This window comes from Paenibacillus sp. J22P143 (genome assembly GCF_059692035.1).
The window spans coordinates 1-115,343 of the sequence record NZ_JCAUAQ010000017.1 but is presented as its reverse complement, the minus strand read 5'-3'; the positions used below and the strand labels follow the sequence as shown (position 1 = coordinate 115,343).

The 115,343-nt window shown below is 44.5% G+C and carries 91 protein-coding genes, 1 other RNA gene, 3 pseudogenes and 1 riboswitch (1 of these 96 running past the window's edge); of the genes and pseudogenes, 70 read left to right on the top strand and 25 right to left on the bottom strand.

Annotated elements, in window-relative coordinates; translation table 11 throughout:
• The 19 genes from AC58PQ_RS20675 to AC58PQ_RS20585 form a co-directional block, all read left to right on the top strand.
• Positions 1-11: the final stretch of a hypothetical protein gene (locus tag AC58PQ_RS20675; protein WP_497244834.1), read on the top strand. It extends 700 nt beyond the left edge of the window; the window shows 11 of its 711 coding nt (coding positions 701-711); its start codon lies off the left edge, out of view; its stop codon occupies positions 9-11.
• A gap of 703 nt (positions 12-714) precedes the next feature.
• Complete coding sequence (locus AC58PQ_RS20670) at positions 715-1,896, top strand: hypothetical protein (RefSeq protein ID WP_497244832.1); 1,182 nt, start codon at positions 715-717, stop codon at positions 1,894-1,896.
• A gap of 87 nt (positions 1,897-1,983) precedes the next feature.
• Positions 1,984-3,063, top strand: coding sequence for a DUF5677 domain-containing protein (locus tag AC58PQ_RS20665; RefSeq protein ID WP_497244830.1), 1,080 nt, complete (start codon positions 1,984-1,986; stop codon positions 3,061-3,063).
• A gap of 427 nt (positions 3,064-3,490) precedes the next feature.
• Positions 3,491-7,228, top strand: a complete 3,738-nt coding sequence (locus AC58PQ_RS20660; RefSeq protein WP_497244828.1) for a hypothetical protein — start codon at positions 3,491-3,493, stop codon at positions 7,226-7,228.
• A gap of 268 nt (positions 7,229-7,496) precedes the next feature.
• A complete protein-coding gene (locus AC58PQ_RS20655; RefSeq protein WP_497244826.1) occupies positions 7,497-8,159 on the top strand; it encodes a DUF4145 domain-containing protein in 663 nt (220 codons plus the stop codon).
• Positions 8,160-8,245: 86 nt separating this feature from the next.
• Positions 8,246-9,229, top strand: coding sequence for a restriction endonuclease (locus AC58PQ_RS20650; RefSeq protein ID WP_497244824.1), 984 nt, complete (start codon positions 8,246-8,248; stop codon positions 9,227-9,229).
• A gap of 253 nt (positions 9,230-9,482) precedes the next feature.
• Positions 9,483-10,529, top strand: coding sequence for a S8 family peptidase (locus AC58PQ_RS20645; protein WP_497244822.1), 1,047 nt, complete (start codon positions 9,483-9,485; stop codon positions 10,527-10,529).
• Positions 10,507-10,707: a DUF2129 domain-containing protein gene (locus AC58PQ_RS20640; RefSeq protein ID WP_497244820.1), complete on the top strand. Its 201-nt coding sequence runs from the start codon at positions 10,507-10,509 to the stop codon at positions 10,705-10,707. Before AC58PQ_RS20645 ends, AC58PQ_RS20640 begins: the two co-directional genes overlap by 23 nt.
• A 774-nt stretch (positions 10,708-11,481) precedes the next feature.
• Entirely contained in the window at positions 11,482-11,778 is a 297-nt protein-coding gene (locus tag AC58PQ_RS20635) for a hypothetical protein (RefSeq protein ID WP_497244818.1), read from the top strand.
• 585 nt (positions 11,779-12,363) lie between these two features.
• A complete protein-coding gene (locus tag AC58PQ_RS20630) occupies positions 12,364-13,320 on the top strand; it encodes a helix-turn-helix transcriptional regulator (protein ID WP_497244816.1) in 957 nt (318 codons plus the stop codon).
• Between the two features lie 32 nt (positions 13,321-13,352).
• Positions 13,353-14,222 carry a DNA polymerase III subunit gamma/tau gene (locus AC58PQ_RS20625; RefSeq protein WP_497244814.1) on the top strand — a complete coding sequence of 290 codons (870 nt, stop codon included), beginning with the start codon at positions 13,353-13,355 and terminating at the stop codon, positions 14,220-14,222.
• A gap of 11 nt (positions 14,223-14,233) precedes the next feature.
• Entirely contained in the window at positions 14,234-15,826 is a 1,593-nt protein-coding gene (locus AC58PQ_RS20620; protein WP_497244812.1) for an ECF transporter S component, read from the top strand.
• A 543-nt stretch (positions 15,827-16,369) separates the two neighbouring features.
• Entirely contained in the window at positions 16,370-17,083 is a 714-nt protein-coding gene (locus AC58PQ_RS20615; RefSeq protein ID WP_497244810.1) for a YecA family protein, read from the top strand.
• 49 nt (positions 17,084-17,132) lie between these two features.
• Positions 17,133-17,663, top strand: a complete 531-nt coding sequence (locus AC58PQ_RS20610) for a hypothetical protein (protein WP_497244808.1) — start codon at positions 17,133-17,135, stop codon at positions 17,661-17,663.
• Between the two features lie 65 nt (positions 17,664-17,728).
• Positions 17,729-18,349: an RQC-minor-1 family DNA-binding protein gene (locus AC58PQ_RS20605; protein ID WP_497244806.1), complete on the top strand. Its 621-nt coding sequence runs from the start codon at positions 17,729-17,731 to the stop codon at positions 18,347-18,349.
• Between the two features lie 113 nt (positions 18,350-18,462).
• Positions 18,463-18,777 (top strand): hypothetical protein, encoded by a 315-nt coding sequence (locus tag AC58PQ_RS20600; protein WP_497244804.1) that lies wholly within the window; start codon positions 18,463-18,465, stop codon positions 18,775-18,777.
• Positions 18,778-19,677: 900 nt separating this feature from the next.
• Entirely contained in the window at positions 19,678-21,927 is a 2,250-nt protein-coding gene (locus AC58PQ_RS20595) for an ATP-binding cassette domain-containing protein (RefSeq protein ID WP_497244802.1), read from the top strand.
• A complete protein-coding gene (locus tag AC58PQ_RS20590; RefSeq protein WP_497244800.1) occupies positions 21,920-24,397 on the top strand; it encodes an ABC transporter ATP-binding protein/permease in 2,478 nt (825 codons plus the stop codon). The genes AC58PQ_RS20595 and AC58PQ_RS20590 overlap by 8 nt, the downstream gene beginning before the upstream one ends.
• Before the next feature lie 443 nt (positions 24,398-24,840).
• Positions 24,841-30,681, top strand: coding sequence for an S-layer homology domain-containing protein (locus AC58PQ_RS20585; protein WP_497244798.1), 5,841 nt, complete (start codon positions 24,841-24,843; stop codon positions 30,679-30,681).
• Between the two features lie 206 nt (positions 30,682-30,887).
• On the opposite strand, the gene AC58PQ_RS20580 is transcribed toward AC58PQ_RS20585, so the two are convergent.
• The gene (locus tag AC58PQ_RS20580) at positions 30,888-31,352 is read right to left on the bottom strand and encodes a recombinase zinc beta ribbon domain-containing protein (RefSeq protein WP_497244854.1); all 465 of its coding nucleotides are present in this window, start codon (positions 31,350-31,352) and stop codon (positions 30,888-30,890) included.
• An 18-nt stretch (positions 31,353-31,370) separates the two neighbouring features.
• Between AC58PQ_RS20580 and AC58PQ_RS20575 the strand changes: the two are divergent.
• From AC58PQ_RS20575 to AC58PQ_RS20555, 5 genes and pseudogenes are all read left to right on the top strand, one after another.
• Positions 31,371-31,660: pseudogene (locus AC58PQ_RS20575) on the top strand (IS5/IS1182 family transposase); the annotation flags it as partial.
• Positions 31,661-31,785: 125 nt separating this feature from the next.
• Complete coding sequence (locus AC58PQ_RS20570; RefSeq protein WP_497244796.1) at positions 31,786-32,202, top strand: hypothetical protein; 417 nt, start codon at positions 31,786-31,788, stop codon at positions 32,200-32,202.
• Between the two features lie 4 nt (positions 32,203-32,206).
• Positions 32,207-33,289, top strand: coding sequence for an ABC transporter permease (locus AC58PQ_RS20565; RefSeq protein ID WP_497244794.1), 1,083 nt, complete (start codon positions 32,207-32,209; stop codon positions 33,287-33,289).
• Between the two features lies 1 nt (position 33,290).
• Positions 33,291-34,421 (top strand): hypothetical protein, encoded by a 1,131-nt coding sequence (locus tag AC58PQ_RS20560; protein ID WP_497244792.1) that lies wholly within the window; start codon positions 33,291-33,293, stop codon positions 34,419-34,421.
• Complete coding sequence (locus AC58PQ_RS20555) at positions 34,418-35,086, top strand: ABC transporter ATP-binding protein (RefSeq protein WP_497244790.1); 669 nt, start codon at positions 34,418-34,420, stop codon at positions 35,084-35,086. Before AC58PQ_RS20560 ends, AC58PQ_RS20555 begins: the two co-directional genes overlap by 4 nt.
• Before the next feature lie 23 nt (positions 35,087-35,109).
• On the opposite strand, the gene AC58PQ_RS20550 is transcribed toward AC58PQ_RS20555, so the two are convergent.
• On the bottom strand, positions 35,110-35,463 hold the full coding sequence (locus AC58PQ_RS20550; RefSeq protein ID WP_497244788.1) for a response regulator transcription factor: 354 nt from the start codon (positions 35,461-35,463) through the stop codon (positions 35,110-35,112).
• Between the two features lie 389 nt (positions 35,464-35,852).
• On the opposite strand from AC58PQ_RS20550, the gene AC58PQ_RS20545 reads away from it, so the two are divergent.
• From AC58PQ_RS20545 to AC58PQ_RS20525, 5 genes are all read left to right on the top strand, one after another.
• Positions 35,853-37,190: a flavin-containing monooxygenase gene (locus AC58PQ_RS20545; RefSeq protein WP_497244786.1), complete on the top strand. Its 1,338-nt coding sequence runs from the start codon at positions 35,853-35,855 to the stop codon at positions 37,188-37,190.
• A 387-nt stretch (positions 37,191-37,577) separates the two neighbouring features.
• On the top strand, positions 37,578-39,179 hold the full coding sequence (locus AC58PQ_RS20540; RefSeq protein WP_497244784.1) for a restriction endonuclease: 1,602 nt from the start codon (positions 37,578-37,580) through the stop codon (positions 39,177-39,179).
• Between the two features lie 453 nt (positions 39,180-39,632).
• A protein-coding gene (locus tag AC58PQ_RS20535) for an IS3 family transposase (RefSeq protein WP_497244782.1) occupies positions 39,633-40,960 on the top strand; the annotation gives its coding sequence in 2 pieces (ribosomal slippage) (positions 39,633-40,623 and positions 40,623-40,960; 1,329 coding nt in all).
• Between the two features lie 358 nt (positions 40,961-41,318).
• Positions 41,319-41,576, top strand: coding sequence for a hypothetical protein (locus tag AC58PQ_RS20530; RefSeq protein ID WP_497244780.1), 258 nt, complete (start codon positions 41,319-41,321; stop codon positions 41,574-41,576).
• The gene (locus AC58PQ_RS20525; RefSeq protein ID WP_497244778.1) at positions 41,573-41,956 is read left to right on the top strand and encodes a retropepsin-like aspartic protease; all 384 of its coding nucleotides are present in this window, start codon (positions 41,573-41,575) and stop codon (positions 41,954-41,956) included. The genes AC58PQ_RS20530 and AC58PQ_RS20525 overlap by 4 nt, the downstream gene beginning before the upstream one ends.
• Positions 41,957-42,355: 399 nt before the next feature.
• Here the strand turns inward: AC58PQ_RS20525 and AC58PQ_RS20520 are convergent, their stop codons facing one another.
• Positions 42,356-42,820, bottom strand: coding sequence for a hypothetical protein (locus AC58PQ_RS20520; protein WP_497244776.1), 465 nt, complete (start codon positions 42,818-42,820; stop codon positions 42,356-42,358).
• Between the two features lie 277 nt (positions 42,821-43,097).
• Complete coding sequence (locus AC58PQ_RS20515) at positions 43,098-43,775, bottom strand: recombinase zinc ribbon domain-containing protein (protein WP_497244774.1); 678 nt, start codon at positions 43,773-43,775, stop codon at positions 43,098-43,100.
• 119 nt (positions 43,776-43,894) lie between these two features.
• On the opposite strand from AC58PQ_RS20515, the gene AC58PQ_RS20510 reads away from it, so the two are divergent.
• The 6 genes from AC58PQ_RS20510 to AC58PQ_RS20485 all read left to right on the top strand — a co-directional run bounded on the left by AC58PQ_RS20510 (position 43,895) and on the right by AC58PQ_RS20485 (position 54,132).
• Positions 43,895-44,113: a nuclease-related domain-containing protein gene (locus AC58PQ_RS20510; RefSeq protein ID WP_497244772.1), complete on the top strand. Its 219-nt coding sequence runs from the start codon at positions 43,895-43,897 to the stop codon at positions 44,111-44,113.
• A gap of 193 nt (positions 44,114-44,306) precedes the next feature.
• On the top strand, positions 44,307-47,690 hold the full coding sequence (locus tag AC58PQ_RS20505) for an RCC1 domain-containing protein (protein WP_497244770.1): 3,384 nt from the start codon (positions 44,307-44,309) through the stop codon (positions 47,688-47,690).
• A gap of 149 nt (positions 47,691-47,839) precedes the next feature.
• Complete coding sequence (locus AC58PQ_RS20500) at positions 47,840-48,730, top strand: stalk domain-containing protein (protein ID WP_497244768.1); 891 nt, start codon at positions 47,840-47,842, stop codon at positions 48,728-48,730.
• A 50-nt stretch (positions 48,731-48,780) separates the two neighbouring features.
• Positions 48,781-49,067, top strand: a transfer-messenger RNA (tmRNA) gene (gene ssrA, locus AC58PQ_RS20495).
• A gap of 1,052 nt (positions 49,068-50,119) precedes the next feature.
• On the top strand, positions 50,120-53,278 hold the full coding sequence (locus tag AC58PQ_RS20490; protein ID WP_497244766.1) for an S-layer homology domain-containing protein: 3,159 nt from the start codon (positions 50,120-50,122) through the stop codon (positions 53,276-53,278).
• A gap of 545 nt (positions 53,279-53,823) precedes the next feature.
• On the top strand, positions 53,824-54,132 hold the full coding sequence (locus AC58PQ_RS20485; protein WP_497244764.1) for a MazG nucleotide pyrophosphohydrolase domain-containing protein: 309 nt from the start codon (positions 53,824-53,826) through the stop codon (positions 54,130-54,132).
• 112 nt (positions 54,133-54,244) lie between these two features.
• Here the strand turns inward: AC58PQ_RS20485 and dcm are convergent, their stop codons facing one another.
• Positions 54,245-55,729, bottom strand: a complete 1,485-nt coding sequence (gene dcm / locus AC58PQ_RS20480; protein ID WP_497244762.1) for a DNA (cytosine-5-)-methyltransferase — start codon at positions 55,727-55,729, stop codon at positions 54,245-54,247.
• Between the two features lie 151 nt (positions 55,730-55,880).
• Here dcm and AC58PQ_RS20475 point away from each other — a divergent pair, with 151 nt between their 5' ends.
• On the top strand, positions 55,881-56,216 hold the full coding sequence (locus AC58PQ_RS20475) for a hypothetical protein (protein ID WP_497244760.1): 336 nt from the start codon (positions 55,881-55,883) through the stop codon (positions 56,214-56,216).
• Positions 56,217-56,314: 98 nt separating this feature from the next.
• Here the strand turns inward: AC58PQ_RS20475 and AC58PQ_RS20470 are convergent.
• The 3 genes and pseudogenes from AC58PQ_RS20470 to AC58PQ_RS20460 form a co-directional block, all read right to left on the bottom strand.
• A pseudogene (locus tag AC58PQ_RS20470) lies at positions 56,315-56,659 on the bottom strand (adenylate/guanylate cyclase domain-containing protein); the annotation flags it as partial.
• Positions 56,626-56,826, bottom strand: a complete 201-nt coding sequence (locus tag AC58PQ_RS20465; protein WP_497244852.1) for an adenylate/guanylate cyclase domain-containing protein — start codon at positions 56,824-56,826, stop codon at positions 56,626-56,628. The pseudogene AC58PQ_RS20470 and the gene AC58PQ_RS20465, both read right to left, overlap by 34 nt.
• Before the next feature lie 9 nt (positions 56,827-56,835).
• On the bottom strand, positions 56,836-57,153 hold the full coding sequence (locus AC58PQ_RS20460) for a hypothetical protein (protein ID WP_497244758.1): 318 nt from the start codon (positions 57,151-57,153) through the stop codon (positions 56,836-56,838).
• A gap of 198 nt (positions 57,154-57,351) precedes the next feature.
• Here AC58PQ_RS20460 and AC58PQ_RS20455 point away from each other — a divergent pair, with 198 nt between their 5' ends.
• From AC58PQ_RS20455 to AC58PQ_RS20430, 6 genes are all read left to right on the top strand, one after another.
• Positions 57,352-59,850 carry an ankyrin repeat domain-containing protein gene (locus tag AC58PQ_RS20455; RefSeq protein ID WP_497244756.1) on the top strand — a complete coding sequence of 833 codons (2,499 nt, stop codon included), beginning with the start codon at positions 57,352-57,354 and terminating at the stop codon, positions 59,848-59,850.
• 248 nt (positions 59,851-60,098) lie between these two features.
• Complete coding sequence (locus AC58PQ_RS20450; protein ID WP_497244754.1) at positions 60,099-61,379, top strand: Rossmann-fold NAD(P)-binding domain-containing protein; 1,281 nt, start codon at positions 60,099-60,101, stop codon at positions 61,377-61,379.
• Entirely contained in the window at positions 61,376-62,260 is an 885-nt protein-coding gene (speE, locus tag AC58PQ_RS20445; protein WP_497244752.1) for a polyamine aminopropyltransferase, read from the top strand. Before AC58PQ_RS20450 ends, speE begins: the two co-directional genes overlap by 4 nt.
• A 146-nt stretch (positions 62,261-62,406) precedes the next feature.
• Positions 62,407-62,982 (top strand): TerD family protein, encoded by a 576-nt coding sequence (locus AC58PQ_RS20440; RefSeq protein WP_497244750.1) that lies wholly within the window; start codon positions 62,407-62,409, stop codon positions 62,980-62,982.
• 43 nt (positions 62,983-63,025) lie between these two features.
• A complete protein-coding gene (locus tag AC58PQ_RS20435) occupies positions 63,026-64,285 on the top strand; it encodes a TerD family protein (protein ID WP_497244748.1) in 1,260 nt (419 codons plus the stop codon).
• Positions 64,286-64,334: 49 nt separating this feature from the next.
• Positions 64,335-64,883, top strand: a complete 549-nt coding sequence (locus AC58PQ_RS20430; protein WP_497244746.1) for a hypothetical protein — start codon at positions 64,335-64,337, stop codon at positions 64,881-64,883.
• Positions 64,884-65,394: 511 nt separating this feature from the next.
• Here AC58PQ_RS20430 and AC58PQ_RS20425 read toward each other — a convergent pair.
• Positions 65,395-66,576 (bottom strand): GGDEF domain-containing protein, encoded by a 1,182-nt coding sequence (locus AC58PQ_RS20425; protein ID WP_497244744.1) that lies wholly within the window; start codon positions 66,574-66,576, stop codon positions 65,395-65,397.
• A gap of 194 nt (positions 66,577-66,770) precedes the next feature.
• Here AC58PQ_RS20425 and AC58PQ_RS20420 point away from each other — a divergent pair, with 194 nt between their 5' ends.
• The 7 genes from AC58PQ_RS20420 to AC58PQ_RS20390 all read left to right on the top strand — a co-directional run bounded on the left by AC58PQ_RS20420 (position 66,771) and on the right by AC58PQ_RS20390 (position 71,446).
• A complete protein-coding gene (locus AC58PQ_RS20420; RefSeq protein ID WP_497244742.1) occupies positions 66,771-67,442 on the top strand; it encodes a GGDEF domain-containing protein in 672 nt (223 codons plus the stop codon).
• A 145-nt stretch (positions 67,443-67,587) separates the two neighbouring features.
• Positions 67,588-68,601, top strand: a complete 1,014-nt coding sequence (locus AC58PQ_RS20415; RefSeq protein WP_497244740.1) for an ABC transporter substrate-binding protein — start codon at positions 67,588-67,590, stop codon at positions 68,599-68,601.
• Between the two features lie 16 nt (positions 68,602-68,617).
• The gene (locus AC58PQ_RS20410) at positions 68,618-69,607 is read left to right on the top strand and encodes a FecCD family ABC transporter permease (protein WP_497244738.1); all 990 of its coding nucleotides are present in this window, start codon (positions 68,618-68,620) and stop codon (positions 69,605-69,607) included.
• 1 nt (position 69,608) lies between these two features.
• Positions 69,609-69,884, top strand: a complete 276-nt coding sequence (locus tag AC58PQ_RS20405; RefSeq protein WP_497244736.1) for an ATP-binding cassette domain-containing protein — start codon at positions 69,609-69,611, stop codon at positions 69,882-69,884.
• Positions 69,839-70,393, top strand: coding sequence for an ABC transporter ATP-binding protein (locus AC58PQ_RS20400; RefSeq protein ID WP_497244734.1), 555 nt, complete (start codon positions 69,839-69,841; stop codon positions 70,391-70,393). The genes AC58PQ_RS20405 and AC58PQ_RS20400 overlap by 46 nt, the downstream gene beginning before the upstream one ends.
• Positions 70,394-70,432: 39 nt before the next feature.
• A complete protein-coding gene (locus tag AC58PQ_RS20395; protein ID WP_497244732.1) occupies positions 70,433-70,948 on the top strand; it encodes a HugZ family pyridoxamine 5'-phosphate oxidase in 516 nt (171 codons plus the stop codon).
• Positions 70,949-71,002: 54 nt separating this feature from the next.
• A complete protein-coding gene (locus tag AC58PQ_RS20390) occupies positions 71,003-71,446 on the top strand; it encodes a DinB family protein (protein ID WP_497244730.1) in 444 nt (147 codons plus the stop codon).
• 72 nt (positions 71,447-71,518) lie between these two features.
• On the opposite strand, the gene AC58PQ_RS20385 is transcribed toward AC58PQ_RS20390, so the two are convergent.
• Positions 71,519-72,229 (bottom strand): DsbA family oxidoreductase, encoded by a 711-nt coding sequence (locus AC58PQ_RS20385; RefSeq protein ID WP_497244728.1) that lies wholly within the window; start codon positions 72,227-72,229, stop codon positions 71,519-71,521.
• Between the two features lie 235 nt (positions 72,230-72,464).
• Here AC58PQ_RS20385 and AC58PQ_RS20380 point away from each other — a divergent pair, with 235 nt between their 5' ends.
• On the top strand, positions 72,465-75,350 hold the full coding sequence (locus AC58PQ_RS20380) for an S-layer homology domain-containing protein (protein ID WP_497244726.1): 2,886 nt from the start codon (positions 72,465-72,467) through the stop codon (positions 75,348-75,350).
• Between the two features lie 107 nt (positions 75,351-75,457).
• Here the strand turns inward: AC58PQ_RS20380 and AC58PQ_RS20375 are convergent, their stop codons facing one another.
• Complete coding sequence (locus AC58PQ_RS20375) at positions 75,458-75,667, bottom strand: hypothetical protein (protein ID WP_497244724.1); 210 nt, start codon at positions 75,665-75,667, stop codon at positions 75,458-75,460.
• A gap of 323 nt (positions 75,668-75,990) precedes the next feature.
• Between AC58PQ_RS20375 and AC58PQ_RS20370 the strand changes: the two genes are divergently transcribed.
• Entirely contained in the window at positions 75,991-77,907 is a 1,917-nt protein-coding gene (locus AC58PQ_RS20370) for a DUF2334 domain-containing protein (protein ID WP_497244722.1), read from the top strand.
• A 97-nt stretch (positions 77,908-78,004) separates the two neighbouring features.
• Entirely contained in the window at positions 78,005-78,862 is an 858-nt protein-coding gene (locus AC58PQ_RS20365; RefSeq protein ID WP_497244720.1) for a thermonuclease family protein, read from the top strand.
• 57 nt (positions 78,863-78,919) lie between these two features.
• On the opposite strand, the gene AC58PQ_RS20360 is transcribed toward AC58PQ_RS20365, so the two are convergent.
• Positions 78,920-80,191: an MDR family MFS transporter gene (locus AC58PQ_RS20360; RefSeq protein ID WP_497244718.1), complete on the bottom strand. Its 1,272-nt coding sequence runs from the start codon at positions 80,189-80,191 to the stop codon at positions 78,920-78,922.
• 220 nt (positions 80,192-80,411) lie between these two features.
• Here AC58PQ_RS20360 and AC58PQ_RS20355 point away from each other — a divergent pair, with 220 nt between their 5' ends.
• From AC58PQ_RS20355 to AC58PQ_RS20325, 7 genes are all read left to right on the top strand, one after another.
• Positions 80,412-80,567 carry a hypothetical protein gene (locus AC58PQ_RS20355; protein ID WP_497244716.1) on the top strand — a complete coding sequence of 52 codons (156 nt, stop codon included), beginning with the start codon at positions 80,412-80,414 and terminating at the stop codon, positions 80,565-80,567.
• A gap of 144 nt (positions 80,568-80,711) precedes the next feature.
• Positions 80,712-81,764, top strand: coding sequence for an NAD(P)/FAD-dependent oxidoreductase (locus AC58PQ_RS20350; protein WP_497244714.1), 1,053 nt, complete (start codon positions 80,712-80,714; stop codon positions 81,762-81,764).
• Positions 81,765-81,908: 144 nt separating this feature from the next.
• A complete protein-coding gene (locus tag AC58PQ_RS20345) occupies positions 81,909-82,400 on the top strand; it encodes a CcdC protein domain-containing protein (RefSeq protein WP_497244712.1) in 492 nt (163 codons plus the stop codon).
• A 172-nt stretch (positions 82,401-82,572) separates the two neighbouring features.
• A complete protein-coding gene (locus AC58PQ_RS20340) occupies positions 82,573-82,959 on the top strand; it encodes an adenylate/guanylate cyclase domain-containing protein (protein WP_497244710.1) in 387 nt (128 codons plus the stop codon).
• Between the two features lie 141 nt (positions 82,960-83,100).
• Positions 83,101-84,078, top strand: a complete 978-nt coding sequence (locus AC58PQ_RS20335; RefSeq protein WP_497244708.1) for an ornithine cyclodeaminase family protein — start codon at positions 83,101-83,103, stop codon at positions 84,076-84,078.
• A 12-nt stretch (positions 84,079-84,090) separates the two neighbouring features.
• A complete protein-coding gene (locus tag AC58PQ_RS20330; protein WP_497244706.1) occupies positions 84,091-85,251 on the top strand; it encodes a dipeptidase in 1,161 nt (386 codons plus the stop codon).
• 99 nt (positions 85,252-85,350) lie between these two features.
• Positions 85,351-87,393 carry a CocE/NonD family hydrolase gene (locus tag AC58PQ_RS20325; RefSeq protein ID WP_497244704.1) on the top strand — a complete coding sequence of 681 codons (2,043 nt, stop codon included), beginning with the start codon at positions 85,351-85,353 and terminating at the stop codon, positions 87,391-87,393.
• Positions 87,394-89,314: 1,921 nt separating this feature from the next.
• Here AC58PQ_RS20325 and AC58PQ_RS20320 read toward each other — a convergent pair.
• Positions 89,315-89,953 (bottom strand): transmembrane-type terpene cyclase, encoded by a 639-nt coding sequence (locus AC58PQ_RS20320; RefSeq protein ID WP_497244702.1) that lies wholly within the window; start codon positions 89,951-89,953, stop codon positions 89,315-89,317.
• Between the two features lie 294 nt (positions 89,954-90,247).
• Here AC58PQ_RS20320 and AC58PQ_RS20315 point away from each other — a divergent pair, with 294 nt between their 5' ends.
• From AC58PQ_RS20315 to AC58PQ_RS20300, 4 genes are all read left to right on the top strand, one after another.
• Entirely contained in the window at positions 90,248-91,012 is a 765-nt protein-coding gene (locus AC58PQ_RS20315) for a GTP pyrophosphokinase (RefSeq protein WP_497244700.1), read from the top strand.
• Between the two features lie 79 nt (positions 91,013-91,091).
• Positions 91,092-91,316: a hypothetical protein gene (locus AC58PQ_RS20310; protein WP_028555525.1), complete on the top strand. Its 225-nt coding sequence runs from the start codon at positions 91,092-91,094 to the stop codon at positions 91,314-91,316.
• A gap of 4 nt (positions 91,317-91,320) precedes the next feature.
• Complete coding sequence (locus tag AC58PQ_RS20305; RefSeq protein ID WP_497244698.1) at positions 91,321-91,755, top strand: DUF6526 family protein; 435 nt, start codon at positions 91,321-91,323, stop codon at positions 91,753-91,755.
• A gap of 155 nt (positions 91,756-91,910) precedes the next feature.
• Positions 91,911-95,558, top strand: a complete 3,648-nt coding sequence (locus tag AC58PQ_RS20300) for an Npt1/Npt2 family nucleotide transporter (RefSeq protein WP_497244696.1) — start codon at positions 91,911-91,913, stop codon at positions 95,556-95,558.
• Between the two features lie 388 nt (positions 95,559-95,946).
• Here AC58PQ_RS20300 and AC58PQ_RS20295 read toward each other — a convergent pair whose 3' ends face one another.
• The 5 genes from AC58PQ_RS20295 to AC58PQ_RS20275 form a co-directional block, all read right to left on the bottom strand.
• Complete coding sequence (locus tag AC58PQ_RS20295) at positions 95,947-96,885, bottom strand: FecCD family ABC transporter permease (RefSeq protein WP_497244850.1); 939 nt, start codon at positions 96,883-96,885, stop codon at positions 95,947-95,949.
• A 68-nt stretch (positions 96,886-96,953) separates the two neighbouring features.
• On the bottom strand, positions 96,954-97,973 hold the full coding sequence (locus AC58PQ_RS20290; RefSeq protein WP_497244694.1) for a FecCD family ABC transporter permease: 1,020 nt from the start codon (positions 97,971-97,973) through the stop codon (positions 96,954-96,956).
• A gap of 4 nt (positions 97,974-97,977) precedes the next feature.
• Entirely contained in the window at positions 97,978-98,952 is a 975-nt protein-coding gene (locus AC58PQ_RS20285; RefSeq protein ID WP_497244692.1) for an ABC transporter substrate-binding protein, read from the bottom strand.
• A 103-nt stretch (positions 98,953-99,055) separates the two neighbouring features.
• Positions 99,056-99,859 (bottom strand): helix-turn-helix transcriptional regulator, encoded by an 804-nt coding sequence (locus AC58PQ_RS20280; RefSeq protein WP_497244690.1) that lies wholly within the window; start codon positions 99,857-99,859, stop codon positions 99,056-99,058.
• Between the two features lie 141 nt (positions 99,860-100,000).
• Complete coding sequence (locus AC58PQ_RS20275; RefSeq protein ID WP_497244688.1) at positions 100,001-100,294, bottom strand: hypothetical protein; 294 nt, start codon at positions 100,292-100,294, stop codon at positions 100,001-100,003.
• Positions 100,295-100,482: 188 nt separating this feature from the next.
• On the opposite strand from AC58PQ_RS20275, the gene pdaA reads away from it, so the two are divergent.
• Positions 100,483-101,232, top strand: coding sequence for a delta-lactam-biosynthetic de-N-acetylase (pdaA, locus tag AC58PQ_RS20270; RefSeq protein ID WP_497244848.1), 750 nt, complete (start codon positions 100,483-100,485; stop codon positions 101,230-101,232).
• Between the two features lie 60 nt (positions 101,233-101,292).
• Here the strand turns inward: pdaA and AC58PQ_RS20265 are convergent, their stop codons facing one another.
• Positions 101,293-102,213: a peptidyl-prolyl cis-trans isomerase gene (locus tag AC58PQ_RS20265; RefSeq protein ID WP_497244686.1), complete on the bottom strand. Its 921-nt coding sequence runs from the start codon at positions 102,211-102,213 to the stop codon at positions 101,293-101,295.
• A 204-nt stretch (positions 102,214-102,417) separates the two neighbouring features.
• On the opposite strand from AC58PQ_RS20265, the pseudogene AC58PQ_RS20260 reads away from it, so the two are divergent.
• A pseudogene (locus AC58PQ_RS20260) lies at positions 102,418-102,597 on the top strand (thiol peroxidase); the annotation flags it as partial.
• 62 nt (positions 102,598-102,659) lie between these two features.
• Here AC58PQ_RS20260 and AC58PQ_RS20255 read toward each other — a convergent pair.
• The gene (locus AC58PQ_RS20255) at positions 102,660-105,011 is read right to left on the bottom strand and encodes a UvrD-helicase domain-containing protein (protein ID WP_497244684.1); all 2,352 of its coding nucleotides are present in this window, start codon (positions 105,009-105,011) and stop codon (positions 102,660-102,662) included.
• A 97-nt stretch (positions 105,012-105,108) separates the two neighbouring features.
• Here AC58PQ_RS20255 and AC58PQ_RS20250 point away from each other — a divergent pair, with 97 nt between their 5' ends.
• The gene (locus tag AC58PQ_RS20250) at positions 105,109-105,963 is read left to right on the top strand and encodes a YihY/virulence factor BrkB family protein (protein WP_497244682.1); all 855 of its coding nucleotides are present in this window, start codon (positions 105,109-105,111) and stop codon (positions 105,961-105,963) included.
• Between the two features lie 51 nt (positions 105,964-106,014).
• Here AC58PQ_RS20250 and uvsE read toward each other — a convergent pair whose 3' ends face one another.
• Positions 106,015-106,962 (bottom strand): UV DNA damage repair endonuclease UvsE, encoded by a 948-nt coding sequence (gene uvsE, locus AC58PQ_RS20245; protein ID WP_497244680.1) that lies wholly within the window; start codon positions 106,960-106,962, stop codon positions 106,015-106,017.
• A gap of 430 nt (positions 106,963-107,392) precedes the next feature.
• Positions 107,393-108,805, bottom strand: a complete 1,413-nt coding sequence (gene pyk / locus AC58PQ_RS20240; RefSeq protein WP_497244678.1) for a pyruvate kinase — start codon at positions 108,803-108,805, stop codon at positions 107,393-107,395.
• A 126-nt stretch (positions 108,806-108,931) separates the two neighbouring features.
• Here pyk and AC58PQ_RS20235 point away from each other — a divergent pair, with 126 nt between their 5' ends.
• Positions 108,932-109,714 carry a helix-turn-helix transcriptional regulator gene (locus AC58PQ_RS20235; RefSeq protein WP_497244676.1) on the top strand — a complete coding sequence of 261 codons (783 nt, stop codon included), beginning with the start codon at positions 108,932-108,934 and terminating at the stop codon, positions 109,712-109,714.
• Here the strand turns inward: AC58PQ_RS20235 and AC58PQ_RS20230 are convergent, their stop codons facing one another.
• A complete protein-coding gene (locus tag AC58PQ_RS20230; protein ID WP_497244674.1) occupies positions 109,715-110,410 on the bottom strand; it encodes a DUF3105 domain-containing protein in 696 nt (231 codons plus the stop codon). It lies immediately after the preceding gene.
• A 179-nt stretch (positions 110,411-110,589) separates the two neighbouring features.
• Positions 110,590-110,699, top strand: a riboswitch (TPP riboswitch).
• Positions 110,700-110,836: 137 nt separating this feature from the next.
• Here AC58PQ_RS20230 and AC58PQ_RS20225 point away from each other — a divergent pair.
• From AC58PQ_RS20225 to AC58PQ_RS20215, 3 genes are read left to right on the top strand one after another with little or no spacing between them, the layout of a single operon-like run.
• Positions 110,837-111,433, top strand: coding sequence for an ECF transporter S component (locus AC58PQ_RS20225; RefSeq protein WP_497244672.1), 597 nt, complete (start codon positions 110,837-110,839; stop codon positions 111,431-111,433).
• Between the two features lie 5 nt (positions 111,434-111,438).
• Positions 111,439-112,935 carry an ABC transporter ATP-binding protein gene (locus AC58PQ_RS20220; protein WP_497244670.1) on the top strand — a complete coding sequence of 499 codons (1,497 nt, stop codon included), beginning with the start codon at positions 111,439-111,441 and terminating at the stop codon, positions 112,933-112,935.
• Positions 112,926-113,723 (top strand): energy-coupling factor transporter transmembrane component T family protein, encoded by a 798-nt coding sequence (locus AC58PQ_RS20215; RefSeq protein ID WP_497244668.1) that lies wholly within the window; start codon positions 112,926-112,928, stop codon positions 113,721-113,723. Before AC58PQ_RS20220 ends, AC58PQ_RS20215 begins: the two co-directional genes overlap by 10 nt.
• A gap of 84 nt (positions 113,724-113,807) precedes the next feature.
• On the opposite strand, the gene AC58PQ_RS20210 is transcribed toward AC58PQ_RS20215, so the two are convergent.
• A complete protein-coding gene (locus AC58PQ_RS20210) occupies positions 113,808-114,203 on the bottom strand; it encodes a YuzC family spore coat inner layer protein (protein WP_497244666.1) in 396 nt (131 codons plus the stop codon).
• Positions 114,204-114,661: 458 nt separating this feature from the next.
• The gene (locus tag AC58PQ_RS20205; protein ID WP_497244664.1) at positions 114,662-114,952 is read right to left on the bottom strand and encodes a hypothetical protein; all 291 of its coding nucleotides are present in this window, start codon (positions 114,950-114,952) and stop codon (positions 114,662-114,664) included.
• Positions 114,953-115,343 lie beyond the last annotated feature (391 nt).

Genomic DNA, 115,343 nt, shown 5'->3' with positions numbered 1-115,343 from the left:
TTTGGCATTAGTGCGTATAACCGTGGTTGCATTGCGTATGGATCAATAGTTTGATGTCATGATGGTGATCCGCGGCGGCGGAAACGATAGCGATTTTGCAATCTTTAATGATTCTTGCATAGCCAAAGGCAAATTGATTATTCTGAGATTCCTGTTGTTGTGGGTATTGGACATACAGATAACAACACGTTCGCATACAAGGCTGCTGACCGTTCTGGACTACGCCTACTAAAGCTGCAAGGTTCATAGTAGATATGCTTGGAGAGCCACAGCAAGGCGCTAAAGAGGTTGAGAAGTATGTTCAGTAAACAAGCCATATAACAATAATCGGAGCAATTGGAAGACGTTTCGTAAGGCGGAAGCTGGTTCAGCGGCAACGCGCTTCGCTTTGTTGTTCCTGTTAATTGCGATTGGAGCTGGATTCATTTTCTATGTTATGCCGCTTGTTTTTTAAGAACATACTTAATAATTTAGGGTGATTCGGTAACCTCTTGATAGAGTTATTTAAAACGGGGATAAGAGATGAAATTGAAGCGTTTTGAAATCATCGCCTAGAAACATCTACCGTTTGGGAAGGAGTCAAGCCAGGTTGAACTGAGAGCTAACGGTTACAATGTGTGGTCAATTTATTATGAATTTGACTATTGAGTAGTGTCTGCGATTGATGCGCTAGTGGGTTCAGTGACAAAAGGTAAAAATGGAGGTATTAGTCGAATGTGGGGGTTCAGTCCAAAGTCAATAGATTGGCATGAGTTTGATTCGATTCGAGTAAAAAGTAGTAACCAAAACTTAAGACCATATGATTCAGGTAAATTTAAACATGAAATTAATTCGGGGACAATACGAGTCACTGCAGTTCAATTTTTTTCAACTATGGCAAGAACTGCTATGCTTAAAAAACCCTCATGGATAGAAGAAAAATTTGAAGTACTTAGCTTTTGGCTTCGGTATTCTCGGCATTTTGAAAATACAAGTGATACAAGATTGCGAGCTGGTTCAGCAAGCTATTACAAGGATGCTGATAGAACTTATTGGGCATCTAGAATTGGTGAGACATATGGATATATTGAAATGAAACGTCGTGGTTATATTTTTATAGATCATATGGGGAATGCACTTAGTAGATTCCCTCTTCGTGTCAATATTACTGGTGGAGCGGATTATTACTGTATTGCTACAAAGAGTTCGAAAGCAATAGCTGAATTTAAGGGACACATTGTTAATCCAAATGCTAAGGGGAATACAACAATTAAGGGACAACTCACAGAAGCTCTTGAACAGTGTGATGTAGTATCAAGAGCATTACCTACAGGACACACAGCCAGTGCCTATGCAGTAGCAACATATTTAAGGGAGTCTAATGATCCATCAAATGAGCCGTCGTTAATCGCTATAGCTGATCCCGATGTAACTGGCGATACATCAGATATTACAGAAGAAGAATTATTTGAATCAGCAATAAGAGGGAATTACGGGACGTGGTTTCAAATGATGGGGCTCAATTTCATTGGCGCGGATATTATAAACTCTAAAAAAATTAATGAATTAGAATATATGAACTTATATTCCATTATGTACATGGATAAAAGATACATGTTTACGAATGAAACATGGTTTGATTATTTATACATGTCAAATCATCCAAGTCTAGGCATTAATATAGTATTTGGTTTACAAGAGAATATTTTCAAAGAATTAATAATTGCTGCAAAAAATGGATCGCCATTATCTAGTCTTGATGCAATAACGAAACTCATGAATCAGGAGACTGCATCTAGTGAGAAAATCGATCAAAATATAGATCCTGATGTGCATGTATTCAACGATGGTGCAATAGCGATAAATCGATTTGACCTGAATAAATATAAAATAATAAAAGAGAAGTGGTTACATTAAGTTATTTTTTGCATTAATGGGCTTGTGACAGTGTAGGCTTTTCCCACATGGATTTCAAAATAATATATGAGTGAAGGGGATAGAGTGATGCACGATTCCTGGTTGCAAGAAATAATAGAAACAATTGTAAAGGACAAGCCTGAGATCCTCCAAAATGAAGAGAAACTTTCAAACTTAATTACAGAAGTTATAACCAATAGCCTGCCCGAATCGTCGACGTTAGTATACAACAGCTTAAAATCTAAATCTGGAGAAATGCTTGAAGAGCATAAGTTACTCCGTCAAGAATTCGAAACACGAATGCAAAGAAGATGGAGTAAGGCTCTTAACCTGTTAGAATCAATCGTTGTAATATCCGCAGAAAGTGGTGATGTGTTCTGCGAGCAGGCGTTTAATGAAGAACATGAGATTAATAGTAGAGAAGTTTCTTCAGTACTAGTTAGCCTTCATGTAAGAGCATGTAGAGTAGCTGGTGAAGTACTCACATTGTTACGAAGTGGTTACGCAGATGGTGCACTTGCAAGATGGAGAACACTTCATGAGTTGACAACAACGGCACTTTTTATTGCAGATCATGGCAATGAGATGGCTATTCGTTATCTCGAATATGAGGACATTGAGCGTTACAACGAAATGATAGAGTATCAAAAAAATTATGAGATGCTTGGTTATGACGCTCTTGAAGATGAAGATGTTCAAGATATTGTATATCGTAAAGAGGAGTTAGTCCAAAAGTATGGTGAAGATTTTAGGAGAGAATACGGATGGGCTGCAGGGGTGCTTCCAAAAGGGAAACGGACATTTAAACATGTTGAAGAGAGTGTAGACTTTGGGCATTGGAGAACTTATTTTAAGTTAGCCAATAATTATGTACATTCAGGTCCGAAGGGAACTCTTAATCCGCTTGGGAATATGAATATTGATAGTCATTTACTTGCAGGAGCGTCTAACTATGGCTTAGCAACCCCTGGACAAAATACAGGTATATCTCTTGTTCAAATAACAACATGTCTACTGACACTTGAGCCAACATATCAAATGTTGATAACAGTGGAAGTACTTCAACGTTTTCTTGATGAGATGTGCAACGAGTTTATTCGTACGACAGAGCAGATTGAAAATGAAGAGAATGAGCTTAGGAAATATAAAGAGGTTTGCGATGAGTAGGAATGAAACTTGGAACAAAAACATTAGTTTAATGCTTCTTTAGTCAATTGCCTCCTATTCATTTATTATGTGTCATTTTGAATGAGCTCAGTTCATCTTGAAGCGGAGTGCGACTGCTGATCATTATGATAACATTCGGAAGTTCACGATAACACCAAAACACAACGAAGTCCGAAAACCAGCAGGATTTCGAATTTATTGATGTATTGTGGATATACGTTATATGTCACACGTGCAACGATGAGGAGTTATTTGATTCTATACGCCTGTCTAAATGACCAATCACTTATAGGCCTCCACATAAATATCGTTATCATTATGTTAAGTTGATACAGGCTGCTATTCTTGCTTAGTGTCGAGTAACAGGCGAGCGGTAGCTAGCTAGGGCTAAGTATTGAGTAAATTTGCGGAAGGGAGTTGCTAGAAATTGTTGAGAATTGTAAATGCTACCGATCTTAATTCTTGGGCAAACACGAGAGTGTCACAACAAGAGATGCCTAAGTTAATACGCATGTTGATTTCGGCAACAACCGACTCAATTCAACGAATAACTTTTCCATCAGGAGATAGTGTTCAATCAGGTGGATTTGATGGAATGTTAGTTACTGCTAGTGGTAATGCCTTCGTTCCACAAGGAGTGTCTATTTGGGAATTTGGAACGGATAGAAATCCAAAAGGCAAGGCGGATAGCGATTATTCAAAGCGCACGGGAAATTCATTAGGCATCGATAAAACCAATACGACTTTTGTTTTCGTTACCCCCAGAAAGTGGGGGAATAAAGAAAGTTGGGAAACTGAAAGGAAAAAGGAAGAGCAATGGGCTGATGTGAGAGCTTATGATGCTGACGATGTCGAACAATGGCTTGAAATGGCGCCAGCAGTTAACATCTGGTTAGGGCATCTAATTGGCAAGAGACCTGAATATTCACAAGACATGGCAACATTTTGGAATGAATGGAGATCAGAAACCAGTCCTGAGTTTAGTGAAAAATTACTTTTGAGTGGTCGAGAAGCAGCAGTTGAACGTCTTCAGAAATGGTTGGATGGTGGTCAAGCATTAACTGTCCAATCTGACACGGTCGAAGAAGCTATTGCTTTTTTTGCTTCATATATCGAGACGTTACCATTGTCTGTCAAGAGTAATCTCCATTCAAGAGTTGTAATAGCAGCTAACTCAGAAGTTTTTCGGACTTTATTAACGAATAATGATCAACTTATTATTATTCCCAGATTTACAGGGGGAGCCGCATCTGGTTTAGCATTACAAAGAGGACATAAAGTTTATTTTCCTATCGATAAAAGTGCGAATCCAACAAATGAGACAGTAGTCCTTCCGTCATATAATACCAGAACTTTAGAATCAGCACTTGTCAATACCAGTATACCTTCAGAACAAGCTCGTGAATGGGCTTTAATGTCAAGGGGGTCATTATCTGTCTTGAGAAGATTTACAGCAGTAATTCCAGAGGCAAATACTCCTTTGTGGGCAAAACCTGAATGGGCTAGAGATTTGATTCCCTTTTTATTGGTTGGTGAATGGGATCACGCAAACGAAGAGGACAGAAAAGTTATTGTTGTTCTTGCTGGTAGGTCCTACGAAGATGCTATTTCTGTTTTTACCCGCTGGGCAAATGAATCTGATGCACCAGTTAGAAAAGTTGGGAATATTTATCAACTAAAATCCAGAGTAGATGCTTGGCAAAATATAAACCAATATCTTGATTTAGATGACATCCTAAAGTTAAGTGAGGTTGTAGATACAGTCTTAAATACAGTCGACCCAAGGTATGAACTTCCGAAGGAAGATCGTCATTTTGCAGCCATTTATAAAAAGGTCCTTCCTCATTCTAGTAAACTAAGAAATGGATTATGTGAAAGTTTAGCCATGCTATCAAATCATAGCAACAATTATTTAAATGATGCTGTGAGAAGGATAGTGTGGAACCTATTTAAAAATGGAGCGCATTGGACTTATTGGGCATCGTTCGGTGGAGCGTTGTCTTACTTGGCAGAAGCAGAACCTGATGCAATATTAACAGGACTAGATAAGTCACTAAGTAACCCCCGTTTTGAAATTGGCGATATCTTCAAGCAAGAAACTAGTTGGGGAGGTTGTGCTCAAAGTGGCATGCTTTGGGCCCTTGAAGTATGTGCATGGAATCCAAGGTATTTAGGTCCAGTTGTGATATTGCTAGCGAGGTTAGATAGGCTCGACGAAGGTGGAAACTATTCAAACAGGCCATTTAACAGTCTAGTAGACATTTTCTTATGTTGGCATCCCCAAACGATGGCAACTGTATCTAAGCGGTTTGAAATAATTGATTCACTCTTTCGATATGATGAAACGGTAGGTTGGAGATTGCTATTAGAGCTTCTACCTTCACAGCACACTAGTACTACAGGGACTCATAAACCCGAATGGAAAGAGTGGGCTAAAGAATATGAGCATGGAATAGCCAACATTGAGTATTATGAAAGTGTCGAAATGGTATGTCAAAGGATAATAACGTATGTTAGTACAACAACATCTAGATGGATTGACGTTATAGATAAGTTGAATGAGATGCTTCCTGAGCATTGTAATAATCTTATTAATATGATTACCTCTATTGAGTTTCAACAACTTGACCGAGATACTAGAATGAAATTGTGGGAAAAGTTGAGAGAAGAGGTATATAGGAATCGTAAATATTCTGATACTGATTGGGCTTTACATTCAGATGTAACAGAGCGCCTATTTGCTATCTATAGTAGCCTTGAACCAGAGTCATTAATCGAAAAATATGGATGGTTGTTTACTTGGCGTCCTGATCATCCAGAGTGTATTGAAGAAGATTTTGACGAAGAACAAGAGTGTGTCGAGCAAAAACAACGTATAGCAATTCAAGAGGTATTGGAACAAAAAGGTGTGAATTACCTAATTGAGTTCTCTAAATTTGTTGAACGTCCATCAATATTGGGTAGTCTAGCTGGGAAGTTTGAGCTTGTTGGCTCTAATATTATAGCAATCTTAACAACCACTTTAGGATGTGATAATAGCAATGTAACAGAGTTTTCTGCTGGTTTAGTTGGCTCATACTTTCAAAAGGTAGGTTGGTTAGGTATAGAAGCGGTTTTAGTTAATACTTTGAAATTATGGAGTAGTAAGCAACATGCAGAGTTCTTTCGATACTTGCCTTTTGCTAAGTCAACGTGGGAGCATCTTTCTAAATATCCAGAGATAGAAGAATTGTATTGGAGGGGATTACCTTCTTGGTTAAGGCCAAATGAAGATGATTACCAAGAAGCAGTTTTTTCATTATTGAAGTATGACCGACCGAGTGCTGCATTTTTTATACTTAGTCATATTCAACGAGCTAAAATGTCCCTACCAATCCAATTAGTTACGGAAGTATTGTTTCAACTAAAGAAAGATATTCCTGAGTCAAATGACTGGAAATCTATTCAAAGCAGTTTTGATTACGATTTCAATCGTCTCATTGAGTATCTTGATGGAGCAGGAATATCTCATGAAGTACTTGAACAGCTCGAATGGATATACTTACCCCTCTACAAATATGGGAGAAAGCCGAAGTATCTTATGCACAAAGTTGCAAGGGAAGCAGAGTTTTTTACTCAGATAATTGAAGCGGCTTTTAGTGATGAATCAGGAGAAGATTTGGTTGAAGAAGAAAAAGAGAATAAAAAGCACTTATCAAGACTTGCTTACGAATTATTGAATGAATGTGTCCTTGTTCCAGGTTCTAATAAAGAAGGAAGTCTAGATGGTGAAATACTAAAGGAATGGATACGTACTGCAAGGAAATTGTGTAGTCACATCAACAGGATTAAGGTAGCCGACTACGAAATCGGTAAGTTATTAGCATACTGCCCTGGCGGGGTGGATGATCATTGGCCGCATGAGGATGTTAGAGAAATAATCGAGGAACTTCAATGCGAAGATTTGGAAGCTGGGTTGAGAACGGAAATATACAATAAACGTGGTACTGTCACGAAATCTATAGGTGAGGGTGGACGCAAAGAAAGGGTACTTGCAGCGCGGTATAAAGTGTACGCTGTAGCTTGTGAAGGAAGATGGATTCGTACAGCTACGATATTGCATCGAATTTCCGAAAATTACGAGGATGAGGCTAAGCGTGAAGATGAGAGAGCCGAGTTAGAATAAGTAAAATTAATTGGAACTCATTAACTTGGTAAAGCTAGTAAATACATTATTATCAGTTAGTATAGGTGCTCAACGGCAAATATCGATATCGATACCTTCAAGACAAACTAGAGTTGTTTGTAAAAAATAATGAGGATGGCATGACTCATTTGAGGGAGAATTACAGTTAGTATTTACTGATTAAGGTTCTTGATGTGAGTACAATTAATGAAGGTTACGGTCGTAAATCATGTCTATAGCTTGTATCTTTAAGAAAGGAGCCCTCAATATGTCGAATGAACAAGGGGCAGTTTTATTATGCTATCATTGCGGAAATAAAACCTTTATGGGCTTAATAAAACATCATAACCATGTTGACTCAGAAGAAATTTCAGATAGCTATGGACATGTACATAATAGTGTTGACTTCGTAAGGAATTGGTATATGTATTCATGCAAAGTGTGTGGGGAGATAACTTTACAGCGTGAGGAGTGGTTTTCTGAGGAGATTTATCCTAACGGAAGACCGATTGTTAATGCACAGATAGTTTATCCTCAGGTTACCAACAAAAATTCTAATATGCCTGAGGGGGTATTTGAAGCATTTGAAGCCGCTATTAAGGTACGACATATTGATGGCGCAATATGTGCTTTATCGGTGCGAAGAGCTCTAGAGAAAATGTGTAAGGATAAAAAAGCTACTCAGAGAGATCTTTACGGGAAGTTGAAGTATTTAGCTGAATCTAAAGTGTTACCACCAATTATTGATGAAATGGCATATATTTTAAAGCAGTTGGGTAATGCAGCTGCGCATGCTGATGATGTTGTATTTGATGAGGGGATTGTAGGTGCAATGATAGAATTTACTCAAATAATTATAGACTATGTGTACAACACTCCCCTAAAGTTAAAGGAAGTACAAGACGTGTTGGGGAGATTCAACACAAACTAGATTTGGTATTTCCGCGGGGAACAAAATATGTAAAATTTAGCTAATAAATAGGACTACATAGAATTATTGTGAAGGAGTTGACTAATTTGAGTAGATGGTGGATGGTACGTGCAGGAGATAATAATGAACTCATTCCTAAATGGCAAACTCATAAGGTAGCATCTATCGGTTGGGCTAATCTTGGTGATCCTAAGGAATTCTCATCAAGAGACAAGCTTATTGAAAAGGCCCATTCAGTATACGCTGAAGAAAAGCCAGGCACTAGGCTTTCTTGGGCAGGTCAGGTTTGGAGGTTTTATCGTGAGATTGAAGCTAATGACCGAGTTATCACGTATTCGAAGGAGACGAGAGAATATATCATCGGTACAGTAACAAAGTCCCACCAGTTTCGTCCCGAATTGATTGACCCTTACTATCCTAATATTATCTCCGTTTCTTGGGAGTCGAAAAGAATATCTAGGGATCTACTGTCACAAGGGGCTAAGAACTCATTAGGTGGAATTCTGACTGTATTCCGTGTCGATGATTGGGGGCAGGAACTCCTAGGTTTATTGGGGGGAACTCCTCTTACAAAGCCAAAAGATAATGATGAGGAAGAAGAAAAGATCGATTATCAGGATTTTATTGAACAAGCGAAGACAATGATTGAAGATCTAGTAGACCGACTTGATCCGTGGCAGATGCAGGATTTAGTTGCAGGTCTACTTCAAGCAATGGGATATCAAGTTACAGTAAGTCCCAAAGGGCCTGATGGTGGGGTAGATATACTGGCTCATCGAGATGCATTTGGATTTGAAAAACCAATTATTAAAGTTCAGGTGAAGCATAGACATGTTGCAAGTGGTGGTCCTGAAGTGCAGCAACTGCTAGGTGCTAATCCGCACGGGGCTAGCTGTTTGTTTGCATCTACAGGTGGCTTCACTGCGGCTGCTAGATCATCTGCTCAACATAATGGTGTTAAGTTGCTGGACTTATCAGGAATAGTAGAACTGATTAACGAGTGGTACGATAAAATGCCAGTGGACAAGCAGGCATTAATACCTTTAAAAAGGATTTATGTACCTTCTTGAGATATTAATAGATCAGGTTCGTATTTGTATGCAGACTATCTAGAGTCTATTGTGACAGTCATAGATTGCCTGACCAGCTACTTTAGGGCATGGTTAGATCAATTGGACGGCGTTGCTGTATCCAATGCGAAAAACAGTTCGATGAGGAAGTCTTAGATTTTGTTGAATTACTTGGTAACATCTAGTATAATTTGATGGACATCAGGCCTCTTTTGTAATCAGACAATAAATGGATAAAAAGGGGAGCGGATCAATGAGTAAGTACACAGTAGCATTTCATGAGAATTATAATGAATCTATTAAAGAACAGTTGTTATATAGTAATGCGACTATAAAGTATGAAGATGATTTCCTCAATGACTTTGTGGTAATAGAGACTGAGGATATAGATACAATTAAATCACTCAGTTTCGTTAAAAGAATTGAAGATATAGCTACATTCTCCCTCTTAGACATTCCTAAAGTTCAGGCTCATAGAATGAAGGCAGTGCCCAGTCCGTTCATTGATAATGAACTTTTAACTAATCAAGGTCGATATGGATTGGGTGTTAAAGTTGCGGTCATTGATTCGGGTTATACACCAGAGGCTAATGGATCTATAGAAGCAGCTGAAAACTTCACACCTGCAGTAACAACGGAAGATACTCTAGGTCATGGAACAGTTGTTATAACTCTATTGAAAACCTATGCACCTGCTGCTAGGATATACTCTGCTAAGGTTGCTATTAATGATAATGATATAGATGAAGAGTATGTTTATCGTGCACTTAAATGGATTAGATCGTTGGAAGATGTGCAAGTAATTAACATGTCAATTGGTGTTGAGAGAGACTGTCAGGGACTTTGTAACTTATCCAGAGTAATAAATAAAATGAGTGACCAGGGTTATATAATAGTAGCAGCTGTTGGAAACACAGGTGGCCTTACTCACTGCCCTGCGTGCTCTGAAAAAGCAATTTCAGTGGGTGCTTTGAATCGAACAGGTGATAATGTGGCAACATTTAGTTGTAAAGGGCATACAAATAGTACCAAGCCAGATTTATTAACTCCAGGTTACGGAGTAACACAGTATCAGGGAATAACTACTAATTATCACGGTACTTCGTTTGCAGCTCCAGTCGTAACAGGAATTGTCGCAGCTAACGTCAGTATGATTAAAAATACCCAGAATGTGAAACAATACTTACTAAAGAGTTGTGATCCAATCTTGGATGTAGTAGCAAGTAAGCAAGGAGCAGGGAAGTTTAACCTCTCAAAGTTATTGGAGGTAATTAGCCATGAGGAAGAAAGTAATACTTAACATTACTGAGATGGATAAGGTTTATCAGCTTGAAAAGTATGGAAAAATAACTTACGTTGATGAATTTATTGATGTTGTCTTCTTAGAAATTGATGAGAAGCTCATTCCTTCATTAAGTAAGTTACCTTTTGTTTCGGGAATTGAAGAAAGTGGAAAAGGATCTTTGTTAATGGTTTAAGCCCTTCATGCTGTTTGAAGGGCTTTTGTTCTGTCTATGGTTAATTTGCCTAGCACCGACACGCTTAAGCAGTTGTACGGGGCGATGCTCGGGTGACATCAAAACTGTGACTACACCCGTAGATGCCTGTGTGGCAATATTTTCGGACAGGGGTTCGACTCCCCTCACCTCCATACCAAAAACCCGCTCTTGGAGCGGGTTTTTACCTTTTGAAGGGCTAAATTGTAGACGGATTGTAGACGTGAGTTTTTCTAAGATGATGTTCTGTAATAAGTTGTAGACGAAATGTCTACAGCTTTTGAGAACTTTTGACAGAATTTTGATTCTCTGTGTTCCGCAGTTCGCACCAATAATCGATTGTAGGGTGAACCTTATTATTCACGTGAGAAGGCTCATAAAGCCTTATGACCCAATAGAGGGTTGAGATAGGAATAACTTCAATATAACTGTATGGAGGGCTTAAAGAGCATCGTAATAAATAATGAGAGTGTCAACGAGTCGAATATCTTCAATCTCAATCGAGCCTAATGTGAGAACTATTGGGTTGAAAAAGAAATTAAAATGAGAGTGGATTCTAAGAATGGTTTTACTAAACATTCCGCTATGATCCTCTTCGAACCCAAACAGGGAACAGATAAGAAGGACGACACAATCTCAAAGTTCGGAAAAAAAGTGCATGTCTATCATCACAGTCTGCTTGATTGTCCACATCGCCATAATAACCGTACTCCTCGGTAATCTAATAAAGCTTCTCTCTGCTAGGCGACTTCCATAATGACTCCCAACACACTACCTGTCCATTTACCAAGGCTGGGATATTTTTGGTGGATTCAAGACAAAAATGTTACAAACTCTGAAATAGGACCTGATCTTCCTGAAGGTACATACCAAATCCTTGGAGCATCGGGATGCTCCTGCACTGTTATTCCTAACCATAAAGCGGTAGTTGTTCGAATGACGAATAGTCTTTGGACGTTCGGAGGAAAGAATGAATTCGATTATATTGCTGATATTCAAAATTTTGGTAATCTAGTCGAGCAGGCTTTAAACGAATACTCTAAAGTCCATTGATTGCGCTAACGAGCACGATAATTAAACGAGCAGGCTGCAATTGGTACATTTATCGCTTATAAAGAGAACTCTCCAGAAGCAGGTTCTTACATTTTTATTCATGTATTTGCGGGTAGTGTATGCTACGCTGGTACTCCCCCTCCCGGGGTGTGTTTGCGAACCTTAGGCCAACCAAATCATAGAAGAGGCCAGCTTTAAAAGGCAACAAAAGTTAATCAGGTCGATCATTCTCCATTTCAACTGTTATCCCAGCCTTCTTGCGGGCTTTCCTTCAAGGGAAATCGTTGAGAGGGCTCTTTGGTTTGAGCATGAATCCAAGCCGGGATAGTCTGTGAGCACGAAAATGTACATTTTTTCCATATGTACAGGATATGTCCATTGTGGCTGATATACTTTTATTATCCATAAAGCGGCGGCCCGAAAAGTCAGGAAGTACGCTTCTTGGATAAGGGAATCGAGTGTAAGGCTGCTTAATCACATATTTTATATCAGGACTTTAGGGAGGGTGTACAGGGATTGATACCCAATCACACGTCTCTAGTTATGATATAATATACCAATAATTAAAGGTAGCGAGGACTTATCATGCTGGATGATAGAAAAGCAAGTCGCGTTCTTTCCTTGTATGACAGACTCAGGAAAGGCTTTGTGTTGAAAAAGGAACAATTGGCGGCCGAATTTCGGGTGACCCCGAAAACCGTTCAAAGGGATTTAGATGAGATCAGAGCATACATCGCGGATCATTGTATAGGCGAGTCAGTTGTGTACGACTATGGACAAAAAGGTTACTTGATCGAAAACAATAGCAGTAATACGCTGTCCGCCGTTGAAGTGTTTGCACTGGTTAAAATCCTTCTCGAAAGCAGGGCATTCAACAAAGCGGAATTGGACAGGGTGCTGGAAGCGGCATGTTCTATTGTTTCTAAGCCGGAGCAGCAAGCGTTCAGGGATCTAGTTCTGAACGAAAAATATCATTATCAGCCGGTGACGCACGGAAAGCCTCTCCTGAGCATGATCTGGGACTTGGGACAGTTCATTATGAAGAAGGAGATCATCAAGATTACATACAAGAAAATGGATGGAGGAGACAGAGAGCGTACTGTTTACCCTCTAGCCATTGTATTCTCGGAGTTTTATTTTTATTTAATTGCAAAAATCGAGAATGGCGAATATGAAACTCCGGCTTTCTACAGAATTGATCGAATCGCAACGTTGAAGTCAATAGGCAGGAAGTTTTCCTATCAACATTATGAAGACGGGGAACTGAAGAAGCGTGTCCAATTTATGTATGGCGGACAATTGTTAACATTGAAATTCAAGTACAACGGTCCTTCACTTGAATCCATCATGGATCGATTTCCAACCGCCCAAATCATGGAGCAATCCGAACAGGAGACAGTTATTAAGGCGGAAGTATTCGGTAAAGGGTGCTTGATGTGGATTTTAAGTCAAGGGGAACAGATTGAATTGCTTGAACCTATTGAGTTAAGAGAAGAGCTGAGAAGAAGATCCGCTGAATTGCTTAATAGATATGTGTTATGAACTGGTAGAATAAGGAAATGGAGATGATGACCATGTTTAACGGGAAGTTGAAGAAGGAAGCGATTGCCGAATATGAATACGCTCATCACATGCACGAGTTAGCCATAAAATCAGTAGTGAAAGAATCCGAATCTCTTCAAAATGCCAAGGAGAAACTGAAAGCTACGATTGATCATTCGTTGTCTTATTTGTACAGCATGAAAAATAAACCTGAGGATTTTGTTGTGAAGATCGAAAAAATTAAAATCGAATTTAAGAAGTTTGAAAATGCAATCCTCCAAATTAAAGCAGAATTCGATAAAACGGCAAGAACATCGACCGGTTTAGGAGCAGCAGGTGTAGCGACTGGTGCTGGAGTAGCTGCATTTGGTCCAACGGCGGCAATGGCTGTAGCCATGACCTTCGGGACAGCGTCGACAGGTACAGCCATTTCTGCATTAAGTGGTGCGGCTGCAACGAACGCTGCGTTAGCATGGCTTGGTGGAGGGGCACTGGTAGCCGGTGGAGGAGGCATGACAACTGGTTCGGCCTTTCTTGCGCTTGCAGGGCCAGTAGGCTGGGCCATTGGCGGAACAGCACTATTAGGCGCCGGTTTATTTGCGCGCAGTAAAAATAAAAAGGCTGCGGAGGAAGCTTTCAGTAAAGCGACAGAGATCAAGGCCCATACGCAGATGTTAAAAGCTACAGTTGAGGAAATTAAAAGTACGGCTTCTTTAATCGTGAGAACGAAAAAAGAATTGGACGACTTGTGTTATCGGGTAGTGAATCAAACAGCTGCATACAATCATGATATGAAACAGATTGCCAAGGATGAAGCATTGCTGTCTTCGCTGTTGGTGTTAATTAATAACACGCATTCGGCAGGTGAATTATTGAATAGACCGATTGGCGCTCAAAAATAAGGAGGGAGCAAATGTCATCTTTTGCAGAGTTTATAGATGTAAAGTATGGGTCGGATTTAAACGTAATCAATCAAAATAAAGATCAAAGTCATATTCATGAATTGCTTATTCAATACAAGGAAGTTGTATTGACGAATATCATTCAGCAATTCGGCTTAGGGCCAATATTCGATATTTACAAAAGAGGGGGGAATGTGACTACACTTCACAATGCTGAAGGCGCTGTTTTTGCCAATGAAGCAGATGAGCAGCGGTTTACGAAAAACTACTCGCAAGAGATGCGAAAAGAAGTATATGAACAAGATTTCCCGAAAAACAGAAAGAAGGCCTTTCAACAAAATGAGGTCATCATAGACGATTATACAGGTAAGACGCTTCCCAAGGATGGTCGAGCTCATCGCGATCATATCGTTTCCGCAAGTGAGATTCAGCACAACAATAGAGCAAGGTTATACATGTCCGATCAAGAAAGAGGGGCAATGGCTGTTGACGAAAAAAATTTAGCATGGGCAGACGGCAGCCTAAATCAGTCGAAAGGCGAACATGACCTTATCACATGGATGAACAAAGATAACAAAAAAGATTCTTCGGTTACTAATGCCGGATATTACGGGATCGACGAAGAAAGAGCAAGAAAGAAGCATGATGAGGCTCGTAAGCATGTGGATTCCAGCATTAATAAAGCCGAGGCTAAACATTATATTAAAAATGTAACTTCGACTGGCGTAAAGCAAGGCTTTGCAATGGCGCAAAAGCAGGCGATCGGTTTATTTATTTACGAACTCCAAGAGGCATTAATCGTAGAGATGAAGGCATACTTCCAACGTTATAAAACGTTAGGTTCTATAGAAGCTAAAATTATTGGCTTCAAGGAAGCCTGCAAAAAAATTACGAAACATATGCTAGCCAAGTCAAAGGCCATATTAGTATCCTTTGCGGACGGGTTTATTAGCGGTTTTATCGGCAATCTCCTGACTGTATTCATTAATACGTTCGCAACAGCAGCTAAGAACGTAGTACGTGTGTTAAATGAAGGGGTTCACGCCTTAATAAAGGCTGTAAAGTTGTTAGTTAATCCGCCGAAAGGGCTTTCGAAAAAAGAAGCATTAGTTGAGGCGTCTAAAATCATTGCTGTATCGGTAACTACTACTTTAGGCTTTATACTGACTGAATCGTTTGTTATATATTTGCAAACGACTCCTTTTGCCCCTTTTGCTAATCTAATCGGGGGTGTACTGGGAGGAATTGTTACAGGCATTGTGTCCGTTACCGTGGCATATGCCATTGACCACTATGCAGATATCGTATCGAAACTGGCCGTATTTATGTCTGAACTGACATACGATTTGAAAGTTTCCGCCGCTGAAATTCGTGAAAAATACTACTCGACGATTGCAACGCTTGATGTGCAGTATCAAGGGGTTTTAGCTAAAATTTATGATGAGTATGAGGAATTAAATCTTCTGTTAAGTAATGCCTACGACAAGACGCTTACGGGCGAGAAGCTGGCTGCTAACAGCGTTGTTCTGGCCAGAAAAATGAAGGTAGAGGAACAAAAAATACTGAAGACAACCGATGATGTCTTGAGGTTTTTCAATAATTAAGTGTACTGTATACATAAGGGTACGGAGTCAGTCGTGTATTCATTTGAAATGAATGCACGGTTGTTTTATGGTTCAGAATGCTCAACTCTCGATATGAGTTGATGCCGGAATCACGAACAAATGGCAAAGCCAAACTTCCGTTATGCAACAGTCTTTCGTAATACAAATTAACTAAAGTGTTGTTTATATCTTATGACACATTAAAGCATGGTGGAACTAGTCCAACGCAAAAACGCCAAGAGGTAGGTCGTGGTCTACGTCTTTGCGTAAATCGGTATGGCGAGCGAATGGATTTAGAGAAATGTAATGAATCTGTCCATTCTATTAATTTACTTACAGTTATAGCTAGTGAAGGCTGTTGTGGATTTTTGCTAATTATTGAATACGTAAACGCTTTGCTAATCTTTGATGAAACAATCAGGATTAAAAGGGGTATTTATCATGTTAACGCACTTAGGTTCCACAGGAACTATTTTTAATACTGAATTAATGCTGATATTGTAGATGTGAATAGTAAAATAAATTGTGAGAGGACTAGACAACATGTTGCATGCCAAACCTAACCCCCCACTTACGATAGGAAGAAACGATTCATGCTTTTGCGGGAGTGGTTCGAAATATAAGAAATGCTGTATGAACAAAACAGAGAATGAACGAAGGCTTATTTTCGAGGATATCGATAATCCTGTGGTTAATGAGTGGTTGTTCTATTACTATCCTATACGTGAATTCTCTGCTGCTATGCTCATGCATGCAAGATTGGCAACTCCAGAGATCACCCAATTGGCCTCAAGCTTTACAAGGTCAATCACGAGTAGGGGTGAAGAAGAGGCGAAACAAATACGTGTCGAACAAAACCCTATGCATCTATTGGAAATGCTGCGCAGCGGCTTGGATAATATAAATTATGATTTGCTCATCTCCAGACTAAGTAAATACGAGTCACACGTTACGGCTGCATTACTAGAGAAGTTATGGCAAACGGAAGATGATGTTCTGATTGAGCAAGGCATTCAGTATCTGTATCAATGCTCTGAGTTTCCTCTTCATGAGATTGAAAAGCTGGCGACAGAAGCACCAAATCCATATCTACGTTCGGCACTATGTATGTTACTTGGATTTAAAGGTCCCGAAACTGTGTTGCCAATTATTTGGAAACAGTTTCACTTTCTTAGAAAGCAGTATCCTTCTGAAAATTATTTGGAGTGGCCACTTTATGGCTTGGACGAGTATGGCCGGAGATTTGGATTGTTGTAAACCTCTTGAGCAAGGGCTAACTTTTTACGGATTTTTTGGAGGGACTTCGTTGGGGAAAAAGAAGGCTAATGCAAACTCGCCGCGAGTGAAACGCATGAAGCGGGAGGGCAGGCTGCAATCGGCCGCAGCTAAATGGCTTAAGACTTATACGGGGAATCGTCCTATTTATGGGTACCGTAAACATTTTGGTGTCAGTATAGGGACAGCCATAGCGGAGCTGCGCATACTGGGCGTACCGCTTTCTGATGGAGCTGTTCAGAAGGCAATAGCAGGTGAGCAAGCTGCGATTAGAGACAAACAAGCCCGCAAGGAAAAAAGGCGATGGAATCTGGAAGAGAGGCTAAGCAGTGCAGATCCGTGGTCAGATGAGACGTACGCATATATTGCTGGATATACGTCGTGGGGATTTGCGTACGGCATTACATGGGAAGATATGGAGAGGTTCGCCGATAACGAGAGCCTGGATCGTACTGTTCCTCCCGGAGCAGGGATTCTAAGTCATTTTCTGATGATGAGGAGCTACCAGTTGTTAAAGAGAGGGAGGTGGAAGAGGTGCCTTTCGATCTGGAGGCGTTCATGATTTATCATGAGGAGTATTAATGTGCCCAACTAGCTAATATCTCTAAAGTGGAGGTATTGTATACAATGAAACAACGCAAGAACCTGCCATTGCCAGAGTCCGAATTGCGGGCTATTTTGCGAGCTGCTGACGAAATTATTGCCGAAGGCGGATGGACGCTGCTGACAAAAATTTTAAAAAGCTCGAAAGGACAGAAGTTGTTAGAGCTTGGATTGGATCGAAATCCTGCGTATGCCTTTTACAAGGATCTCACATTAGAACAAATCAAGAATAAAGTGGATCGTATGATTCGTACAGGATTTCTCGAGATCCAAACCGATGGCAAGCTTCCCGTTATTGTATACGCTTCACTCAGATGGGCGATTGAAAGGGAAAGACGGGCTGAAGAATTTGAACAGGAATGGGATCACTGGTTGGCGAATAACATAGTTCCGATCAGCATGGTGTACTTGAAAGAACGTAATAGGGGCATGATGTTCTTGTTCTTGTATAAAATTTTATGCTATAGGAATAAGAAGTACATGCTGTTTTTGTCATTATGGGAGCAAATTGATTTTAAGAAAGTTCAGGTTGAGATTCGTCATGTAATTGAAGCGCTGAAGCAATCCGATGAGTTGGAAGATGCGCAGTGGGAGCGGTTAATAAAGGAACAGGCTTCTCTTTGCGTTATTCTGAAAGGCAGATAGGTTCACAACTGGGTCACGTATCTGCACAAGAGTTGCTATTAGAGCCGCCCCATCAGTTCCAGTAACGTTTTTATGCTACGGGCTCGGCAGGAACCATTTTTAGTAGCGATGCAGTGGATGCTGTTGGGGTTAGGATTGAACCAGATGATTTTCTGAACAAGATCAGAGGTGTGGGTGGGGTAGAGGTTGTATATTCCAAGTATTTTGATTTTGTGAAGGTGGGAATGGGACTCGTTCCTCTTCATGATGAAGAAGTGGCTTACGTAAGATATCCGGAGCAGCGTCGTGAATACAAGCTATTTTCGATTGATCAGACTAGGGAGCCCAAGAGGCAGAAGTCTTCGATATTATATAAGTCTATTGATAGCATTAAGGATGTTTTAACAAGACGTCAAAACGCAATTAACACAGACACGGGTATGATATAGCCTCATCCTCGGGTCCTTTGAAACTAAAAGATTAAGTCTGCAGTAGTTTGCAACAAAAAAGACGACTCTCATTCAAAAAAATGAATGAGAGTCGTCTTTTTTGTGTATTCATTCAAATACATCGAATGAATTGCAAGTTCTTCAGTGGCCTCGTACAATACAGGAATCATCTATTGTCGGCCTCTTAGACTTAAACCACTCTTTTTTTCAAGTGTCCTTGACAGAGGGTCCAGATCATCTACTTATGGGACAGCCCCTTTTTGCTTTTCATCGATGTATAGCTTGAAGTCAAGCTATACACGTTCTTCATTGACAATAACTTCTTCTACTTAGCTGCCGCTGAACTTCTTGATTTCTGGCATGTTACAATTATCAACTCGATCTTTGAGGAAGACTTTTGCAAGAGTTCCCGACTGTGCTCAAAGATCTAATAGTCGAAGATGAATGCCGTCTCCTGGCTCACCGAATTAAGCTTCTCTACCCGACCAATGGTTTCGCCGTTCAGAGTGAATCCCGCTCCATTCGATGTTTGAAGCAGAGCACATTCAGTTCCTGAATAGCAGGTTTGATTCCTTTGCTCGGTTGATCAATAGTAGGCTGTTGATTTATCAGAGAGAAGACACCTCATTATGTGGTAGTGATTGGTCGACTATCACTTTACCAAATGAAGGGGTGTTGTTTTATTCCGTCAAGCTATCGATTATTCGGGTTCTAGCACTTGTTATATAGACAGTTAAGCAGTGTTGGCTCTGTGAAAATCGAATTACTTTGTTTAATAAAGTAATTCGATTTTTACAGAAGATTAACATTTATGGATTTATTAGTTATACTATATAAATTATATAATAAAGCTAAATAAGGCTGTATACAAACGCATATCGTGGATCCAGGAGGGCTCACATGCTTAGACTACATAATGTATCCAAGTACTATTCCGCGAAAGGTAATGTAGCACTTGGCCTAAGAAAAATCAATTTAACACTGAATAAGGGCGAGTTTGTAGCGATTGTGGGTAAGAGTGGTAGCGGAAAAAGCACGTTATTAAACGTCATTGCCGGACTTGATACCCATGAAGAGGGAGAGATGTTTCTTAATCAAGAAGAGACCTCCTGTTATACCATGCAAGAATGGGAGCGGTATCGACGAGATTACATAGGGTTTGTGTTTCAAAATTACAATATCATTGAAAGTCTTACTGTGCTTCAAAATGTGGAGGCTTCTCTTATCATTATGGGGATTGACGCTGCTAAGCGGAGAGGAAGAGCACTTGAGCTCATTGAACGTGTTGGATTAAGCCAGTTTCTTCATGTAAAAGCTGGGAAACTAAGCGGCGGTCAAATGCAGCGAACTGTAATAGCTCGTGCATTAGCGAAGGACTGTCCCATTATAGTTGCAGATGAGCCTACAGGGAACCTAGACGCCGCAACAAGCAAGCAAATCATTAATCTTTTGTCTGAGATCGGTAAGGAGAAGCTGGTACTAGTTGTTACTCATAATGTCGAAGAGATTGAGCATACAGCAACTCGCAGGATTACGCTTCATGACGGGCGGATCGTAGAAGATAGGCAACTTAATCAACTGGTTAATCAGAATGATCCCTTCGAAGTTAGCCAATCTTCGAGCGGCCGTATAAGAAGAAGAGACTATCCGCTGATGAGTCTGCGTCATATTATGGCAACACCGTTCAAATCAGTGCTGCTATTAATGGTATTGCTGATATTGTGTATAGGTTCGGCATTCGTATATGGTTCTATGCTAAACTTTCAGTACTCATTTTCAGAGAAGAAACAAAATAAATACTTTCCCAACAGTTCTGAGCGTAGAATTGTCGTCAATAAACCGGATCAAAGTCCTTTATCAATTGATGAACTACAATTCTTGTCTGGATTATCTCAAGTGGATGAGCTTGTTACCAGCGATCTGGCATTGGACGAATTGCTGTCAATGGAGCTCCCAAGATCATCTGGAAAAAAACCGGTTGTGATGCAGACCGGTCTGTCCCCTTGGTCTCTAATCAATGAAAGAGAACTCATTGCTGGTGTGCTACCACAAAATGATGATGAAATTATCCTGAATACACTTTCTCTGCGGAAAGGTGTTGAAGTTAGCGAGATTCTCAACAAAACCTTTCATATACAACAAGGAAAGAAGCTCTACTCATTAAAGATTGTAGGAATTGCAGACAATAAAAAAGTGGGCGAAATGAGTTTTGTGTCTAAAAGTATTCTTGAATCGGCGGCACAAAATGCAATCGTTCAATACGAGCCCTCGTTCTATTCCATAGGAAGTATGGAAAAATCGGTGTTTACTCCATTGCTTGCAGAAACTTCATTAGAGAATACAACTGAAGGTGCGGAGCATTCTGTTATAGTCAATGCTTCTCTATCCAATCAGTATTGTGCCTTAAGCAATCAAGAACAGTCGAATTGTTCGGCCGTGTTAATTGGAAAGACAATTATTGTAGATGTACAGAGCCCGTATGGTCATCGAAAACAAACGTTCACCATCCATGACGTAATAGAAGAAAATCAACCCGATGAGCAGCCTTCGATATATTTTAATCCCAACTCGTACAAGCAATTACTGCAAGGTCAAAATCCGACTCAGGTGAGTCTTATTACTGATAAAACCGCAGATGTGGGTAAAATGATGCATTTGCTAAACTCAAAAGGGTATCGTGCCCTGTATCCATTTGGCACTGTAGATCCAACATCATCTTTTGTCAAAGCCATTCGACACCTCCTACTGGGTTTGTTTTTGATTATATTTATCGGTATTTTTTTCCTTATCACTTATTTTATTCTTAGCAACATAATGAAAAGCAAAAGAAAGGATTACCTTATTTTGCGGTCTATCGGAGCTTCGTCTGGGATGGTTTACAAAATTATTAGCACCGAATTAATCATTCTCAGTTCCACTGCATATGTCGTTGCTTGGCTAGTTTCCAGCCTAAGTCAGTGGCTCCCTGCTAACACCGTCACGACAGCGATTGCCAATCTATATAAATTTTACTTGTGGAGTGATTATCTGTATATGTATCTGATCATTGCACTCATGACACTATTATTGGTTAGCCGCATGCGCAAGAAACTTTTTAACGATAGCGTAATGGCGACTTTAAAAGGAGAAGAGGGCCAGAACATTGATTGAATTAAAACAAGTTAATAAAACCTTTTTCAAAGGGAAACCGAATGAAGTTCGTGCGATTCAGCAGGCTAATCTATCATTGCCAGAACAAGGACTCGTAGTATTTTGTGGACCTTCTGGAAGCGGAAAGACAACTCTATTGAATGTAGTAGGCGGTATGGAATACATCGATTCTGGTAAAATTTATTTTGGAGATATCCATATAGACAAGCATAATAATCAAAAATTAGATGTCATTCGAAGAGAGAGAATCGGATACATCTTTCAACAATATTACCTATTCCCTCAGATGTCGGTTTACGAAAATGTTGAATGCGTATTAAAAATGAATGGAATAAAAGAAAGAGAGGAGTTAGACCGTCGTATTAATTATGTACTTAGTGCTGTTGGTATGCTTGATTTTCGAAACAGAAAGGTGTTCGCTTTGTCAGGTGGTCAGCAGCAACGAGTAGGCATAGCCAGAGCCATTGCAAAAAACCCAGATATCATTATTGCTGATGAGCCGACCGGAAATCTGGATAGTACAAACACAGTGGAAATAATGAATATTATCAAGAAAATATCGGAGCAGAAACTGGTCGTGCTGATTACGCACGAACGTGAATTGGCAGAATTCTATGGTGATCGAATTATTGAAATCAATGATGGCTGTGTTATAAGCGATACATTAAATACACATACTAACGTGTTGGATATTAAACATCAGAATACCATTTACTTAAAGGATTTACATCAACAGTCCATTACAAATGGCTTATTAAATATCGATCTCTTCACGGATAACACTAAGGTCTCGCTGAATAGCTGGAAGCTTAATCTAATCTTAAAGAACAATTCCCTCTATATTCAGGCGATAACGGATGAAAAGCTTAACGTTAGGGTTGTGGAGGTGGATTCGGATATTCATATTTATCATGAACATTTTAAGCCTTTGGCTATCGATGACGTGAAAGAAACCCAATTTGATTTCGATAAGCTACATTCGTCAGCCCAGCCAAAACGGACAAATGGAGCCGTTATTCAAACGAAGGAGGCAATTGGAAACGCTTATTTAAAGCTTCGTGGTTACTCCAAGCTGCAAAAGCTCATGTTATTAAGTTTTGTACTCGCAGCAATGTTAATAGCAATTGCAATTGCTTTGATAGGTAAGCTGTATCATGTTGCGCCGGAAGAATTTCAAAAGGTAGATAAGCAGTATCTTTCAACGGATGCTCCATTGCAACCGTTGCTTGATTCTTCGGCTCATATTCAGTTTATTAATCCTGTGGCAGAACCTCAACATTTTGATGTATTTGTACGATCGTTCTATCAACTAGATGAGAACCTTCCTATGGATGCACACCCTTCAGATATTAAACTCCTTAAGAAAGGTGATTTGGTAGCGGGTCGGTATCCTGTTCAGGTACGAGAGGTTGTTATTGATATGAGAACAGCAAAACATTTACTGTATGAATCTGAATATAAACAGGCAGGAATTGCACGAATAGAGGATTTTGTTGGGTTGAATGTACTTCATCAAAAATTAGGATATCTGCTCCCGCTAACTATCGTCGGCATTAGTGACACAGACGCTCCGACGATATGGATGAGTCAGAGTCTTATTTATGAGATAGGTATAAATGTCGCCTTAGAACCATCTGATGAAAGCAAAAATACGCAGTTAAACTCTTCTAGGATTGGTTCATGGGAATCCATGGAAGATCGTGTCCAGCTTACTGAAGGCAGAATGCCAATAATTGCTGGAGAAGTGGTATATCCTATTGCATATCGACAAGTTCATAACTATAAAATAGGTTCGATAATGGCTACAGGCAGTACAGATCAAAAAGTTACAATTGTTGGGTTTTATGATTATAAGCCTTATGATAATGACCAGATATTGTTTAATCAAGAGGTTATACTAAGTAAAGTAAATCTGTTGCTGTCTTTATACGAGTCAATAAGAGGCGATCGTATGGAATTGATCTACTCAGCGGATATAAACCAGACAGAGCAATACTTGACAAGTAAGAAGTATTCCGCAGTGAACAACTACAATCACGATAAGGAGGAGTACAAGTCGGATTTTCGAAAAGGTTATTATACTTTGTTGACATTCGCATTTGTACTTTTAACTATCTCACTGCTGCAATTAACCTTTATTATTCGCACCAGTTTGTTGAATCGAATATATGATATTGGTGTATATCGCGCCTTAGGCGCTTCGCGATGGGACATCGTTAAGATGTTTATTTATGAAATTGTGCTTCTGACTACAATTACATCCTTACTTGGTTATGTCCTAATGACTTTTTTCATTAAGGAATTGGAGCGAATACTCCCATCGTATTTAAAAGTGTTTTATTTTCCAGCCCCTTATATTATTGGGGGTATAATCCTGATCTACGGAATCAATCTTTTATCAGGCTTGTATCCTGTTTATAGATTAATGCTCAAATCCCCTTCACAGATATTGAAACATCATGACGCTTAGTAGGCATAACTGTTATTTAGTGCGGGGATTTGCTTTGCGATTGAATGGAGTAATGTTTCACCGGTGCACACGCACGATTGAACATGTAATTGCAAGAGTACTTCTTGTTAATAAGAATGTCATGTAAGCTGGATTGGGAGAATAAGAATTTAATGATCCCTAAAAAAACATCCCCAGCATCACGCAGCGTAAAATTGTGGATTTACCAAGCCACGGTTCACCTCCATACAACAAATCCACAATCAATGAGATTGATTGTGGATTTTTGTTCTTTATTGGGATTATTTGCGAAAAAGAAATGAGTTGAGCTGGTTTGTGTGCAGCTATCGTACATCGATTGTTTCTTTAATGTTGAATGGGTTGAAATTTCTTGATGTATCCAATATTACTAGTATAATATAATAGATTTCTATGTTTTTACATTAATGGAGGGAGAGAGACGCTTGATACGTTTGAAAATGCTCTTAGTTAAAGTTTTACTAATTACTATAATGGGCTCAAGTCTGACTACCATTCAGACATCGGCATTGGCTGCTGAAGTGGATTCTACCATGGTCCAACAAACGGGAGAAATCAACCCAGAAATGATCACGATTGATCAGGGATTTGAAGATACGGGAGATTCCTATGCGCAAAAAGAAATTGCCGCCTTGGTGAAAGCGGGGGTTGTCTCTGGATACGGGCAGGGGAAATTTGCTCCCGCTCAGCCGATGACAAGAGCGGAGCTAGCTAAAATTATCGTGCTGACCTCGGGCATGAAGGAAGCTGAGAGCAGAGCAGCGTCATTTACCGATGTACCTGCTGACAGCTGGTATAGAGGGTATGTTGGTGCGCTTGTTGAAGCGGGTATAACGCAAGGAACTTCGGAATATACATTTTCACCTGAGGATAAGGTGACCAGAGAACAGTTGGTCTTGTTTTTTATCCGCGCTATGGGATTAGACAAGGTTTCAAACTTGGTTCAATCTAATAGTTTATTCGAGGATTGGAATGAAATTTCCGAGTGGGCTAAAAACAGTGTTGCGCTATCTATGAAGATAGGCTTCGTGCAAGGTATGGATACTGGGGACGGTCACATTCGATTTATGCCTAAAGCTTATGCTGAGAGACAGGCCTTGGCACGACTGGCATATGAGTATGTTGTAAATAAGAAGACTATGGTTGCTACGGCGCAAGCTCTTCAGCTTAAAAAGACGGAAGACCCTGTTCCTAATCCTGATCCTGTTCCTCCTTCGGTTCCGAATTCAGGTCTCGTGTTGCCCCCAGCCTGCTGCTTTGGTAGTGGTATGCCCACCCCTTCCACGATTCCAATCAACGTAGCCGGAACAATTAACGGGGATTTTACCATAACGTCAGAGGGGAATTACGGTCCTGCTAATGGTACGGGAACTGTCCAAGTCACGGGAACGCTTAGTGTAAATCCGGGGGTGGGGGCGACGGTTAAGCTATCGAACATCCACGCCTCGCGGATTGTGATTCTATCTGGGTCTTCCCATACGATAGAACTCAACAACGTTACGGCTGATAATGTGACGGTGAATGCACCGGGACAAGCCCAAAGTGTTCGTGTTCTTGTTAATTCTGGTTCAGTCATTCGAAACACTGATGTGAAGTCCGATGCTATTATTGAAACCGCAGGCACTGGTGATTCGGGTGGTGTTAACGTAACGCAAGAGCTTAACGGTCAACATGTAGTCTTAAGAGGGGTATTTTCCCATGGCGTGACTTCGTCCGCAATCGGCGGTCAATTAATTATTGAACGCAATGCTTATGGAAAATCCAGCGTTAGCCAAATATTAGTTAGGTCCGACGGTAAAGTGACATTACTGGAGGGGGCTGAAGTACAAAAGCTTGTTGTTTCTGCATCGGTATCACTTGAGGGGAACCTAAACGCTATTGTGAGTACTGCGTTGGAAGTTGAAGATAGAGGAAGTGTACACGCTTCTGATGTAATTGCTGTAGCGCTTCGAGATCAATTGGTAAAAAAGATAAACGAGAGGTTAGTGGCTATTTCCATCCCTGTTGAATATACAACTGAATATGAGGAAAGCTTGGCCTCAATTCGTCGCTTGCTGCAAGCCTCATTCGATCTGGGAGCACGACCGGAACAATATCCTAATCTGATAAAGCTGCAGGAAGCGGAATCAACACTGGACCAACTGGCTATTAGTCAGGCAATTAGTGGCTTGCAAATTATTTTTAAACCTGGAGATTCCTATTCGAATGTGACACAGGACGTTATTTTTCCTCAAACAGGATTATTAGGCACAAGTGTAAGGTGGATTACTGATGGGTCCATGTTCGTTCAAGAGGATGGTACGATTAGCAGACCAACGAATGGAAGCGACGTGGCTCAGCGGATCACAGCGAGCGTCACTCGCAATGGCGAACAGACTTTGTTCAAAACGTTTACTTTACAAATAAAAGCGATGCCTGTGAATAGCTCCATGATAACCGAGACTCCTTCCGTTAGCAGCGTAGTTTATGCTAATGCAGCCTGGATTTCGGGAACTAGTGCGTCGAAGGCAATCATTACGGTTAGGGACCAAAGTGATCAAGTCATTGGAGAAGCTATTTCAACCCAAGAAAGCTCAACCGTGCATGATTTTGAAGGGGATATTCTACCCAAAGAGAAAAGATGGTTGTTCAGTGTTCCTCTGTATAGAGACTTAACGGAGAACGAACAGTTGAGAATTACTGCCAGATCTTCAGATATGCAGCAGAGTGAAGTTAAAGTGGTCACAGTTCAACCATCGGAAGCTTCCAAGATAGTAAGTACCAAGCCGAATGTTAAAGGCGAGCTCTATGCAGATTCTCCGATATTGACTATCGGTGTCAATGAATCTACCTCTGTGTTGGTCAAAGATGAGCAGGGAAGAATACTTGCATCACAATTCATTGCTAAGAATCCGAATGATCCGTTTACTTTGTATAGTGATATAAGTCTTGAGGGTAATTATGAGGCGGGACAAATTGTACGGATCTCCACTAAAAGCAACGGACGCAAGGAAAGCGGTACCGTTTCACTGATCGTGAAAGGAATAAGCGGACAAACGGAAGCGCCAGTTGTGAATGGACAAGTGTATCAGGGGTTTTCTCGAATCCAGATTAAAGCTGAAAAGGGGTCGAGAATTCAGTTTCCTAATTTGAAAGGTTCCATGTCTCTGAAAAACCATTATAGCTTGGATGAACGTTATGAAATTTTCAACTTTGAGGTGCAGTTCAGTCAGGTACAAGAATCATTGGAAATTAGCGCTAAAGCACCGGGGAAAGTCGAAAGCCGCTCAAGTATAGAGCTTACCCCGCTTACGAATGAAACAAGTATGCAGCCTTTTGTTTCGAAAAAATTCCAAAACGGAAAGTTGAAGATGTTGATTCCCCAGGATTCCAAGATCATGGTACGTAATCAGTCTGGCTATTTGATTGGTTATTATTTTTATAGCAGTGGTTATGGAAGCGATTATATGGAAGGTGATTTGATTAACTCATTTTCGACAGGTGAAACAATATACATCAGCGTTCAACAGGAAGGGAAGCAAGAAAGTGACAGGATTCCTATCATTGTAGAGGATGAGTGGGTTTCGAGCGTAATAAGTTCTTCACAGACTTCAGTTGATAATAATTTACCGAATGTTCCTCTTCCGATCATCCCTCCTGGTAATTCGGGGACGGGGATAGATGCGCCGGTGTTACTGAAGGAGGAGATCTATCCAACAGGAGGTTTTCTACAGCTAAAGGCGACAGATGTTTATGTACGCTATGCCATTACAACTACGGATGGAAGACGACTTGCCATGTTAGGTTCGCCATATATGGGAGCTGGCGACAGCGGGTATACTTTTATTTGGGGTCGTGAAGCAGGGCTAAGTCCAGGAGATCAGCTTCTGGTGACGGCAGAAACCTACAATCAGAGCAGCGCTCCAGTGCCTGTTACAGTAAAAGCACCTAGGCAAAATGTGCACTTAACTGCATCCCGAGATATAGGGTCAAGTAGTTACATTATATCGGGGAACAGCGAGCCTAACTCCAAAATCGAGATAAAACGTGCCTCCGACGGTTATTTACTGGCATGGACACAAGCATCAGAACAAGGAAGCTACTCTGTGATTATACAAGCTGGAGAATTCTCTAATCTCATTGAAGGTGATCAGCTTGAGGTAAACTCTTCACATTATGCTTACGAGGATCAAGTTGTTAAGTTCCCGATTAATTTAATCAGAAGGACAAGTAACCCCCAAATAGATGCCTCAGCATTGTATGTCAACGGCGGGTTTGTAAGAGGTGTAACGGCGCCGGGAGCGGCGATCATCATGAAGGATAATTATGGTAATATGATTTCAGGAGATTTGGCCGATTATCAGGGTCATTTCGACATAGAGGTAGGTTTGGACAAGTTGATGAAAGCATCCTCAGAATTGTGGATTACCGCCACGGAGTCTGATAAGTTTGCCAGTGAGCCTACGCGGCTCCTCCTGCAGGATTATGCGGGAGTATCATCGCCACCTCGAATCGATTCAAATGTTATTCTGACTAATGAAATGACGCAGCTAAATGGAACGGTCGAGCCATTTGCTACCGTGTATGCAATTGATGATACGAATCGAATTTTGGGTCTGGAGCGGGCTTCATGGAGTGGGAATTATTTCATAAAGCTCGAGCAAAGGGTTCATGAGGGGAAACTGAGAGTATACTCCATCGCCTATGGCAAAAGAAGTGGTGCTGCTGAGATGGTCGATATAGCATCAGCTCCGTTAACTGCTACACCGCAAATCAGTCATCCTGTAGCGGAAGCAACTAGTGTGATTGAACCTACTTTAGAGCCTATGACATGGGATCCAACTTTTATATTGACAGATGAGCAAGGTTACTTGATGAGTTATAGTTTCTATAGTTATATCCGTGTTGATTCGCTCACCGCAGGTATGAAGCTAAAGTTATTTGGCAAAGCAAATGGCAATAAACTGAGTGCGCCTGCACTTATTACTGTGACTGAATCGGAGCAAACGGATAATCCGACCGTGACAGGAACTGTTTATAATTTGGTAAATCAGAGTGTGAATGTAGAAGCTGAAGCGGGTGCTACGGTTACAGCGAAAAGAGAAGACGGTACGTATTTGTCTTCAGGTAGCAGTTGGATTTATATATCCCAGGCATTAAACGCAGGGGACAAGATATACATTACTGCTACGGCAGCCAATAAAAAGGAAAGCGAGCCAGTGATCATCATTGTAGCTGACGCTCCGACTACAGCTTCTCCAAGCGTTACGGGAATCGTCTTCTCGGAAAATCAAGGTATTAGAGGAACGGCTGAAAAGGATGCACGGATTGAGCTTCGCAGACAGAACGGTGAGCTTTTAGGCTCATCCACAGCATATAATGGGCAGTACAATATTTACTTATCGGACAAAAAGTTGCAGATCAATGAAACTTTGTTGATTACAGCTGTAAGTCAAAATAAAAAACAGAGTGTGCCTACTGCAGTTGTCGTTACGCCGTCTCCGATGACTGCGACCCCGACGGTCACGAAAGATGTGTATGAGCTAACTCGTTATATAACTGGAACTGCAGAAGAAGATGCATACCTCTATTTGCGTAATAAAGACGGGCTATTGTTAGGGAATAGCTCCAACTATAACGGAAAGTTTACCCTTAACTTTTCGGTATCAGCGCTCTATGAGCATGACCTCCTGTACCTCACGGCTAAAAAGGTGGGCTGGAGAGCAAGTGAGCCCGTGATTATTTCAGTCATGGCGACACCTGCGACTGCCATGCCTACAGTTACGGCGAACGTCTATGAAAATGGAGGCTACTTGTACGGAAAAGCTGCGCCTAATGCGGAGATTAAAATCTATTCGGGTGATGGTTCCCAGGTTTACCGGTTCCCGGTTAATAGTGAAGGTACGTTTTCTGGCGCCATGTACCGCAATTTCAAACTTGGCGAGAAGATATCCATTATTGCAAAAGAATCTGATAAATGGAATAGCGAGCCCGCTTACGTTATTGTTCAGGCTTCTACAACCGAACAGACGGCCAAGCCGGATGCTAGTTGGAAATACAGTTCCTCTTATTACGGAGGAATTGAATTCACACTGAAAACGAAGCCTTTTGCCAAAGTGACGGTCACTAAACCAAACGGAGAAACCTGGGATCTTTATACCAATGATAAAGGGGAATCTTGGGTCAGTTTTTATAATGCTTATAGTCCTGCTAGCGGTCAATGGAAGTTTGTTTCTACCTCTTTTGGCAAAACGGCAAGCGAGACAGTTATCGTTACAGTTCCTTAGCTCGCACGAGCAGTTTAAAATGATACGTTAATCATTCGCAAACATCCTAAGGATAGTGCGGCGACGAATTGTGGATCTGTACAGCCACGGCTCACCTCCATACAACAAAATCCACAACGGGGACCTTAAAGATAACCTCTACATGCTTTTCGTAGACGATTACCTTTTTCACATAGCTGGCGATGAACTTCTCAGGAATGTCTCGCTTAGCTACGTAGTCCTCGAACTGAGAAAGCAGTTGTCGCAGAATCCTCTGTGATGGCTGCTTTTTCTGTTATCTCCATAGCTGCGAGGAGCTTCTGCTCAAATTGTAGCTTTTGAGCTTCCAGTTCATCCAATTTGCCAAGCAGGGTGGCGTTGGAGGTGCCGCTAGCTACGGCATTGACGATGTTCGTAATCTGGCGCTCGATGCCTTCAAGGCTCTTGGAAAGGCGTTCCTTCTCGCCTTGTATGCTGGATTCTTTGGACCTTTGGTAATCGTTTAGATGTTTAGCGAGTAACGGAATGGCTTCCTCGTTAAAAATCTTCTCTTGTAATTGGGAAATGACGTAGCTTTCGATGTACTCTCTGCGCAGCTCAGGGTTTTTGCACTCTTTAGTGCGGTCACGGTTTCCACAGCGGTAAGAGGCGTATTTCAGCTTATTTCTACCGCTATGCTTCACGTCCCCCATCATGGAATAAGGGATGCCGATGTGCTCGAAAACGAGATCGACTACTGTCAAAAACTCATCGACTTTCTTGAAACGGAGTCTGGGATTGCACAATTGCCGAAGATCATGGAACCACTAAATTGCTTAAAGAGACGGTTGAAGATGACTTGGAGCAGCTTCGCATCTCCGCAGATCAAGATGCCAGGGTGGGTCACAAAAGTGCGGACTCTGCGTTTTTAGGTTACAAAACACATTTAGCGATGACCGAGGAACGGATCATAACAGCAGCTATTGTCACAACGGGCGAGAAAAATGATGGGAAGCAACTGCATCCCCCAGAGGCACGCAAATGTATTGTGGAGGACCACAAGCATGCTTTCGGTGTTGATACCGGCAAAATGGTGTATTATGGAAATATGGCCAAATTAAATATGGACGAGGAGGTGACATAAGAATGGCAAGTTGTGGCGGTGCAAACTGTCCCTCAGGACAGTCCTATGTAAGTACGGTTTACGGTGCTGAACAGTTTCTCCAAGATATAAGCCATGACGGGGCTGTCAATGGCACCATCCTGATACTGAAGCATAACTCACCCCAATTCCGTTCCATAGATGCCGAACTACAGAAGAGGGGTCCCGTTTCCTACACTGTATACTTACAGGTTCCGGAATGGTTTATTGAAGCCAAGAAGCGGGTCTGGAAACGCCACCTTGTTATTCCCTATGATTCTTTCTGGGAAACGAATTTGCAGCAAAGCTACCATCTGGTCGTGCGCAGAGAGAGAGGCGGATTCCGGATATCCCGGCACGTCCTGTCATTCTTGAAGCTTGGCATGTCTATGCCGGGCACAGAACTATCTAATGGGAGATGAGGAATTGATCAGCTACTATTTACGCCAAATGGTGAACTCCGCCGTTCGGAACAGGATGGTCCACCTCCTGATATTATGTTGTTTAAGCATCTCTTTGACCTTCTTGTCCATTATTTTCTCCACGTTCCAAGCCGGGATGGGCAAGGCGGAAGAAAAGGCGGAGAAAGTAAAGGACAATGCCAAATTCGCTCAGTTCCAGCGTGTTATGGCTTATGAGCGTTACAGCTCCCTCTCAGCCCAAGGGATCCAGGAAGGATTAACCCGAGACATAAGCAGCATCGCTGAAAAAAAACATTTGGTTTCCGTCGAAGGCCGTGTAGAGAACGTGACGGTGGTCGGGGTCGAGCCTTCTTACTTCACCATTTTCGATAAGGATTCGAAGCTGGATCTAAATAACGACACCGTTGTTATGACCTCCGCCTTGGCCGCCACTCTTTACCCTTCGCCGGAAGCGGCGGTTGGACGCCAAATAGAGCTTGGGGGGACAACCTTTACAATTGGTTCGATCCGGGAATATGGCGACGCCCAACTGTATATAATCGCAGGGCAGTTTCACCGGATCATTCCAGGTGAATTCTTATCCGGAATGGTGTTCGTTCCAACTAGCTTGGACTCCTCTATGCTAATCTCCGAACGCTTGGCGGAATTCCAGCCGATGATTACGGATTGGATTGTAGAGCACAACAGTTTGATGAACAAATACCGATTGTTCTTCACCATAAGTCTGATCATGGGCATCATGCTTTTTTCCTTCGCTCTCTTAAGCTATGCCTATATGTACACCTACAAAATGATTCGTGATCAATTTAAATGGAAGGTGTTCTACATTCACGGAGCCCAGAAATCCCATATGTTCGGCTATATCCTCTGCGAGATGCTGTTCACTGCGACGATAGCCGCCCTTCTCGCCTCCGGAATCCTCCAGCTGTTTCAGAACAGTGGCTGGATTAGCCAGACCGGCTTGGAGTTCCGATACGAATGGGCTATGCTGCTTAAGCTCTTCCTAGTGACCGTTACTATTTTGTCTCTCTTCATCGTCTTGATTTATAGGTATGTACAAAAACGGATTTATCCAAGGGAGGCTTAACATGGGCGACTTAATTCGATTATCCATGCTCATGGTTAGAAGAAATAAACTTCCCGTCATGCTGGTGTTCTCCCAATTTTTAATCGTGTTTCTTCTGCTTATGCTGTCCTTGTCCATGCTTTGGGACTATAACAAACAAACCCGGGTTCTGGAGGAGAGCATGGGAAAGAAGGTCTGGGTGCTGTATGCCAGCGTAAAGAATTCGCAGAAATATTTGCAGGAGGGTATCGAATTTCCGAACCTGTGGACCGAAGATCAGCTGTCACTGGTAAAAAAGAATTTTGGGGACCGGACCCAGTATGCCTATGTAGATATGAATGAAGAGAAGATCGTCGCAACCCCAGGTTTTCGAACCATGTACCTCAGCACGGAGCTCTTCAATCATCTGGCCCAAGCCTTAGGCCGTGACGGAACCGAATGGTTATTTATGAACCAATATCATCAGGGAATCCATCAAGTGATGTTCAGGGGGAGCAAGATTCGGCTAGAGACGGACCTTCGCGTCCGGGATTCCTTGTACAAATCCTTATGTATTCCCTCCTATTCAGGAACGGACGTTATCCTGGTGCCGGATTCTCAAGGGATCGGTTTGACAGGCAAGAAGGATAACAATTTCAGCCTGTTCCTTTATGAGGTTAGCCTTCAGGAGATTGCAGAAAGCGGCCTGCTGGATCACTTGGACGAAATGAATAGGCAGGTTCGGTATGAGCTTCGCTCCCCTGTGGAATATACAGCGGAAAATATCGACCAGTTTCGCACCATCTCCAAAATCGTCCTTGTCTTTACGGTGTCGATGTTGTTTGTTTTCTTCCCAGGAGTCGTGGGCTTTATCATGCTTCAGTTTGAGAAGGAACGGGGGAAGCTGGCATTATACGTGGCATTTGGTGCTACCAGATCCAATATTACCACGCTGCTGCTTAACTGGAATTTAGTTTTACTGGGCATTCCGTTCTTTACTTCCGTACTGATATTTACAGGAGCACATCGAATGCTTCTGGATACGGATTTCTACGGTCCAGCCTTACTGACCGGCGGTGCGGTTTTCCTGATATTAATCGGATTGTCCATTATGCCACTGCGGCGAATGAGTACGGAAAATATGTTAATACAGGAGCTGAAGGGAGACCTATGAGCGAATTCATCAAGCTGGAGGAAGTTTCGAAGGAGTACAACGGGAAGCATGTCAAGACCAAGGTGTTTGAACGGCTGTCGCTATCTATTGAGAGGGGCGCCTTTCTGGTCATTGTCGGCAAATCAGGTTCAGGGAAAAGTACTCTTCTTAACGTAATAGGGCTACTGGATCGCGTCACAGAGGGTAATGTGTTGTTCGACGGCAAGAATGTGGCCCAATTTTCCGGTTCCCAATATGCTGCCATCCGCAATTCTGCAATCGGATTTGTCTTTCAGGACTTCAAGCTTGTACCGGATATGACCGTATATGAAAATATTGAAGTGCCGTTAGCATTCTCGTCCAAAGCCAGCAACGGGCTTAGCCGGAAGGACAAAATAACCGCGTTGCTGAAGGAGATGGGATTAGAGGGGAAAGAAAAAGCCTATCCCGACGAGCTGTCAGGCGGGCAAAGGCAGAGGGTTGCGATTGCCCGAGCCATTGTGAACGAGCCTAAGTTGCTGATCGCCGATGAGCCTACAGGTAATCTGGATGAGCTTACATCAATCAAGATCATGGAGCTGTTCTGGGAACTTCATCATAAGAAAGGGATTACGGTTGTCGTGGTTACGCATGACCCGAATTGGGGAAGGTATGCAACCCGGATGATCGATATGAAGACCTTGTAGGAAATTCCTCTGTCTTAAACCCATCAGGGATCAACAAGCCCCATGAAACAAATTGGCTGCTCCCAAACAGATACATCTGTTTGGGAGCAGCCTTTATCCCAACACAGGAAATCCAAGTTATGGATGAGCCCATGCTTCTTGGCTTCTACGATGGCTTCCGACCGGGAACGTACACCAAGCTTTTCAAAGATACGGGAAAGATGATGCTCGACGGAGCGTTGGCTCATGTACATCATAGCGGCGATATCTTTATTGCTTTTGCCCTCGGCCACCTCCTGGAGAATGGTTTGCTCCTTCTGGTTAATGGATACCTCCTCGAAGGACCGGCCCCCCTCGGCCGCGCCTACGCGCATATCCTGGCGACGAAGTTGTCGCATTAAGCCCTTTAAATTGCCATGTTCCGGTTTGCAGGCCTTCTACTGCTCTTGAAATTGGGGGCGATATCATAGCCTGTATAGATCAGTACGGTAATATTGGGATACATAGGTTCTCCGAATCCATGCCTACGCCATCATCACGGTAAGTAAATCATTGCAGGTTTCCCGAATTTGGGTTACACAGTATTAGTTATTCACAACAAATTTAGCCGCATTTCCAAACTTACTACACGTCGCGCGGTGGAGCTTGCTCTTGTGACGCTTTTGACAGTTCTTTCGTGCAAAGGGCAACCCAAGGTGGTTGCTCTTTTGATTTGCTAAGGATCTCATATTCAAATCAATGATGTTATATATATAGAGAATGAGATGCCTAGAATGAGGTGATTTATTTGATAGCGCTTCCGCAAGTTTGTATCATTGGGGCCGGTTGTTCAGGGATTGCAGCAGCCAAGGCGTTACATGAACGTGGGATTCCGTTTGACTGTTTTGAGAAACGGGATAGGGTAGGCGGTCTATGGGTTTTTGACAAGCAAGGGGGCTCTGCAGCTTACAAATCATTGCACATTAACTCGTCCAAACAACGGGCTCAGTTTACCGACTTCCCAATGCCGGAGGACTGGTCGGATTTCCCTCATCATACGCAGATGGCTAAATACTTTGACGACTATGTGGATCATTTCGCTTTACGAGACAAGATAACACTTAACACATCCGTGAAGCGGGCTTACCGTCATGAGGATGGAGTCTGGGAAGTGACGCTTAGCACCGGAGAAATCCGCTCTTACGATGCGCTTATCGTTGCCAATGGGCACCACTGGGACCCGAACTTTCCGAGTCCCCCTTTCCCAGGTGAGTTTGTCGGTAAAGTGATACATTCCCATAGCTATGAGGATAATTCAAATCTGAAAGATAAAAAAGTATTGGTACTGGGCATTGGAAATTCGGCGGCTGATATTGCTGTAGAGTCCAGTTTTGTAGCAGAGCGAACCTATTTGTCCTCCCGCCGTGGAGCATGGATTATTCCCAAGTATCTGTTTGGCAGGCCATACGACCAGACGCCTAACCCAGAGAGGATTCCATGGCCAATTCGGCGTCTTTTTCTCAATACTTTGCTGCGCCTCGTTGTCGGACGGATGGATCGGTACGGTTTTCCAAAACCTGATCACAGTTTCGGTGAGGCACATCCGACTATTTCAGATCAGCTAATCAGCCGTGTGGCACACAAAATAATTGATGTTAAGCCTAGCGTCGCAGAATTACTGGGAGATAAGGTTCGTTTTACCGATGGAACGATTGAACAAGTTGATGTAATGATTTATTGTACCGGCTACCGGGTGACATTCCCCTTCTTTGAGCAGAACTTTCTTTCTGCTGTGGACAACGAACTACCTCTCTTCAAGCGGGTCTTTAAGCCGGGGTACGACAATCTGTTCTTCATCGGTTTGCTTCAACCGCTAGGTCCCATTATGCCAATAGCGGAGGCACAGAGCCGATGGGTGGCAGAGTACCTTGCGGGGAGTTATGCATTGCCTTCCATTGAAGCCATGCAGGCGGATATTGAAAGGGAAACGAAGAAAATGCGATCTCGGTATGTCCGCTCCGCCCGGCACACGATGCAGGTCGATTTTGAGGAGTATTTATATAAGTTGAGGCAAGAGTATAAGCGTGGCAAGCGACGGGTAAAACACTTATCGCATTCCAAATTATTAAGGGATAAGCTATTTTAAGTGGATAATCATCAAATAATGTAAATTGCTACCGATGACAATGCCACTCGGAAAACTGTCAGCATGGGTGTTATTATGTGTAAAGCTCCCACTGTCAATGTCAAGAGACTTTCGAAAAACTTCAAGCATTCACAATAACCCCACGGGGTGATAAACTAGGCCACCTCCCCAAATATCCGCAGCATCACGCGGCGGCGGATTGTGGATTTTCGCTATCTATATAAGTGCTAGATTAAGGATTACGAAAAACAGTAGTGTTAGGTATTAAAGCATAATTGAAGGGGAAATGGGGAATTAATAATTGATTGTCGGAATATATAAAGTAGTCAGAGTGCATAACATTATGATGGGGCAAGTGGAAATATTAGATGTCATGAGGTGGCAATGATGGCAAGAAGAAGCGGGTTTTCTGGATTAATGAATTCAATAGCAAGAGAATCGGCGAGACAAGCTAGATTGGCTGAAACTGATCGAAAGAGACGTGAGCGAGAGGTAATAAAATCAGCGAAAGACAGGCAAAGAACGCTAATTCAAATGGAAAAAGAAGCGAAAATACGCTATTTAGAAAGCAGAATAGAAGAGGTCGATGATCTAAATACAGAAATAGTAGAACGGATTGAAGAGTTAAATAACATTCTTGTACATACCTTGCGAGTTGATGATCGTATTTCGTTTAAGTCCTTGAAAATAACAGAAAAATTCAAGGCCTTTAGTACGCCTAAAGATATTAGTACACCTCTAATTAAACCGAGTTTAGAGAATTACACTAAAACAATAAAAGCACCTAGTTTTCTAGGGAAGTTTATTCCGGGGGTGGAGAGTAGATATAAGAAAGCATTAGAAGTAGCTTCACATCGATATGATTCGGATCTCAGTTTATATCAAAGAAGCGAAAACGAAAGAATTGAAAAATTGAATGTTTTTAAAGTATCTTATGAGGAAGAGAAATCAGGGTTTGAACTAAAAGTGAAAGAAAGAAATCAAGAAGTAGACCAATTTGAGGAGGACTATCGAAATGGTGAACGCGATGCTGTGATTACGTATAATACGATGGTTCTTGAACGTTCAGAGTATCCTGATGGTTTTCCACAGATGTTTCGAATAGCCTACTTACCAGATTCCAAAGAACTAGTAATTGATTACGAGCTACCAACTAAAGAGGTTGTGCCAACAATCCTAGAATATAAATATGTAAAGAGTAAGGATGAGGTTGGGGAAAAGGCGAGGAAGTTCCAAGAAATAAAGGATATATACTCTGATATTGTGGCTGGGTTAACTTTACGTACCATCCATGAGGTAATAGAAGCTGATCAAGGAGATGTTGTACAAGTTGTCGTTTTCAGTGGATACGTTAATACTGTAGATCCTGCAACGGGTAAAGACATCACTCCCTATTTAATTTCTACTCGTGTGACGAAGGAAAAGTTCATACTGCTTGATTTAAGTCGAGTGGAGAAGTCTGTTTGCTTACGTAATCTTGGAGCTCAGGTGTCGGCTCGGCCTGCAGAACTACAAGCTGTTAAGCCCATAATTGAATTTGATATGGTTGACAGACGTTTTGTTAATCATGAGGATTTGCTTGAATCCATGAATGATACTCCAAACTTAATGGACCTTAATCCATATCAGTTTGAGACTCTCGTAACAAATCTCTTTTCAAGAATGGGGCTAGATGCAAAACAAACCAGATCTTCTAAGGATGGTGGCGTGGATTGCGTTGCATTTGATACTAGGCCGATAGTTGGAGGTAAAGTGGTTATTCAGGCTAAACGGTATAAAAATACGGTAGGGGTTTCAGCAGTTAGGGATTTATATGGAACGATGATGAATGAAGGTGCTAATAAGGGGATCTTGGTTACTACAAAAAGTTATGGACCAGACGCGTATGAATTTTCAAAAGATAAACCTATTGAGTTAATTGATGGTGGAGGATTATTATATTTACTTGAACAGAACGGGATCAAAGCACGTATACTCTTTGTAGGGTAATCTCCACATCTTTTCGTGGAAAATAACTTTTAAACTTTGCTGGTGCTGAGCTTTTTGATCTCAAGAATGTCTACAATTTGATTATGGTTTCAACTCAGATCCGAAATTTAAAGAAGGTATTCAAGCTGTTGGCGAGCCAAGGATTTAAGCCACTTCCTCGAACATCCGAAGTAATACGCGGCGCGATTTGTGGATTTACCAAGCCACGGCAACAAGAGACACCCATTCGGGTGTCTTTTGTTTTTATGGTGGTGTGAGCAGGGAGAATTGAACCCCTCTAGGGCTAGCGCATAAAAATGTACTGCTAGGATAGTCAGCGGTGATTAGGCTTCGTTAGTAAGTTCGGTAAGTATTTCAATACTCCCCTCATCTCCATATTTTAAATCCACATCAAAAGAGGACTATGGGTATCTTTTTTTGTATACTAGAGTAAGCACCGGAGGGGATTACATCATGTCTAAGAAAATCTTTAACGAAGAAGACCAAATGTATTTATCAATGAATAAATACGTGATCAGAATAAGTGAAAAAGCAATAACCTATGCTGATGAATTTAAACAGTTGTTCGTCGACCAGTACTTGGAGGGTAAGCTCCCTAGAGAAATCTTTGAAGCTAACGGGTTTGATGTAAACATAATTGGTAGACAGCGGGTAAAACAATGCGCTGAACGTTGGAGGAAAGCATATGGAAAAGACGGAATCATTGGACTAGCTGACTCCCGTAAGGAAGCTTCTGGACGCCCCCTCAAGCGTGAACTAACGCAAGATGAAGTCATTGCAAGGCAAGAAGCAAGAATTAGACTCCTTGAGTCTCAGGTGGAATTGTTAAAAAAGCTAGACTCGAAAGAAAGGTTGCTGGTAGCAAAGGGAAAGAAGCTAAGTAAGAGTCATTTATTTGAGCTGATTAAAGAGACTGTAGGTCAGGGTTTAGGACGTACGACTCGCTACCTCTGCGATTTACTTCACGTATCTCGCTCAGGCTACTACAACTACATACAAGCTGTAGATAACCGTATAGAGCGGTCTCTTTCGGATGTCAAAGCAGGGGAACTGATCAAGAAAGCATTCCATAGAAAAGGCTTCAAAAAGGGTTCCCGTTCAATAAAGATGACGATTGAGAACGAGTTTGGCGTGATCTACAACTTAAAGAGAATCCGCAGGCTTATGAAGAAATTCGACCTCGTCTGTCCTCATAGAAAACCCAATCCCTACAAACGTATGGCAAAAGCGACTCAAGAACATCGAACGCTCCCCAACAGTTTAGATCGTGATTTCAGAAAAGGTGTTCCTGGGCTTGCGTTGCTCACCGACATCACTTACCTCCCATACGGCCGTTCAGAGACGGCTTATTTATCGACCATACTAGATACTTCAACGGGAGAGATCCTTTCTTACAACCTATCCAACAGCCTTACGTTGGACATTGCTACAGACACGATCGAGCACTCATGAAGCAAAGAAAATTGAAGCTGCACAAAAAAGCATTCATTCACTCGGATCAAGGAAGTCATTATACGAGTCCCAAATACCAAAAACTTTTGAAGCAAAAGGGATTAGGTCAATCGATGTCTAGACGAGGAAATTGCTGGGACAATGCGCCACAGGAGTCGTTTTACGGTCATATGAAGGACCATGTTGACCATCGTAGCTGCTCAACATTAGCAGAACTACAACGTAAGATTGACAGTTACATCCGCTACTCCAACAATGATCGGTATCAATGGGGATTAAAAAAGATGACCCCTGTGCAATACAGGAATCATCTATTATTAGCTGCCTAGATAAACCAGGCTTTTTTCAAGTGTCCTTGACAGAGGGTCCAGATCACGTTCTCCATGTCCCTATCTTCCGGACTCCTTGTCCCTGGTCATACGATCAAAATCTATGCCCGGGAGGGAGACAAGGGCCCAAGTGATCCTCTGGTGATCAACATTAACAGTTAGTGCAAGACAATGAAAGGCCACCCTTCGAATTGTGGATTTACCAAGCCACGGCTCGGAGATATGGACCCTTGTCCAAACAAAACCACAATAGTTAATGCTGGACAGGGGCTCATCATGATTACTAAGCCTAACCATATCATTTTCCGGTTAGGCTTTTATGTTATAATGAAGGTAACTGGATTTGGAGGTGGCAAGGATGAGATGGGAAGAAGTTCGTGAACAGTTTCCAAATGAATGGATTGTTTGTGAGGCATTAAAATCCCGCTCGGAGGACGGATACTGGCTCGTTGATGAAGTGGCTGTCATTGATCGCTTTGACGATTCCGCTGTTGCCATGAAACGGTATTATGAATTGCATCGGGAGCAGCCTTATCGGGAATACGGCTTTTTTCACACATCCCGCGAGAAACTGGAGCTTCGTGAGAAATGGGCGGGGGTACGGGGACCTAGATGAACATAGATTTAAAGTATGGATTACCCTTTATTGAAGTAACAATTTGTTATCGCGGTGAAGAACTACACTTGAAAAATGTATTGCTCGATACGGGATCGGCGGGAACCATTTTCAGTGCGGATGCAGTGGACGCAGTTGGAGTTAAAATTGAGCCTGGGGATTTTCTAAACAAGATCAGAGGCGTGGGTGGAGTGGAGGTTGTTTATTCCAAGCATTTTGATTTTGTGAAGGCGGGAGAGGTTTCACTGTCAGCGTTTGAGGTAGAAATCGGAGACATGAATTACGGCATGGAGATAGACGGCATACTAGGGTTTGATTTCATCCGTTCATCTGGACTGGTAATCGATTCGAGGGAACTGACCGTACTGGCTAAAGATTAGGTTACGCCACCTCCCCAAACATCCTAAGCATCAAGCGGCGGCGAATTGTGGATTTGCTAAGCCAAGCCTCACCTCCATACAGAATGTGAGAGAGCTCGCTTTTGGGCTCTCTCTTTTTCATTTTATAGGCAGTCTCGTATTACTAATGGGGGTTGCGAAGCCTGTTATATCAAGCTATATTGGTTGTTGTGATGATGAATCCGAGCAAGTCTCTCATGCTATTCGTAATCCCGACATCGTGAGAACCATGAATTAAGAAGGGCTGGAGAAGTTAAAGCGAAGAGCTAGAAACGAGGGACGGGCAGAGAAGGCGTCTCCTGTGAATATGTGAAATTCGGTTAGCTCGTGACTGCCCATGAGAAAATAACCGCTCATGTTAGAGCGGTTATTTGAATTACTTTAAATTTGATAAATTCGTAAGTCGCCGATTCTTACTTTTCCACCAGTGAATCCTACTTCGATCGTTGACACTGGCCGACTTGTTACAAACACACCATGGGACTCATATCCTAGAAACCTGTTGTCACCACCTGCAAAAGCTGACATACCACTGCCAGTGACTTTTTGAAAATTTTGATTAATCGTAAAAGTATAATCGAGCATGAATGTGGCATCTGTTCCCCAACCATTACGCCCTGTGTATATCCCTGTTTCATCTCCCCATTCGTTCAATCCAGCATCTCCACCCATGTGGACGTAGCTCCTATAAGATCTACTTTCATCATTAAAACGAATTAGAAGCCTGTGATCCTTACCTTCAGCTGCTAATTCTCCAGAGGCGAGGACTTTAATCATGCCTGATCTGTTTAATTGACAACTTAGGATTGGCTCATTTGCAAAACTCAGTGCGTGAAGTAATTCCATTTATTCATTTTCCTCCTTGTTTGGTTTTCAATTACTTGATTAGTATGGATTAACTCCAAACTTGGTATTCCTATTTTTATCAATTTATGTAAGTATTTGGTTATATCAATTGTCATCTTGAGTTCACGAACAGATTATGATAGTGCAACCGATTCGCCAGTTCATCCCTAATGCACAACTAACGAGTTTCGTTAGTGAAATAAATTACACGAGAGCCATCAGTGATGGCTCACAGTTTAGAGTGTGACGTACTAAATATTCAGATGCCGTAAATCGGTTACCTGTTCGGCCAGTCGGCCACTAATATCTTTTGATGAAGCACCACTTCATCCGATTTAATTTGAAATGTAATATGAACGATTTTTGTTTCTCGATGAATTGTGACATTTGATATGAACTTAGGAACGGATTCATGTAGAGATTGCGGATTAGGCGGTTCATCTTCAAGCAATGCAAGGAGCCTTCTGATATCTTCCTTCAAGGTAATCATGGAGTGTTCATGGAGTCTCTCCTTGTTGGATGAAGGACTTAGTGCCGCGAGTTCGGCCTCCTTAAGATGCAGTTCTTGTTTCATTTCAGCGATAGCATCTGAGTAGTATGCTTTTCCGCGGCCATCTGCCAATTCTTGTTCCATTTGCTTAATACGTTTATTTAGGAACTGAATCTCCGCTTCAAGTTCGGCTGTAGATAGATTCCCACGCTGATTTTGTTCAGCATGATACTTCATTATTTCGTTTTCCAACTGGTCATTCAGAATCAATCGAACAGGTAAGTAACGGAGTTTGTTTGCTACAAGGTTCTCCAGAGTCTCTTTCCTCCATCCTACATATGGAAAGAACGATTTTCCCTTTCTCATATATCCACCGCATAGATAGTACTTCTGCCCGCCATGCACCTTTGTCGTAGAGGTAGAGTTGCCAACCATTCTTGATCCGCACTTATCACAGTACAGCATCCCTCGGAGCCAAAATGGAGAATGCGGTTTGGTCTGAAATGGATTGTGAGTTTGCCCGCCGCCTTTATTCCTATCTTTAGCTTTAGACTGACAAAGTTCGAATAGCTCCTTCGTTATGGTTGTTTGGTATAATCTTAGTTCTTACAATTATTTTGAGGTCTCCAAAGTTCAAAGGATTTATAGGTGAGAAATCTGTGTCGTATCAACTTAATAAGCTTGATAAAGACAAATATTTAATATTGCATGATATTACAATTCCATCTGTTAAAGGTAAGACAACACAAATAGATCATGTAGTTATATCTGAATACGGAACCCTTCAACATCTAGTCATATAGGAATTTCCACGATAAGGATTAATAAAATCAGTAGACTTCTCTATTTAAACTCCTTCAAAACTTTACGAGGGTAACACTTCTAAAGAAAGACCTTGCATGAAAAATAAAAAACGACAAATTCCAACAATAATATATTTGTAAATTAGCTATAATGTACTAGACACTATAATTAATCACATAAGGAGACGTTAATTTGAAAAGAAAATTAGCTATTTTATTAATTGTTGTATTAACACTTTTTTCTGGGGCTAAATTTAGCTATGCTGGTGAGGCTGCTCAACTTTCAAGTAACAAGATCGTTCAATTATCCGCTGGACAATCACATGTAATGGCTATAACAGAAACTGGGATGTTAGTAGGCTGGGGAAACAATAGTCATGGGGAACTTGGTAATGGTAGTAATACTAACAGCATAAAGCCAATTCAGATTGGAACAGATACAGACTGGTTAAAAGTAAATGCTGGTACTAATAAAACGGTAGCGATTAAAAAGAATGGTACTCTATGGGCGTGGGGAAGTAATATCTATGGTCCGATACATACTATTAACACATTTGAATCAAATACTCCTGTCCAAATTGGAAGCAGTAATGATTGGGTGAAAGTTATTTCGGGCTCAATGTTCGCAGTAGGCTTGAAAAGAGATGGAAGCATCTGGATGAACAAATTTGACGATGGATATAACTTTTTAAAATTTGCAGATGGATCATGGACTGACATTGCTGCTGGTAATAATCATTTGCTAGCATTAAAGTCAGACGGTTCTTTATGGTCATGGGGGAATAATGGAAATGGAGAACTAGGAATAGGTACTGACGGACATACATCTGGCAATAATGGTTTTGATGATGAAATTCAACAAGTTGGGCAAGACCATGATTGGGTTATAATATCAGCAGGGAATGGTTTCTCAATAGCCCAGAAAAAGGACGGAAGTGTATGGAAGTGGGGGGCGAATAGCAACAATATTAATGTTCTTTATCCAGAAATGATAGATTCAAATATTAATGCTAAAATTATTAGTTCTACTTACTGGCATTCTACTTTAATAAAATCAGATGGTACATTATGGACATTAGGCAATGATACTGGCTCAGGGCAAATCCATGACGTGGGTACTCTCTTTCAACAAATTGGAACAGATACAGATTGGTCTGAAGTAGAGTCAGGTGATAGTTACACTGTAGGATTAAAAAATGACGGTACAGTATGGTCATGGGGCTACAATAAGTATGGTCAGCTAGGAGATGCCAATCAATCGGATAAGCTGACTCCAGTTCAAATAGGAAATAAAAATAACTGGACACAAGTTTCTTCCTCTGGAGAGCATACAGTTGCAACTGACACATATGGAGATTTATGGGCATGGGGACAAAACTTTGGATATCTTGGCGATAGCACGTGGAACACAAAATATTCTCCAGAAAAAATTAACACAGTATCAAACGTAACGTATATTCAAGCTGGATGGTATTCAAATTTTATAATTAATAAAGATAGTGCTCTATTTGGTTGGGGAATTAATTCGGATTATCAATTGGGAGATGGAACAAATAATACTATTTACGAGCCAAAGTTGATTGGTAATGGTCAAGATTGGAAGTGGGTCAGTAGTGGCTATAGTGGTACTTTTGGATTGAAGAATGACGGTACACTATGGTTTTGGGGGACGGATTCAAATGGAAGTTTTTTTGGTTCCAGTTATCCTTGGAGGATAATTAAGGAACCAATTCAAATTGGCATAGATAGTGATTGGGAAAAAATATCCGTTGGAAATGTATTTGTTCTGGCTACCAAAAAAGATGGATCACTTTGGGTAGGCGGAAATAACAATAAAAATAATAACCTAAATAATATTGACATGAAAAGAATAGGAAATGATAATGACTGGGATAAAATTGCTGCATGTAATAATTTTGCAGTAGCCACAAAGCAGGATGGTAGTTTATGGTTTTGGGGGGGTGATTTACTAAACACATATCTTCCTACTAGTGTGCCTAAAGATACAGTTGATGTTCCAGTGCCAGAACGTATTGGCACAGATATAAATTGGATAAAGTTATCTGGGGGCTATAGACACGTTCTACTTACTAAACAAGACGGTACTTTATGGGCATTTGGATATAACGATTCAGGACAATTGGGTATAGGAAATAGAGAAAGCAAACAACTTCCATCACAGATTAGTAACCAAGTATGGATAGAGATTTCCGCTGGTGCGAGTAGCTCCTTTGGAATAAGAAGTGATGGAACTCTTTGGTCTTGGGGATCAAATGATTCCTATGCACTTGGATTAGGGACAACTAATATTACTCCTAATCCTGAACATATAGAAATAGATTTTCCAATTGTTTATGAAATAAATAGCAATGATACCATAGTAAATGGAGTAGCAATTCCAAACTCTGATGTGCAAGTTTCAGTAAATTCTACTGTTATTGCATCAGGCAAAGCAGACGATAAAGGGATTTTTTCTATTAAAATAAATAAACAATCTCTGGGGACCATATTAAGTGTCAATGCAGTAGACATAAATGGTCAGGCAAGCAACACAACAAGTGTGACAGTAGGCGCAGCACCAGATACACTAGCACCAATTGCACCTACTGTATCAACAGTGGATACTAATGATACTGTAGTAACAGGAACGGCAGAAGCAGGTTCGACAGTAACAGTAAAAGCAGGTTCAAATGTGCTAGGAACAGCAACAGCGGCAAGTAATGGTAGCTTCTCCGTGACGATTATAGCGCAACCAGCGACTACTATATTGAATGTAACGGCTAGAGATGCAGCAGGAAACATAAGTAATGCTACGAGTGTGACAGTAAGCGCAGCGCCAGATACAATAGTACCAATTGGCAATGGCGGTGGTGCTGGTTTAATAATTAGCATTCCACCTGTAAACACACCTGTTAAAGGAAAACCAGCAACTAGTGATGTCTTTACAAAAAATGTTGATATTGTGAAAGTTGTAGATACTTTAAAAGAAAAAATCCTCACTATTAAGAACTCACCAGCAGTTGTTTTTACTGATACAACCACTCATTGGGGAAGTCAAAATGTAAATATTTTTGTGGAACTTGGAGTTGTTTCTGGTTATGATGATGGTGGTTTCCATCCAGATGCTGACATTACACGTGCAGAGTTCGCAAGCATTATATCAAAGGTCTTTAACATTGAAACTAGTGCAAATGCTTTAAGTCTTTCTGATGTAAAAGGTCACTGGGCTAAAGATGCTATTCAAGCACTTGCTTCCCATGGGATTATTAATGGTTACGAAGATGGTAGTTTTAAACCAGACAACACTATTACTCGTGCTGAAATCATTGCAATCCTCGCTCGTGTAATCGATTTAAGTTCTGCTCAAAAGTCAATTAAGGCTTCTTTCGGAGACATTGCTGGTTCTTGGAATGGTGAACAAGTAAAAGAAGCCGCTGAAGCTGGATTAGTTGAAGGTCGAAATTCTACTACTTTCGCTCCAAATGAGTCCTCTACAAGAGCGGAGTCCGTAACTATCATCTTAAGGGCATTGAAATTAAATCCAGAGATTAAATCTATTTTAGATCAATTGAAATAAAGAAATGAGAAGCACGTAATGCACGTAATAATGATCCTTAAATAAAACTCGCATTTTATCTAAGGTAGAGATACCGTATATTTTTGAAAAAAGACGCTCTAGGAGGACTCCTGAGCGTTTTTAGTTTGGGAAAGGAAGGAAGTATTAGTATGAAAATGATAAAGTCTTTGTTGCTTACGTCAATGTTAGCATCTTCAATAGCATTACCGACAATTGTATTTGCGGAGGAACCTATTACGGTATACGTGGATGGGCAGCAACTATCGATTGAAGTAGCACCTGTTATTCAAGATGGTTCAACACTTGTACCTATTAGAGCAATCTTTGAGAGACTTGGTTTAACCGTAATTTGGGATGAAACGACTAAATCAATTACAGGAACAAAAAATGGTTTGAATATTCAAATGCAAATTGGAAACACGAATGCTGCTGTTAATGGTAAGGTGATAACGCTTGAAGTTCCGCCAAATATTATTAACGGAAATACGCTTGTACCGCTAAGATTTGTTGGAGAAGCAAGTGGAAATGAAATAGCATGGGATGGAACTAATCGGAAAATTGATATTAGAAGTAAAGGGCTAGTAAATGCCAAAGTCGTTACAAGAGCTGAAGTTAGTAGATTTTTAGTAAGATCATTAGGCATATTTGATCAGCAAGCAAGAACAAATTTAACAGACGTTTCGGAAGAAAATGAGTATTATAAGGAGATTTCTTCTGCAATAAACAATAGGATTATGTTCCCCGTTGGAGATGGTAGGTTTAGCCCTGAAAATAATATTTCGAGAGTAGACTATGCGGTAATGTTAGTTAATGCGTTAAATCTTCCGATTTCAAAAAACAACAATAATGTAACAATAAAAGATATAGATAATGCCCCAGTGTATGGTAGAGACTACATACAAGCAGTGATAGATGCAGGACTAATGGAACTATATGCGGATGGTACTTTCAGAGCCAATCAACCATTAGAGATGGCAACTAGTCAACCTAATATGAAATTAAAAGAAATTAAAGACAATATAAGGGTGACCATCTTATAATATCTAAGTAGAAATCTTTTATTAAATGGTCATGCGTGATGAAATACATTGAAAATAGAATAGTGTCAAGGGTCTACGGGCAAACTTTGCAATGTGCATATAAAGCTTAATAACCTGTTAGCGTGCTTCTACTCAGCATCGCCCATGTGACTGGGATAGGGGCTCAACTATAGTGGGATACGACGTTTGGTCTCCGCCTGGGGTCGGACGTAGGAAGACAATCAGGCTGACCCAACGCATAGCCGGTTACGGGGCGATGCTCGGGTGACATCAAAACTGTGACTACACCCGTAGATGCCTGTGTGGCAATATTTTCGGACAGGGGTTCGACTCCCCTCACCTCCATCAATCAAATCCACAACGGGGGCCTTAAAGATAACTTCTACATGCTTTTTGTAGACGATTACCTTTTCCACATAGCTAGCGATGAACTTCTTGATCTCAGGAATGTCTCGCTTAGCGACGTAGTCCTCGAACTGAGAAAGCAGTTGTCGCAGAGATTCCTCTGCGATGGCTGCTTTTTCTTTTACCTCTGCGGCTGCGAGCACTTCTGCTCGAACTGCAGTTTCTGCGCCTCCAGTTCCTCTAGCTTGCCCAGCAGCGTGGCATTAGAAGTGCCGCTTGCAATGGCGTTGACTAAATTGGCATCTGACGGATCCGCACTCGGAGACGATCGAGGTTCTGCATGTGCTGAAGCCGATTGGGGTGTGCATGGCAGGGGGCGGATGAGTTCGATCCGTATAAGGATTGAAAGAGGAGCTAAATAAATCAGGATAGCAGACGATATCCATGATTTATTTTTTTTATGCGAGCAGGCGTTGACATTTTATAGAGAGGTTGCCACACCTCCGCATCAATAATGTGGCAACGAGGCCGCGGCGCTACCCCCCCAACCGCACCAACAAAAACATAAAACAACCGTAATATTCTTATCGGACAGATTGACAGTTTGTCACAAACGACATGGCTGTGAAACATAAATTCTAAATTTAAAAAGGCCACCGCTCCTCAGAAGCGACAGCCCTAACGCTTCCGTCCTGGGCGGACGTCGGAGCCGTGTGTTTTTTAAGCATGCACGCTATGCCGCTCCTATCCACAACACCTCGGAACACGCCGTTCCGACCGTTTCGTTTGTGATAGAGGGCCCTTTCACAAGCGGAGTAAAGCTCTTCGAGATCATCCATGCCTATAAAAAAGAAGTGATTGCATCGTGAATTGAGAAAAACATTAGATATATTGTGAATGTTTGTAAAACAACTCACAAAATTGCTGAAATGATTCCTGAAACGATGAATAGCATTTCGGATGAAGGAAAAGATAACAATGCGATGATGGGAATCCATCTAATTAATTTGCTAACTAAAATAGCTAATTTGGAGGGACTTAGTATTGAATATATTAAGAGATGAACTCAAGCGAACGAAAAATGGTTATGAAGTGATCATTTACCTTGACACACAGGATGTCGAATTTGCAAGTGAATTAGGGCCCAATAATAAGGAAAAGCAAGGATTAAAAAATGATATCCAAGCTTATGTAAAGGCGAAATACCCGAAATTAAAAGTCAACGTAGCGAGAGTTATGCTAGGCGGAATGCTCGTCACATCGGTTCCTCTGTCGGGCGGACTCGCACACGCGGCTGATGTTAATACTCCAAATCCTACGACCCCGCCTGCAGTAACGCAGACATCGAGCGTAAAAACTTCCTCAGATTTTACTGATCTTGTTGGATTGGATGCAGGACTGAAAGCGAAAGTGGATGCTTTGCTTTCTAAGGGTTACATGGAAGGTAAAACAGATACAACATTTGATATTACTGGCAATATGACACGTGCTGAAGCAGCTAAGCTCGTTTCCAAAGTAATGGGCTTAACTGTCGGGACAGAAACAACGTCAAGTTTTGCAGATGTCAGCTCAACGGATGGATCCATCAGCTGGTCTATTCCTTACATCGAAGCAGCTAAAAAAGCTGGCATCATCGATGGTATGACGGATACAACCTTCGCACCGACAGAAAACGTAACACTGGGACAATTGGCTACCATGTTTGTAAAAGGTCTTGGTAAAACAGCGGACGTTCAAAAGACAACGCCTTGGTACCAAGGTTACATGGATGTAGCCAAAGCGAATGGTGTTGACCTTGGCGCAGACGGTTCCAAAATGGCAACCCGTGCTGATTTGGTCAGCGGTTCGTATGCGGCGGATATAGCGGTTAGTGCTACTCAAGCTGTAACGCTTGCAGACGTTAAAGCCACTGGAGCTAAGAAAATCACAGTAACATTCAACAAAGCCGTTGACGATACGAAAGCAGTATTCGCAGTGAAGAAAGGTTCAGTAACAGCTAATGTTGCTGCAACTACTTTCTCAGCTGACAAAAAATCTGCTACGCTTGAACTAAGCAGCAAATTGACAGATGGTGATTATTCATTAAGTGTAACAGGGCTTTCCACTGCACCACTTACTAACACGATAACAGCAGTGAATGAGAAAGTATCTAAGATTGAATTCCTATCCCAAACTGCTCCTCTATTTGATAGCGATTCTGCTGTTGATACAGATACAGATATAGATGATGCATCAGTTGGATATAAGGTTACTAACCAATATGGCGAGGATATCACTAGCACTACAACATTAACCTCGAATTCGAGTGTTGGTTCACCTGATGCTACAGCTGGGAAATTTACAATTGAAGGTAACTTTGTTGCTAATGATAAAATAACGGCAACCCTTATTCACCCAGAAAGTGCTGTGTCTGCAACGGCTACTCTTACAGTTTCTTCAGAAGCTAAAGTTGCAGACATTTCGATCGTGAGTCTTTACAACAAAGATGGTAAAGAACTTAATGAAGACACTAATCTTGCAACTGATAAGTTCTACTTTGTAGTAGATGCAAAAGATCAATATGGTACTGCCATTACTGATCCAGCAAAACTAAGTGCTGCTAATTTACTTATCAACGAAACTAATAAGGCATCGACTGATGCTGCAGCTGCATTCACCAAAATTAAAGTTGATGGTGTTGATAAACTAGCTTTGCCTCTTAATGCTCCTGCAGAAGGTATAAAAGTAGGTTCAAACATTATTACATTAATTTCAACAACTTCTGGTAAGAGCACATCGTTTGAAGCTAAAGTAGTTGAGTCTGTACGTTCGGATGTTGTAAACCTTACCAATCCAGGGTCAATTGCAGCTAAGGAAGATGTTTATATTGGTGTTGAAGCTTTAGATAAAACTGGTAAAGCGATCACTGATGTAAAAATTCTTAACGACGCATCAAAAGGAACAAAAGTAACGGTTGGTAATGCAACATTAACTAATCCATTTGAACTTAAAGATGGCGCAGTAGTCATTAAAGTTCCAGCTGCTCAAGTGTCGACAAAAGGTGTAGTTTCTCTTATTGCAGTTACATCTAGTAACAAAGTAGCTACACTTACACTTAACTTGAAAGATGAGGCAATTCCTACTGTCATAAGAGGAGTAGATGCTGACTTTGGGAAAACCTTGATAGGTTCTACTACAACAACTGTGGGTGTTAGCAACCTTGTAGTTGAAGATCAATACGGACGTGTGATGACAGATGCTGCTGTTACCACTTGGCTTGATGCTGGTAATAAAATCTTAGTTACAGAAGATGAAAATGCTACAATAGTTGCCGTAAATGATACAGCTAAAAATATTACAAGTACTACTGGAACAGTAACTCCAGTTACTGTAACAGCAGGTGCTGATAATGGAACTGAAAAATTAACTTTTACTTTAGTAAAAGCAGGTGTTACTCAAGCAGCAAGTGCTGGTGAAGTGACTATGCGCGTCACGGATGGTACAGAGTATGTTTCCTACTCTGTAGATACGGTAGGCACCGTATATGATGAAAAAGGCGCTAATGTTAATAATACTGATGTTGCTGCTTATGATAAGGCCGTTAAAGTATATGGAGTATTAGCTGACGGTAGCAAAGTTCTATTATCAGTTAGTTCAGACTATACGATTACTTCTACAAATAGCGCTCTACAGACAGATGTTGCGAATGATTCAGTTATTGATCAAGCTTCTGCAGCTACGTATGCTACTGATAAAACAGAGGTTGTTGCCCCAGTCACTGTCACAATTAATGCAACTGGTCAACAGTTCAACCAAGATGTTACAATTTCCAAAGTTGCTCCTTCAGTAAAAACGGTTAAGTTTGTAAATAGCAATACGACTAGCTCAACTGCTGTAACTACAATGACACATAGTGCTGGTACTGCATTCTCCATCGCAAGTATTACGGCAGGTGCTGGCAAAACAAACGTTGTTGTAACGGATCAATATGGTGTATCCGTAGTTGCGGCAACGGCAGCAGGCGATATAACATTCGCTGACGGAACAACAGTAGCTGCTCCGCGTGTTACAATTACACCTATTACTGGTGCTATCACGATTACGAACAATGGATTAGCAAATGCGGCAGTAACAGCATCTACTGTTACAGCAGGTGATGTGTTTGATGCAGTAGTTACTTACGCCGGCGGCGCAACTTCAACTGTCCGTGTAACTGCTGAGTAAGCATTGTTATTACGAGCATATGCACGCCTCTAAAAGTCTGCTATTGAGCAATGAAGCGGCTGACAATCATTAATTTGTTGAGGCATCGACCTAACTTAGGTCAATGCCTCTCCTCATATCTAAAGGTTGAGCTAGCTCAATAACAAAGAAAAAGCACCCAACGACGAGAGCGCTGCTAGAGCCCGGTGCCGCGTAAACTGTACCCTATCGAGTAGACACTTTAAAAAGTCTCTCGATAAAGTATTTTTGTGTATCTGCCTTGCTGCCGCTCGCCAATTACGGTATCCTTTGATTTGAGTAAAGATAAAAAAACTATGACGTACAAATCCAAATCAAACAATGAAACAATGAAACAATGAAGAAACAATAAATGTTATAAATTTGCGCCCTTTGCGGGCGCTTTTCTTTTACCCTAAATGAAGTGTTAGGTTCTTATAGGTTATCGTTGACAATCCTAACAATTTTGGATACGTTGGTAGGGCTGTGGAAACTAGCTGTATCAACGAATAAAGCCAATAAATATACGATAAACGTGAGGGGATCCTATGCATTTAGCCGAGTTACAGAAAGACGTTGAAAATTTCAGTAAAGCCAGGGGCTTCGATAAATCATCGATTGAACAAAGGGCATTATTCCTAGTAACTGAGGTTGGTGAAGTTATGAAGGAAGTTCTGAAGATCTCCTATCATCCTCAGGCAGAGAATATTGCTGATGTTAAAAAGGATTTAGGCTTGGAATTATATGATGTTATTTGGAATATCTGCGATCTTGCGAATAAACTGGACATCGATCTCGAGAAAGCAGCAGAAATGAAGATGGAAATAAATAAAACGAGAACATGGGGTCGAAAATAGGGGGAAAGTTGTCATGGAGCAATAAGGGAGATCCTAATGAGCATTTAGCTCATTTAGCTCCGCGGTTTGGGATTGTACAGTTTCAAAGGGGCGGTTCACAATCCGCTCGTATTCATTTAAGACAAAGTATTTGCTTTTGAAGAATGTGGCTAGAAACGTGTTGTGCAATAGCTTTCGCAAACAATGGGGGGACTGCATTTCCAAGCATACGTCTCACTTCTGTCCAATTTCCAAAGAAAATGAAATTATCTGGAAATGATTGACATCTTGTTGCTTCGCGTATTGTAAAAGATCGTGTATTTGAAGGATGAACATTTCTGCATCCTGAGATCATGTTGAAATTCGTACTAATGGTAGAGCAAGGTTCATCCCAGTTAATTCTTTTATAAGTTGTATTATAACCACTCGGTGGTCTCAAAGCGGGGTCTTCATTGTCATGTGCACTGTAACCTTCAGGAGTAGCTTTGAGCCATGTGATTACATGGTTAGGATGCTCGATGGCAAAATGTAGTGGATCGTCTTTGGAAGCTTCACCAGACTCAAGTTCTTCAAGGTCTGCTACAGCGTCTTTAAATGTGACAAGGCTCTTCGTTTCTGAAAATAAGGCGCGCTGCTGCGTGTTTTGATGAGTTGCTATTGGATGTTCAAATGTTTGAATGCCAGTATGTTTATTAACAGCGATGAGAATGACTCGTTCGCGAGACTGTGGAACCCCATAATGTTGTGCATTCAATTCTTCGTAAGAGACATTGAAACCTATTTCTTCTAGATTTTCAACAAATCGATCAATGAAAAGGGCACCATTGGTATCTTTCATTGAAGTCATTAATCGCACGTTTTCGAAAACTAACAAATCCGGTTCAAGAATTTGCGCGATTCTTAAATAATCATTAAATAATTCGTTTCTAGCATCATCCGGATCCCGTTTACCTGCGAGGCTAAAGCCTTGGCATGGCGGACCTCCAAATAGTACATGAACATGCCCAAAAGTTTCTTTCCATTGTTTAATTTCTTCGTTTGTAATTAATGTAACATCAGTCCCTAAACAGGTACTGTTTTGGAAATTTGCTTGATACACGTTGCGGGCATGGTCATTAATTTCGACATGACCCACCACATTAAACCCTGCTGCTTTAAACCCTAATGATAACCCACCACATCCAGCAAAGAGCGCGATAGCTTTAGGTTTAGTAGTAATAGCTTCTTCGGTTGCTGTCACATATGGCTCTAATTCCTTTAAGCTAGCTAGATAATTAGCATTTTCTTCGCTTGCTGGTTGACGGTTTACTACTTTGGAGAATAGTTGTGTATAAGTATCAGGGTTAGTTATTTGTGGAACTTTCTTCTTGGATGCACCCATCTTATGGACAAATGTTTTCTCGTTTAATCGCAATTCTCCTTGATTAACTCTATATTCAGTTTCTTCGATGATTTCTTTTATTAACTTAAATTGTTCTTCGGTTGGTTGGTTTTTGTCGAGTTCCCAAGCAGAAATGATGGATTGTGTGATACCCGTTGCTTTTGCTAGTTTGGCTTGACTCATTTGTATGGCACTTCTTAAATCCCTGATTTGTTTCCCGTAGGTGGATTGAGTCATAAAGTTCTTATACTCCTTCTATATCTGGTTTAGCTCGTATGGTTGGTTTAATAGTGTGAACCTAGGCTATTCTTAGGCTATTAATTTACTGTATTTAATAACGTTGTGATATACTCTTTCTAAGATGTGATAAATTGGCAAAGGTGAATATATGGATAAAATTAAGTTTATTAGAGAAAATTGGGGCAAACTTAAGCATGACGAAATGACAGAAATTACGGCTTTGGATCTAGGTGAACTTCTAAAGATTGCATTCGATCAAGAACTATATCAAAGAACACCTCTGAATAATAAGCGTTCACCATATACGGATTTTGAAGATGAATTCATACGGAATTACAGTCTCGAGTTAACTCTGGATGAAATGGCTAATATTTTGTATAGGCCTCGCCTAGGTGTCTATCAAAGATCAAGACTGTTAAGTGTGAAAACCCCTGTTAAGTTTAAGCGGAAAAGAAAAACCATTTTCAAAAATATGGATAGTTAAACCTCTTGATCTTCTTTACTTTCCCCTCTTGAACAAGCGAAGTTAACTTCATCTTCTATTAAAAGCTCGTTTCTATTTCTATTATAACTCATACAACTTTAATTAGGATGTCTCCCCACCAAAAAATAAGTGCTCATTTCGCCCTTCCCCTTGATATCAATCTGCCCGCGATGTGTAAAGGAATAGCTATCCTTGAGTTCATGATAGATCGCTTCGGTCACGTGGATAGCTCCGCTTTCCCCATTAGATTCCATGCGGCTTGCCAAATTGACGGTGTCTCCCCAAATGTCATAAGAAAACTTACTTGACCTTTTTACACCTGCGATGGCTGTTCCACGGTGAATGCCGATACGAATGCCTACGGAATGGGACATTCCTAACGAGATTGTTTGAAAGGCATCTATCATTTCTAGAGCCAGATCAGCGATGCGCTTCGTTTGGGTAACGGAAGGGTAAGGTAAGGAAGGCCGCCAACAACCATATAAGCATCTCCGATGGTCTTAATTTTCTCTAATTGGTATCGGGAAATGATCTCATCAAACAGGAGGAACACACGATTTAGAAATTGTACCAATTGCGTAGGCGGCAATTCTGAGCATAAACGGTAAATCCCACAATATCAGCAAAAAGTACAGTGACTTGATGTTAAATGATTGGTTTTGGCTAGATCATACGCTTTGGTTAAATAGTCGATGCCTCTGTCACGAGAGCCGAGATCCCAGTAGATTTTCCTTGATAATAAATAACATCTGCATAATTCGTCTACATGCTGCTCGACTTCCTGCTCGTCGAAGAATGCTTTCGCTTCCAAACATAATTGTAAAGCAAGTTGCAGCGAACCTTGCTGATAATGGACAACGGACATGTTGACTTTGTATTTAGCGATACCGACTGGATCTTGAATGCGTAAGGATAATTCATGCGCTTGCTTAATCACTTTGTTACGTCTTATAGTAACACGGGAGTTACTAGGGTGATATCAAAACCGTGCCTACAGACACTTTCCACCTATTCCCTATTTAAAAGGATTTTAAGATAAAATGTCGAAAAAAGAATTTATATACAGATAATTCATGTACAGGAAGAGAACGGAGTTCTCCTAGTAGTCCTGATTTCCAGTGAGGATGTGTTAAGTTTGTCACGAGAGCAATTCGAGAGTCTAGTTAAAAGATTGGAAGAAGACGCGAAGAAAGCACCAAGGTTATATCTGCTTAAAGTATTTTCTCTCGTAGGACTTGGATTCGTCTATATTATGGTTATTATGGGGTTACTGGCCGTATTGTCTTTATTACTGCTTGCAGTGCTTGTGAAAAGTCCCTTGCTACTAATCAAGTTAGGAATTCCTTTGTTTGCAGTGATTTGGATGATTTTGCGTTCGCTCAAAGTCAAATTCCATGCGCCTGAGGGGATTGTCATGACGGAGCGTAATACCCCGCTGTTCATTCAAGAAGTGAAATTATTGAATCAGATATCCAAGAGCATCAAGATCCATAAGGTATTGCTGACGAATGAGTTTAATGCGTCTGTTGTTCAAATTCCGCGTCTAGGCCTGTTGGGTTGGCATAAGAACTACCTGATAATCGGTCTGCCGCTTATGCAGGCGCTGTCCCGGGAACAATTTCGTGCGGTGCTTGCCCATGAACTCGGGCATTTATCTCGTTCCCATTCCAAATTTCATGGCTGGATCTATCGTGTACGCAAAACATGGAATCAGTTAATGGAACAATTCTCGGAGAAGAAGCAAGGGTGGAGCTTCTTATTTAACTCTTTTATTCGATGGTATGCACCCAAATTAAATGCCTATACCTTTGTGTTGGCTAGAGAGAATGAGTATGAAGCGGATCGCTTTGCAGCTAGATTAACAAGTCCAGCGGCGATGACAGATGCCCTAGTAAATATCTCCATTCAGAATCGAAATTTAGATAACTATTTTTGGACTTCAATGAATAAACGTGCCATCGAACAAGAAGAACCGCCATCGGTCTATCAGGAGATGCATCGCTTTTTCCGTGAACCACAGAATAAAGCAGACGTAAGGATATGGCTGAATGAAGTTCTTCAAATAGAAACTGGTTACGTCGACACGCATCCCTCATTGAAGGATCGTCTGCGTTCTATTGGCCAGCAAGCTGAACCGCCTGTGGTGAGTGGGATTTCTGCGGCTGAAGGCCTGTTGGGGGATGGATTAAACGCTCTGACGGACCAACTCAGCCAACAATGGAAAACGAATGTGAGAAGGACATGGTCAGAAAGGTTCCATGCCTATCGGAAAATGAGAGAGCATCTCGCGCGTGTACAATCAGATAACAGGGATGACATGACGCTCAATCAAGTATGGGAAATCGCACAAATGACGAATGAGCTATATGGGGATGCGGATGCTTTGCCTATATACCAATATCTCATTCAGCGTCATCCTGATTTTGCTCCGGCCTATGCTGAAATGGGGGCTGCCATTCTCATTACGAGTGAAGAGGAACAGCATCCTGTTGGCGTTGAATCCTTGAAGAAAGCGATGGAATTGGATCATGAACTCACATTCGCTAGTTGTCGACAATTGATTGTCTATTATTCAAAGCTGGGTAAAGAGGATAAAGTGAAAGAATATGTTGCATATGGTCAGCATTACGCTGAACAAGTAAGTCGAGCGAATGCGGAGCGAGCACGTATTCATGTTAAAGATACTTTTATCCCTCATGACGTGCCCGAGCAGTTAGTCATAAGGATAAAGAAGGAGCTTCAACTTTATCCTGTTATTAAGGAGGCTTATTTGGTTCGGAAGAAGGTAGAATATTTTCCTGAGAAGAATCAATATGTCCTTATACTCAAAGTGAAAAGGCCGTTATTGGGTAATAAGAAAGCATACTATGGTAGTGTTGAGAATAAGATAGGCGAAGAAAAGATTTTGCCCGCAGGAACCGCAGTCATTTGTTTAAATTTAAATAAACGTTTTACTAGAGTCGCTAGAAATACGCATAAACAATTTTCAAGCCGTTTATTTGGCCATCGTAGAGGAATTAGCTCGTTGAACCCATTGAACAAATATCAAGGCGTGCTGTCCGGCATGCTTAACAAGTCTGTTCGTGAGGGTAACCAGGGTAAGGTACGGCTATTGCTTGCGATTGGAGCAAATCCTAATCGGATCAAGAATAACGAATCACCTCTATCCATCGCAGCTAGCCAAGGAAAGATTGAAATGATGCAAACCTTACTTTCCGCTAAAGCACAGGTTAATTTAACGAACTCCGATGGGAACACGGCCTTATTCTGGGCTGCTTATCATAATAAGATAGCGGCAGTAGAGTTTTTGCTTCAGCGCGAAGCAGATCCTAATATTCGATTTATATCGGGAAGATCGGTTCTTTCTGCCGTTTGTATGCACGGATATGATCGTATGCTCAAGATATTGCTTGAAAATGGCGCAAAGCCGACCTTTACGTGCTACGAAGGTGGAGAAACCCCTTTAATCGTAGCTACATACAATGGGCGTTATACGTGTGTACAATCCTTGCTGGATGCGAAAGCAGATCCTAATATCCGTGATAAAAGGGGAAATACGGCGTTGAGTTATGCCCAAGAATATGGATTCAAAGAATTAGCTGCCTTGCTAAAACTACATGGAGCTGTCCTTTAATAGTTACATCCATCGTATGAAAGTAGTGAAAAAGCACCCGAGAGGGTGCTTTTTCTTTTGAGAATGTGCTTGTTCTCCAATCTCCTATCAGAATAATTATCCTTACAAGATAGCTGACACTGTCAAATTATTAATAAATTACATATTCTATGAATGATAACTACGAGATTAGAAGGAGAGGGGGACTTACTGGATACCGTAAGTGACGTTATTAAGGTGTATTTTGGGTGAATAGGAGATGAATAGATGTGGACAATGAGGAATTAACCATTAGTATTCTTGGTAGCGCCGGTGGAGTGGCTAAATCCGTTCTGGCCGTATTAAATAAATCATTTCAGGATGTCGGTGATCCCATCCATCCGTTTATTAGCCACTGCGACATTCATTTAATCGATCAGAAACAAAAGGACATGACCTATTACGAATTATTTCTCCCCCATTTAAGCCATGCCATTACGCTACATCAATTTGATTTGGGTAATCTGAAAATGTTTCGACAGCATTTAACCCGTACGAAGACAACGCTTGTCATCGACATATCTTGGGCAGATACCGTCGAGATGCTGGAGTGTTGTAATGAACTAGGCATTCCGTATATAAATACTGCTTTAGAAAATAGAATGGTGGACGAAAACGAAGAGCTTGAAGGATTTACATTGTTGGAAAGATACCGCATATTCCAAGAAAATAGAGGACGCTTCACGAATATGAAAGCGATTATCGGATCCGGTATGAATCCAGGCGTTGTGCAGTGGATGGCTTTGGACATGATGAAGCAAGCACCCGGTGAAACCCCGCTAGGCTGCTATATCGTTGAGCAGGATAATTCATTTTACGCTGATCGAGCGCTAGTTCAGAAAAAAACAATTTATTCCACATGGTCTCCCGAATGCTTCTTAGATGAAGCCCTATTAAATTATCCGATGTTTATGAAGCAAAATATGCCTATATTTCTTTATAACGATGTGTATGAGCTGGCGTTTAAGGTATCTCTCGGAAACAAACAGTTTTATGGTTGTTTGATGCCACATGAAGAGGTCATTACGTTAGGAAAAGCATATGACATGGAGACAGGCTTTATATATCGGGTGAATGACGTTACAACGGAATTACTCCGTTCCAATCTCGGTAATGCTGACGCTCTTTGGAATTGGAATCATAAGGTGTTGGACCCTGCAGAGGCTGAACTGGATGGGGAGGATTTGGTAGGTGTGCTTCTCGTGTATAAAGATAAGGAACGATTTATGTACAACGTCATGAGTAATCAAAGCATATTTGCCGAGTTCAAGACGAACGCCACCTATTTCCAAGTAGCATGCGGCATCTATGGGGCAATATCTACACTGCTGCTTGATGAGATTCCTAAGGGTATCTATTTTGTTGATGAACTGTTGTCTAAAACCGACAGCAGCTATGGCAAATACCTGTCTTATTATATGAAAGACTTCGTTACAGGCGAAAATAACGGATCTGACGGGCTATTACTAGATAGAGTTTCACAATGGCCGAACGGGGGGGCGAGCGTGTGACGAACCAAAAGAATTCATTAACTGGCTATTACAAAGAAACGAATGAGGATCTGTGGCTATGGGACGATATACCAGAACTTGAGATGGAAGTCGGCTATAAAGTTGAAGCGCTGCTCTATTACGAACAATCACCTTTTCAAGAAATAAGCATCGTGGATACAAAAGGTTTCGGTCGTATGCTTGTTCTCGATGGAACTCCTCAGGTCACAACCAAAGATGGTTTTATTTATAATGAAATGATCACGCACATTGCTATGACGACTCATTACGAACCTAGAAAAGTGGCCATGATCGGTGGGGGAGATTGTGGCCCTTCCCGAGAAGCGCTGAAGTATAAAAGTGTGGAACAGATCGACGTAGTGGAAATTGATCAGAGAGTTGTTGACGTATGCCGCTCATGGATGACCAAAGAGGGCACCCATGAGCGGGAAGCGTGTATTCGTATGATATATAGGGACGGGTATAAGTGGATTCAAGAACAGAAAAAGAGTTTCGATGTCCTTCTTATAGATAGGTCTGATCCCTATGGACCAGCCACCAGTCTGTATAAACAACAATTTTACCAATATGTATACGATAGTCTGACAGATGATGGCATTGTTGTCTTTCAATCAGGCTCACCCTATTATAACCAGCATATTTTTAGGAATACGGTTCGCAGCTTGAACAAGCTGTTTCCAATTGTACAACCCTATTTATGTTCTATCCCTACGTTCCCTGGTGGAATATGGAGCTTCGTGATTGCTTCGAAAAAGTGGGACCCTCTTCAGGCAGATTTAAATCGTTTGCAGTGGCAGGATACGAAGTATATCGATCCGGAAACATTCCAGGCTTCTTTTGTATTGCCCATGTATATAAAAAGCATATTGAAAGAGAAGTGATGTATACTGCCCCAAGGGAAATTTTGGGTGACGAATTATTGCGATTTATGTAGACAACCATATATACTTGATGTGTGACAATTACAACTACGATAAATCAGGTAATGAGTCAATGTCCATTATTTTATCTGAAAGGTGAGATAACCATGTCGATTGATTTATCCAAAGGTCAACGCATTGACCTAACCAAAACCAACCCAGGTCTAACGAAAATAATTGTAGGACTTGGCTGGGATACCAATAGATATAATGGCGGTGGAGACTTCGATCTCGATGCATCTGCGTTTCTCCTTCATGAAGATGGTAAAGCCAAATCAGCAGCAGATTTCGTTTTTTATAATAACCTCAAAGCCTATGATGGCGCTGTTGTTCATACCGGTGACAATCGTACGGGTGAGGGAGATGGGGATGATGAACAAATCATCATTGATTTTGCCAAAGTCCCACCATCGATCAGTCGGATTGGCATTACGGTTACGATTCACGATGGAAATCAACGTGCTCAAAATTTTGGACAGGTTAGCCATGCATTCGTAAGGGTCGTAAATGAAGCTACTAAGAATGAGATTCTTCGCTATGATTTGGGTGAAGATTTTTCCGTTGAAACAGCGGTCGTCTTCTGTGAGTTTTATCGTTATGGCGGTGATTGGAAATTCCAAGCTGTAGGCAGTGGTTTCTCAGGCGGTTTGGCTGCGCTAGTTACGAATTACGGTTTGAGCTAAAAGTTGGCTTATACAGGGTGGTTGCCTGCTGGTTGCCACCCTCATGTTTACATCTTTTACAAAGAAGGGTGAAGTCAACATGACCGTCGGTGCTGTTATCAAAGGACAAAAGGTGGATATAACGAAAGTACATACCACGCTTTCCAATTTGATTGTCTTTATCGGTTGGCATGCTCCAAATCATATAGAGCTCGATACTTCGGCCTTTTTGCTTGCGCAGAACGGTAAGGTTCGCAGTGATGAAGATCTGATCTTTTACGGGAACCCGAGCAATAGCTTTATGACCTACAAAGAGAAGCAGGCCAATGAAAGGGAACTTCAGATAGAGCTCAATCGAGTTCTACCTGCCGTTGATAAAATCGCTTTTACGCTAACGATCTATGAAAGTGAAGCAAGGCGTCAGAATTTTAGCATGGTCAGTAACATCTATATCCGTTTCGTGAATCAAGCATCAGGGCAAGAAATACTTCGTTATGACTTAGGAAATCATTTCTCCATCGAATCGGCAATTGTTGCAGGAGAATTATATAGATACAACGGCGAGTGGAAGTTTGGCGCCATCGGTGCTGGATACGCCGGAGGGCTGAAGGCTCTGTGTGAGAGCTACGGTATTGTGGTGAGAAACGATCCGCCGCCAACGGTAAGAGCGCAAGAAATCGATCCACATGAACCGCAACAGGAAAAGCTTCCAAAAATTAATTTTGCAAAAATTGAATTAACGAAAAAGGGCGAGAAGATCAACCTCGAGAAGAAGTCAGGAGATCTGGGGGAAATCTTAGTCAACCTAAATTGGAATCAACAAACAGCAAGCAAGCGAAGCTTCTGGGGGGAATCACCTAGCGGAATCGATCTTGATTTAGCTTGTCTCTATGAACTCAAGGATGGCAGAAAAGGCGTCATTCAGGCACTAGGTGAGTCATTCGGATCGCTTACACGCGAACCCTATATCACTCTTGATGGGGATGATCGGACAGGTTCTGTTAAAACGGGTGAGAATATTCGAATTAATGGAAGCAAGCTTAGAGATTTCAGGCGTATCCTTATTTTCACATTCATCTATGAGGGTGTTTCGAGATGGTCCGAGGCTGATGGCATTGTAACGATTAAACAAAATGGCGGTCCAGATATCATTGTTAAACTGGATGAGCACGACAACGATCTCCCGATGTGTGCCATTGCTTTGATTCAAAATGTAAAGGATGAGACGTTCAGTATTGAACGAATTGTCCGGCATTATCAGGGGCATCCCGAAATGGATAAGGCATTTGACTGGGGATTAAGATGGATTGTAGGAAGCAAATAAATGACCGCGGCGGAGTTCCCCAAGCTTATTGTTTCAGGAGGTTGCAACGATGTTAGAATTCTCTTTTGAACTCATTTCGGATTCAAATTTTAACATGGAATACATCTATGGCAGCGAACTTTTCAAGTTAAATCTATTTCTCAAGAATGGTTACTGGACGATCCATCCGTTTGATGGAATTCTCCTCAAGAATCGCGAGTTATGCAGACTTGTCGTTCTGGATCTATTTAAAAATAAATATTTTCAAATCATGCTTGCGAAACAAAATATTGCGATGTCGAGCATAAGAACAACTATAGATTTAGAACCATCGAGAGAGCCGGAGGGGGCCAATCCTGCCGAGCGCAGGGGAGGTCAGTGGAAAGATCCGGCTCAGGAAACGGAAGAAGAATTTATTGGGAATCATTCCATTGAGGAGATTATCCAAATCGAACATGATTTGATTGAGCAGAGAGTTACCTTCTACGCGGGTCTGTTAAAAAAAATGTTTATGGATAATTACGGTCCGGGTGATTCTGAATTTGACAAGGTTCAATCTCTTGTACGTATATACAAGGAATCACAGGAAAAGATGAACGAGCTTGCGAATACAAAGTAATGGAAGAATAAATGTGTTAGGGAGATACATGTACAAGAAGTGACTTGGGAACCCGCTCATGGAGCGGGTTCTTTCTAGTTTTCATTACCAACAAAAGCTCAACACGACCGTAATATCATGCTCCGACAGATCGATGTTTCCGTGTTCGTTCCGGTTAAATCTATACCCATTTTCCTCCATACCCGAGCATATACGAAATAGCCGATGTTCATCCATTTGGATTAACTTTGCGAATTGTGCTAGATACATGGGCGTATTATTCAGAGAAATCATTCCTATCTACCTACTCTCTGTCAGGGGTATTTGTGCTTAGGATTAAATTAACAAGAATGGTTTGAAAAGTATCAGGAAAATTGTCGTCTATTTGATCAAAAAGGGAAGTGTTTGATAGTTTGTCACAAACAGCGGTCAGGCAGTCGCGAGCTGGTGGACGTCTTTTTGCCCAACACAAAAAGCTGCCGCAAGAGCGACAGCCTCATTTCAAAACTATGTTCAGTTATATGAATTTCTCCTAAGCATGCACAGCTTGTTTGTCCACATTTCCTCGACACACACCGTTTCGACCGTTTCTTTTGGCGCGATAGAGGGCTTTGTCACAAGTGGAGTAAAGCTCTTCAAGATGTGTCTCTTCATTAGGGATGATCGTGAGAACACCCAAACTAATTGTATAGGAGAGAGGTAATCCAGGGATGTGCGATTCCTCCGCGGCTTGTCTAAGCTGTTCAGCGTAACGCGAGGACTCCGTTTCATCGATGCCAGGCAGGATAATGGCAAATTCGTCCCCGCCATATCTAGCGAATAGATCATCTGGGCCCAACTGTTGCTTCATTCGTGTTGTGAGATCAACAAGCACCCGATCTCCCACGTCATGACCGAACGTATCATTAACTGATTTGAAAGTATCTATATCAAAAAGCAGCAGCGTAATCGGTTTCTTTTTCTTCGCATAAGCGGCAATGTATTGATTAGTGCGAGAGATGAACGTCCTGCGGTTCAATGTACCCGTCAAATCGTCATAACTGGCCAGTCGAAGCAGGGCTTGATCGGTTTGTTCCTTCATCAAGAGAATGAATCCCGCATTTCCAGCAATCATAACGAAATATTGGGCTAGTAGCATCATGGTTTGATTGCCGTTGATATGATAATAGCTCATCAATGTATCGAAGAATAACGCACAGACGGCCCTAACTAGAAGAACTGCAATGATCATAAGATAAAAATAGCCAAATACATGGGTCAACGTGGATGCGCCCCGTCTTTGAATCATTTTGTATGCTGGAACTAGAACTCCCACAGCTATACCAATGGAAACAAAGGAAATTCTGAACTTCTCTTCGTTGGAAAAAAGAAGGATGCCATGAAAGCCGACAATATTGGTAATTGCCAAAACGATATACAGGTTACGTGTCAGCTTGCTAAGGGTATTCTGAACTTTCAGTACGGAGATGGTTTCAAACGTATAACCGATAAAAAGTACCGAGTTCACAAGAGATATTGTAAGCGTATCCGACAGGCCGCCACGAACAATTAAAATCAGCCACGCCGCGGCTTGCATACATTTGGCATAGAAAAAGTATCTTATGGTACTTTCGTTCTTATGTTGACGCCAGTAGGCGATAATAAACACGGCAGTAAATAGGTGCCCAATGACAAGTGTCAGCAGCATGGTTTTCATATCTAAGTATAGGGCCATTTCGAACCTCATCTGCCTGTTGGGAGTTTTGGATATTTTGAAGAAAAATGTCGATCACACTTACTTTATCATAAAATTGAAGTTATATAAATCCAGAACAAGACAAATCATGAACCAAATATTCCTTGTAATGTATAGAACAAGTGTGTCACTATAGACTTACGTAGACACAATTTGGATGATGGTGATGTGGGATGAACTATTCGGGAAGAATCTTTATAATATCGGTTGTTGTAGTCATGATCGTCGCCGTAAGAGCCTATGGTACGTTATATTATAATGTTCCCGCTCTTCAGTTTCCCGTGATTGGTGTTATTATTTTATTTGCAAGTTGGGTGCTAGGAACGCAGTACGATAAACTGAAGTTTCTTTCAGAAAAAGATAATCTGACGACACTATACAACAGGAGATACATACTAGATATCTTTCCCAAGCTCATCTCTTCGGTGGAACGCAAACAAGAGAAGCTGATTTTATATTTTGTCGACGTGGATAATTTCAAATTAATTAATGATTCCCATGGACATAAAATCGGTGATCAGGTATTGCAACGGATTGCGAACGCATTAATGCTCCATTTACAAAAAAGGGATATCGTCGCTCGTTGGGCAGGGGATGAATTTTTGATCCTTTCCACTCATTCAGATGCGTACAAAAAAGAGCTGATGATCAGTCATATCCAGAACGAATTAAAGTTAGCTTCTAAAGAGTTTAATTTGGAAATTAGCGTTTCGATTGGCTCGGCTATGTATCCCAATGAGGCGCAAACGCTAGATGATTTGCTGCATGCGGCAGATCTAGACATGTACTCTTCGAAATCCGATAGAAAAAAGAACCAAGTAGAGTCTGTTACCAGAGTATGGTGACAGGCTCTATTTGGTTCTGTTAAGAATCTTTCTCATTGAAAGTAGGAAAGTAATATGATAAAATCACTTTGATAATGATAATCATTATTATTGATAATGATTATTAAGATCAATTGCATTATACATACATCAGGGGGTTTTGATTTTGAAAAGGTTTCTTTCACTTCGAGCATTGACAGGTTTATTAGTAATGACAGCGTGTTCATCACAGACGAAGGATGCTTCATCGACGAGCACAACTACACCAAGTCCATCCAGTTCCGCTATAGCTACAGCTAGTCCTGCTGCTGCTGATGCAGACAAAGTATATAGCTTGGCAAATGATGGGGTTGATCCTGCGGCAGTTATCCAAGCGCTAAGTCAATTTCCAGCGAAGGTGCCAACGCGCATTGTAACGACATCCGTACCGTTAGCAGAAATGCTCAACTTGCTTGGAATTACACCTGTAGGGGTACCGACTTCTACAAATCCGCTTCCTGCAGCATTCGATAGCATTAAACGCATTGGTTCCCCTATGCAGCCAGATCTGGAGGTTGTCACTAGCTTGGAAGCAGACCTGCTTCTTGGCGCGGAATCGCTTAGAAGCACATTGGATAAAAGCATGGCAAGCATCAAGCTGGATAAATCCTATTTGCGAACAGATTCATTTGAAGACTTGAAGCTCAGCTTTAAGGTGTTGGGCACTTATTTTAAGAAAACAGATGAGATGAACAAAGTACTAGCTAAGATCCTAGACGAAGAAAATAAGTTGATTAAGCAATCAAAAGGCAAGAAACAACCGAAGGTTATGCTAGTGATTGGAACAGCAGATTCTTTCATGGTAATGAGTGAAAAGTCTTACTTGGGAAGTCTTGCGAAGAAGGTAAATGCAGATAACATTGCCACTTCTGCGTTGAAAGTAACAGCAACGTATTCGGCCATTAACATGGAACAGATCGTTTCTATTGATCCGGACATTGTACTTGTTCTAGCCTCTGGCGATCATGGTGCAACGGTAGATAAGTTCAAGAAAGAAGTAGAAAAAAATACAACATGGAAACAACTTTCGGCTTATAAGAATGACAAGATCCAAATCTTGGATTACAGCATCTTTGGTGTAACATCCATTACCAATGTAGATAAAGCATTGACTCAAATCTCTAACTACTTCTATCAATAACCCGAGGAGTTACACAGTGATAAGCAGAACTCGAAACCAGTCGATTGTTATCTTGACGTTCATACTAGTAGCGATTGTCGCCATCATCGCGATTGGTCTAGGCAGTGTATCGATCTCAATACCGGAAATTATAAAAACGCTTTTGGGCTCCCCGTCCAAAGCCATGAATGCTACGATCATTTGGGATATTCGATTGCCTCGAGTTTTGCTGGCATTGATTATTGGGGCCAATATTGCCATCTCCGGTGCCCTCTTGCAAGCTGTTATGGGCAATCCGCTTGCTGACCCTGGCTTGACAGGCGTCACCAGCGGTGCCGCAGCTTGTGTGCTTGTTATCATGCTCGCAGCACCGACGTATACGCAATTTATTCCCATTGCTGCATTTGTAGGTGGCGTAATTGCTGCTGGCATTGTGTACTCACTCGCGTGGAGACGGAGCGGTATTACACCGATAACCATTATTCTATCTGGTGTTGCGGTGAATGCTTTGTGCGGAGGCGTTATCGGATATTTGACGATCATGTACAGTGATCGACTTCCTTCTGCGGTGCAATGGCTGAATGGCAGTCTCGCTGCCAAAGGAAATAATGCATTAACAATGATCTTTCCTTACGCGATCGTGGGTTGGATTTTGTCGATCTTCACCATCCGCAAGGCCAATATCATTCGTCTTGGAGACCAAGTCGCGTCTAATCTGGGTGAGAATACGAACCGCATTCGCATCTTATTGTCCCTTTTGGCCGTTTTCTTGTCAGCTGTTTCCGTAGCAGCGATTGGGATGATCGGGTTTGTAGGACTCGTCATTCCGCATATGGCCAGACTCATGGTTGGCTCTGATTATAAATATCAACTGCCGATGAGTATGGGACTTGGAGCGCTCGTCTTGTTGCTTGCAGATACGGGCGGGCGCACTTTGTTCGCACCACTAGATATTCCAGCAGGTATTCTAATGGCAGTTATTGGCGCACCCTATTTTCTATATTTGATGAGAAGGAGAACGTTCTAATATGTTAACAGTCGATGGGATTTCGATCCGATATGAACAGAAGAGCGTCATTAATAACTTCTCCTTCTCTGTCAAGCAAGGTGAGGTATTGTCGATAATCGGACCGAATGGTTCGGGCAAATCCACTCTGCTTAAAGCCGTTTCACGGCTTATTCCCTATCATGCGGGAACGGTAACGCTCGATGGCGTAAATATAAAAACCTTGAGTTCCAAAGAAGCTGCGCGCAAGATGTGCATACCATACTCAGTCAGAAAAACCAAGCACCCAGCGATATGACAGTGGTCGATCTGGTCTCGTACGGCAGGTATCCGCACAAAAAATGGTTCGAGAAATTAGACCAAGAGGACATGGCGATCGTCGAGTGGGCCTTGGAGAAGACGAAGCTGATAGCTTATAAGGATCGAACAGTTGCTTCCTTGTCCGGTGGTGAATCACAGCGGGCCTGGATTGCGATGGCGCTAGCACAGCGGCCTCAAATTTTGCTGCTAGACGAACCGACAACGTATCTGGATATTTCTCATCAGCATGAAGTGCTCGAGCTCGTTCGTGAGCTTAACCAGGCGATGGGGATGACGATCGTCATGGTTCTACATGACCTCAACCAAGCATCCTGTTACAGTGATAGTATTGTTGTTGTACAAGACGGTGAGAAGGCGATGAACGGCACACCGCGTCAAGTGATGACGACAGAGATGATCAGACAAGTGTACCGTATGGATGCGGAAGTGAATTACGCTAGGGCGGAGCAGAAGCCTCGAATTCATCTCTTAAGTACCGTGAAATAGCAGCCATAACGAAGCAACCATTCAAATGGAGGAATCAATATGCAGAAGAAACCAGTCGATGTTGAGAAAAACAAGGAAAATTACTTGCAGTTTATTGCCAAGCGCAAAAACTTGATCTTGAGCTTAATTGACGAGGATGGCAAGCCATTTATCAGCTATGCACCTTTCGTTAAAAAAGATGGCAAATTGTATATTTATATTAGCCAAATCGCTGACCATTATCGATATATGGAAAACAATGAATTTGTTGATGTGCTCCTTATTGCCGACGAATCTGAGACGAACAACAAATTTGCAACAGAGCGAGTTCGTTGGAGCTGTAGTTCGGAGAACATTGGCAATGAGGGACATGAGGATATTTTCGAACTATTCAATGCCGATCACGGTGCTAAAATGGTAGATTTACTGCGCGGACTTGATTTCTCGTTGTTTGAGATGACTCCTTTGCAAGGTCGTTATGTCGTTGGTTTCGGCATGGCATTCGATCTGGATCTGGAAGCGAATAAATTCACTCATGTTGTTATTGATAAAAAGAAAGATGCGGTTAATAAATAACGAGCTGCTCCTCTAAATATTGAAATTTACGAAAGCAAAGGAGATCAGGTTCGAATGACTATTGATACAGTACTGCCGATCTGGCAAGCGATTCAAGGACGGTTTCACAAAACGGTAAAAGCATTGCCTGAGCAGGATTTGAGCTTGCAGTTGGGTTCCTCATCCATCGGCGCTTTGCTGCATCATAACGCGGAAGTGGAGTTTATGTTCGCAGAATGGTTCTTTGGGAAAAGTATACCGGAGAATCGCAAATCTGACGCAGTCAAGCCATCTTTCACGAATTTGCAAGAATTGGTGAACTTGCTGACGGAGTCGAACGCGCATCTCATCGATGCCATGCGTGAGCTTCCAGAGGAAGCGTGGCAGAAGAGTGTGGAGTCCCGTATCGGAGCATCCACGCCGCTTGAAGCTGTAGGTCGATTGATGTATCACACGGGCATTCATTCTGGGCAAATATCACTCATTCAGAAAAACGCGGGCAGTCAAGCAGGCAAATAAGAAACCGAAAAAAGACCTCACTTGAGCGAAATTGTTCAAAGAGGTCTTTTTTTTGCATGTTCGCGGAGATACTTATGGTTTGTTCGGGACGACACAAGTGCCATCTAAGCAAGCTTCGTCGCTTGCTGATTCTACAGTTTGCTGCGGTTGCTCGGCATCCCATATTTGCTGCATAGCGTTCAAGTAAACACTGCTTGGCTGGGCCCCGGACAACGCATGTTTGCCGTTGATGACATAGTACGGAACGCCGCGGATACCAAGGCGGCTGCCATTCTCTTCCTCGGTACGCACCAGTTGGGCGAACTGATCACTTGCGAGCACAGACAAAGCTTCTTCGCGATCAAGTCCTGCGGCTTCTGCGATGTCTGCAAGGATGTTGTGATCGCTAATATTTTTGGACTCACTGAAATAAGCGAGGAACAACAGCTCCGATATTGCGGCACCTTTCTCCTGATTCTCAGCAAATAGCCGTAGACGATGAGCATCGAACGTGTTCGTCAGTACGATGCCACTAAATTGAAAGTCGATACCTTCACTAACGGCTTGCTGGCGCATTTTCTCATTCATGACGATAGCTTCTTGACGGCTCATGCCGTACTTGGAAGAGAGCATATCGTAGACGTCGTGTGGGACACTTTTGGGAGCACGACGGTCTAGCTCGAAGCTGCGATAGGCAACTTCAACGTGATCATGATGTGCAAAGTCCGCTAGGGCTTGCTCGAAGCGGCGTTTGCCGATAAAACAGAACGGACAGGCAAAGTCTGACCAAATCTCTACTTGCATAAGGATCACCTCGTTGTTGGGATAATGAAACGATTATTTATTGAATCATAGCGCAATACACGCATGAACGGAAGTTGGCTGATACTCTGCCTGAATCAATGAAGGTGTCAGGCTCTTATGGATAGTTGAGAATAAACAAATTTTATATGATTAAGTCGTCTCAAAAAGAGGGGATTTAAGTAAATTATAGAAAATTACTAATGTGGCAATTGAAATGAGGGAGGATTTATTGAAGGTGATTTCATTTATTAAAAAAAGTATGTTGAATACGACACTGGTGTGTACATTGATGTCAAGTTTCATTCCGATTGCCAGCGCGGCAACAACAACGGACACGACTAATCATTGGGCAGAGCCGGTTATAGAACGGTGGTTAAGTGAGGGACTCATTAAGGGTTATGATGACGGGTCATTTAGACCTAATAATGTGATTACTCGTGCAGAGATCTCTTCATTAATTAATCGTAAGTTTAAAATTACACCAGCACAAGAAGGTATCACATTTTCTGATCTTAAGAGCGATGCCTGGCAGTATGGTCCGCTTGCAGCTGCGGCTGAGGCGGGCTATTTGAAAGGCTATGATGATGGAACGATACGGCCTGATGGGGTCTTAACCCGTCAGGAACTAGCTGTAGTCATGAATGACCTCTTAGGGTTAGAGGATAGTGAGGCGAGTACCTCCTTTGTTGATGGTGCCCAAATACCAGAATGGAGTAAGGAAGCTATCACTGCTGTTGCGGCTAAATACATTATGGATGGTTATGAGAATGGCACGTTTGCCCCAACGCGTACAGTAACTCGTGCGGAGGCGGTGGTCACTCTTGATCGCGCGGCTGGTTTTCAAAAGAAGAATGGCCCGTTGCTCTATTCTAGTGAAGGTGTGTATGGCCCAGAAGAGGGCAAGGAAACCGTATATCAGGATGTTAGTATTAACCAACAGGGCGTTACACTCCGGAATATGACCATATATGGTGATTTATTGCTCGGAGAGGGTATTGGTGAAGGAGATGTGACCCTACAGAACGTAAGTGTGCACGGTCAGACAACGATTAAGGGGGGCGGAGCGAATAGTATTCATTTTGAGAATAGTACGTTTATCTCCATTATTGTTGACAAGAAAACGGGTGAAGTGAGAATCGTTGCAACAGGAACGACTTCGGTTCAAGCGGTGGATGTACGCTCATCTGTTACGATCCAAGAGGATCAGGTAAATGGAGCTGGATTCGGGGGTATCGTGCTCAGTTCTGAATTAGGGAAGGGAGCGGAAGTTAAGCTTGACGGGGATTTTGACAAGGTACAAGTTGCTTCTGATGGTACTAAATTCCAATTATTGAATGGCTCTATCGTTGAACTCAGTGTTTCAAAAGATGCCGTGGACAACCAAATTACACTTGAGGAAAAGGGCACTGTAAAGCTACTCATTGTGAATACAGTGATTCATGTGACAGGGCAAGGGAAAATTGAGAACGCAACTGTTAAAGAGGGGGCAGAAGAAACAACGTTTGAGAAAATGCCGACGACGGTGAACGATAAACCGTCAACGGTGCCATTTTTCGGAGGTTTTGGAGGTGTTCCTATACCGCCAGCACCGCCAGCACCAACACCTGCGCCAGAGAATATCACCATGAATGTAATAGCGAGTGGTTATAAGACGTTAGAGGCTAGTTTCTCGGGGGCAGTAGATCCAGCTACTACGACAATTACTGTTCAAAATACGGTGAATACAATCGGCGATGTGCAATATTCCTCCGATCATAAACATGCAACGCTCGTAATGAATGCAGCGTTTACCGATGGTACATATACGATTGTGGTTGCATCAAATAAAACAGGTGGGTTCCAAACGATTTCACAAGATGTTGTGGTTGAAGATGAGCAAGTCGTTAGCTTGGCGTTTGCACTTGATTCTGCCGCTTGGGACGAGCGAACGCCTTCTTCCATTAAAGTTAAATATAAACTGACGAATCAATACGGTGAGGATGCCACTTCGCGGTATGGGAATGAAGTGAAGGTTTCGTTTACTCCTGTTCTACCTGTTTTCCCCAATTCATATCCAGAGGATGGATGGGCTGCTCTCACTTACTACAGGCCACTAGTAGAAAATGAAAAATTGTTTGTGTATGCTTTTTATGGCGAACACTTTGGTGACCACATAACTGTTATGAAAGAACTAATAGTGTCGGGAAGTGAAATTCCTGCAACATCCACAGGGAGCTCTTTTATTATGCCGGTTGATATTCGTGGAATCTATCATCCAGAGAATGAAACATTAACGACGAACTCAAACTTGGATGAATTCTCTATTCTTTTTCGTTGGGTGGGAGAAACAGAACTGGTTTCTAACAACTTTATAGCAATTAGTTCTAATAATGATGTAGGAATACAGCAAAACGGACAAGGTCCGGTTTTTGGAACAGTTACGATTGACAATGAGGAATATAGCACATTAACACTAAGGAGAGGAAACAGTACACACGCGTTGAACTCTGGTGACTATTACATTTATGTTGTTGATAGATTTACAGGCATTTTGATATCGATTTTAATTACGGTAAATCCAGATCACTCATCTAAACCTGAAGCAGAAGCAGTATTTATTATCGGTGATAAATTAATCGCGAAGTACGATGTAGCCGGGGATTTTGCTGCAGCGAACTGGTCATTACAGGGTAGTGTGACGAGCACTGTTTACCATACCCAGTATTTCAATTCGAGCGATAAAATCGGTAGATTTATGATTCAGGGCAATCTGATTCCGTCTGACATGTATACAGCAGACACGAATTTAAACAATCAATTTAAACATATTAAAGCTTTGATGTTGGGTACGGAAACGGTGAATGGCGCAGTATATGGAAAGGTGTATTATGATGGTAATGAGAACGTGACGGCAGAGATCAATACCATCTCTCTAGACTTATCGAATCCATCTCATAATCTTCCACTTCACGCAGATGATGTTATCCGTTTAACTTATGGGGATCAGCTCACGTTGACGGCGATATGGATAGGCACAAAGTGGGTTTTTGCTGGTATGACTCTTCATGTACAGTCAACCGTTCCTCCAACATTACCAGAACCTCCTATGATCCCGCCCGGTCAGTTCATTCCTTCCCCATAACAAAAAGCACCCTCTGTGGGTGCTTTTCGTTTCTGTATAGGGCACATCAGCCCCACTCACCTAATCCTTTCCTCCTTATTAAGGTAATTCCTATGTGAGCAAACCAATCAAGGATTCGCAATGATCTTCCCATTTTGCCACTCAAATTCATATTCAAATTGTTCCGTGGAGTCATAAAGGGCAGGCGAATACGGACGAACGATGTAGTTGTCTGTACGTGTCTCCGGTAGCTTCTCTGGCTGACTCTCTTTTGCCGCAACACCTAAAACCGATAGGGACAATATACAGAAAAATACGAAACCGATTTTTGCTGTCATATTTGGATGCCTCCGTCACAATAAGATATCTCTATTATAGGATGCACATGTTTTTAGAATATTATCACAGTGTGAAGATCGAATTTACAATTGGAGAAGAGGAAACAAGTATGGCTGCAAGCCGAAGAGTGGACGGCATCTTCTCGGATAACTTTTTCGGGAGATTTTGGAAGCGCATTCATTTCGTCTATGCCTATTCTATTTCTTTTTAACCTCAGTTCAAACGCTTATAGTAAGAAATCATAGATTCATATATAATTTAGAGGAAAATGTCGAAATTTCAGAAATAATCTACGTTTTACTTAATGGGGGAGTAGTCAAGCGTGAAACGTAAATTGTGGCAGCAAATTGGAATAGGAGTCATTGGCGGCATTATCGCAGCCGTTGCGCTGGCGGCTTTTATCCCAACGCATACAGAGACGAATGACTCTCCTAATGTGGGTAAACGCCATGTCATGATTCGATTAGAGGATGTCGGTCTAGGCGGGGATTATAATACGCTTGAAGGTCTCGGAAAATTGCGAGCCGTTATGAACTATATTACGTCTGAGCATGTGCCCTTTCATGTCGCTGTGATTCCAAGAAGGATGAGCTTGCAAGATGATGGTGTCTGGAAGGAAAAGGGGATCGACGACCCTAATCCGGATGAAGTTGTAAGCGCATTTATTAAACTTCTCCAACAGGCAGAGCATCAAGGCGGCGTATTGGGGATGCATGGATATCGCCACCAGTATGGAGAGACGTATCGTTCAGATGGTGAGCAGAATTCAGGAACTGGTTCTGAGTTTAATATTAAAGATGCGCCAGAAACAAAGGAAATCTCCTATGCGGCAGAACGAATGAAAGAGAGTTTAGCCGCCTTTGCCAGAGCAGACTTGCATCCGGCATTTTGGGAGTCTCCGCACTATAAAGATACTCAAGAGCAGGAGGCCGTGTTCCGTTCCTTCGTCGGTCTCATGTATCAACCGGATCTCTATGCCAAAAACGCTCGTGACGATCTTAGTACGTATGATACGATCAATACGTACGGGCAAGATAGTTTGGGCTCTGTCTATATTCCAGCGCCATACCGCTATATAAGCGATGCTAAATCGGTCGATCAGATGTTAGAGAAAGCCGCGACGGACGATGGGCTAGCCTCTTTTTACTTTCATCCGTTCTTGGAATTTAAGCATCTGGAGCCTGTCGTTGACGCAGATGGCAAACCTGAAGAGAAGGACGGAATTCCTGTCTATCAATATAAAGAAGGAGACAACGTTTCCTTTCTCCATAAATTAATTACTGGCTTCAAGCAGCTGGACTATCGCTGGATGTCGTTGTACGATATGGTGCCTTTCACCCCTGCGCATCGAGTTATGTTGCCACCTAGAACGAAGCTGCAAAATGTGTTGCTAGGCGATGTTACGGGTCGCGGGCATGCGGATGTGGTCGTACGCCAGATGCATCGTATTTTGGTTATTCCCGGGAGCTACGATCCCCCGAGGAATCGCCAGCAAGAAGCTTCACAGGTATGGTTAAGAGAGACGTTTGCGCCTGAAGATCAGCTGCTGCTCGTCGATATGAATAGCGATAGCAAGCAAGATCTGCTAGCTTATAACCCCGATACGGGCTCTGTACGTGTGGCCTTGGCGGATAAGCGGCAGTTCCTGCCAGTGAAGACAATCGGCACTTTGCCGGCAGGTCTTAGCTCTATGCGATCACTGCAATATACCGATGGTATAGGCTTAGTCGCCAAAGGGGACAATGGTCTCGTGGAAGTCCACCTGAATAATCAGCAATTATCATTGACAGAGTCGGACTTCTCGCTGCCCGACGATACTGAAATTTTCACAGCCAAATTCAAGGACCCGGCTGTCGATGACATCCTGTGTGTCTCACATCAGGAGAAGCAGGTGTCCATTCTGTATCACCAAGGGAACGGGGGGTTCGCTGCCCCCCAATCGGCACGCGGAGTTTCCTTTGGAAATGGCGACCAGCTGCTAGTTGGCGATACGAATGGTGATGGGCGAAGCGATCTCATTGCCTACACCGCTGAGACCGGCATGTGGCGTGTGTTCCAGAACGAAGGAGAGAACCGCTTTCAGCCTCTGGATAACGAATTAGGTCCCTGGGCACAAGGTAAAGGAAGATTGGGTGTTGTCGCTGATTTTGATGGGAATCGGAAGACGGATATTGGCTCGTATGATGAAGCGGGCCATGTGCTGGATCTGGCGCTGTCTTATCGAGGCGATACACCATGAAAGAAGCACATAGCTTTAACAGGTCCGGCAGAATATAAATAAGAGACTAACCCGCTCGTATACCTATAGAACAGTCATCATATGGAGGTACAACTAAATGGTAAACGCAATCCCAGGCTTTAGTAGAAAAAAACAAATCATCCGCGCAGGGATCTTCGTTCTGCTTATGATGGTGGCGTCTGCCTGTTCGTCGTCACAAGTGGACATGGAGAGCGCAACACCTGCGGCTACGGTGAGCGTATCACCTTCCGCGGCCGCGACAGCGACAGCCAAGGCAACCGTTAAGCCTGCGCCGATTAATCGCATCGAAGCCAAAGTTGTCCGCGTCGTCGACGGCGACACCATGAAGGTCTCTTTTACCGAGAGTGGCAAGGTCAAAGAAGAAACGATTCGTCTACTTCTTGTAGATACGCCAGAAAGCGTGGATCCCGAGAAGCCGGTTCAGCCTTTTGCATTGGATGCGTCCAACTATGCGAAAACGATGCTAACGGGCAAAGACGTCCAGCTCGAATTGGATGTATCGGAGCGGGACAAATACGGCAGATTACTGTGCTATCTATACATCGGGGATAAGATGTTCAACGAGCTGCTGCTCGAAAATGGCTACGCCCGAGTGGCGTATGTTTATCCGCCGAATGTGAAATATGTGGATCAATTTCGGGCGATTCAGAAGACAGCGCAGCAAAAAGGCGTGAACATCTGGAGCGTAGAGAACTATGCGCAGGAGGATGGGTTTCATGAGGGTGTAGTGAAGGAGAGTGCTGCACCATCGCCAAAGTTATCCACAACGGCTACACCGAAACCAGTGACTACGTCGCAGCCGAAATCAACGGTGCCCTACAACTCCTGCAAAGAGGCCAATGCTGACGGTGCGTATAACATCAAAAGAGGAGAGCCTGGCTACAGCTCGAAGCTGGATGGCGACAAAGATGGCGTTGCCTGTGAGAAAAAGTAACCTATATTTCGCATCAAAAAAAGCACCCGCAACGGGTGCTTTTACATTTTCAACTGCCTACTGCGCTGCAGTTTGCTTATCATACTGATTAAACATCATGTTGTAGATGGCAGCGGACAGGACTGCAAGTGCCGCCAACAAGATGAACGTCCACGTAAAGCCGATCCAACTGCTGACCGGGATCGATAGCGGTGCTATGGTGCGCCCAAGCGTATAACGCAAGCTAGAGGCAGCGAAATATTGACCGCGGATATGGTCAGGCGCCAATCTGGACACGAAAGCTTGCTGCGGTCCTGCGGACATAAGCTCGGCAAGCGTGAAGACAGCTATTGCGATGGTTAATCCCCAGAAGGTAGACATTTGGCAGAACATCACCATGCCCAGCGCGTAGAAAAGCGCCCCGCCGATGAACACATAACGATCGCGGTAAGCGAGCATCCATTTGGTCACGATGACGGTAAAGAGAGCTACGAAAAGGCCATTCTCAGAGACGATCAAGCCGAATAGCTGCTTACCCGTTAGCTGGAGATCCCAGTCGTTGTAAGAGAAAATTGTCGTGAGCGGCATGGTTTCTTCCAAGAATACGGGAAAAAGTAAGTCCAGCTGCATGAAGGTCTGAGAAAGCAGCACACCCGCAATGACGAACAGCAGAAACACGCGGTCCGTTGCAATAATTTTGTAGTCGCGAAGCTGCGTGGCGATGGCTTGATACCATGGCGCGTCAGCTTGCGAACGATGGCGATCGACTAGCTGTTTGGGCAGTGTTTCGTGTAAACGCCGTGACATCATGAGCGCAAGTAAGACGCAAACCACGGAAGCCGCGGCTAGCACGAGATACGGATTGTCCTTATAAAGGAGGGAACCGAGTAAAGGTCCTACAACGACAGCCATATTGGCAGTTGTATAGAAGATGGCAAACACACTGGCGCGATGCTCTTCATCCACGACATCCGCGACCATCGCTTGACTGGCAGGCCAGTACAAGGAGCCGAAAAAGCTCGCAACACTGAAGCCAATGAAGCTGATCATAGGCATGGCGAGCCAGGGGGAAGCGGCTAGTGCGAAGATCCCGTAACCGAAAGCTTGTCCCAAAGCGGCGATCACCATCATCCGTTTTCGCCCGAATCGATCCGCACTGTAGCCGCCCAGCAAATTGCCGAAGACAGATAGCGCCTGCGACAAGATCAGAAGAATACCCGTCCAGCCTTTACCGAACGAATTGGCAAAATAGATCGATAGAAACGGAAAGAATGCCCAAAAAATAACGTTAAAAGCGGTTTCTCCGCCGAGGCGGATTTTTAAATTAATGTCCCAATCTCTAATCTTCATTATTTAATTTACCTCTGGTTAATATAAGTATCCCCCTATCATACTACCAATCTTCGTGCGGAAACAAGGCGGCTAAGAGAGTGAATGGTTCCAATTGTGGCAAATTTTAACGTAAAAAAGGAGCTCGCCGCAGAATAACTGTGACAAGCTCCTTCATATTTAGCTTCAACTCGAAGCGGAGAGTGAGGGCAATCCCTTCACGAATAACGTGCTGAGGGGCATGGAAGAAGAAGTTAATGCGATCACGAGGCTGACCAGCGAACTGCTGCAACTAACCACTACAGCACCAAAAGCATCGCTCAGCAATGCTGTAATGATGAAAAACAACCTTACAGCAGTCGAAACAGACGAAACCCCCGCGAATCCTTCGCTGTAGTGAGGAAAAACATCACTACAGCACCAAACTCGTCGCCCCCACCGCGCTTTCAGCATATTTTCAGTTGAAAAAATGAGCAAAACGCAGTATGATTCATTAATAATGATTCTCAATATCAATTGGTGGAGCAAGGGGTGGACGTATATGGAACAGAACGAATTGTTTGATGTAACAGTTATTGGCGGGGGCCCTGCAGGGCTTTACTCGGCTTTCTATAGTGGACTTCGTGAAATGAAGACCAAAATTATTGAATTCCAACCGCGGCTTGGCGGAAAAATACATGTCTATCCCGAAAAAATGATCTGGGACGTAGGCGGCGTCACGCCGACCCCGGGAGCGAAGCTGATCACGCAGCTTGTTGAGCAAGGCCTTACGTTCAGCCCTGAGGTTGTTTTGAATGAGAAGGTTGAAGCTATTGCTAAAAATGAAGAGGATATCTTCGTCCTGCGCACGACATCGGGGCAGCTGCACTACTCCAAAACCGTGATCGTCGCTGTCGGCTCCGGCATTCTTAACCCGAAAAAGCTGGAGATCGAAGGCGCAGAGCGCTACGAAGTGTCCAATTTGAACTATACGGTGAAGTCGCTGGAGCGCTTTAAGAACAAGACTGTCGTCATTTCGGGCGGCGGCAACTCGGCTGTGGATTGGTCCAATGAGCTGGAGCCTTTCGCGAAGCAGGTCATTTTGAGCTATCGCAAAGATCAGCTGACAGGGCACGAAGCTCAAGTGAAGCAGCTCCAGAATAGTTCCGTGGCGTGTTATTTGAACACCTCGATTACGAAGCTTTTTGCTGCTGGGGAGGACGCATCTATTGAACGCGTTGAACTAACGAACCATGAAACAGGCGAAGTGACTTCATTTCACGTGGATGAAGTGATTATCAACCATGGCTATGATCGCGATACGACCCTGCTCGAAAACAGTGAAATCGAGATCGAGAGAGCTGAGGATTACTATATCGCGGGGAGCGCGAACAGCGAATCGTCTGTGCCTGGGCTGTATGCAGCCGGCGATATTCTTCATCACCCAGGCAAGGTGAAACTGATTGCTGGAGCGTTCCAAGACGCGGCGAATGCCGTGAATAAAGCCAAACAGTACATCCAGCCTACGGCCGATAAGGTCGCGATGGTCTCGTCGCATAATCAAGCATTTAAGAATCGGAATAAAGAGTTAGTGAAGAAAATGTTTCAATCCTAATCTGGATAAGCTACATACAGCCATAAATAAAAGCACCCCGCGGGGTGCTTTTTTCCATCCAAGTGTCGGTCTCAAGACGGAGGTAAATTCATAGCAGTAACCGTATAATTTGGTACAACTACTCATCGAAAGGGGCACTAGGGTATGAATGCTGAAACACTCATCGGTTATGGAATCGGTGCTGTGGTTATCATTTTGGTCATTTGGCTTAGAACGCGAGGAAAAGCAAAGCCGATTCGGAACAAAGGAAGAGGGATGCTGATTCCAGTCTTTCTGCTTCTCATTGTGTTCGGTCTTAGTATTAGCTCGTTGACAAATGTACCTGATCATCCATTTCATCTCCCGGCGATTTGGGAACTCCTTTGTGCAGGTGTGCTCGGCGTAGGGTTAGGCAGTATTATGCTGTACCATACGGGGTATGAGAAGCGGGAGGACGGTTTCGTCTATGCGAAGCCTAACCCCAACTTCAAGTATGTGATCATTACCGTCATTGCGTTCCGCTTGATATTATCCCAGTATTTCAAAGGCTTGGATCCTACGGAATTCGCCGTGTTGACGATGGTTATGGCGTATTTATACATTTGTGTATGGCGGATTGGCAGCTTCCTCAAGTACCGCAAGGTTAGCGCTAGCTAGCTCAATAACCCCAATCATAGGAGCGCCCTCAGGGTGCTCTTTTTGCTGTTCCTCAAGCTGTCGAAAAAGGGATTCTGATGTCGGGAAATGGTAAATTCTGATATAATTTAGGTGGTGATTAGAGACACAAAAGCTAGACCACATAGAGGAAAGCCGAGGGAGTGCGAGAGGAATGCGGTCTTTACCGACGGGGATTGTTACGTTGCTTTTTACGGATATTGAAGGAAGTACGAAAATGTGGGAGGCGTATCCTGTTGAGATGCAGGAAGCACTGCGACGCCACGATGAGATATTATCGACTATTTTTACCGAGTATGGCGGTATTGTCGTGAAGCATAGAGGGGAGGGAGACAGCCTTTTTGTCGTCTTCTCCGTGGCTTCGAACGCGGTCCGTGCTGCTGCATCTGTTCAGATGAAGCTAGCGGAGACCGAGTGGCCAATGTCGCAACCGATCTGTGTGCGAATGGCTTTGCATTCAGGTGAAGCCGAGCTGCGCGAGGGGGATTACTATGGGGGAACCGTCAATCGTTGCGCTCGTTTGCGGTCAATAGCGCAATGACTTGTTTCGTAGCGCATCCTCGTTCCCATCTAGACATCCCCTAGCTGTACTACCGGTATCTGCTGGGGGATTTTTGAATTTCGTCATACCTAACCAGCTTTGCTATAATGACAAGAACTATATAAAAGCAGGTGATCCAAGATGTTAGTGATCAAGTCAACCGAAGTGCTAGAGCTTCTCGCGATGCCAGCTTGTATTGAAATCATGGAAGCTGTGCTCGTTGATTTGACGAATGGACAAGCGGTGCAAGCGCTCAGATCCGTTGTTCCGCTGCAAGGCGGCAATGTGATGGGGCTGATGCCCACGTATTTGAAGCGGGATGAGAAGGTTGGCGCCAAGGTGATTACCGTTTTCCCGGGTAATCACGGCAAAGGCTTAGCTTCGCATCAAGGCTTTGTATCATTGTTCAATTCGACCAACGGTCAATTGGAGGCGATTGTCGATGGCACCCGAATCACCGCCATCCGCACCGCAGCAGTTAGCGCGGTAGCAACGAAGTTGCTCGCTAAGCCCGAGGCCACAACCCTTGCGGTGATTGGCACGGGCGAGCAAGCCCGCTCGCATATCGAGGCGATGCTGCTGGTGCGCCCGATCACGAAGATCAAGGTATGGGGGCCGAACCCGGCCCATGCCGAGAAGCTGAGAGCCGAGACAGCAAGCCGCTATCCGGCTGTCCTTGTCGAGGCGGTTGAGTCCGCAGAGGCGGCTGTCGCTGATAGCGATATCATCTGCACGGTGACGGCGTCGACGACGCCGATCGTGCAGGGCGCCTGGATCAAAACAGGCGCGCATGTGAATGCCGTAGGCGCCTGCCGAGCGAAGGACCGTGAGCTCGATACCGAGCTGGTGCGCCGAGCAGAGCTCTTCGTGGACCGCACGGAATCCGCTGTGAACGAAGCGGGTGATTACCTGATCCCTCTGCAGGAGGGGGCGATCGGGGAGGGCCACATTTTAGCTGAAATTGGTGAGCTGTTGGTGGGCACGAAAGAAGGAAGACGCTCCGCCACGTCCATCACATTGTTCAAATCGTTAGGGCTTGCTTGCGAGGATCTCGCAGCGGCCAATTATATCTACAAGGAAGCGATTCGCACGAACAAAGGAACCCACATTGACTTCTAGGAGTGAGCATCGATGAATTCGACAGAAGGACTTTATCCATTCAACCTTACACCAGAGCAAGAAGAACGCGCACGGGAGCTGCATGAGAGCTCGATTATTATTGATCTTTTGTTCCAGGGGCCGTTGTCTCCTAAGGCGATTCCAGAGGAAGTTTCGGAGAACATACGTGAGGTGTGTGAGCCTTACCGTGAAGATCCATGGACCTATAGCGCGATGCCGAGCAAAATCATTCACGACATGGCGGCACGCGGAGAGATTTCCGAGTTCAAAGATGAGTGGTACCGTTCCGGCATCACGGCAGGGAATCGTCAGCTGGATGTGTTCAGTGTGGACAAAATCCTCATCAGCATGGGCGACATTCAGCGTCAATTTGATGCGAACGACTGGCTGGTGAAAGTAGTGACGGGAGAGCAGATTCGCGCAGCGAAGGCTAGCGGATTGAAGGCTGGAATCGTAACGGCACAGGAAACCGACGGTCTCGGCAAAAATCTGGAGCTGCTCGAAGCGATGTACAATTTTGGGCTGAGAGTGCTGCAGCTTACGTATAACAATCAGAATTATATTGCTTCCGGTTGTGCGGAAGAGGCGAATGGCGGCGTGAGCAAGTTCGGTATGCGTTTTATTAGCAAAATGAATGAACTAGGCATCATCGTTGATACGAGTCATTGCGGCAAACAAACGACGCTGGACGCGTGCAGACTTTCGACAGCGCCAGTGATTGCTTCGCACACTGGGGTTGAGAATATCTACCGGCATATGCGCTGCAAAAGCGATGAGGAATTTGGGGCCATTGCCGCTACGGGCGGCGTAATTGGCGTGTTTGCGATGCCGTGGTTCGTCCACGGGGATCCGAATGATACGACGATTGAGCATGTGCTCGATCATATGGATTATCTCGTCCGACTGGTCGGCGTGGACCATGTCGGCATTGGCACCGACTGGCCGATGAGCGATGTGGCGTGGTCGTTGGTCTATTTTAAAGAGCATATTGCGCCTCGCATTGGGTTCGCCAAAGGGGATGGACCCTCGACGGAAACGGTGAAGGGGCTTGAGAAATATAGCTATTTTATTAATTTTACCCGTGGTCTCGTGGTAAGAGGTTATTCGGATGAGGATGTTCGTAAAATGATGGGCGGTAACTGGCTGCGCGTATTTGAAGCGGTGTGCGGATAGGAGATGGCGGAGATGACGAGAGAGCGATGGACGAGCAGGTATAAGATGTATGCGGCTGGCGTGTATGAAGGGACGATCCGGTTTACGGAGAGCGCAATTATGCATGCCAAAGTGGATTCACGTCGACGGATGCAGATGCAAGAGAATGTGCTGGCGGAGACGGCTGGGTATATCTTGCCTCTAGGCAAGATTAAGTTAAATCTGTCGCATTATGCTGATGCTGACTGGCAGGGTGAACAGGTCGTGCTAGGGAATGGCGACGTGTATCAGAAGCATATCCAGTACACGGCTGAGGTAGAGGGTAGAGAGGTGACTTCGCAAGTGTGGGCATTGCGTAAGGATACCGCGCTCGATATCGTGACGGTGGATGGCTGTATCGTGGCTTTTGTGGCCCCGAACCGCTATGGCATGGAAGTGCTGGTCGTGGATGGTTATGAGGCCGTGACACCGTTGCGGGAGTACGCGGATTCACTGCTTTCTGAGGCGCGGTATGGGGTGAATGACCTCGGAACGGACTTGATCCCGATGCGGGATGGCGTTCGTTTGGCAACAGATGTGTATCTACCAGAGGGGGTAGCGCCTGGTGCTAAGCTGCCAACGATTCTGATTCGCACGTGTTATGACCGCAATATGCGGAAGACGTTCTTTAAAAGATGGGCGAACAAAGGCTACGCCATCGTCAATCAGGATGTTCGCGGGCGCGCGGATTCCGAAGGGGAGCTTGTGCCGTTCTACTATGAGCGGGACGATAGCTCGGATACGATCGATTGGATCGTCGCGCAGGACTGGTCCGACGGTAACGTCGGCATGTGGGGCGCATCCTATCTAGGGTACGTGGTCACAGCCGCTGCGACTAGCGGGCACCCGAACCTGAAGGCCGTCGTGAACGAAGTGAACGTCGGTTCGCCGTTCGTGGATACGGTGCGCAAAGGCGGCACCGTGTGTTCGTGGCCTTTGCTGTGCTGGACGTTGGCGCAGTCGGTGGGGACGCGGACGGATTTTGACATCTTCGCGGGCAAGACCGTCAGCCCGGAGAAGGCTGTCGATGCGAGACCGATCCGCGAGATTCCGCAGCAGATGATTGGTCGGGCCTCAGGTCCGTGGGATCTGTGGAGCGAGCATCCGGACTACGATGATTTTTGGCGCAACTGCACCTTTAGCGAGCGCGGTGAGCATGTGAAGGCGCCGATGTTCGTCATCTCGGGCTGGTACGATGGTGACAGCGCGGGGGTTTCGGAGACATGGCGGATGCTCACCAAGCACGATGTGCCGAACCGCAAAATCTGGCTCGGACCGTGGGAGCACGGCCCGAACCGTGCACGCGATCTGCTCGACACCAGCTTCGGCAATGATGCGGTTGTGTATAACTACGATGTGAACGTGCTGCGCTGGTTTGATCGGTTTTTGAAGGGCATCGCCAATGGCATTGAGCAGGAGCCGCGCGCAAGTTATTATGTGGTCGGCACGAATGAGTGGCGGACCTCCGATGATTGGACACCGAGTGAGGCGATGGCGACGAAGTGGTTTTTGGGCAGCGGCGGACGAGCCAACTCCAGTCTTGGCGATGGCATGTTGACGCTGGGAACTCAGGCACAGCACGAGGAAAGTGAATCGGATTCGTACGTGTACAATCCGGAAGAGCCCGTCGCGGACAGCGGCGAGCGCGAGCCGGAGAACATGCGGCGGCATGAGCTGCGGAGCGACATCCTCGTGTACACGAGCGAGGTGCTGGCGGAGCCTGTGACCGTGGCAGGCGAGCTGTCCTGTGAGCTGTACGCGTCGAGCAGCGGCGTCGACACAGACTGGGTTGTGACGTTAAGCGATGTGGACCCGAAGGGGAACTCCATCAAGCTGTCCAACTACATCGTGCGTGCGAAGTATCGCAACGGGTTGGACGCGCCGGAGCTGCTCACGCCAGGAAAGGTCGAGAAGTTTGCGATTTTTATGCAAAATATCGCGCATACCTTCCCTCAAGGGCACCGCTTACGGTTCACGGTGACGTCGTCCAGCAAGATGATTGCGTTCCCGAACACGAATACCGGCTTGAATCCCTATCAGGATCCGCAGCCGGTCGTGGTGACGCAGAAGATTTATCACTCGGAAGCGTTTCCGAGTCATGTGAAGCTGCCGATTTTGCCATAGGAAGAAGGGAAAAGACAGACTTTCGAGTAACTCCTCACTTTCGGCTCCAGCCTCGCCGGAGTTACTCGACTTTTTCGAGTAACTCCTCACTTTCGGCTCAGCCTCGCCCGAGTTACTCGACTTTTTCGAGTAACTCCTCACTTTCGGCTCAGTCTCGCCGGAGTTACTCGACTTTTTCGAGTAACTCCTCACTTTCGGCTCCAGCCTCGCCGGAGTTACTCGACTTTTTCGAGTAACTCCTCACTTTCGGCTCCTGTCTCGCCCGAGTAACTCGACTTTTTCGAGTAACTCTTCTCTTTCGGCTCCTGCCTCGCCCGAGTTACTCGACTTTTTCGAGTAACTCTTCTCTTTCGGCTCCTGCCTCGCCCGAGTTACTCGACTTTTTCGAGTAACTCCTCACTTTCGGCTCAGCCTCGCCCGAGTAACTCGACTTTTTCGAGTAACTCCTCTCTTTTAGGCTCAGTCTCGCCCGAGTTACTCGACTTTTTCGAGTAACTCCTCACTTTCGGCTCAGCCTCGCCGGAGTTACTCGACTTTTTCGAGTAACTCCTCACTTTCGGCTCCAGCCTCGCCGGAGTTACTCGACTTTTTCGAGTAACTCCTCACTTTCGGCTCCAGTCTCGCCCGAGTTACTCGACTTTTTCGAGTAACTCCTCACTTTCGGCTCAGTCTCGCCGGAGTTACTCGACTTTTTCGAGTAACTCCTCACTTTCGGCTCCAGCCTCGCTCGAGTTACTCGACTTTTTCGAGTAACTCCTCTCCTTCGGCTCCAGCCTCGCCGGAGTTACTCGACTTTTTCGAGTAACTCCTCACTTTCGGCTCCAGCCTCGCCGGAGTTACTCGACTTTTTCGAGTAACTCCTCACTTTCGGCTCAGTCTCGCCGGAGTTACTCGACTTTTTCGAGTAACTCCTCTCTTTTAGGCTCCAGCCTCGCCCGAGTTACTCGACTTTTTCGAGTAACTCCTCACTTTCGGCTCAGTCTCGCCCGAGTTACTCGACTTTTTCGAGTAACTCCTCTCTTTTAGGCTCAGCCTCGCCCGAGTTACTCGACTTATTCGAGTAACTCCTCACTTTCGGCTCAGTCTCGCCGGAGTTACTCGACTTTTTCGAGTAACTCCTCACTTTCGGCTCCAGCCTCGCCCGAGTTACTCGACTTTTTCGAGTAACTCCTCACTTTCGGCTCCTGCCTCGCCGGAGTTACTCGACTTTTTCGAGTAACTCCGCTACTTTCGGCCTTGCCTCGATAGAGTTACTAAAAAAATTCGGGAAAAGACACCTTGTTGAGGTGTTTTTTCTTATTTATTTCTTGAGGATATGTTGTCTTAATCTAACAAATTCCAAAATATGAGTAAGTTCACGAAAATGTGTATTAGGCCCTCGTTATGTATCATTCTGATTTATGCTCATACATCGCGATTTGGCGTGTATAGTAGTTTGAATTGTCTTCTTGCTGAAGCGGTTGTTCATGTTCTTGCTCTTGCTGTTCCCACATTTTTACCACATCGTCGACTCTGAGTTTTTTACCCGTGGTTGTAACGTAAAATGTATCTCCGGGAATACGATTATGCTTGTGGTCACCTGCACGTTCAATGCCCTCAAATCGTCCTTGATCTAACCAATTATGTATGGAAACGACAAAACTCCGAAATATTTCGATAGTTCTTTTATGCTGTAATCTTTCGTGGACTGTGAAATCATCTCTTTTTGATTATAAGCTTGAGTCCGTGCATGTTGTAATAAGTTGGAAAATCCATATTTGAAAACCTCTGTATTTTCAAATATGGATTCATCTAATGCTTGTACAAGAGTAGCATTATTCTGCACAGAATGCGCTCAGAACTTTAAATAACAAAACACTGTTATCATAACTACGACAAAGGAGTTCTACTACGGTGGATTTTAAATCTAGCTTTATTTCGTTTAGGCTGCATCCCCTCGGCGAGCCACCAAATCCGCCCGATGAACGATCACAATATAAAGAAGATCCGCAACTGTCACTAACACACACATGATCGTTAGTAGAAATGAATCCGGAAACAACGAATAGCAGAGCACAGAAGCGCACAAGGTGCCCAGCATTTTATAGTAGGCGATATAAATAGACTGGCCCTTTAGCCCCTGCTTAAAGGGCAGCCCGATAAACAGAACGGACATCATCAAATTGATGCCAAAAGCTGTGTATTTGCCCACTTGATCATGGAATTCGACGACCATTCCGACATGGAGCAGCAGGGAAATCACAAGAAGGAAGAAAATCGCAGGTAGGAGTAGACGCGGTGGAAACTGAGGTTTGGCAAAGTAGACGGCTTGGAACAGAATGACACAATCCAGCAGGAACCAGACAAGTGAAATGATCATCTGCAGCGGGTGAAAAGGCATCACGAACGCGAATAGAAACTCCCACGTAATATTGGCGCAAATGGCTGCTAAGGGCATGCCGCAGGCGCGATCCTTGAACCCTTGGATAATGATGAGGATATAGGTGATTGTCCAAAATATGGCTAGTCCATATTGCAGGAAGAGCTCCATTTGGTTGGACAGCAGGTGTTGCATCGCCATAGTGGGAAAGCACATCCTTTCGCGGGTGTCTCTTTCCATTTCTATGTACAACCCTGGGGAAAAAGAAGGGGTCTTTGTGATCAGCGTGGAATTTGCGAAGACACGGGGAATTTCAACATGATTTTGGACCGTTGGGGCACCCTAGAATCGGAAACTAGCACTCATATACATACAACGGACACTTAAGACACCCTAGCGGTGTCTTTTCTGCTCGCTGAATTTGCTTCGGGCGATCCTCATGATTTAAACTAGCAAAGAATGGAAAATAACCATGACCAAAGGATGGAGCTCTGCATGAATATGATCAGCAATCAACTTTCGATGAATGACTTGAAAAAGTTTAAACATGACATTACACGCTTCATGATGACTTATAAGTTTGCACTGGATGAAATGGAAACAAGGATTGAAATCCTCGTTCAAGAATTCGAGATGCTGCATGAATATAACCCGATTGAACATACGAAATCGCGATTGAAATCGCCGGAAAGCATTGTTCAAAAGCTGATGAGAAAAGGGGGAGAGCTCTCTTTCGAAGGCATTAAGGGCAGCGTAAAGGACATTGCCGGACTGCGAATTACATGCTCATTCGTTTCCGATATTTATGTCATTTCGAAGATGCTGAGAAACCAGAATGATCTCAATATTTTGAGCGAAAAGGATTATATCAAGAATCCGAAGCCGAATGGGTACCAAAGCCTACATTTGCTCATTGAAGTGCCTGTACATATGTCGGACCGCGAGGAGCGCGTCTGCATGGAAGTTCAAATTCGTACGATTGCCATGGACTGTTGGGCGAGCTTGGAGCATAAGATATTCTATAAATTCAGTGAAGGTAACCAAGCAGTACCTGTCCGTCTGTTAGAAGAGTTAAAGCAAGCAGCAGCCTCCGCGGCGGCACTGGATTCACAGATGGAGCGATTACATGCGGAGATCGGCTTGATTAAGGAAGGGCAAGCAGACATCGCTGAGGATACCTTGAATCAAATTATGATCAGTAATCAGCAATTCGCATTGCCGAAAGCACTGCTGGCTCTAATGAGTGATGAGGAGTCTTAGGTGGCAGATGAAGGTAATTGGGTGAAAAATGTATTTTCGTGCTATAATAGAGAGATCGGAATGAGAAGGGTGCGAATACATGCAATCATTTGAAGACTGGAATCAAAAGGTGAAGACAACATTCAACGCGACAAGCAACGAAGTTGTCCTGACAGTGATGGAAGCGGGCAAAATTTTAGGTCTATCGAAAGATCAGATGAAGCAATACGTGGACAAAAACAATCTAACGAAAGTGCCCATCATGAGAAGTGTGCATCGATATCTCTTATTAGAGAGAGAGATTACAGAGATTGTGGGGAAATAAGTAGATGAAGGTTCAAAATTATGTTAACCATCGACGTATGCATCCGTTGTTTCATTATATGTTCACACTGTTAGCGCTAGGCTTAGTGGTTCTATCCATTATGCAGCTTGTTAGCGCCTTACAGACTGACGAGCAGGTCCTGCCCGCAATCATGTTTGTACTCATTGCTGTCATTGTGGTTGTGATCTTTTTGCTTATCCGCTCCTACCCAATTAAGGCGCAGGATCGGGCGATTCGAGCAGAAGAGAACCTTCGGCACTTTGTGCTGACACAGAAGCTGCTGGATAAGAAGTTGACGATGGGACAGATTACGGCTTTACGCTTTGCATCGGATGAAGAATTTCCTGCACTTTGTAAGAAGGCAGCGGCGGAGCGGATGGCCCCAGATGCGATTAAGAAAGCGATTCGCAGCTGGAGAGGCGACAATTACCGAGTATAAGATGGTTTTCACTTTATGAAAGACACATCCGCGGATGATGTCTTTTTTTGTGCTTTTATTCCTGATTTTGTAGAAAAAGTAGTTATTTTTTCCTAGGACTTCTGATACAATTTCAGGAAAGAGTCTGATCGTTTGATTTGAAAATGAGGTGTCGTGTGAATAGCCGTATTAGTAAAAAATATCAATCTTTTTTAAATAAGTTCACAGAGGATAAGAAGGAATACAGGAAGGTATTTCTGTTATTTGCTTATTTATTCTTTGTGGTATCCGCTTCAACAATCGGGCGAACGGCGGCGGATACCCTCTTCCTAAGTCGATTCGATAATTCCTATTTGTCCTTGATGTACTTGCCGCAGGCACTCGTGATGATTACGGCAGGCGTCGTGTTCCAGCGTTTCTCCCCCAAGGTACGCCTAGAAACGCTTCTAAAGCTGATGATTCCATTGATTTCAACCTTCGTGCTGATTTCAAGATTCGGTGTAGGGCTGGAGCTGCGGTGGGTATTTCCCGTCATTTATATCGGCTATGATGTGTTTAATTTTCTGATGATCGTCTGTTTCTGGCAGTTCGCTACATCAGTAATGGACCAGCGGAAAGCGAAGCAGATGATCGGACTCGTTGGCAGCGGGGGAATTATGGGCGGGATTTTAAGCGGCTTCGGTCTAAAAGTGCTGGTGCCACTCGTAGGAACGGCGAATTTAATCTATGTGTATGCTGGTCTGCAATTACTCGGGCTTGTCGCCGTGTTTGTTATCTTGGGTATGACCAAGGAGAGCAGCGATTCGAAGCCAGCACAGGTGCGTAAAGCAGCTGCTAAGTCGTCATCCGTACAGCAAAAAGGTGGCCTTTTCGCGAGTGTACCGCACCTCAAATATGTCGCGATATTGGCTGCTGCACTCGTTGTGTCGCTAACCTTAATTGACTACCAATTCAAGGTCATTCTACGCGGCACCTTGCAAAATGAGGCGTTAGCCGGCTTCATGGGAAGCTTCTACGGCTTCTCGGGGTTGATTGCCCTCTGTGTGCAATTGTTCGTGTCAGGGCGTGTCATTACGCGATTCGGCGTGATGACGGCGTTGTTGATTTTCCCAATCGCGCTCTTCGCAGGGAGTCTCGGAATTCTAGTACTGCCGATCCTTGCTATGGCGGTTGTTGTCAAAGGAAGCGATAAAGTCGTCGGTGACACGATTTACTCCTCAGTGAGCCAATTAGTGATGTTCCCCGTGCCTCCAGAATGGCGGAATAAAGCGAAGGGCTTTTTGGACGGGATTGTTCGGAATGGTGCCAAAGGACTTGCGGCCATCTGCCTTCTCCTCGTTACTCGATTCGTAGCCCCAGAGAAGCTGAGCTATATCGTGTTAGTTTTGCTTGTTGTTGGGATTTTCGCGGGCATTAAGGTAAAGAAAGCGTACTTGACGACGCTCTTGTCGAATCTCAAAACAGGCGGTGACGACCTGCAAAAGGTTGAGCTTAATCTGATGGATTCCGTTACTCGGCAAATCTTGATCGATGCGCTGAACGGCTCAGACAAACAGCAAGCTCTGTATGCGTTCGGTCTTTTGAAAGAGACAAGCTCATTTGACCTAACCCCGCATTTGGACCGCCTGCTGCATCATCCCATAACTGAAATTCGCTTAGAAGCCTTGGCCTATGTGGAGGTGAAGGTGCCGGAAGGTTTCGAACCCATCCTGCAGACCCTGATAGTATCGGAACATGTACAAGTGAGAGCGAAAGCGATCATTGCCCTCTCGGCCTATGCGAAAGAAGAGTATGTTGATGAGATTACAGTGTATTTGGAGGACCAATCTGTCGAGGTTCAAGCAGCAACCATCGCTGGCTTAGTCAAAAACTATAGCATTGAAGGTATGTTCCGCGCGGTTGGAAAACTGAAAGATATGATGGAGAGCGGGCACGAAGAGGAACGGATTGCAATGGCCGCATTATTCGGACAAATCCGAGTGAAAAACTTCTATAAGCCACTCATCTCCCTCTTGCAGGATAACAGTCCGCTGGTTCGAATTCGAGCTTTGGAGTCAGCAGCGATCCTCCACGTGCCACCGTTACTTGTACCGATTATTGGTATGCTCAAAGATAGCAAAACTCGGCGCTATGCCATCGACGCACTCGCAGCCTATGACGAAGATGATGTGCTGCCGCAGATAACCCCATACTTAGAGCTGCAGGAAATTAGCTTGTATTTGCCGGCGGTGTTTGAACGCATGGGTACACAACGAGCGATGGATATGTTGTTTGCTTGTTATGAGAGGGCACCTTATGCCTTGCGTGACCGTATTTTAGAGTCCTTGCAACGCATGTGTAAGCAATTACCCCAGCCTGATAGTCGGAAAGTGGAGGCGTATATTTTCCAAGAGTTGCAGCTCTATGCGGAGTTTGCTGAGCATGGTGCAAGTGTCGTTGGTGTAGATGACTATGCGGATATTGCGAATATCATTGACGAAATTCGGACGGCGATTACGCGACGTGTATTTTTATTGCTAGCCCTCTTGCATGATGGGCAAACGATGCAGGCTGTCTATCTGGACTGGTCGGAAGGTGACTCACGTCAGCAGGCCAATGCGGAAGAGGTTATCGATCAGACGCTGCAAGGGACTTTACGTACGGATATGGCTAAATTCATGGCAGGCTCACGGATGGTAGCGAAAGTAGCAGCTAGCAGGGTAGAGCTGAACCTGCATTTGAGTTGGTTAGCCGAGCAAGGAGACGATTGGCTAACACAAACGATACAGTACCATATCCTTCGGAAGTCGTCAGAAGTGTCTGTGAACGTCGAACTCGCGGATCTCATGCACCGGGTGCAGTTGCTTCGTCGCGTGTCGTTGTTCCAGGGTCTCACGAGTAGAGACTTATCTGTTATTGCTAAGCGACTGCATAAAATGGCCGTCGAACAAGGAAATACCATCATTAAAGCGGGTGATCCCGGCGACTCCCTTATGCTGGTAGATGAGGGCAGAGCCGGGGTATATCGCAACAAACAGCTCCTCGGAGAACTGCAACTAGGTGATTGCTTTGGTGAGATGGCGATTCTGACGAACAGCGCGCGGACAGCGACGATTAAAGCGGAAGAAAATATGGTGCTGTGGCGTCTGGATTCATCCGTGTTCTACGATATGATGTTCGATCAGACGAGCATTGCAGTTGAAATGATGAAGCTGCTTTCACGCAGGCTGCGCTCCGAGCTGGAGCGTGGTCAGGGGAAAGGGCAGGCTTCCGAGGTGGAGCAAGGGGAAGAGCAGGGACATGTGGACGGGCAGGAGCAAGAGCTAGCCGGAGATAAGAATAATGAAGCTGCACGGTCAGAGCTAGTGCTTGCGCAGGCAGAGGCTGCCACAGCGGCGCTCCAAGAGCCCGAGGGTGCAACGGAATTAACGAGAGACGAAATGATTTTACGTCGGATCCTCGTACTGCAAAAGATCGACCTATTTGCCCATCTGGGCCCAGATGACTTCATTTGGCTTGCTCAAATGGTCGAGGAAGTCGCCTATGAGCCTGGCGAAGCCATCTGTCGCGCCGGTGACTTCGGTGATACCATGTACGGGATCAACGAGGGCACCATCCGCGTGCACCGTGGCAGCGAAGAGTACGCGCTGCTGGGCGAAGGAGCCTTCTTTGGCGAAATGGCCATCATCGACAGCGGCCCGCGCTCGGCGGATTGCACCGCGAAGGAGCCAACTGTGTTGCTCCAGCTGCATCGTGATCTTGTGCTGAGCTTCTGCTTCCAGAACATCGATGTACTGCGCAGTATGATGCGCGTTATTGCAGATCGCCTGCGTGGCATGATCTAGCGTGGTAAAGAAAAAGGATGCCAACCGTGGTAACAGGTTGGCATCCTTTGGGGACTAGAAAGATTTAAGGTAGGTTCGAATGCGAACGGAGTCTGGCTCAAGATAAGATGATGGCATCATCTTATTTTGGGCTTTTTGCTATTCTTGCTAGAAATAAAGTGATCGCGTAACGCTATTGTGATAAAAGCTGAGAAAACATCAACTTTTGGCGTTATTAGCATTAACGCGTAACGCTAATTTGCAATTAGGTGACTCTTGGTGACGTATAGCGTTATCCTGTAATGTTATCTAAAGCTGCTGCATAGCTTTGGATCCTAGACGGCAGGTTCGAATGCGATTTCAAGCCAATCAAACGCGATCGCTCATTATTGAATGAGGGTATGTAATTCTACCGCCGGCGCCGCTCACGCCGCAGCAAATAAATAAAGTACGGCGTGCCAATGACCGCCGTCATAATCCCCACGGGGACCTCCCGTGGAAGAATAATGACGCGGCCGACCAAGTCGCCGAGCAGCATCAGATCCGCGCCGATCAAGGCGGCGAGCGGGATCAACCACTGATGCCGGCCGCCGACGAGGCTCCGCGCAATATGGGGCGCGATCAGGCCGATGAAGCCGATCGCCCCGACAGCCGACACGGAGATGCCGGCTAGGGCCACAGAAAGCAGCAGCAGCCAGAAGCGCTGCCTTGCGATGTGAACGCCGAGCGAGGCGGTCATCTCTTCGCCAAGCTGAAACACGTTCAGCTTGGCGAAGTTCGCCCACACGATCGGCAGCAACACGGCAATCCACGGCAGCAGGCTGTACACGTTGCTCCAGCTGCGGTTCCACAGACTGCCAGATAACCATAGCAGCGCCGCATTGATGTCGCTCGGATGGCGAACAATCAAATACTGGATGCCAGCCTGGAAAATCGTCCCTATCGCAATGCCGACTAGGGCAAGGTGGGAGGGACGCAGGGTTAAACGGCGACTTAACAAGAGCAGCAGCAGGAAGGCGGCGAATGCGCCGACGAAAGCAGCAATGGGTAAGTAGTAGCTCGGCAGCTTAGGAAACAAGAAAATGACCGAAGCGGCCATGAATCCTGCCCCTTTCGTAATCCCGATCACATCGGGGCTAGCCAAAGGGTTACGAATCAAACTTTGCAGAATAACGCCGCCAACGGCCAGTCCAAACCCTGCGAGAATGGCAACCAAAATGCGGGGCAAGCGCAGCTGGTGCACGATAAAATACGAAGGATGCTTCGCATCCGAAAGACCCGCCCATACATCGCGGTAAGGAATACGAACCGCGCCAACATGCGCATAGATGATAGCTAGGACAACCATGATCAAGAAAGCTATGATCAACGAAATAATTGGAATACGTAGTGTCTTCATTTTCGACGGCATTGTCATCATCGTGCCCTCCGCTGCTTCAACGCCAAGTAAATGAAGAAGGGAGCACCGATCAATGAAGTGACGATTCCGACGGGCGACTCAAATGGAAAAGCGATAAAACGGCTCAGGAAATCGGCATACAGCAGCAGAATGCCGCCAAGTAAAGCCGTCAATGGGCCGAGTACCATCAAATTGGTACCTACCAAAGCACGCGCAATATGCGGAACGATTAGGCAAATGAAGCCAATGGGTCCACATAAGGCAACTGCGGAGCCAGCCAGCACAATCACGAGCAGCACACTGATGCCACGTACAACCGTGATGCGTTGGCCAAGCCCAGTCGCGATCTCATCATCCACAAGCAGCAGCTTAAACGAAGGCAGCATGAATCCAAACAAGAGCATCCCGCCTATAAAAAACGGAAGAATCACGCGCACTTCGGTCCAAGCGGCTTGACTCAGAGAGCCCACCAACCAGAAAATCATGCTGTCCGTCGCATGCTGATTGAGAATAATGAGGCCTTCCGTCAATGATGACATCAGGAAGTGGATTGTGATGCCGGCTAACGCAATGTAGACGTATTGTTTACTTCCCGTGCCTGCAAGCGACCAGACCAGCAGAGCGCCTAGGGCAGCTCCGACGAAGGCAAAAGCAATCAACCCCATGTTGCCGAAATGCGGCAGCAACACAAGCCCAACCACAACAGCCAAAGCAGCTCCCGCATTGATTCCAAAAATGTGCGGGGAGGCCAGCGGGTTTTTGGTCGTGAGCTGGGTCAGCAGCCCAGCCAACCCAAGCTGCATCCCGACGATGCAAGCCATGATGGCACGCGGTAAGCGCAGCGTTTGGATATACAAATGAGCTTTATCACTGCCTTGATAGGTCACAGCTTCGTACAACGTGTGCCATGACACGGGGGACTGGCCCCATTTTAGACTAGAAATAATTCCAATTAGAATGGCTAATAGACTCCCAGAAAATAGGAAGAGCAGAGGCCATTGACGGCTCTGCTTCTCAAGTTGTATTGGCTGGTTCATAGAACTACTGCCCCAAATTCTTCACGATATCGTCGAGGATCTTCTCAGATCCGATCATGCCACGGGATAAGGACCAGTCACGTCTCTCAACAGTGAATACTTTTTTGTTCGCGACAGCATCAATTTTTTGCCATAGCGGGTTCTTTTCCCATTCTTGCACGATGGTTACTTTCTCCGTCGGCATGACGAATAGGACTTTTGGATTCGACTCAACCAATTGTTCCAGGGTAAGCTGTGGATAAGCAGTCGCATTTTTAACAGGATCATTGTAGCCAAGCATAGTGAGGAAGGAGCCGCTATAAGCATGATCCGAGTGTGCAAAGAAGCCTTTTGGATTCACAACGGCAGGGAGAACGCTAAGGTTCGCTGCGGCTAGCTTCTTTTTCATCGCTTCAACTTTCGTTTGGTGCTCAGCAAGGCGCTTCTTGCCTTCTTCAACTTTACCAACGGCTTGCGCGATAATGCCAACATTCTTGAGCATTTGATTGTAATCTGCTTGGAAATCATCCAAAACAAGAACTGGTGCAATACCTTTCAACTGCGGAATAGCAGCCTTATGCTTGTTAATGTCAACGATAATCAGATCTGGTTTAAGAGAAGAGATCAATTCAATGTTAGGCTCATAGCGTGATCCTACGGATGTGTAAGTTTTCAGCAAAGCTTTTACGGAGTCCATCAAAAGGTCTGGGGAACTATCATCCGCAACACCAATAGGCTGTACGCCAAGTGAGACCAGGATATCAGTGAAACCAAATTCCATCGCTACGATACGTTCAGGCTTCTTAGGCAATTCAACCGTGCCTACAGCATCTTGAACGGTAATCTTTCCATCCGCTTTGGCAGCAGGGGTAGGGCTAGCAGCAGCTGGTGACGTTGTTGCAGCTGATTCGGTATTCGTCGTTTTGCCACAAGCGGCTAGGCTTAGTGCAAAAACGGTGATCAGTGCGATAAGGCTAATACGGGTAAATAGGGATTTCATTTCAGTATTCCTCCGTGACAATGATTATTATTCTCAATGAGTATAATAACGAATATTGAAGGTATAGAACATGTCCAATATGCATATTGGACATGTCTTATTATTAGATTTTGGGGTAGGTGGTCACATATTCGGAAGGAGAATAGCCCGTTGTTTTCTTGAATACCTTGCTAAAATGGAAATAATCAATGAATCCAACGCGGTTCGCGATCTCTTTGGCAAGTAGATCCGTTTGCTGAAACATGATCTTCGCTTTCTCAACACGCAACGCATATAAATAGCTCATTAGCGTCGTGCCGGTCATTTTTTTAAATAAAACAGTAAAGTACCCCACGCTTATTCCCGCACGTCTGGCAAGCATAGGAAGCGTAAGCTCTAACATATAATGCTCGTTGATGTAGGAAATTGTACCTTCGATCGATTCTGCAGCTGACTTTTTCTCTTGGGTCAAATCGGACTCATAGAGATAGATAAAAAGTATACGCTCTAGCATCATTCGCATTCGAACCACATGTGTCGCGTCTTCACGAGCGGTCAGGGGGTCAAGCTCCTGTGTTCGTCGGATGATCTCATCGAGCATGTAGTGGATTTTGATTTCGCTTAATGTTGTAAGGTGCCCCTGTAAGGTCCAGGATTGATCCTCGGGCAGCATCGTATAGGTAATGATGACGTAATCGACGATTTTGGTTTTGGGTACTTGAATGGTGTAGTCGCCTTGATCGGGATGACAGGCATACGCTTGCGAACAAATAATGGGTTCATGCTCAGCGAAGTGTAGGGTGAGATGACCTTGACGGACAATAAGTAGTTGATATTTTTTAGGTGAGCTTGTGACTGCTAAGGCGGAAGAACCCACCTGTATGTGATCAATTAATGGAACAAGCGTGATTAGTTGATGAAAATTCACAGGGGATGCAGTCCTTTCTTCTTGTCATAGCCGCTCATCCTCGAAGGACTTCGATAGGAGTTTTTCTCATAGTGACATAAAAGCAGGACGGTAACAAGCTATCGCGCACAAAAAAACACCCCAAGAAGGGGTGCCGCGCTATCACATCGCATATACACTCTTACTGATGATTTCTGGTAATTCAGCACGCTGAGCCCAATATTGCTCTGATGTAATGCTGCCATTGAGTAGACGCACCTGAAGTTGCTCCGTTAGCTCCGCTAACTGGAGTTCAATGACCTTCTCTACATCTACCTGATTAGCTTTCGCAATATCGGCTAGAGAAAACCCCTCATATTGCGCTTTATAAATGTCGTCCTCAGACGATAGCTTTAGGATATGCAGTAAATCTTCTTTGATTGGTTTAGTATCACGTCTACGAATTGCAATCTCCACCCCTACAGATCATGTACTCTATTGTATTCAGATGAAAGCCAAGTGGAATGGGGGGATATCACAGATTTCGGATGAGAAAAAATATAGTGTGGCATATTAGTAACAGTCCAAGTTGGTTGTAACTCACCACAACTTATCACACAAGGCAAGGAGTGAATGATATCAACGTGAAAATCTTGCGAATTCTAATGCTTTCTTTGGCTCTATTGGTGGGGCAAGTGACCATGGTGTCTGCGGATGGAACGTATCATTTTGGATTTAAAAAGAGCGTCAACGGTCAGCCGCCGTCTATCGATCAAGAGGGCTTCAAGGGTCTGTTGAAGCAGCATGGGGCTGTTTTTACAGGCGACCAGTCGCTCAAGGAATTGTACTTAACCTTCGATAACGGGTATGAACAAGGCTACACAGGTCGCATTCTGGATGTGCTGAAAGAGAAGCAGGTACCTGCGATATTTTTCGTGACAGGCCATTATATTCGGACAGAGCCGGAGCTGCTGAAGCGTATGGCATCCGAGGGACATCTGATCGGTAATCACTCGTGGAGCCATCCGGATATGAGTCAAATTCCAGCGGAACGCATTCAGAAAGAGCTCAACCAAGTGAAAGATGGGGTCGCTGCAGTTACTGGGCAAAAGGAGATGCATTATCTGCGAGCGCCGCGGGGCATTTTCAATGACCGTTCGCTGGCTGTCAGCCAAGGCCTTAACTACACCAATGTGTTCTGGTCCGTTGCGTATCGGGACTGGGAACCGAAGCAGCAGAAGGGCTGGGAGTATGCGTATAAAAATGTGATGGCCCAGCTGCACCCAGGCGCCGTCATCCTGCTGCATTCCGTATCTAGTGATAATACGGAAGCACTTGGAAAGATTATTGATGCTGCCAGAGCACAGGGCTATCAGTTCAAGAGTCTGGACGAGATGAAGCTTCACACGCCGTAATAGGACAATAAAAGGACTGTCCCTTAAGGTAATAATACCTTGAGAGACGGTCCTTTATGGTTAGGTTGTTTTTTTAGCGATATCGGCTAAATTATTTTCAATCTTCGCTTCTGATTTTTTCTGATCCAACCAAGTTTGGGAAAGCGTTGAAATCTTTTGATCAACTAAAGTTTTTTTAATTGTAACGGTTTTGTCTGCAAGCGTTGGTGTTGAACCGGCTTTATGATCCGTTACTTTAATAACTTCGTATCCTGTTGCCGTTTGTACGGCCGAGCTTAAGCCGCCTGTTTCCAAAGCAAATGCCGCGGCTTCCATGACGGGATCGACTTGTCCCGCTGAGATATAGCCAAGGTCTCCGCCTTTGTCTTTAGTCGCTGTATCCGTGGAGCTTTCCTTCGCAAGTGCTGCGAAATCCCCGCCGCTTTTCAGCTTCGCAATAATAGCCTCAGCTTCAGCCTCTGTCGCTACAGAAATATGAGAAGCTTTAACCTGTGCAGGTACTTTTAACGATTCTAAATTTTCATCATAATATTTCTTGATTTCATCGTCAGTGATGGTGACTTGCGGCTCCAAAATCTTTTTGAGCATCACTTGTGTTTGCATATTTTTCTTCAAATCATCCTGCGTCATGCCATAGTTGGTAAGTGCTTGGTTGAACTCGTCCTCGGAGCCATACGAGGCTTTAATCGTTTGAATTTCATTCGTAATATCGGCATCTGTTATCTGAACGCCAGCTTTTTTACCCTCTTGGGTAATAAGCTCTTCCATGATCATGGAGTCCAAGGTTTGTGCGCCACCGCTTGCGATCAAAGCGTCATAAAGCTTGTTCGTGCTTATTTCAACCCCGTTGACTTTGGCAACGGCTTTGCTATTGCTATCGTCATTTTTAGAAACGGGTGGAAATACGGAGGCGTAAGCGATCAAGCTGACCAAAAGTACGGATGATGTCCATACCCATTTGCGATTATTTTTTGAATTCATTTATATTCTTCCTCTCGTGATGTGGCTGTTTGTGTCGTTCGGGTTCTGTACCTCATTATGCATGTCTTAGCTGAAGGGAGTATGAGCGTAACCTGAATCTCAGCTTAAGACTTCGTATGAATACAAAGTTGGAGGAAACCCAATCACATTGCTAGGACCGGAAATTAAAGTAGGGGATCAAGCGCCTGATTTTAGAGTAAATAATACAAAAATCGCTCTTTCGGTCAAGCATACGGTGTGCTTATCAAAGAGATCCAGCTAGATCAGCGTGCGATTTTCATCGTGGATGCGAATGACACCATTCGTTATGTGGAGTATTTGACTGAAATGAAGAATCATCCGGATTATGATGCGGCGTTACATGCGTTGAGGGAGTTAGTGTAATTGTAAAATGTCGGGATGAAAGAAAGAGCAGCGATCCTTTGCGGATGGCTGCTCTTGTGATATTACCGCCGCGCTAGCGCGATCTCGCGGCTGCCTTTCACCATGCCCGCGCCGCAGAGCGGGCACGCCTTTGCCGCGAGCCGTGCCTCCTGCGGCGAAGAGATCCGCGACCAGGCTTTGCAGCCGGTCGCGCCGCACAACCACGCCGCGACCCGCTCGGTCGCGGTCGCAGCACTACCCCCAGCCACGGCTCCGCCGGTGGCTGACCGCCCGGCCGCCGCTCCGCTAGCGGCCGCACCAAACCCGCCAGCCGGCTTGCTGCGGCTGGTCACAACCCCTGCGTCCGCGCCAGGGAACGCGGACAACAGAAACCGGGAAGGCTCCGCCTTCTTCCCGCGATAAAACGCTGGCGAGCTGATGAGCAGCTCGCCTTTCGCCCGTGTCACGGCGACATAAGCCAGTCGCCGCTCCTCTTCTAGCGCAGCTGCCGACTTATCCCGCGCAACAACACCTGCCATTTTGACATCGTCCAAATGGCTTGCATCGAGTGCCGAGCTATGCGGCATATTGCCCTCAATCGCACAGAGCAAGTACACGATCGGGAACTCCAAGCCCTTCGATTTATGAATCGTCATGAGCGAGATTTTATCCGCGAATTGCTCTTTGCTTTGCATCCGCATTTCCGTGCGTTTTTCCGCCACTTCATGGATAAAATAAAGGAACTGCTCGACCGTGTTGAACCGCTTGGCAGAGGACTCCAACTCGTCCAGCGTTTCTTTCAACATCTCGCGATGCTGCGTGAGCTTGCTGCGCTTGTTGGTCTCCAAGAACGTATCGTAGAAATCCTTGCGAATCGCCTGAATCGCCGCGAGCGGCGTCATCTCAACGAGCGATTTGATCAAACGGATGCGAGCTTTCAGCTTATCTTTCTGAAATTCTTTAAGCTGCGGAAGTCCAAGCAGATGGATTAAGGGCCACTTTTTCGCCTGAATCGCTTCCTGATCTTGAATAATACGCATGCCTTGGTCTCGTCCAATATATAATGAGGGAAGGACGCCTTCGATGGCTTCGAAATTCCGCCGTTCATGAGCAATCCGCAAATGGTCAATAATCGGCTTCACCATCCACTGCTCGTAGAACGAATCATTAGTGCCATAATCCACAAAAGGGAGGTTATGCAGGATGAGCTGCTCGATAATAGCCCGACTGTTGCTCGCTGTCCGATACAAAATCGCAAAATCCCCATACGGGCTACCGCCCTCAGCAACCTTGAGCCGAATATCGTTGATTAACCAATCCGCTTCTTCATCACTATTTGCTGGTTTAACATAGTGCGGCTTCAGCGTACTTTCCTTCGTAGCTAGAAGCGTTTTGGATTTCCGCTGCACGTTGTGCTGAATGATCGCGTTCCCCAAACCAACAATACTCGACGTTGACCGGTAGTTGATATCCAAGGTAACGGTTGTAGCGGCGGGGTACTGCTCATGGAATTGCAAAATAAATTCATTTCTCGCCCCATTAAACGAATAAATCGTCTGGTCATCGTCACCCACAACCATTAAATTCTGGTGAGCTGCCGCAATCATTTTAATAATTTCATACTGAACGGTATTCGTATCTTGGAACTCATCGACGCTGATGTATGTGAATTTTCGCTGCATGGAGCGGAGAACGTCGGGATTTTGAAGGAGCAGCTGATACGCTTTGATCAAAATATCATCGAAATCGATCTTCTGTTGCTCCATTTTCCACTGTTCATACTGGACGAAAATCTTTTTTACTTCCTGCTCCTCTTCCGTGGCTTCTGGGAGATCTTCGACCTCGATCAATTGCATTCTGTAGGAGGAAAGCAGTGAAATAAGCACTTCAGGCTGATACGTATCCTGCAGGCCCATACTAAGCATGATCCGCTTAAAAACAATTTGCTGAAAGCGGCCATCGCTCAGAATCTCCTGCTGCAGCCCGTTCATTCGCAGTAATCGCAGGCAAAAAGCATGAAACGTCCGCACCTGCATCACATTAGCCATACTCGCATGAAGACCAGGCATCGTCGTGAGACGTTCCCGCATTTCTTCAGCGGCTTTTTTGGAAAACGTAATAAGAAGCAGATTTGCAGCTTGTACCTGATGAACACGGAGTAAGTAAGCGACGCGGCACACGAGTACCGTCGTTTTCCCAGAACCTGCGCCAGCCAGTGTGAGTAGAGGGCCTTTGAAATGGCGCACAGCCTTGATCTGAGCTTCATTCAGCAGAATACCGTGCTCCTCTAGATCACGGAAAAAGTAGCTGTCTGCATCCGTATCGGGCACGAGCTCCGTGCTATTCGTAAGAAGCGCCATCTTCGCATGCGGTATGGGACGCTCTGTGGTTGGTTTAAAGCCTAACGGCGTTGTATACATAGGAATGGAATTCATGTGACCACCTGTTTCATGACAATGTTCTTACAAGTCTTTCAAGACTGAACTACCTATTCTATCATAAATATGGCCGTAGGAAAGGAACAATAGACGTATGGTTAAATCTTACGCTAAATTGCTGTGGAAACAGTTTAATGAACACGATGCCACAGGTCTTGCCGCTGAGTGCGCGTACTACTTTCTGCTCTCCATATTTCCGTTACTGCTGTTTGTAATGAGCTTGTTGGGGTACTTACCGTTCTCCTCTGATGATGTGATTGGCTTGATTAAAGAGTACATTCCGGGTGCTGTAGCAGGGTGGTTGGAGGAAACGCTAAGTAACTTGCTCGATGTCAAAAGAGGGGGAACGCTATCCTTCGGTTTAATCTTGGCCTTAGTGAGTGCCAGTGCGGCGATGAATGCGATCGTGCGTTCAGTAAATAAAGCGTACGGATTGCCAGCACGTAAAAGCTTCATCCATTCACGCTTCCTAGCGATTATGCTGACGTTAGGCATGCTTGTGGTGATCGTATCAGCGTTGCTGCTCAGCGTATTCGGCCATTGGATTGGCGATTGGACGGCGGAGCATGTTCATGTAGCGGCTGCTCACATTGAGCTGTGGAATCATCTTCGTTGGATTATTAACTTTGTCATCATTTTTGTCGTCTTCATCGGTATTTACTATATCGCACCCAACACTTGCTTAACGTGTAAAAGCGTGCTGCCAGGCGCCTTATTCGCCGCCATCGGTTGGCAAGGAACGTCGTTAGCGTTCTCCTTCTATGTCAACAGCTTCACGAACTATAGCGCGACGTATGGCAGCATCGGGGGGATCATCGTGTTGATGACCTGGTTCTATATTTCAGCGCTCATTATCATTATCGGCGGCGAAATTAATGCCTTGCGCCATGTGAAAAATAGTAATCTCGCCACATCCGTCATCGATACGACGAAAAAGAACCGCGTCTGAGACATCAGAAGCGGTTCTTCTTTCTGTGTTACCGGGACACGGCCAACCATCTCACCAGCTCAAAACCCCGCCATCCAGCCGCTTAACACCGCGGATCTTACCCAGCTGCTCAGCTAAGCGGAATAACGCCAAGTCCTTCACCTTCGCTTCAATCATCACGTCGATGCGGGGGAGATCGATCTCTTTGCAGCTTTTCAGAAAAGCTGTCAGTATCTCAGGCTCGATATAGTCCGAGTGAGATCGAAATTCCTTCTCGCTCTTGGGCGAGGAGACGTGGATCTTGATCGGCAGATCGCCCCATGTCTGAACAATCTGGGGGAGCAGCAGGGTGGGGGAAACCGCGGAGGGATTGCACCAGTCGTGGTGCAAATCCAGCATGCACGGTCGTTGCAGCTTCTGGCTGACGGCGAGCGTTTCTTCGAGCGTGTATGTTTTGTCATCGTTCTCGAACGTCAGTCGCCGCATCGCATGCTCAGGCACCTTCGATGCGTTATCGAAGAGCTTCTGCGTCGCGGCTTCTTTATCGCCATAGACACCGCCAACATGGATATTAATGATGGCGGCCTCGTCCAACCTCATGCCATCCAGAAGGGCCGCATGATAATTCAAATCCTCGATCGCCGCAGCAACTACCTTATCGCTTCCGTTGAGCAGCGTGAATTGGTTCGGATGCATGCTGAGCCGGATATCGTGCTCCTTCGCAAAGTCACCTAACTTGCGAAGCTCGTCAGCATACTCCGAGGCGACATCAATTCGCACATCTGGATGTGTAGCCAGGGGGATTAGCGCGGATGACAGCCGGAACAACCGAATGCCGTGAGCCGCATTGTAATAGAGAATTCGCTGCGTCGCTTGGAGGTTTTTGCGGCCAATCTCAATGGCACGCTGCATCGCCTCCTCGCGCGGCCGCTCGGAGAAAAGCTTATATGTGAACGTCGAGCTAGGCGTGTTATTGAAAATCGCCATTGCGGTAGATACGAATCCAAGTCGAATAATCACGGGCGTCCTCCGTTGCTCCATAGTAAATGTTACTCTAGTGTACCCCTTTTTCCAACAAATCTAGAGGTCCATCACTCCGGTCAATCCAAAGCCAACTCGCCCGCTTTCTGCCAATCCCAAATCCCTGCTCCACCACACCGCTTTCCGCCAACTCAAAAAGCCCCATTCCACAGGACAAAGGTGGAAGGGAGGCTTATAAGTCTGCTCTAGGCAGATAACATTACAGGATAACGCTATTCGTCATCAAGGGACACCTAATTGTAAAGTAGCGTTACGCGATAACGCTAAAACCGCCAAAAGTTGATGTTTTCTCAGGTTTTATCGCAATAGCGATGCGCCATCACTTTATTTCTAGCAAGAATGAGAAAAAGCCGGAAATAAGATGATGCCATCACCTTAACTTGACCCAAGCTAGCTGGAGAAGTGCCCCCTAAACCCGTTCAACCTTCAACAGGTTAGTCGTACCGGATTTCCCAACCGGAATACCAGCGGAGACGACAGTAAGGTCGCCTTTTTTCACATAACCAAGCGTCTCCGCTTGGCCTATCGCAGAGCGAATCATCGCATCCGTCGATTCGCAGAACTCGCCAAGAACAGGGATAACGCCCTGCACCATGCTCAGTTGGCTGATCGCGTGCCCACTGTTCGTTACCGCGATAATCGGTGCTTCTGGGCGGTATTTGGCAATCATACGCGCCGTGAAGCCAGTCTCGGTCGGTGTTAAAATCGCGGCAGCATGCAGCTTGTTCGCGGAGGATACGACCGCTTGGCACAACACTTCCGTGATTTCGTTGTTGGACTGAAGCTGTGCATCCACCAAGGAGCTGCGCACCATTGTTTGCTCAACGCGCTCAGCGATAGTGGCCATCATCGTCACGGACTCGATCGGATATTTCCCTGCAGCTGTCTCGCCGGAAAGCATCACAACGTCACTGCCGTCAAGAACAGCATTGGCGACGTCACTCACTTCAGCGCGAGTCGGACGCGGGTTACGCTGCATGGAATCCAACATTTGCGTAGCTGTGATAACGGGTTTGCCAGCTAAGTTACAAGCGCGAATCATATCTTTTTGAGCAATCGGAACTTCTTCTGTCGGAATTTCAACCCCAAGGTCGCCACGGGCAACCATGATGCCATCGGATGCTTCCAAGATGCCAGCGAAGTTCGTCATGCCTTCTTCGTTCTCGATTTTTGAAATAATCGGCGTCAAGCCAGCGCCTTGCTGCTCGAGCAGTGCACGAACCTCGCGAACATCGTTGCCGTTGCGAACGAAGGACATTGCGACGATTGAAATATTTTCTTCAACACCGAATTTGATGTGCATCACATCGCGCTCTGTTACACCTGGCAGGGAAGTACGTACGCCCGGCAAGTTAACACCTTTACGCTGTTTCAACTGAGCGGGGTTCAATACCGTACAAGTAACCTCTGTACCGTCAATCATTTCAACACGTAGCTCGATGGAGCCGTCGTCGATTAGCACAAGATTGCCTGGCTTTACGTCTTGCGGCAAGCCTGGATAGTTTACGGATACGCGGCTGGAATCGCCGATAATTTGCTCCGTCGTCAAGACGATACGATCGCCCGTCTGTAGATCATAAGAAGCATCTTTCAATTGACCGATGCGGATTTCTGGACCTTTAATATCCATCAGAATCGGGATAATTGTACCCATTTCTTGGGCAGCTTGGCGTACACGCTGAATACGACCGCGGTGCTCATCGAGATCGCCGTGAGCCATATTTAATCTGGCAACGCTCATGCCAGCGCGAATTAATTCTTTCAGGGTTGGAACGGAGTCGCACGCAGGACCCATCGTACAAATGATTTTTGTTTTACGCATCGTGAAGGACTTCCTTTCGCATGTAAGAGAGTAGTTGGCTTCATTATATGCCTTATTGATGCGAGTTTCTATGAACTATAGTATGATATGTGTAATATAGTACGATAAAAGGGAGGCGTGACCCCTATGCAGCTAACAGGCTTCCACTATGATAAAAGCAGTACATGGAACGAGGAACAGCCGAATATTCGATCCGATTGGACACTTATTTTCGTGATCTATGGCCGCTGTGTGTACTGGATTCGCGAGAAAAAACAAGTGCTAGAGAAAGGGCAATGGCTGCTCATTCCAAGCCATACCCCCTACTATGGTCGAAGTGTGCCCACCAAAATTCATGAGAAATTTGTGCTGCAGTTCGATGCACGAACAGCCTCGGACGTCTTCCCGCTGCTTCATCTAACGTCCCCTGCCTGCCGGCAGACGGGGAAATTCGATATCATTGCCGACCGGCTGCGACTGATCCACAGAGGGTGGCAAGACAAACAGCCCTATTACCAGGCGCTATGCGAAGCGCACTGGCAAGAGTTGTTTGTGTACCTCCAGCGGGAGTGGGATCAAGCGGCCACAACCTCGACAACCGCACTACTCGTGGAACAAATGAAGGGGTATATTCAGAATCATTACCGCGAACATGTAACCAAGGATGAGCTAGGCGCTAGCATTAACCGATCTCCGAATTATGCAGCATCCCTTTTTCGCCAAGTTACAGGTCAAACGATCAGTGAATTCGTTCACGTTACGAGGATCAAAACAGCCGTCTACATGCTGCGGCATTCCGCTCTGACGGTAACCGAAATAGCCGAGTTCATCGGCTATAACGATCCTTCTTATTTTTATCGCGTATTCCGAAGAATTACGGGTTTAGTACCAACCGAGCTAGTTTCAGATCGTGAAACCATTCGTAAATAACTACATCGTTCCGCCGCCAAGACGTACGTTAGCCGGAATTTGCTCAGGACCTTTGTTGATATTGTCGTGAATAAACGTACCAACACTAGCTTCATCGAATTTGGCGAGTGGCATTGTTTTCGTCCATGCCGTTATAACGACTTCTTGATCGGCAGGCACATCCACATTGGGAACGGCGAGAACACCAGCACCAGCCGTCTTGAAATGAGTCAAATATTCGATCTGATCGACCAGCTCTTTCGGTGCATCTGGATGATAATGAATGATGATATCGCCATGCTCCAGATTGTGGACAAGCAACTCGTAACCAGGTCTCTCCTTATAGAATCCGAACTTCAAATCGTGAGGGCTATGTGTGCCGGAGGTAGGGATTTTCATCTCGTACATCAAGGTGCCATCCTTGTGATCGCGTCCGTAATCTTTATCTGTTGTGACCTGAATGTTGGCATGGTAATTAAGCTGATCTAGACTATACTTGCTGGCTGAGCTTTGAATGAGTGAAGTACCTATACTGCCAATCGCGATAATAAGTAGGGCATGTGAAATAAGGAGCCAGGTTTTATGCTTCTTTTTCAGGGCTTGCTTTTCGGCCTTTTTCAACCGAGAGCTGCTATCTTTGTTCATTCTTGCTGTCAGCACGTAGCCAATCATAGCAGCAATGAGTATGGCTAGTCCGATATAAAGCAACATTGTCATTGTTTCAGTCCCCTTCTGCATCGTGGAATGATCCATCCTGGATAGGCTCCGTTATTGAAAAATAATGAAGACACTACAAATTGTAGTTTTACTTTGGGGTAGAAGTCAACTACTACGACGAAACTTTTGGGAAAAAAGGATTGCCAAAAAGCGGCTAATCCGCTACAGTTAAGCCAAATGAATAGCAACACGGGTGCTTGATGAAGTCAGGCTGAGATAGTGGCCCTATGCCACTGACCGTTAATCTGATCTGGATAATGCCAGCGTAGAGACCTGATGTGCTTTTTTTGCACAAATGTTCAAGCCTACCGTTAATCCGGCGGGCTTTTTTTGTCCTTAGGGACGAAGGAGACCATGTATCTTAGGTTGGCGTGTTCGCCTATCTCATTGACAAATATGGATTGGGGAAAAGGAGTCGAGTAGAAGATGGCGCAGCAAGAAGTAAGTAAAAAAGGGTTGAAGCTGACTGATATTTTGATCACGATTGTTATTTCAGCGGTGTTCGGTGTAATTTATCGGATTTGGGGACCGTTCTATGATCTATTGAAGCCACTAGGTTTGCATGCAGAACAGTTAAGCTACGGGATGTGGTTCATGGCGGCGACATTCGCTTTTCTCGTCATTCGTAAGCCAGGGGTTGCCCTGTTGGCAGAAGTGGCGGCTGCAACGATTGAGGCACTATATGGCGGCCATTGGGGAGTGGCAACGCTCGTGTTTGGTTTACTTCAAGGACTTGGTGCGGAGCTGGCGTTTGCTTTATTCCGCTACCGTCGTACAACCGTGGGGGTAACCATTCTCGCAGCCTTTGCTTCAGCGATCATGTCCTTATTTGTGGATACTTACTATGGCTATATCGAGCAACTCACTTTATGGAATTACGTTTTGTTCGTTAGCTTGCGACTACTAGGCAGTGCTTTGATCGCTGGCGTGTTCGCGTACTATTTGACGGATGCATTGTCTCGTACAGGTGTACTGAATCTGATTCGCCCCGTTTCCAAAAAAGATTACGACGTACTGGGGTAAACGAGATGAGCGAAGGAATGAGCGTTACGAATCTACGGTTAAAATATCCCGGCGACGACGCCCCCCTGATCTTTCAGGGGGTTTCCTTTTCCACCCGGCCTGGTGAGAAGGTGCTGCTTCTGGGACCTAGCGGATGCGGCAAATCTACCCTGCTTCAGGTGCTGAGCGGAATTGTCCCTGACATGATCGAGCTTCCGCTCAAAGCGGATGAGATTCGCAGACCTAGACGATGGGGGTATGTGTTTCAGGATCCTGATACGCAGTTTTGTATGCCCTATATCGACGAAGAGATCGCGTTCGTATTGGAAAATCAGGAAGTGCCGCGCGAAGAAATGCCTGCGCGTATTCAGCATTATTTGGACTTGGTCGGCCTTCATTTACCAGATGCTCACACACTGATTAGTACGCTGTCTCAAGGGATGAAGCAGCGACTAGCGATTGCTAGCGTACTGGCGTTAGAGCCAGAGGTGATCTTCCTCGATGAGCCTACGGCGCTGCTGGATGACGAGGGCACGAAGCAGGTGTGGGACACGATCCGGTCGATTAGCGGGGATAAAACCCTCCTCATCGTGGAGCACAAAATTAGCGGCATGCTGGATCTTCTCGACCGTCTGATCATCCTGACACCTGAGGGTGGGGTTTTGGCGGATGGGCCACCGCATGCCATGTTCGAGACGTACAAGGAACAAATCAGGGAATACGGGATTTGGTATCCCGAGGTGTGGGAGGATTATGCCAAGGAGAACCTGTATGCGGATGCGAGGGTGGATGACCAGAGAACCTTCCAACATAGCGTACAGTCCATAGAGCCCGTCATGGTCTTCCAGGATTTCGTCGGACTTCGCAGCGGGCAGATCAGGACCTCTGTGGATAACTTTCATGTATATCCTGGCGACTGGATCACCGTTGTCGGTGCCAACGGCGCTGGCAAAAGCTCGCTCCTCCTCGCGATCATGCGGCTCATTCCGACCCGCGGAAGCTGTGTGATCGCGGGAGTGAAGGGCAACAAAGTCGAGCAGCTTGCGGAGCAAGTCGGCTTTGTGTTCCAGAACCCGGAGTTCCAATTCGTCACGAACTCCGTGGAGGAAGAGCTGACCTATGGCTTGCCAGAGGGTCAGCCGAGGAACGGGCAGTCGGCAGCGGCCGAGCTGCTGCTCCGGGAGTACGACCTGCTTGCGCTGCGCGAGCGGCACCCGTTCCAGCTCTCGATGGGCCAGAAGCGCAGGCTCAGCGTGGCGTCCGCGATGGTTCGCGGGCCGCGCCTCCTGCTGCTGGATGAGCCCACCTTCGGGCTCGATGCGCATGGCACGCTGCGCATGCTCGAGCAGCTGGAGCGGCTGCGCGCCAGCGGGACCGTGATCGTGATGGTTACCCACGATCACGAGATCGTCCAGCGCTGGGCTACGCGCGTCTGGCAAGTCGAGGCGGGGCGCGTGACAGAAAGCGCGCCCGCAGTCCTAGTGCCTGTCGTCACAGGGGGTGAGCCGCTGCTATGCAACTAACATTCAGCTTTCGCGAAACGTGGCTGCATCGGGTGAATCCAGGTGTGAAGCTCGTCTTGTCGATTCTGCTATTCATCGTTGTCGTCTTCACACATAACATTAACATGATGCTGTTCCTGACGATCGGGGCATTACTTCCGCTGGCTTTGTTGTCGGGTCATCCTGTCAAAAGATTATTGCTATACGCTTCGCCCTTTCTGCTAATTTTTGTGTCATCCTCTGCGGGGATGATGATGTTCGGAACCGGGGAGACCCTCTGGTTTCACTTCGGGATTATTCGAATCACCGAGGAAAGCTTCTATCGCGGGATCCATCTTGGTTTGCGCGGTATGCAAGTAGCCTCGGTTGGCTTGCTGTTCAGCTTGACCACGCGGCCTGTCGCGTTGTTTTACGCGATGATGCAGCAGTGGAAGGTCGCGCCGAAGTACGCGTACAGCTTTCTGGCAGCATTGCGTATGCTGCCCGTCATCTTAGAGGAGTTCCAGACGCTTCGCTGTGCGCTCAAGGTTAGGGGCAATCGCAAGCAGCGGAATCCGCTCACATCGTGGTATACCACGATGCGGATGATCGCTATCCCGCTGCTGGCTCAAAGCATTCGCCGTGCCCACAGGACGGCGGTAGCGATGGAAGCGAAGCGTTTTTCGATGAATCGCAAACGCACGTATTATTATGTATCCTCCTACTCGAAGTTGGATGTGTATTACAGTGTCTACTGGCTTGTGCTCATTGCAGCAGCCCATTGGCTAGCGGTTACATGGCCGATACTGAGCAGCGTAGATGTTCGTTGAGGCTAAATATGAGGAATGAGTAGCGCGACCCCACACAGCAAAAGAGCAACCCAACTCCACTTAAGGAGCGGATTGCTCTTTTTCTCATTGGCCCCATTTGAGCATGATCGTGACTAGGCAACATGGATTTTCGGTAATGCGAGGACCAACCACGAACTGTATAGCACTAGGGCTGTAGCTGGCTTTGATTGCGGATTCACTACCGAATGTTTGAACAATGCGATCTACTTCTTTTTGATTGCCGTTTTGGGCACTCGTCATTAATTGCTGGGCGATCGTGGGGTCATTGAGTTTTTTGACGAGGATGGAGGCATCCTTTAGCAAATGTTCGGAGGTAACGACCGAATTCGAAAGCATTTTGGTATTAACAGGCGGATAGTTGCGGTCCCACGCCCAGTAAGGTGCATAGTGGTACGGATGAGCAGGATACAGATGATACTGAACTGGGGGATAGGGGTACAAGGTTGGGTCGTTGTACATCGAGACCGACCCCTTTCTGTAAAATGATGAGCACTAGCAATATATGTGAGTTGTAGGCGAGTGTGCATAGGCGGGTCAACTGAGAATGATAATTATCCTCATTAACTAACTTTTTATTAACTACTTTACAAATGTAAGTGAACTGGGTATAATAAACCCAACATCATTACATTTGGAGGAGGTAGAGATCATGGGTAAATGTGCATGCGGCAACACGCAAAACACGGAGGGCAACTGCGACGGTTCACACGCTAAAAAAGACAAATAAAGTTTGGCACATAGACGTTTTGGAAAAGGACTCCGCGAGGTTAGGCTCGTTGGGGTCCTTTTTGTGTTTGAGCGGGTGGTTGGCGCGTATAGTGATATAAATTGAAAATACGAGTGGGAACATGTACATTAAAGTTTAGATGAAAAGAGCATACGGCCATGGCATTGCCGTGAAAGTCGCGCAGGTCCGCCTAAGGCCCAAAAGGGGCCTTACGACCGCCGTAAGTCGGCGGCTGTCCGCCCGTAACGCCCCAAAAGGGCGTTACAGTGCCGGCAATGCCGCCGAAGTGGCGTGATTGCCCTGCATAAGGCCCAAGAGGGGCCTTACGACCGCCGTAAGTCGGCAGCTGTCCGTCTGTAACGCCCAAAAAGGGCGTTACAGTGCCGGCAATGCCGCCGAAGTGGCACGATTGCCCTGCGTAAGGCCCAAAAGGGGCCTTACGACCGCCGTAAGTCGGCAGTTGTCCGCCCGTAACGCCCAAAAAGGGCGTTACAGTGCCGGCAATGCCGCCGAAGTGGCACGATTGCCCTGCGTAAGGCCCAAAAGGGGCCTAACGACCGCCGTAAGTCGGCGGCTGTCCGCCCGTAACGCCCCAAAAGGGCGTTACAGCGCCGGCAATGCCGCCGAAGTGGCACGATTGCCCTGCGTAAGGCCCAAAAGGGGCCTTAAGACCGTCATAAGTCGGCAGCTGTCCGCCCGTAACGCCCCCAAAAGGGCGTTACAGTGCCGGCAATGCCACGAAGTGGCGTGATTGCCTTGCGTAAGGCCCAAAAGGGGCCTTACGACCGCCGTAAGTCGGCGGCTGTCCGCCCGTAACGCCCCAAAAGGGCGTTACAGTGCCGGCAATGCCGCCGAAGTGGCGTGATTGCCCT

What these genes read in the sequence shown, in the direction of transcription:
- AC58PQ_RS20325 (WP_497244704.1), top strand. Translation starts at nt 85,351, where the DNA reads ATGCATGCCAAAGTGGATTCACGTCGACGGATGCAGATGCAAGAGAAT.
- AC58PQ_RS20235 (WP_497244676.1), top strand. Translation starts at nt 108,932, where the DNA reads ATGCAGCTAACAGGCTTCCACTATGATAAAAGCAGTACATGGAACGAG.
- AC58PQ_RS20515 (WP_497244774.1), bottom strand. Translation starts at nt 43,775, where the DNA reads ATGCTGTACTGTGATAAGTGCGGATCAAGAATGGTTGGCAACTCTACC.
- dcm (WP_497244762.1), bottom strand. Translation starts at nt 55,729, where the DNA reads ATGACTCAATCCACCTACGGGAAACAAATCAGGGATTTAAGAAGTGCC.
- pdaA (WP_497244848.1), top strand. Translation starts at nt 100,483, where the DNA reads ATGCTTTCTTTGGCTCTATTGGTGGGGCAAGTGACCATGGTGTCTGCG.
- AC58PQ_RS20340 (WP_497244710.1), top strand. Translation starts at nt 82,573, where the DNA reads ATGCGGTCTTTACCGACGGGGATTGTTACGTTGCTTTTTACGGATATT.
- AC58PQ_RS20635 (WP_497244818.1), top strand. Translation starts at nt 11,482, where the DNA reads ATGACTCCCAACACACTACCTGTCCATTTACCAAGGCTGGGATATTTT.
- AC58PQ_RS20655 (WP_497244826.1), top strand. Translation starts at nt 7,497, where the DNA reads ATGTCGAATGAACAAGGGGCAGTTTTATTATGCTATCATTGCGGAAAT.
- AC58PQ_RS20520 (WP_497244776.1), bottom strand. Translation starts at nt 42,820, where the DNA reads ATGGAATTACTTCACGCACTGAGTTTTGCAAATGAGCCAATCCTAAGT.
- AC58PQ_RS20335 (WP_497244708.1), top strand. Translation starts at nt 83,101, where the DNA reads ATGTTAGTGATCAAGTCAACCGAAGTGCTAGAGCTTCTCGCGATGCCA.
- AC58PQ_RS20615 (WP_497244810.1), top strand. Translation starts at nt 16,370, where the DNA reads ATGTTGCATGCCAAACCTAACCCCCCACTTACGATAGGAAGAAACGAT.
- AC58PQ_RS20355 (WP_497244716.1), top strand. Translation starts at nt 80,412, where the DNA reads ATGGAAGAAGAAGTTAATGCGATCACGAGGCTGACCAGCGAACTGCTG.
- AC58PQ_RS20315 (WP_497244700.1), top strand. Translation starts at nt 90,248, where the DNA reads ATGAATATGATCAGCAATCAACTTTCGATGAATGACTTGAAAAAGTTT.
- AC58PQ_RS20210 (WP_497244666.1), bottom strand. Translation starts at nt 114,203, where the DNA reads ATGTACAACGACCCAACCTTGTACCCCTATCCCCCAGTTCAGTATCAT.
- AC58PQ_RS20395 (WP_497244732.1), top strand. Translation starts at nt 70,433, where the DNA reads ATGCAGAAGAAACCAGTCGATGTTGAGAAAAACAAGGAAAATTACTTG.
- AC58PQ_RS20360 (WP_497244718.1), bottom strand. Translation starts at nt 80,191, where the DNA reads ATGAAGATTAGAGATTGGGACATTAATTTAAAAATCCGCCTCGGCGGA.
- AC58PQ_RS20640 (WP_497244820.1), top strand. Translation starts at nt 10,507, where the DNA reads ATGAGGAAGAAAGTAATACTTAACATTACTGAGATGGATAAGGTTTAT.
- AC58PQ_RS20475 (WP_497244760.1), top strand. Translation starts at nt 55,881, where the DNA reads ATGGATAAAATTAAGTTTATTAGAGAAAATTGGGGCAAACTTAAGCAT.
- AC58PQ_RS20255 (WP_497244684.1), bottom strand. Translation starts at nt 105,011, where the DNA reads ATGAATTCCATTCCTATGTATACAACGCCGTTAGGCTTTAAACCAACC.
- AC58PQ_RS20265 (WP_497244686.1), bottom strand. Translation starts at nt 102,213, where the DNA reads ATGAATTCAAAAAATAATCGCAAATGGGTATGGACATCATCCGTACTT.
- AC58PQ_RS20225 (WP_497244672.1), top strand. Translation starts at nt 110,837, where the DNA reads ATGGCGCAGCAAGAAGTAAGTAAAAAAGGGTTGAAGCTGACTGATATT.
- AC58PQ_RS20250 (WP_497244682.1), top strand. Translation starts at nt 105,109, where the DNA reads ATGGTTAAATCTTACGCTAAATTGCTGTGGAAACAGTTTAATGAACAC.
- AC58PQ_RS20595 (WP_497244802.1), top strand. Translation starts at nt 19,678, where the DNA reads ATGCTTAGACTACATAATGTATCCAAGTACTATTCCGCGAAAGGTAAT.
- AC58PQ_RS20385 (WP_497244728.1), bottom strand. Translation starts at nt 72,229, where the DNA reads ATGCAAGTAGAGATTTGGTCAGACTTTGCCTGTCCGTTCTGTTTTATC.
- AC58PQ_RS20550 (WP_497244788.1), bottom strand. Translation starts at nt 35,463, where the DNA reads ATGCGACAACTTCGTCGCCAGGATATGCGCGTAGGCGCGGCCGAGGGG.
- AC58PQ_RS20295 (WP_497244850.1), bottom strand. Translation starts at nt 96,885, where the DNA reads ATGGTTGTCCTAGCTATCATCTATGCGCATGTTGGCGCGGTTCGTATT.
- AC58PQ_RS20345 (WP_497244712.1), top strand. Translation starts at nt 81,909, where the DNA reads ATGAATGCTGAAACACTCATCGGTTATGGAATCGGTGCTGTGGTTATC.
- AC58PQ_RS20625 (WP_497244814.1), top strand. Translation starts at nt 13,353, where the DNA reads ATGTTTAACGGGAAGTTGAAGAAGGAAGCGATTGCCGAATATGAATAC.
- AC58PQ_RS20330 (WP_497244706.1), top strand. Translation starts at nt 84,091, where the DNA reads ATGAATTCGACAGAAGGACTTTATCCATTCAACCTTACACCAGAGCAA.
- AC58PQ_RS20440 (WP_497244750.1), top strand. Translation starts at nt 62,407, where the DNA reads ATGTCGATTGATTTATCCAAAGGTCAACGCATTGACCTAACCAAAACC.
- AC58PQ_RS20230 (WP_497244674.1), bottom strand. Translation starts at nt 110,410, where the DNA reads ATGACAATGTTGCTTTATATCGGACTAGCCATACTCATTGCTGCTATG.
- AC58PQ_RS20310 (WP_028555525.1), top strand. Translation starts at nt 91,092, where the DNA reads ATGCAATCATTTGAAGACTGGAATCAAAAGGTGAAGACAACATTCAAC.
- AC58PQ_RS20405 (WP_497244736.1), top strand. Translation starts at nt 69,609, where the DNA reads ATGTTAACAGTCGATGGGATTTCGATCCGATATGAACAGAAGAGCGTC.
- AC58PQ_RS20555 (WP_497244790.1), top strand. Translation starts at nt 34,418, where the DNA reads ATGAGCGAATTCATCAAGCTGGAGGAAGTTTCGAAGGAGTACAACGGG.
- AC58PQ_RS20525 (WP_497244778.1), top strand. Translation starts at nt 41,573, where the DNA reads ATGAACATAGATTTAAAGTATGGATTACCCTTTATTGAAGTAACAATT.
- AC58PQ_RS20305 (WP_497244698.1), top strand. Translation starts at nt 91,321, where the DNA reads ATGAAGGTTCAAAATTATGTTAACCATCGACGTATGCATCCGTTGTTT.
- AC58PQ_RS20425 (WP_497244744.1), bottom strand. Translation starts at nt 66,576, where the DNA reads ATGGCCCTATACTTAGATATGAAAACCATGCTGCTGACACTTGTCATT.
- AC58PQ_RS20580 (WP_497244854.1), bottom strand. Translation starts at nt 31,352, where the DNA reads ATGGGGGACGTGAAGCATAGCGGTAGAAATAAGCTGAAATACGCCTCT.
- AC58PQ_RS20290 (WP_497244694.1), bottom strand. Translation starts at nt 97,973, where the DNA reads ATGAACCAGCCAATACAACTTGAGAAGCAGAGCCGTCAATGGCCTCTG.
- AC58PQ_RS20220 (WP_497244670.1), top strand. Translation starts at nt 111,439, where the DNA reads ATGAGCGAAGGAATGAGCGTTACGAATCTACGGTTAAAATATCCCGGC.
- AC58PQ_RS20215 (WP_497244668.1), top strand. Translation starts at nt 112,926, where the DNA reads ATGCAACTAACATTCAGCTTTCGCGAAACGTGGCTGCATCGGGTGAAT.
- AC58PQ_RS20630 (WP_497244816.1), top strand. Translation starts at nt 12,364, where the DNA reads ATGCTGGATGATAGAAAAGCAAGTCGCGTTCTTTCCTTGTATGACAGA.
- AC58PQ_RS20665 (WP_497244830.1), top strand. Translation starts at nt 1,984, where the DNA reads ATGCACGATTCCTGGTTGCAAGAAATAATAGAAACAATTGTAAAGGAC.
- AC58PQ_RS20430 (WP_497244746.1), top strand. Translation starts at nt 64,335, where the DNA reads ATGTTAGAATTCTCTTTTGAACTCATTTCGGATTCAAATTTTAACATG.
- AC58PQ_RS20485 (WP_497244764.1), top strand. Translation starts at nt 53,824, where the DNA reads ATGCATTTAGCCGAGTTACAGAAAGACGTTGAAAATTTCAGTAAAGCC.
- AC58PQ_RS20670 (WP_497244832.1), top strand. Translation starts at nt 715, where the DNA reads ATGTGGGGGTTCAGTCCAAAGTCAATAGATTGGCATGAGTTTGATTCG.
- AC58PQ_RS20435 (WP_497244748.1), top strand. Translation starts at nt 63,026, where the DNA reads ATGTTTACATCTTTTACAAAGAAGGGTGAAGTCAACATGACCGTCGGT.
- AC58PQ_RS20375 (WP_497244724.1), bottom strand. Translation starts at nt 75,667, where the DNA reads ATGACAGCAAAAATCGGTTTCGTATTTTTCTGTATATTGTCCCTATCG.
- AC58PQ_RS20285 (WP_497244692.1), bottom strand. Translation starts at nt 98,952, where the DNA reads ATGAAATCCCTATTTACCCGTATTAGCCTTATCGCACTGATCACCGTT.
- AC58PQ_RS20540 (WP_497244784.1), top strand. Translation starts at nt 37,578, where the DNA reads ATGGCAAGAAGAAGCGGGTTTTCTGGATTAATGAATTCAATAGCAAGA.
- AC58PQ_RS20390 (WP_497244730.1), top strand. Translation starts at nt 71,003, where the DNA reads ATGACTATTGATACAGTACTGCCGATCTGGCAAGCGATTCAAGGACGG.
- AC58PQ_RS20500 (WP_497244768.1), top strand. Translation starts at nt 47,840, where the DNA reads ATGAAAATGATAAAGTCTTTGTTGCTTACGTCAATGTTAGCATCTTCA.
- AC58PQ_RS20570 (WP_497244796.1), top strand. Translation starts at nt 31,786, where the DNA reads ATGGCAAGTTGTGGCGGTGCAAACTGTCCCTCAGGACAGTCCTATGTA.
- AC58PQ_RS20620 (WP_497244812.1), top strand. Translation starts at nt 14,234, where the DNA reads ATGTCATCTTTTGCAGAGTTTATAGATGTAAAGTATGGGTCGGATTTA.
- AC58PQ_RS20560 (WP_497244792.1), top strand. Translation starts at nt 33,291, where the DNA reads ATGGGCGACTTAATTCGATTATCCATGCTCATGGTTAGAAGAAATAAA.
- AC58PQ_RS20365 (WP_497244720.1), top strand. Translation starts at nt 78,005, where the DNA reads ATGGTAAACGCAATCCCAGGCTTTAGTAGAAAAAAACAAATCATCCGC.
- AC58PQ_RS20530 (WP_497244780.1), top strand. Translation starts at nt 41,319, where the DNA reads ATGAGATGGGAAGAAGTTCGTGAACAGTTTCCAAATGAATGGATTGTT.
- AC58PQ_RS20645 (WP_497244822.1), top strand. Translation starts at nt 9,483, where the DNA reads ATGAGTAAGTACACAGTAGCATTTCATGAGAATTATAATGAATCTATT.
- AC58PQ_RS20605 (WP_497244806.1), top strand. Translation starts at nt 17,729, where the DNA reads ATGAAACAACGCAAGAACCTGCCATTGCCAGAGTCCGAATTGCGGGCT.
- AC58PQ_RS20420 (WP_497244742.1), top strand. Translation starts at nt 66,771, where the DNA reads ATGAACTATTCGGGAAGAATCTTTATAATATCGGTTGTTGTAGTCATG.
- AC58PQ_RS20320 (WP_497244702.1), bottom strand. Translation starts at nt 89,953, where the DNA reads ATGGCGATGCAACACCTGCTGTCCAACCAAATGGAGCTCTTCCTGCAA.
- AC58PQ_RS20350 (WP_497244714.1), top strand. Translation starts at nt 80,712, where the DNA reads ATGGAACAGAACGAATTGTTTGATGTAACAGTTATTGGCGGGGGCCCT.
- pyk (WP_497244678.1), bottom strand. Translation starts at nt 108,805, where the DNA reads ATGCGTAAAACAAAAATCATTTGTACGATGGGTCCTGCGTGCGACTCC.